The organism is Streptomyces maremycinicus, assembly GCF_001184025.1.
Lineage (GTDB): Bacteria > Actinomycetota > Actinomycetes > Streptomycetales > Streptomycetaceae > Streptomyces > Streptomyces maremycinicus.
Map to the genome: position 1 here is coordinate 1 of NZ_BBYG01000024.1, position 114,718 is coordinate 114,718.

94 protein-coding genes and 9 pseudogenes (1 of these 103 cut by a window edge) are annotated in these 114,718 nt (G+C 69.8%); 45 read left to right on the forward strand and 58 right to left on the reverse strand.

Annotated features, from left to right (window positions below):
* Positions 1–337 precede the first annotated feature (337 nt).
* From AOQ37_RS34795 to AOQ37_RS34805, 3 genes are read right to left on the reverse strand one after another with little or no spacing between them, the layout of a single operon-like run.
* Positions 338–616, reverse strand: coding sequence for a hypothetical protein (locus AOQ37_RS34795; protein ID WP_062650611.1), 279 nt, complete (start codon positions 614–616; stop codon positions 338–340).
* Positions 617–670: 54 nt separating this feature from the next.
* Positions 671–1,747, reverse strand: a complete 1,077-nt coding sequence (locus AOQ37_RS34800; protein WP_062650613.1) for a response regulator — start codon at positions 1,745–1,747, stop codon at positions 671–673.
* The gene (locus tag AOQ37_RS34805) at positions 1,740–1,991 is read right to left on the reverse strand and encodes a hypothetical protein (protein ID WP_107085380.1); all 252 of its coding nucleotides are present in this window, start codon (positions 1,989–1,991) and stop codon (positions 1,740–1,742) included. Before AOQ37_RS34805 ends, AOQ37_RS34800 begins: the two co-directional genes overlap by 8 nt.
* A gap of 803 nt (positions 1,992–2,794) precedes the next feature.
* Between AOQ37_RS34805 and AOQ37_RS40600 the strand changes: the two genes are divergently transcribed.
* The 5 genes and pseudogenes from AOQ37_RS40600 to AOQ37_RS34830 all read left to right on the forward strand — a co-directional run.
* A complete protein-coding gene (locus AOQ37_RS40600; RefSeq protein WP_159401415.1) occupies positions 2,795–2,932 on the forward strand; it encodes a hypothetical protein in 138 nt (45 codons plus the stop codon).
* A 12-nt stretch (positions 2,933–2,944) separates the two neighbouring features.
* Positions 2,945–3,340 carry a hypothetical protein gene (locus AOQ37_RS34810; protein ID WP_234437107.1) on the forward strand — a complete coding sequence of 132 codons (396 nt, stop codon included), beginning with the start codon at positions 2,945–2,947 and terminating at the stop codon, positions 3,338–3,340.
* An 11-nt stretch (positions 3,341–3,351) separates the two neighbouring features.
* Positions 3,352–4,023: a nucleotidyl transferase AbiEii/AbiGii toxin family protein gene (locus tag AOQ37_RS34815; protein WP_062650858.1), complete on the forward strand. Its 672-nt coding sequence runs from the start codon at positions 3,352–3,354 to the stop codon at positions 4,021–4,023.
* A gap of 47 nt (positions 4,024–4,070) precedes the next feature.
* A pseudogene (locus tag AOQ37_RS39250) lies at positions 4,071–5,266 on the forward strand (IS3 family transposase); the annotation flags it as partial.
* An 80-nt stretch (positions 5,267–5,346) separates the two neighbouring features.
* A pseudogene (locus AOQ37_RS34830) lies at positions 5,347–5,751 on the forward strand (tyrosine-type recombinase/integrase); the annotation flags it as partial.
* Between the two features lie 94 nt (positions 5,752–5,845).
* Here the strand turns inward: AOQ37_RS34830 and AOQ37_RS39255 are convergent.
* Complete coding sequence (locus AOQ37_RS39255) at positions 5,846–6,118, reverse strand: barstar family protein (RefSeq protein ID WP_234437108.1); 273 nt, start codon at positions 6,116–6,118, stop codon at positions 5,846–5,848.
* A gap of 90 nt (positions 6,119–6,208) precedes the next feature.
* Here AOQ37_RS39255 and AOQ37_RS34835 point away from each other — a divergent pair.
* The 3 genes and pseudogenes from AOQ37_RS34835 to AOQ37_RS34845 form a co-directional block, all read left to right on the forward strand.
* Positions 6,209–6,858, forward strand: a pseudogene (locus AOQ37_RS34835) (replication initiator); the annotation flags it as partial.
* Positions 6,851–7,033, forward strand: coding sequence for a helix-turn-helix domain-containing protein (locus AOQ37_RS34840; RefSeq protein WP_062650622.1), 183 nt, complete (start codon positions 6,851–6,853; stop codon positions 7,031–7,033). The pseudogene AOQ37_RS34835 and the gene AOQ37_RS34840, both read left to right, overlap by 8 nt.
* Positions 7,033–8,298, forward strand: a complete 1,266-nt coding sequence (locus AOQ37_RS34845) for a tyrosine-type recombinase/integrase (RefSeq protein WP_062650624.1) — start codon at positions 7,033–7,035, stop codon at positions 8,296–8,298. The genes AOQ37_RS34840 and AOQ37_RS34845 overlap by 1 nt, the downstream gene beginning before the upstream one ends.
* Before the next feature lie 152 nt (positions 8,299–8,450).
* Here AOQ37_RS34845 and AOQ37_RS34850 read toward each other — a convergent pair whose 3' ends face one another.
* On the reverse strand, positions 8,451–8,822 hold the full coding sequence (locus AOQ37_RS34850; protein ID WP_062650626.1) for an SCO4402 family protein: 372 nt from the start codon (positions 8,820–8,822) through the stop codon (positions 8,451–8,453).
* Positions 8,812–15,942, reverse strand: a complete 7,131-nt coding sequence (locus AOQ37_RS34855) for a polymorphic toxin-type HINT domain-containing protein (protein ID WP_159401416.1) — start codon at positions 15,940–15,942, stop codon at positions 8,812–8,814. The genes AOQ37_RS34850 and AOQ37_RS34855 overlap by 11 nt, the downstream gene beginning before the upstream one ends.
* Before the next feature lie 314 nt (positions 15,943–16,256).
* Here AOQ37_RS34855 and AOQ37_RS34865 point away from each other — a divergent pair, with 314 nt between their 5' ends.
* Positions 16,257–20,639, forward strand: a complete 4,383-nt coding sequence (locus tag AOQ37_RS34865) for an FG-GAP-like repeat-containing protein (protein WP_159401417.1) — start codon at positions 16,257–16,259, stop codon at positions 20,637–20,639.
* Positions 20,640–20,751: 112 nt separating this feature from the next.
* Positions 20,752–22,503: a D-glucuronyl C5-epimerase family protein gene (locus AOQ37_RS34870; RefSeq protein WP_062650635.1), complete on the forward strand. Its 1,752-nt coding sequence runs from the start codon at positions 20,752–20,754 to the stop codon at positions 22,501–22,503.
* Between the two features lie 396 nt (positions 22,504–22,899).
* On the opposite strand, the gene AOQ37_RS34875 is transcribed toward AOQ37_RS34870, so the two are convergent.
* Entirely contained in the window at positions 22,900–23,637 is a 738-nt protein-coding gene (locus tag AOQ37_RS34875) for an acyltransferase family protein (RefSeq protein WP_078890513.1), read from the reverse strand.
* Positions 23,595–23,921, reverse strand: a complete 327-nt coding sequence (locus AOQ37_RS42225) for an acyltransferase family protein (protein WP_078890514.1) — start codon at positions 23,919–23,921, stop codon at positions 23,595–23,597. Before AOQ37_RS42225 ends, AOQ37_RS34875 begins: the two co-directional genes overlap by 43 nt.
* 285 nt (positions 23,922–24,206) lie before the next feature.
* On the opposite strand from AOQ37_RS42225, the pseudogene AOQ37_RS40160 reads away from it, so the two are divergent.
* Together AOQ37_RS40160 and AOQ37_RS34885 are read left to right on the forward strand one after the other, a co-directional pair.
* Positions 24,207–24,311 (forward strand): annotated as a pseudogene (locus AOQ37_RS40160) (IS5/IS1182 family transposase); the annotation flags it as partial.
* A gap of 141 nt (positions 24,312–24,452) precedes the next feature.
* Positions 24,453–25,364 (forward strand): short-chain dehydrogenase/reductase, encoded by a 912-nt coding sequence (locus AOQ37_RS34885; RefSeq protein WP_062650641.1) that lies wholly within the window; start codon positions 24,453–24,455, stop codon positions 25,362–25,364.
* 218 nt (positions 25,365–25,582) lie between these two features.
* Here AOQ37_RS34885 and AOQ37_RS34890 read toward each other — a convergent pair whose 3' ends face one another.
* The 6 genes from AOQ37_RS34890 to AOQ37_RS34915 all read right to left on the reverse strand — a co-directional run bounded on the left by AOQ37_RS34890 (position 25,583) and on the right by AOQ37_RS34915 (position 32,380).
* Positions 25,583–25,894: an SCO5918 family protein gene (locus tag AOQ37_RS34890; RefSeq protein ID WP_062650643.1), complete on the reverse strand. Its 312-nt coding sequence runs from the start codon at positions 25,892–25,894 to the stop codon at positions 25,583–25,585.
* A 106-nt stretch (positions 25,895–26,000) separates the two neighbouring features.
* Positions 26,001–27,512, reverse strand: coding sequence for a DEAD/DEAH box helicase (locus AOQ37_RS34895; RefSeq protein ID WP_062650645.1), 1,512 nt, complete (start codon positions 27,510–27,512; stop codon positions 26,001–26,003).
* A gap of 325 nt (positions 27,513–27,837) precedes the next feature.
* Positions 27,838–28,041: a cold-shock protein gene (locus AOQ37_RS34900; protein ID WP_062650650.1), complete on the reverse strand. Its 204-nt coding sequence runs from the start codon at positions 28,039–28,041 to the stop codon at positions 27,838–27,840.
* A 495-nt stretch (positions 28,042–28,536) separates the two neighbouring features.
* Positions 28,537–30,072 carry an alpha/beta hydrolase domain-containing protein gene (locus AOQ37_RS34905; RefSeq protein WP_062650651.1) on the reverse strand — a complete coding sequence of 512 codons (1,536 nt, stop codon included), beginning with the start codon at positions 30,070–30,072 and terminating at the stop codon, positions 28,537–28,539.
* Between the two features lie 629 nt (positions 30,073–30,701).
* On the reverse strand, positions 30,702–30,926 hold the full coding sequence (locus tag AOQ37_RS34910; RefSeq protein ID WP_062650652.1) for a hypothetical protein: 225 nt from the start codon (positions 30,924–30,926) through the stop codon (positions 30,702–30,704).
* Positions 30,927–31,552: 626 nt separating this feature from the next.
* Positions 31,553–32,380 (reverse strand): oxygen-binding di-iron domain-containing protein, encoded by an 828-nt coding sequence (locus AOQ37_RS34915; RefSeq protein WP_062650653.1) that lies wholly within the window; start codon positions 32,378–32,380, stop codon positions 31,553–31,555.
* Positions 32,381–32,908: 528 nt separating this feature from the next.
* Here AOQ37_RS34915 and AOQ37_RS34920 point away from each other — a divergent pair.
* Positions 32,909–33,079, forward strand: a complete 171-nt coding sequence (locus AOQ37_RS34920; RefSeq protein ID WP_020131495.1) for a DUF5670 family protein — start codon at positions 32,909–32,911, stop codon at positions 33,077–33,079.
* 528 nt (positions 33,080–33,607) lie between these two features.
* Positions 33,608–35,347: a SpoIIE family protein phosphatase gene (locus AOQ37_RS34925; protein ID WP_062650657.1), complete on the forward strand. Its 1,740-nt coding sequence runs from the start codon at positions 33,608–33,610 to the stop codon at positions 35,345–35,347.
* Between the two features lie 294 nt (positions 35,348–35,641).
* On the opposite strand, the gene AOQ37_RS34930 is transcribed toward AOQ37_RS34925, so the two are convergent.
* A complete protein-coding gene (locus AOQ37_RS34930; protein WP_062650659.1) occupies positions 35,642–36,295 on the reverse strand; it encodes a carbonic anhydrase in 654 nt (217 codons plus the stop codon).
* An 828-nt stretch (positions 36,296–37,123) separates the two neighbouring features.
* On the opposite strand from AOQ37_RS34930, the gene AOQ37_RS34935 reads away from it, so the two are divergent.
* Both AOQ37_RS34935 and AOQ37_RS34940 read left to right on the forward strand, forming a co-directional pair.
* A complete protein-coding gene (locus AOQ37_RS34935) occupies positions 37,124–38,884 on the forward strand; it encodes a S8 family peptidase (protein ID WP_062650662.1) in 1,761 nt (586 codons plus the stop codon).
* A gap of 584 nt (positions 38,885–39,468) precedes the next feature.
* Positions 39,469–39,879, forward strand: a complete 411-nt coding sequence (locus AOQ37_RS34940) for a RidA family protein (protein WP_062650664.1) — start codon at positions 39,469–39,471, stop codon at positions 39,877–39,879.
* Between the two features lie 290 nt (positions 39,880–40,169).
* On the opposite strand, the gene AOQ37_RS34945 is transcribed toward AOQ37_RS34940, so the two are convergent.
* Positions 40,170–43,937, reverse strand: a complete 3,768-nt coding sequence (locus AOQ37_RS34945) for a S8 family serine peptidase (protein ID WP_062650665.1) — start codon at positions 43,935–43,937, stop codon at positions 40,170–40,172.
* Between the two features lie 719 nt (positions 43,938–44,656).
* On the opposite strand from AOQ37_RS34945, the gene AOQ37_RS34950 reads away from it, so the two are divergent.
* Entirely contained in the window at positions 44,657–47,005 is a 2,349-nt protein-coding gene (locus AOQ37_RS34950) for a M4 family metallopeptidase (protein ID WP_078890516.1), read from the forward strand.
* Positions 47,006–47,184: 179 nt separating this feature from the next.
* Here the strand turns inward: AOQ37_RS34950 and AOQ37_RS34955 are convergent, their stop codons facing one another.
* On the reverse strand, positions 47,185–49,077 hold the full coding sequence (locus AOQ37_RS34955) for a sigma-70 family RNA polymerase sigma factor (RefSeq protein WP_062650667.1): 1,893 nt from the start codon (positions 49,075–49,077) through the stop codon (positions 47,185–47,187).
* 190 nt (positions 49,078–49,267) lie between these two features.
* On the opposite strand from AOQ37_RS34955, the gene AOQ37_RS34960 reads away from it, so the two are divergent.
* Positions 49,268–50,296 (forward strand): thaumatin family protein, encoded by a 1,029-nt coding sequence (locus tag AOQ37_RS34960; protein ID WP_234437109.1) that lies wholly within the window; start codon positions 49,268–49,270, stop codon positions 50,294–50,296.
* 252 nt (positions 50,297–50,548) lie between these two features.
* Positions 50,549–50,983, forward strand: a complete 435-nt coding sequence (locus AOQ37_RS34965; protein WP_062650671.1) for a DUF8189 domain-containing protein — start codon at positions 50,549–50,551, stop codon at positions 50,981–50,983.
* Positions 50,984–51,241: 258 nt separating this feature from the next.
* On the opposite strand, the gene AOQ37_RS42230 is transcribed toward AOQ37_RS34965, so the two are convergent.
* From AOQ37_RS42230 to AOQ37_RS34980, 3 genes are all read right to left on the reverse strand, one after another.
* Entirely contained in the window at positions 51,242–51,826 is a 585-nt protein-coding gene (locus tag AOQ37_RS42230) for a helix-turn-helix domain-containing protein (protein ID WP_374701569.1), read from the reverse strand.
* 465 nt (positions 51,827–52,291) lie between these two features.
* The gene (locus AOQ37_RS34975; protein ID WP_234437110.1) at positions 52,292–52,675 is read right to left on the reverse strand and encodes a hypothetical protein; all 384 of its coding nucleotides are present in this window, start codon (positions 52,673–52,675) and stop codon (positions 52,292–52,294) included.
* 302 nt (positions 52,676–52,977) lie between these two features.
* Positions 52,978–53,838 carry a helix-turn-helix domain-containing protein gene (locus AOQ37_RS34980; RefSeq protein WP_062650675.1) on the reverse strand — a complete coding sequence of 287 codons (861 nt, stop codon included), beginning with the start codon at positions 53,836–53,838 and terminating at the stop codon, positions 52,978–52,980.
* Positions 53,839–54,033: 195 nt separating this feature from the next.
* Here AOQ37_RS34980 and AOQ37_RS34985 point away from each other — a divergent pair, with 195 nt between their 5' ends.
* Positions 54,034–54,795, forward strand: a complete 762-nt coding sequence (locus AOQ37_RS34985) for an SDR family oxidoreductase (RefSeq protein ID WP_062650677.1) — start codon at positions 54,034–54,036, stop codon at positions 54,793–54,795.
* Positions 54,796–55,021: 226 nt separating this feature from the next.
* On the opposite strand, the gene AOQ37_RS34990 is transcribed toward AOQ37_RS34985, so the two are convergent.
* The 3 genes from AOQ37_RS34990 to AOQ37_RS35000 form a co-directional block, all read right to left on the reverse strand.
* Positions 55,022–55,702: a DUF4241 domain-containing protein gene (locus AOQ37_RS34990; protein WP_062650679.1), complete on the reverse strand. Its 681-nt coding sequence runs from the start codon at positions 55,700–55,702 to the stop codon at positions 55,022–55,024.
* A 278-nt stretch (positions 55,703–55,980) separates the two neighbouring features.
* Positions 55,981–56,451: a hypothetical protein gene (locus tag AOQ37_RS34995; protein ID WP_159401420.1), complete on the reverse strand. Its 471-nt coding sequence runs from the start codon at positions 56,449–56,451 to the stop codon at positions 55,981–55,983.
* A gap of 330 nt (positions 56,452–56,781) precedes the next feature.
* Complete coding sequence (locus tag AOQ37_RS35000) at positions 56,782–57,213, reverse strand: cupin domain-containing protein (RefSeq protein WP_062650682.1); 432 nt, start codon at positions 57,211–57,213, stop codon at positions 56,782–56,784.
* 371 nt (positions 57,214–57,584) lie between these two features.
* On the opposite strand from AOQ37_RS35000, the pseudogene AOQ37_RS42300 reads away from it, so the two are divergent.
* Positions 57,585–57,906, forward strand: a pseudogene (locus AOQ37_RS42300) (PRC-barrel domain-containing protein); the annotation flags it as partial.
* Positions 57,907–58,409: 503 nt separating this feature from the next.
* Here the strand turns inward: AOQ37_RS42300 and AOQ37_RS35010 are convergent.
* Positions 58,410–59,183: pseudogene (locus tag AOQ37_RS35010) on the reverse strand (NADP-dependent oxidoreductase).
* Positions 59,184–59,615: 432 nt separating this feature from the next.
* On the opposite strand from AOQ37_RS35010, the gene AOQ37_RS35015 reads away from it, so the two are divergent.
* Positions 59,616–59,972 (forward strand): MerR family transcriptional regulator, encoded by a 357-nt coding sequence (locus tag AOQ37_RS35015; protein ID WP_062650684.1) that lies wholly within the window; start codon positions 59,616–59,618, stop codon positions 59,970–59,972.
* Between the two features lie 116 nt (positions 59,973–60,088).
* Here AOQ37_RS35015 and AOQ37_RS35020 read toward each other — a convergent pair whose 3' ends face one another.
* The 3 genes from AOQ37_RS35020 to AOQ37_RS35030 all read right to left on the reverse strand — a co-directional run bounded on the left by AOQ37_RS35020 (position 60,089) and on the right by AOQ37_RS35030 (position 62,600).
* On the reverse strand, positions 60,089–60,571 hold the full coding sequence (locus AOQ37_RS35020; RefSeq protein ID WP_062650685.1) for a low temperature requirement protein A: 483 nt from the start codon (positions 60,569–60,571) through the stop codon (positions 60,089–60,091).
* Between the two features lie 384 nt (positions 60,572–60,955).
* Complete coding sequence (locus AOQ37_RS35025) at positions 60,956–61,462, reverse strand: hypothetical protein (RefSeq protein WP_062650866.1); 507 nt, start codon at positions 61,460–61,462, stop codon at positions 60,956–60,958.
* Positions 61,463–61,505: 43 nt separating this feature from the next.
* Positions 61,506–62,600, reverse strand: a complete 1,095-nt coding sequence (locus AOQ37_RS35030; RefSeq protein WP_062650687.1) for a hypothetical protein — start codon at positions 62,598–62,600, stop codon at positions 61,506–61,508.
* Between the two features lie 445 nt (positions 62,601–63,045).
* On the opposite strand from AOQ37_RS35030, the gene AOQ37_RS35035 reads away from it, so the two are divergent.
* The 4 genes from AOQ37_RS35035 to AOQ37_RS35050 all read left to right on the forward strand — a co-directional run bounded on the left by AOQ37_RS35035 (position 63,046) and on the right by AOQ37_RS35050 (position 68,131).
* Positions 63,046–63,765 (forward strand): hypothetical protein, encoded by a 720-nt coding sequence (locus tag AOQ37_RS35035; protein WP_062650689.1) that lies wholly within the window; start codon positions 63,046–63,048, stop codon positions 63,763–63,765.
* Between the two features lie 69 nt (positions 63,766–63,834).
* Positions 63,835–65,682, forward strand: a complete 1,848-nt coding sequence (locus AOQ37_RS35040; RefSeq protein WP_062650691.1) for an FG-GAP-like repeat-containing protein — start codon at positions 63,835–63,837, stop codon at positions 65,680–65,682.
* A 360-nt stretch (positions 65,683–66,042) separates the two neighbouring features.
* Positions 66,043–66,489, forward strand: a complete 447-nt coding sequence (locus AOQ37_RS38150) for a PDZ domain-containing protein (RefSeq protein WP_062650693.1) — start codon at positions 66,043–66,045, stop codon at positions 66,487–66,489.
* A gap of 112 nt (positions 66,490–66,601) precedes the next feature.
* Positions 66,602–68,131 (forward strand): NHL domain-containing protein, encoded by a 1,530-nt coding sequence (locus AOQ37_RS35050; RefSeq protein WP_062650868.1) that lies wholly within the window; start codon positions 66,602–66,604, stop codon positions 68,129–68,131.
* Between the two features lie 599 nt (positions 68,132–68,730).
* Here the strand turns inward: AOQ37_RS35050 and AOQ37_RS35055 are convergent.
* On the reverse strand, positions 68,731–70,368 hold the full coding sequence (locus tag AOQ37_RS35055; RefSeq protein ID WP_062650695.1) for a carboxylesterase/lipase family protein: 1,638 nt from the start codon (positions 70,366–70,368) through the stop codon (positions 68,731–68,733).
* A gap of 229 nt (positions 70,369–70,597) precedes the next feature.
* Between AOQ37_RS35055 and AOQ37_RS35060 the strand changes: the two genes are divergently transcribed.
* Positions 70,598–71,593 carry a MerR family transcriptional regulator gene (locus AOQ37_RS35060; protein ID WP_159401421.1) on the forward strand — a complete coding sequence of 332 codons (996 nt, stop codon included), beginning with the start codon at positions 70,598–70,600 and terminating at the stop codon, positions 71,591–71,593.
* Positions 71,594–71,693: 100 nt separating this feature from the next.
* Positions 71,694–72,272 carry a suppressor of fused domain protein gene (locus AOQ37_RS35065; protein ID WP_062650699.1) on the forward strand — a complete coding sequence of 193 codons (579 nt, stop codon included), beginning with the start codon at positions 71,694–71,696 and terminating at the stop codon, positions 72,270–72,272.
* On the opposite strand, the gene AOQ37_RS35070 is transcribed toward AOQ37_RS35065, so the two are convergent.
* Entirely contained in the window at positions 72,253–73,494 is a 1,242-nt protein-coding gene (locus AOQ37_RS35070; RefSeq protein ID WP_062650701.1) for an FAD-dependent monooxygenase, read from the reverse strand. The genes AOQ37_RS35065 and AOQ37_RS35070 overlap by 20 nt on opposite strands.
* A gap of 87 nt (positions 73,495–73,581) precedes the next feature.
* On the opposite strand from AOQ37_RS35070, the gene AOQ37_RS35075 reads away from it, so the two are divergent.
* Positions 73,582–74,193, forward strand: coding sequence for a TetR/AcrR family transcriptional regulator (locus AOQ37_RS35075; protein WP_062650703.1), 612 nt, complete (start codon positions 73,582–73,584; stop codon positions 74,191–74,193).
* Between the two features lie 194 nt (positions 74,194–74,387).
* On the opposite strand, the gene AOQ37_RS35080 is transcribed toward AOQ37_RS35075, so the two are convergent.
* Both AOQ37_RS35080 and AOQ37_RS35085 read right to left on the reverse strand, forming a co-directional pair.
* Complete coding sequence (locus tag AOQ37_RS35080) at positions 74,388–74,783, reverse strand: hypothetical protein (protein WP_234437111.1); 396 nt, start codon at positions 74,781–74,783, stop codon at positions 74,388–74,390.
* Between the two features lie 75 nt (positions 74,784–74,858).
* Positions 74,859–75,686, reverse strand: coding sequence for a DUF2182 domain-containing protein (locus tag AOQ37_RS35085; RefSeq protein ID WP_062650705.1), 828 nt, complete (start codon positions 75,684–75,686; stop codon positions 74,859–74,861).
* A gap of 194 nt (positions 75,687–75,880) precedes the next feature.
* Between AOQ37_RS35085 and AOQ37_RS35090 the strand changes: the two genes are divergently transcribed.
* The 4 genes from AOQ37_RS35090 (at position 75,881) to AOQ37_RS35105 (ending at position 78,743) form a co-directional block, all read left to right on the forward strand.
* A complete protein-coding gene (locus tag AOQ37_RS35090) occupies positions 75,881–76,534 on the forward strand; it encodes a DUF1326 domain-containing protein (RefSeq protein ID WP_062650707.1) in 654 nt (217 codons plus the stop codon).
* A 200-nt stretch (positions 76,535–76,734) separates the two neighbouring features.
* Positions 76,735–77,649 (forward strand): NADP-dependent oxidoreductase, encoded by a 915-nt coding sequence (locus AOQ37_RS35095; protein ID WP_062650709.1) that lies wholly within the window; start codon positions 76,735–76,737, stop codon positions 77,647–77,649.
* A 36-nt stretch (positions 77,650–77,685) separates the two neighbouring features.
* Positions 77,686–78,168 (forward strand): MarR family winged helix-turn-helix transcriptional regulator, encoded by a 483-nt coding sequence (locus tag AOQ37_RS35100; protein ID WP_062650711.1) that lies wholly within the window; start codon positions 77,686–77,688, stop codon positions 78,166–78,168.
* 131 nt (positions 78,169–78,299) lie between these two features.
* Positions 78,300–78,743, forward strand: a complete 444-nt coding sequence (locus AOQ37_RS35105; protein ID WP_234437112.1) for a nuclear transport factor 2 family protein — start codon at positions 78,300–78,302, stop codon at positions 78,741–78,743.
* A gap of 90 nt (positions 78,744–78,833) precedes the next feature.
* On the opposite strand, the gene AOQ37_RS41580 is transcribed toward AOQ37_RS35105, so the two are convergent.
* From AOQ37_RS41580 to AOQ37_RS35115, 3 genes and pseudogenes are all read right to left on the reverse strand, one after another.
* The gene (locus tag AOQ37_RS41580; RefSeq protein ID WP_062650713.1) at positions 78,834–79,241 is read right to left on the reverse strand and encodes a hypothetical protein; all 408 of its coding nucleotides are present in this window, start codon (positions 79,239–79,241) and stop codon (positions 78,834–78,836) included.
* Positions 79,242–79,533: 292 nt separating this feature from the next.
* Positions 79,534–80,391 (reverse strand): annotated as a pseudogene (locus AOQ37_RS41585) (serine/threonine-protein kinase); the annotation flags it as partial.
* A gap of 59 nt (positions 80,392–80,450) precedes the next feature.
* Positions 80,451–80,939 (reverse strand): ATP-binding protein, encoded by a 489-nt coding sequence (locus AOQ37_RS35115; RefSeq protein ID WP_062650715.1) that lies wholly within the window; start codon positions 80,937–80,939, stop codon positions 80,451–80,453.
* Between the two features lie 158 nt (positions 80,940–81,097).
* Between AOQ37_RS35115 and AOQ37_RS35120 the strand changes: the two genes are divergently transcribed.
* Positions 81,098–81,466 carry an STAS domain-containing protein gene (locus tag AOQ37_RS35120; RefSeq protein ID WP_062650717.1) on the forward strand — a complete coding sequence of 123 codons (369 nt, stop codon included), beginning with the start codon at positions 81,098–81,100 and terminating at the stop codon, positions 81,464–81,466.
* A 12-nt stretch (positions 81,467–81,478) separates the two neighbouring features.
* On the opposite strand, the gene AOQ37_RS35125 is transcribed toward AOQ37_RS35120, so the two are convergent.
* Complete coding sequence (locus tag AOQ37_RS35125) at positions 81,479–81,853, reverse strand: ANTAR domain-containing protein (RefSeq protein WP_078890521.1); 375 nt, start codon at positions 81,851–81,853, stop codon at positions 81,479–81,481.
* A gap of 689 nt (positions 81,854–82,542) precedes the next feature.
* On the opposite strand from AOQ37_RS35125, the gene AOQ37_RS35130 reads away from it, so the two are divergent.
* Positions 82,543–83,784, forward strand: a complete 1,242-nt coding sequence (locus tag AOQ37_RS35130) for an IS110 family RNA-guided transposase (protein ID WP_062650719.1) — start codon at positions 82,543–82,545, stop codon at positions 83,782–83,784.
* Positions 83,785–84,276: 492 nt separating this feature from the next.
* Here the strand turns inward: AOQ37_RS35130 and AOQ37_RS35135 are convergent, their stop codons facing one another.
* Positions 84,277–85,179 (reverse strand): SDR family oxidoreductase, encoded by a 903-nt coding sequence (locus tag AOQ37_RS35135; RefSeq protein ID WP_062650721.1) that lies wholly within the window; start codon positions 85,177–85,179, stop codon positions 84,277–84,279.
* Between the two features lie 27 nt (positions 85,180–85,206).
* On the reverse strand, positions 85,207–85,611 hold the full coding sequence (locus tag AOQ37_RS35140; RefSeq protein WP_062650724.1) for a Dabb family protein: 405 nt from the start codon (positions 85,609–85,611) through the stop codon (positions 85,207–85,209).
* A 122-nt stretch (positions 85,612–85,733) separates the two neighbouring features.
* Between AOQ37_RS35140 and AOQ37_RS35145 the strand changes: the two genes are divergently transcribed.
* The gene (locus AOQ37_RS35145) at positions 85,734–86,351 is read left to right on the forward strand and encodes a TetR/AcrR family transcriptional regulator (RefSeq protein WP_062650726.1); all 618 of its coding nucleotides are present in this window, start codon (positions 85,734–85,736) and stop codon (positions 86,349–86,351) included.
* Positions 86,352–86,432: 81 nt separating this feature from the next.
* Here the strand turns inward: AOQ37_RS35145 and AOQ37_RS41590 are convergent.
* The 4 genes and pseudogenes from AOQ37_RS41590 to AOQ37_RS35155 form a co-directional block, all read right to left on the reverse strand.
* Positions 86,433–86,627, reverse strand: a pseudogene (locus tag AOQ37_RS41590) (IS630 family transposase); the annotation flags it as partial.
* A 157-nt stretch (positions 86,628–86,784) separates the two neighbouring features.
* Positions 86,785–86,922 (reverse strand): hypothetical protein, encoded by a 138-nt coding sequence (locus AOQ37_RS40615; RefSeq protein ID WP_159401422.1) that lies wholly within the window; start codon positions 86,920–86,922, stop codon positions 86,785–86,787.
* 65 nt (positions 86,923–86,987) lie between these two features.
* Positions 86,988–87,284 carry an antibiotic biosynthesis monooxygenase gene (locus AOQ37_RS35150; protein WP_234437113.1) on the reverse strand — a complete coding sequence of 99 codons (297 nt, stop codon included), beginning with the start codon at positions 87,282–87,284 and terminating at the stop codon, positions 86,988–86,990.
* Positions 87,285–87,384: 100 nt separating this feature from the next.
* Positions 87,385–88,392 (reverse strand): MFS transporter, encoded by a 1,008-nt coding sequence (locus AOQ37_RS35155; protein WP_062650729.1) that lies wholly within the window; start codon positions 88,390–88,392, stop codon positions 87,385–87,387.
* Here AOQ37_RS35155 and AOQ37_RS40620 point away from each other — a divergent pair.
* The gene (locus tag AOQ37_RS40620) at positions 88,366–88,806 is read left to right on the forward strand and encodes a Uma2 family endonuclease (protein ID WP_159401423.1); all 441 of its coding nucleotides are present in this window, start codon (positions 88,366–88,368) and stop codon (positions 88,804–88,806) included. The genes AOQ37_RS35155 and AOQ37_RS40620 overlap by 27 nt on opposite strands.
* A gap of 216 nt (positions 88,807–89,022) precedes the next feature.
* Here AOQ37_RS40620 and AOQ37_RS35165 read toward each other — a convergent pair whose 3' ends face one another.
* Positions 89,023–89,508, reverse strand: a complete 486-nt coding sequence (locus AOQ37_RS35165) for a DUF1877 family protein (RefSeq protein ID WP_062650731.1) — start codon at positions 89,506–89,508, stop codon at positions 89,023–89,025.
* Positions 89,509–89,746: 238 nt separating this feature from the next.
* On the opposite strand from AOQ37_RS35165, the gene AOQ37_RS35170 reads away from it, so the two are divergent.
* Together AOQ37_RS35170 and AOQ37_RS41595 are read left to right on the forward strand one after the other, a co-directional pair.
* Positions 89,747–90,502, forward strand: coding sequence for a hypothetical protein (locus tag AOQ37_RS35170; protein ID WP_234437114.1), 756 nt, complete (start codon positions 89,747–89,749; stop codon positions 90,500–90,502).
* Positions 90,503–90,753: 251 nt separating this feature from the next.
* Positions 90,754–91,074: a hypothetical protein gene (locus AOQ37_RS41595; RefSeq protein WP_062650734.1), complete on the forward strand. Its 321-nt coding sequence runs from the start codon at positions 90,754–90,756 to the stop codon at positions 91,072–91,074.
* Between the two features lie 331 nt (positions 91,075–91,405).
* Here the strand turns inward: AOQ37_RS41595 and AOQ37_RS35180 are convergent, their stop codons facing one another.
* The 4 genes from AOQ37_RS35180 to AOQ37_RS35195 all read right to left on the reverse strand — a co-directional run bounded on the left by AOQ37_RS35180 (position 91,406) and on the right by AOQ37_RS35195 (position 96,237).
* Positions 91,406–92,440, reverse strand: a complete 1,035-nt coding sequence (locus AOQ37_RS35180) for a porin PorA family protein (protein ID WP_078890523.1) — start codon at positions 92,438–92,440, stop codon at positions 91,406–91,408.
* A 158-nt stretch (positions 92,441–92,598) separates the two neighbouring features.
* Positions 92,599–93,822 carry an oxygenase MpaB family protein gene (locus AOQ37_RS35185; RefSeq protein WP_062650738.1) on the reverse strand — a complete coding sequence of 408 codons (1,224 nt, stop codon included), beginning with the start codon at positions 93,820–93,822 and terminating at the stop codon, positions 92,599–92,601.
* Positions 93,823–94,475: 653 nt separating this feature from the next.
* A complete protein-coding gene (locus tag AOQ37_RS35190) occupies positions 94,476–95,246 on the reverse strand; it encodes a DUF2637 domain-containing protein (protein ID WP_107085383.1) in 771 nt (256 codons plus the stop codon).
* A gap of 805 nt (positions 95,247–96,051) precedes the next feature.
* Positions 96,052–96,237, reverse strand: coding sequence for a DUF8636 domain-containing protein (locus tag AOQ37_RS35195; RefSeq protein WP_234437115.1), 186 nt, complete (start codon positions 96,235–96,237; stop codon positions 96,052–96,054).
* 1,099 nt (positions 96,238–97,336) lie between these two features.
* On the opposite strand from AOQ37_RS35195, the gene AOQ37_RS35200 reads away from it, so the two are divergent.
* A complete protein-coding gene (locus AOQ37_RS35200; RefSeq protein WP_078890524.1) occupies positions 97,337–98,725 on the forward strand; it encodes a condensation domain-containing protein in 1,389 nt (462 codons plus the stop codon).
* Positions 98,726–99,309: 584 nt separating this feature from the next.
* On the opposite strand, the gene ykgO is transcribed toward AOQ37_RS35200, so the two are convergent.
* The 4 genes and pseudogenes from ykgO to AOQ37_RS35220 all read right to left on the reverse strand — a co-directional run bounded on the left by ykgO (position 99,310) and on the right by AOQ37_RS35220 (position 100,951).
* Positions 99,310–99,432, reverse strand: a complete 123-nt coding sequence (gene ykgO, locus AOQ37_RS35205) for a type B 50S ribosomal protein L36 (protein WP_020132570.1) — start codon at positions 99,430–99,432, stop codon at positions 99,310–99,312.
* 43 nt (positions 99,433–99,475) lie between these two features.
* On the reverse strand, positions 99,476–99,736 hold the full coding sequence (locus AOQ37_RS35210; RefSeq protein ID WP_062650742.1) for a type B 50S ribosomal protein L31: 261 nt from the start codon (positions 99,734–99,736) through the stop codon (positions 99,476–99,478).
* A 45-nt stretch (positions 99,737–99,781) separates the two neighbouring features.
* The gene (rpmG, locus tag AOQ37_RS35215; RefSeq protein ID WP_062650744.1) at positions 99,782–99,946 is read right to left on the reverse strand and encodes a 50S ribosomal protein L33; all 165 of its coding nucleotides are present in this window, start codon (positions 99,944–99,946) and stop codon (positions 99,782–99,784) included.
* A 341-nt stretch (positions 99,947–100,287) separates the two neighbouring features.
* Positions 100,288–100,951, reverse strand: a pseudogene (locus tag AOQ37_RS35220) (GAF and ANTAR domain-containing protein).
* A gap of 370 nt (positions 100,952–101,321) precedes the next feature.
* On the opposite strand from AOQ37_RS35220, the gene AOQ37_RS35225 reads away from it, so the two are divergent.
* Both AOQ37_RS35225 and AOQ37_RS35230 read left to right on the forward strand, forming a co-directional pair.
* On the forward strand, positions 101,322–102,626 hold the full coding sequence (locus tag AOQ37_RS35225) for a PP2C family protein-serine/threonine phosphatase (protein ID WP_062650746.1): 1,305 nt from the start codon (positions 101,322–101,324) through the stop codon (positions 102,624–102,626).
* On the forward strand, positions 102,623–102,985 hold the full coding sequence (locus AOQ37_RS35230; protein ID WP_062650748.1) for an STAS domain-containing protein: 363 nt from the start codon (positions 102,623–102,625) through the stop codon (positions 102,983–102,985). Before AOQ37_RS35225 ends, AOQ37_RS35230 begins: the two co-directional genes overlap by 4 nt.
* Before the next feature lie 138 nt (positions 102,986–103,123).
* Here AOQ37_RS35230 and AOQ37_RS35235 read toward each other — a convergent pair whose 3' ends face one another.
* The 5 genes from AOQ37_RS35235 to AOQ37_RS35255 all read right to left on the reverse strand — a co-directional run bounded on the left by AOQ37_RS35235 (position 103,124) and on the right by AOQ37_RS35255 (position 106,752).
* A complete protein-coding gene (locus AOQ37_RS35235; RefSeq protein WP_062650749.1) occupies positions 103,124–103,807 on the reverse strand; it encodes a HemK2/MTQ2 family protein methyltransferase in 684 nt (227 codons plus the stop codon).
* A gap of 370 nt (positions 103,808–104,177) precedes the next feature.
* Complete coding sequence (locus AOQ37_RS35240; protein ID WP_062650751.1) at positions 104,178–104,720, reverse strand: DUF1360 domain-containing protein; 543 nt, start codon at positions 104,718–104,720, stop codon at positions 104,178–104,180.
* A 314-nt stretch (positions 104,721–105,034) separates the two neighbouring features.
* On the reverse strand, positions 105,035–105,709 hold the full coding sequence (locus tag AOQ37_RS35245) for a DUF3618 domain-containing protein (protein ID WP_062650753.1): 675 nt from the start codon (positions 105,707–105,709) through the stop codon (positions 105,035–105,037).
* Entirely contained in the window at positions 105,685–106,101 is a 417-nt protein-coding gene (locus AOQ37_RS35250) for a phage holin family protein (protein ID WP_062650757.1), read from the reverse strand. Before AOQ37_RS35250 ends, AOQ37_RS35245 begins: the two co-directional genes overlap by 25 nt.
* Before the next feature lie 3 nt (positions 106,102–106,104).
* The gene (locus AOQ37_RS35255; RefSeq protein WP_062650758.1) at positions 106,105–106,752 is read right to left on the reverse strand and encodes a hypothetical protein; all 648 of its coding nucleotides are present in this window, start codon (positions 106,750–106,752) and stop codon (positions 106,105–106,107) included.
* Between the two features lie 506 nt (positions 106,753–107,258).
* On the opposite strand from AOQ37_RS35255, the gene ctaD reads away from it, so the two are divergent.
* Both ctaD and AOQ37_RS35265 read left to right on the forward strand, forming a co-directional pair.
* A complete protein-coding gene (gene ctaD / locus AOQ37_RS35260; RefSeq protein ID WP_062650759.1) occupies positions 107,259–108,965 on the forward strand; it encodes an aa3-type cytochrome oxidase subunit I in 1,707 nt (568 codons plus the stop codon).
* A gap of 16 nt (positions 108,966–108,981) precedes the next feature.
* Positions 108,982–109,329: a cytochrome C oxidase subunit I gene (locus AOQ37_RS35265; RefSeq protein WP_234437116.1), complete on the forward strand. Its 348-nt coding sequence runs from the start codon at positions 108,982–108,984 to the stop codon at positions 109,327–109,329.
* A gap of 366 nt (positions 109,330–109,695) precedes the next feature.
* On the opposite strand, the gene AOQ37_RS35270 is transcribed toward AOQ37_RS35265, so the two are convergent.
* Both AOQ37_RS35270 and AOQ37_RS35275 read right to left on the reverse strand, forming a co-directional pair.
* Positions 109,696–110,163: an SPW repeat protein gene (locus AOQ37_RS35270; RefSeq protein ID WP_234437117.1), complete on the reverse strand. Its 468-nt coding sequence runs from the start codon at positions 110,161–110,163 to the stop codon at positions 109,696–109,698.
* Positions 110,164–110,724: 561 nt separating this feature from the next.
* Positions 110,725–111,060: a MerR family transcriptional regulator gene (locus AOQ37_RS35275; RefSeq protein ID WP_062650761.1), complete on the reverse strand. Its 336-nt coding sequence runs from the start codon at positions 111,058–111,060 to the stop codon at positions 110,725–110,727.
* A gap of 1,033 nt (positions 111,061–112,093) precedes the next feature.
* Here AOQ37_RS35275 and AOQ37_RS35290 point away from each other — a divergent pair.
* Complete coding sequence (locus AOQ37_RS35290) at positions 112,094–112,459, forward strand: STAS domain-containing protein (RefSeq protein ID WP_062650768.1); 366 nt, start codon at positions 112,094–112,096, stop codon at positions 112,457–112,459.
* Between the two features lie 307 nt (positions 112,460–112,766).
* Here the strand turns inward: AOQ37_RS35290 and AOQ37_RS35295 are convergent, their stop codons facing one another.
* Positions 112,767–114,718 carry the 3' portion of a tetratricopeptide repeat protein gene (locus AOQ37_RS35295; RefSeq protein WP_159401424.1) on the reverse strand. The gene runs 43 nt beyond the window's last position, so 1,952 of the gene's 1,995 nt are visible here — the last part of the coding sequence; its start codon lies off the right edge, out of view — the gene reads right to left on this strand; its stop codon occupies positions 112,767–112,769.

A 114,718-nucleotide genomic window follows, 5' to 3' on the forward strand; every position in this document is an offset into this window, starting at 1 on the left:
GTGCGGCCTGCGTGTCCATGACCAGCGCAGCCTACTGGAGCATCCTGTGTCGACGGCCCGGCGCCCGGAAGGACGGCGGGCCGTCGAATGGGGTGGAGGGACGGGCGGGATCCTCAGCCGGCCAGGCGATCCACCAGCAGGACGGCACAGATGACGATCATCATGACACTGCTGAGGCGAGTGACAGCCTGGGCGGCCATAGGCCGGATACTCAGGACCGTGCAAGGTCGCTGCCCGTGATCGCCTAGGCGAACTCGGCGTCAAAGCGTTCCTTCCCGACCTTCTGCGTGAGCGTGGTCAGGTACTTCACCTGCCAGGGTTGGCCGGTTCCGTTTGGTCATGGAGCGGGGGACGCGGCGCCGGCCCCTGCGACGGCAAGGCAGGTGCGCAGGCGCTCGATGTAGGTGTCGAAGTCCTCGTCGGTCTTCCAGCTCTGGTAGGCGGTGCCGGCGGCGGCGAGAGCCACGTTGAGCTGGAGGATCCCGATCATCGCGTCCTCGCCGGAGATCTGAGCCAGGATCCCGTTCGTCTGCCTGGGCAGCCAGGTCGGCCCCTGCGCCGCATGCCAGCGCAAGACCTGGAAGTACGGCCACAGCGGCAGCCCCCCCTCCCGCACGTGTCCGTTTTGCGGCGGGGTGGCTGAGAGAGCGCACACCTGTGCTGTCCGCGTTCACTGCTGGCTGCACTTCTCCAGGTAGATGGACGTGAACACGACGACTTTGGCGCGCAGGGCCCAGGGATCAAAAGGCTTGCTGATGTAATCCACGGCGCCGGCCGCGTATCCGCGGGCGGCGTGCTCCGAGTCCACGCCCATAGCGGTCAGGAAGATGATGGGGACATCTCTGGTGCGGGGGCGGCGTTTGATGTGGGCGCAGGTCTCGTAACCGTCCATCACCGGCATCTGGACGTCCATGATGATGACCGCGAAGTCGTCGTGATCGAGAAGTGCTTTGAGTGCTTCGCGGCCAGAGGTGACGGTGACGAGCTCCTGATCGAGGGTCGCCAGGACCGCGGTCATCGCAAGCAGGTTGTCCGGTTGGTCATCGACGATCAAGATCTTGGGCATGCCATGCGGTACGGCAGGCAGCGGGGGAGCTGGCTTTTCCACGGCTTCCAGCTGGCGCTCGAGGAGGTTGCAGCGATCTTCTGCTGCATCGCGCTGGGCTCGCGCTTCCCTGAGGTCTTCCCCGAGCCGATCCACTTCCAGCTGTAGCGTGTTGCGCTCCTGAAGGAGGCCGGAGATATCGGGGCTGGCTGCGGCAAGCGCATCTGCTCGTCTCTGCTCGGCGCTCCGGTCGACTTCCAGCTGGTTCAGTCGCGTCTCCAGGTCAGCGATGCGTTGCGTCCGGTCCAAGAGCGCGTCTCCCAGGACGTCACCGCGGACGCTTGATCGCCGAGAGACACGATCGGCGTCGGCCAGCTGCTGTTCCAGAAGTTCCATAGCGTGTTTCGGGGAGGACGCGGCGTCTACGGCCGATCCGTACAGCTCACGGACGAACTCGATGGCCTCGGTGGTGACTGCGGTTCCGCGGTGTTCAGCGAGATCCGCGAAGAGGTCGGTGATCACCTGCCATGGGGGTAAGCGGGTGCCATTGAGGTAGCGCGAGAACGTGCCCGGGTCGCGCTGGCGCCGCGCCGCGTAGCGGCGGATGGATACGTGCATCCCTTCGAAGAGTTCTCGAAGGGCCATGGCCAGGGCGCGGGAGGCATCGTTGAGGTCGTCCCCCAGGGGCCGCAGCTCACCCATGGTTCTCTCCCTCTGCAGCGCTGACGGAGCCGTGGGGCCGGGCGGCGTTGCCGTCGGTATCGATGAGACGGTTGAAGAACGGCACCGTCAGCCCGAGGGCAGCAAGGCCCGTAAGGACGCTGCGCGGTGTCCCCTCCCCTGCAAGCGCCGTCAGCGCACCCGTGACCGTGCCTGCGAGCAGTGCCAGCAGAATCACGAGAGTCGATCTCGTCGAAAGTAACGGCTGGTCCACCAAGGTCTCCATTCGTCTGCCTCGCCCGAAAGGCGGGAGGTATCGCCCATCCGGCGGATTGCGGACGGCGGATTACAGAATGACCGACCCCAAAGACGTTGCGGTCCAAGTAGGGGCAATAGGAGCAGCACCGGCCTGCGTTGCAGCTGCCTTCCGGACAGATTGAGGAGCGTCATGCCTGGTCAGCGTTCCATGCTCTCGAACGTTGCCAGGGCGTTGCTCTGCAACACTGCCGTCCTGTGCCAACGCTGCACCGGGTTTCCACTGCCTCCTACGAGGCTCCGGGACCATCCCCGCGAGCGCGAGGAGCTTCGGAGGCTTCTGGGTAGCAACGACAAGAACGTGTACGCATTGGACGCGGCCACCGGTCAGGGCTGTGCCTCATGTCCTGAGCAACCGGCTGATTGCGACACCGAAACGAGAGCGGGTCGCGTCATGAGGCGCGCTGGAGGACCGTTGCTGGGCCGATGACGCGCAGGCCGAACTCAGGGTCAACCACCGTTACCTGCGACGACGCGGCATTCCCCTGCGCAAGATGCTCGGCCGCGATGTGCGCGGCGCATGAGAGAGAGCCCGGGCCACGGCTTTCTTTCGCCACAATCCGAGGCCATGGTCGACTTGCATCGGACCCGCGAGCTGGGCTCCGCCGTCCGGAGCGGCGGGAGGCGGGACACGTCCGCCGATACAGCGGGACCCGGTGTGGCGCTGTGCGAGGCTGGCGGGGCCGGTCATGCAGGCTTGCCTCGCCGGGCTCTACGTCGCGAACTCATTGGAACGGTTCGCCCGGCGACGGCAGGCTGTTGCTGAGAATGTGCGTGGTCTTCCAGGTCCTCACCGACGACGAACAGGCCCTGCTCATGGAGCTCAGCCGCAGGCATCGCGTCCCGGAGAACACCGACACCGATCCGCTTTCGCTGATCGGCCTGGTCCGGTGCCGACCACACGAGTACTAGGCTGACTGTCGCATGGTTTTCTCCTGGCCGTTCGGTTTGAGTGCAGAAGGGTCCATGGGCATGAGCGAAGGGGCGTTGAGCGGTGCTGCGACGTCTCGCTGGGCTCCGGCGGCAGACGAGCTGCCCGACAGCCTCGGTGATCTTTTCGGCCCTGTAGAGGGCGTAGTCACGCTGCCGCTGCATCTGGCGTGGTCGGGGCTGCGTACGTTCGATCTCGGCGATGAGAAACTGCTGCTGGGGATGTACCGGATCGTTCTACTCAATGGCAGGCATGAGGATTACACCCACTACCTCGACGCCTCGCTTCTGGTGGCCTCGTGGCCTGTGCTGCGCAAGATGCTCGGCCGTGGGGTGCGCACCGCGTGGGAGAGCCGGTTCGCCCAGTTGCAGCCGGCAGCTGCCGCGTGACGCTGTCGGGCTTGCCTGAGCATCACAGACGTCTGCTGTCCGACGCGCTTACAGCCGGCCACCGTTACGGACTTGCCCTGATGGGCGGCTATGCGGTGCAGGCTCACGGCATCGTGCACCGGCCCAGCCAGGATCTCGACTTCGCCACACAAGACCCGGCGTCGATGCAGGAGATCGTCGGGCAGCTGGAGGAGGCTCTCAGCGACAAAGGATGGAACATCACCATCATCGACATCGCCCCGCTCAAGGCCCGCTTCCTTGCCACCGACACCATCACAGGGGCCGCCTGCGAGGTGGACCTCCTCAAAGAGGTGCTCTGGCGCCCTCCCGTCGTGATGGACATCGGTCCGGTCCTCGATCTGGACGATCTCATCGGGACGAAGGTGCGGGCTTTGGGAGATCGGGGTCTCGCGCGTGACGCCATGGACGTTCACGCTGCCCGCCACCTCTACAGCATCGGTGAACTGGAGAACCTCGCAGCCAGACGCCCGGAAGAGTTCGACCTCCATGAGCTGCACGACCGGCTGGAGAGCCTGGAGTGGGTCAGCGACGCGGAATTCGAGGCTTATGGCATGGACACCGCTGGCATCACGGAACTACGCCGCTGGGCCCAGAGCTGGCTCGAGGATCTCGCACAACGGCTCGCCGAGATCTATGAAGGCCCCTACGACTACGACCAGTGAACCGTTCCGGGTTCGGTGGAGACTCGATTCCATGAAAGGATCGAGTCATGGCACGTCCCTCCTCCTACCCCGCTGAGCTGCGCAAACGAGCGGTTCGTATGGTAGCCGAAGTCCGTGGGGACTATCCGAACGAGTCGGCCGCGTTGCGGGCGGTGGCTCAAACGCTCGGTATCGGTTCCGCCGAGACGCTGCGCAACTGGGTCAAGCGGGACAAGATCGACTCCGGTCAGCGTCCGGGGACGACCACGGAGGAGTCCGCGGCGATGAAGGCGCTGAAGAAGGAGAACGCCGAGCTGAAGCGGGCCAACGAGATCCTGAAGGCTGCGGCGTCTTTCTTCGCGGCCGAGCTCGACCGGCCACACACACGCTCGTAGCGTTCATCGACGAGCACAAGGACCGCTTCGGCGGCGTCGAGCCGATCTGCCGGGTCCTGACCGACCACGACTGCAAGATCGCACCGTCCACCTACTACGCCCACCACAAACGCCAGGCCGCACCCGCGGCCCGCACCGTCCGCGACGCCGAGCTGAAGACCCTGATCACTCAGGCGTACGAGGCCAACTACCGCGTCTACGGCGCCCGGAAGATCTGGCGGCACCTGAACCGGCAGAACGTTGTGGTGGCCCGCTGCACCGTCGAACGCCTCATGCGTGACCTCGGTATCACCGGAGCGGTCCGCGGCAAGAAGGTGATCACCACGATCCCCGATGCGAGTGCCCAGCGGGCCCCGGACCTGGTGGACCGTGACTTCGTCGCCCCGGCCCCGAACCGCTGCTGGGTCGCCGATTTCACCCACGTCGCCACCTTCGCCGGCGTCGTCTGCGTGGCCTTCGTCGTGGACACCTTCTCCCGCCGCATCGTCGGCTGGTCGGCAGCCACCTCGAAGGAGACACGCCTCGTCCTGGACGCCCTGGAGATGGCTCTGTGGCAACGCGACCGCGACCAAAACCCGCACCAGAAAGGCGAGTTGATACATCACAGCGATGCCGGGTCGCAATACACGTCGTTCGCGCTCGCCGAACACCTCGACCGGGCCGGCATCGCCGCGTCGATCGGATCGGTCGGCGACGCCTACGACAATGCCCTGATGGAGTCCACGATCGGACTCTTCAAGACCGAGCTGATCAAGCCCCGCCGGCCTTGGAGAACACTGTCCGAGGTCGAGCTGGCCACCGCCGAGTGGGTCGACTGGTACTGCCACCGCCGACTCCACGGTGAAATAGGGCACATCCCACCCGCCGAATACGGCCAACCACTACCGAGCAATCACGAAACCCCAGGTCACAACCACAAGCTGAGGTCTCTACCGAACCCGGAACGGTTCACCACGACCGGCAACTCCAGGAACGTGAGGCGGTGGGGACGGGCTGGCAGGACAGCGGCTACGTCTTCACCCGACCCGACGGAGCCCCGGTCGAAGGGTCCACCCTCACCCAGCACTTCAACACCCTGCTCCGCCAGGCCAGACTCCGCCGCATCCGGTTCCACGACCTCCGCCACTCGACCGCCACCCTCCTCCTGGGACAGGGAGTGGAACTCGTCGTGATCAAGGAGCTGTTGGGCCACGCCCCCATCGGCTTCACCGCCACCGTCTACGCCCACGTCCAGCTCCGCCTCCAACGCGACGCCATCGACCTCCTCGGCCACGCGCTCCGCAACCCCACCGAGACCACCGGGAAACCCGAAGACAGCGACGAACCACCACTCGCCGGAGCCACCGTCCGCTGACGTTGCCGTCAACTACTGCCGTCACCCCACCCAGACGCCCCACCAGATGCCATCTGGCGGGGCGTCCTATTTACTCGCGCACACGCCCCCAAAGTCAGCAAGTGGCGAGATCTACGCGGAATTCGCGCATTAGTCCCACAATCGAATCCAGGAAGGCGCGATCAAGAGATTCTTGAGACGCCTGAAAGTTCCGCCAAATAATCCTCGCCGGAGGTCCCTCGCCGAAACCCGAAGAAATACAGTCCGCGAGAGCGTCAAGATTCGATCCAAAGTACCCGCCTGGGCCATTAACCGCCTCACCCAATGCGCAGTAGAACCCCGACTTCGTCGAAATTTGTCCACCATCCAAGTGGACAACCTCTTCCACTCCATAGCGAGCAGCCCTACGGTTCGTAGCAAACCAGGAATTCTGAACGACGTGCAGCAATGCACCCTGATAGTTCGTCGGCCACCGAAGCCAACCGGCGGCGACACCCCGCCCCCGGCCTGGGCAACCGCCGAACTGCTCACCGACGCCATCCGCACGGCCGCAGCCAAGGTCCGGGTCGACGCCCCACCCTCGACGGTCGAGCGCACACCTTCACCTTTGGCCGCCAACTCGACGTCCGCACCATCCGCTCCGCCGACTTCAACGACGGCCAGGAGCTGACCGAGCCCGCCGTAGCGGCGTACATCGCCAAGTACGCCACCAAGGGCGCCGAGACGGCCACGGGAGCTCTCGACCGCCCCCTGAAGTTCGCCGCCGAACTCGCCCAGCTCGACATCAGCGACCACGCCCGCCGTCTCATCCGCACCGCCTGGACCCTCGGCGCCCGCAAAGACCTGGAACACCTCCGCCTGCGCGCCTGGGCCCACATGCTCGGCTTCCGCGGCCACTTCTCCACCAAGTCCCGCCGCTACTCCACCACCCTCGGCGCCCTCCGCGACGCCCGCGCCGAATGGCGCCGCGCACAAGGAGCAGCCACCACACCCGACAGCGGACCCGAGACGACGTACGTCCTCGCCCACTGGGTCTTCGCCGGCACCGGCCTCTCCGACGCCGAAGCCTGGCTGGCCGCATCCATCGAACCCGCCCCCGGAACGGAAGGAGAACCCACCCATGCCTGACAAAGAGCTGCTGACCGTCCCGGACGTCATGGCCCGGCTCAAGCTCGGCCGCTCCACGGTCTACAACCTGATCCGCTCCCGGCGGCTTCCTTCAATCACCATCGGCCGCGCTCGCCGTATCCCCTCCATCGCACTCGACGACTACATACAGCGTCACCTGGAAGAGGCCGCCTGATGACCGCACCCAAGCGCAAGAGCCGCGCCAACGGCGAAGGCACCATCTACCAGCGCAAGGACGGCCGCTGGGAAGCCGCCGGCTACGTCCTCGCCGCCGACGGCACCCGCAAACGCGTCCGCGTCTACGGCACCACCCGCAGAGAGGCGGCCGACAAACTCACCGAAAAGATCGCCAACAGCAACCGCGGCCTCCCCGTCGCCACCGCCGACAGCACCCTCGGCGACTACCTGACCTACTGGCTGAATGGCGTCGCTGTCCACCGGCTTCGGGAGAACACTCACGTCCGATACGCCGCCTGTGTCCGCCTCCACCTCATGCCCGGCCTCGGCACCAAGAAGGTCGCACGGCTGACCGCCAAAGACGTGCGCACCTTCCTCGACCGCCTGCGCGCCACTTGCCAGTGCTGCACCCAAGGGCTGGACGCCGAACGGAAGGCCTGCTGCGCGGTCGGCGAGTGCTGCCAGAAGCAGTTGTCCGCTCTGACCGTGACCTACGTGCACTCGGTGCTCAAGTCGGCACTGGAACACGCCGTCCGCGAAGACGAGCTGCCCCGCAACGTCGCCCGGAACGTGAGGGCCACCGCACCTCGTCCTCGGCGATTCCGACCGTTCACCGCAACCGAAGCCCGCCAGTTCCTCGACGCAGCCCGCGCCGACCGACTGCACGCGCTGTACGCACTCGCCCTGCGCACCGGACTCCGCAAAGGCGAACTCCTCGGCCTCCACTGGGAAGACCTCGACCTCAGCAACGGAACTGCCAGCATCCGCCGTTCGCTCCAGCGCACCCGAACCGGCGGCCTCACGCATCTGCCCACCAAGACCCTGGCGTCCGAGCGCCGGATCGCGCTCCCGACCGAGTGCATCCGCTCTCTCAAGGAGCACAGGCAGCAGCAGGACAAGGAGCGTGAGATCGCAGGCTCAGCTTGGAGAGACAGCGGTCTCGTCTTCACCACGCCGACTGGACGGCCTCTCGACCCGGCCAACCTCACACGCCGCTTCCGCAGCTTCCTCGACCGGGCCGGGCTCCGCCGCATCCGCTTCCACGACCTCCGCCACTCGACCGCCACGCTGCTCCTGGAACAAGGCGTCGACCTCGTCGTGATCAAGGAACTCCTCGGCCACGCCCACATCGGCGTCACCGCCGGCGTCTACGCCCACGTACGCCTCCGACTCCAGCGTGACGCCATCGATGCCCTGGGCCACGCCCTTGGCGGCCAGGACGACGACCTTGACGACCCACCTGCCACGGCCGTCGTCCGCTGATGTTGCCGTCAGCGTTGCCGTCAGAGCGGGCTCGCGTGTCACAGAAACAGTTTTCGTGACACGCGAGTCCACTCTTATTCGCCTATTAGCGAATTAGAACTCCCACATCAGGCAGATGACTCACACCTGAAATAGGGTTTCGCTTGCATCAGCTACTGCATTTCCTCACCCATCGCGATGAGAGCCCCACGGGCAGCGTTAACTACATCATCCCATGCCCGCGTTTGGATGATTTCCGCATCACACGATGACGATACAGAAATTGCGCGATCCATCACCGAATTCAGTGCCTGCATAGCTGCAACTTCCTCTTCATCGACGAGGACGAAACCCAGCCTCCCGCGTGGTTCCGTGAGAACTCCAGAGTCATCGAAGAAATCTAGCGCCTCATCGAGGCCGGATTTACCTGGATCCCTCGACATCCAGTTCTCCTCCTGCCAACCCTTGTCACTCAGCCTGACCAGCCAGTCGATCAACTGAGCGCGGATCCAAGGAGTCTCCAGTTCAGCGACCTTAGGGGGCATTCCAGCTCCTCCACGTCTGCCACTCACTAAGGGGAACATGGGCTTCCACTGGGTAATCCTGAATTCTTGCCCCAGCCGGAAGCAACTGGCCCCCTCTGCCAACGATCCTGCCACCCGAGTTGATTATGACGTGATCAACCTGCTGACTACCCCACTGCGAATTGGGGTCCCCCCTATCGATACGAACACCGTCCTGGCCCTTGGGAGCCCGCCACACAAAACCTTGCTTACTATCGTTCTTCTTGAACTTCTTGGTCATGTTGGGGCCAGACCAGCCACTGGGGACTTTCCCGGTTCCATACGGGAACCACCCCGGCCCGATCTCCGGGCAACCTCCAGAATTATGGACGAGTACCGGTGTGGCCCCAGCCAGCACATAGTACGTGTGGAGGTCTTCGACGGTGAGATTCCAGCGGTTGCCGTCACCGGGTGTGGGGTCTATGGAGACGACGTACGCATGTTGGTCGGTGGAGGTATTGAGGATGTCGCCGCGGTAGAGCTTGCCGGCGGGGACCCAGGTGTGGGTGGTGTCGTCCCAGAAGGGATGGTTGGTGGTGGTGTGGAGGGTGGCGGTCTGGCCGTCCTCGCTGCGGATGGTGAGGTCGAGCAAGTCGTAGTCGTGGTTGATCAACACGTGCTGGACCGTGCGGGCACCCACGTGCTTGCCAGTCGCTTGATCGGCTGCTTCGACCTTGTCGCCAAGCTCGATCTTTCCGATGGGCTTTGTTTTTCCACCCTCCATTAGTACTGGCGTGTCTGGCGAGAAGCTGCAGGCCGACGCCCGGGATCCAACGGGCTCTCCGATTCTGACCCCTTCGCCGGCAGCCAAAGCCGTGACGAATTCGTCGCCCAGCTCGACTGTTCGTTCCCATATGCGAGCGTCCTTGTCGCATTCCGGGTTCGCGATGCAGTAGGTGGCGGCGATTTCCTTTGCCCCCGCTACGTCGTCCGGGTGCTCGAGATAGTAGGCATATGCGTGATTGCAGGCGAGGCGGCCATAGCAAACCGTTTCGGGTTGACCGAAGACATTTGTCTGGGGAGTCCAGTAACCGCCCGCAGTAGATGAGAGTTTGTTACTTCCGAACGCATAGTATTGACTGCCTACGAGACTTGCGTCGTTCGACGACGGGGTTGTGGAGGCAACATACATCTGCTGAATAACGGTCGTGCTGTTACTCGGGGTGCTGCCTGAACCGACGTAGTCGCGCATCGCAGCGTCGGTGCTGGCCTTGTTGCCTGGCGTGGAGTTGAGGCAGGACGGGCAGTTGCGTGTGGGGCAGTCGGGACCCGCGCAGAGTCCGGAGGGATCGCTCTTGGTGACGGGGTTGCCGGCGGCGTAAGAGTAGCCGGCGAGTTGTTGGTCGTCGGTGGCTTCGAAAAGGGGGTCGAGGCTGATGAAGCGGCCGAGGGTGGGGTCGTATTGGCGGGCGCCGAGTTGGGTGAGGCCGGTGTTGGTGTTGTCGGGAGCGTCCAGGAAACCGCGGTTGTCGATCCAGCTGACGGTGGTGCCGCGGGGGGCGCCGTAGGGGGTGAATTGGCGCCAGGTGGGGGTCTGGGCGGTGTTGTCGAGGTACAGGCCGCTGGTGCCGTGGGGGTCGCTGATCTGGAATTTGTAGTTGGTGCCGGTGCCGGTGCGGACGACGGTGCCGCCGCCGGGCAGGGGGAGGTAGCGGACGCCGGTGGTGGTGGTTCCGGTGAGGGTGAGTTGTTCGCCGGGCAGGTAGAGGGTGGTGCTGGTGGGGTCGGTCTGGAGCAGGACGTTGCCGTCGGCGTCGTAGATGTAGCCGCTGGTTCCGGTCTTGCCGCCGCTGACCTGGGTGAGCTGCCCGGCGTCGTTCCAGGTCAGTGTCTGGCTGCCTGAGGCGAGGGTGTTGCGGGTGGTGGTGTTGCCGCTCTTGTCGTAGGTGTAGCTGGTGGTGGCGGTGCTGGCCCCGCTGGCCTGGGTGGAGGCCAGGGCGTGAGCCTGGACGGTGGCGTTGCCGTTGTAGTCGTAGGTGTAGCTGGTGGTGGTGTCGCTGCCGCCGGTGGTGGAGTGTTCGATCTGGTGCTGGCGTTGTCCGAGGACGTCGAAGTCCCAGCTGGTCCAGTACGCCGTGCCGCCGGTGAGCGGGTCGCCGACTTGGGCGTGGGCGCTCGTGGTGGGAACTGCGCCGCAGTCGTCGGTGGCGGTCCATGCCTGGGTGAGCCGGTCGAGTTCGTCGTACTGGTAGCACTGGGTTTCAGGGGCTGCGGTGGCGCCCAGGCGGGTGGTGACCTGCTTTGTCGTGTTGCCTGCGAGGTCGTGGGTGTAGTTCTGCTCGTCGACCTTCGCCGGTGTGGTGGAGCGCGTCACCAGCTGGTCGGTGAGCGCTCCTGTGTGCGGGTCGTAAGCGTTGGTGATGTAGGCCAGGTTCGTGCCCATGCCCAGGGTTTCCTGGAGGACCTGACCGTAGGCGGTGTAGGTGGTGTTCTGGGCGTAGCCGTAGGAGGTGGTGGACAGGCCGGCAGGCAGGTCCAGGCCGGCGCGGTAGGTGTGGGTGGTGATTTCGTTGGGCAGGCCGCCGCCGAGGGGGTAGTTGTCGGTGTAGAGCAGGCCTGTGTCGGGGCTGTAGGTGTGGCGGAAGGTGTAGGTTTTGCCGCCCAGTGCGCCGTGGACGGCTGGGATGGTGATGGATTCGCCGAGTGATTCGCCGAAGGTGTTGAAGGCCAGTTGCTGGGTGGTGTAGGTGTTGCCGGCGTTGTAGGAGGTGGCGGTGGTTCTTTGGCCGATCGGGTTGGTGACGCCGGAGACGGCGTTGTCGTTGTCGTAGGTCCAGGCGGCCGTCTGGTTGCCGCTGGCGCCGGGAGCTTGAGCAGCGACCGTAGAGGCGTACTGGCCCGTCTGGCGGTTGAGGACGTCGTAGGTGTAGGAGACGCTCTTGCCGCGGGCGTCCGTTGTCTGGGTGAGGTGGCCGGCTGCGTCGTAGACCATGCTGGTGGTACCGGCGTCCGGGTCGGTCTTGGTTGTGGCGCGGCCGAGCAGGTCGTAGACGGTGGTCCAGGTGCTGCCCTTGGCGGTCACGGTGTTCTGTTTTCCGTGCCCGTCGTAGCCGTAGGTGATGGCGTTAAAGGTGCCGCCGCTGATGGAGTACAGGCCGGTGAAGGTGTTGAGCGGGGTGCTCAGCGTCGGCCGGGCGCTGTAGGAGTCGACCTCGGACGTGCGGCCCAAAGGATCGGTCCGGGTGGTCTTGACCGTGCCGCCGGCCGGCGGGATGACCGTCGTGGCGTCCCCGCTGTAGACGGTGGTGGTCTGTTCCTTGAGCACCGAGTACTGCTCGGAGCTACCGACGACCACGCGGCCCAGACCGTCGAAGGTGAAGCGGTCCTGGCTGGGGATCTGGGAGTCCTGCGCGGAGGCCGGTGAAAGCGCCGGGAGGGTGTCAGGGTCCCAGTAGGCGTTGTTCTGTTTCCACACCCAGCCGTGCGAGTCGTAGAACGACTCGGCGATCATTCGGCCGCCCTGCGGGGTCGGCGCCTGCGTCTGCCGCGGCCGGCCGAGCGAGTCGATGAGGGAGTAGGAGGTGATGTAGCCCAGGGAGTCGTTCAGCGTGTCGGTGGTGGTGCCCGACTGGCTGGTCTGGGAGACCGTGTAGGTGTACTTGGTGTCGGCCGCAGCGGTGGTGGGCCGGCTGTGCTGCCACACCTCGGTGGTGCGTCCGAGCGCGTCGTAGTGGACGGCGGTGGCGATCCCGTTGGGGTCGGTGGTGGTGAGGATGAGGCCGCGGGTGGGGTCCGAGGTGGTCTTTGCGGTCTGGTTCTTGGCGTTGGTGATCGTCGTGCCGGTGGTCAGGCCGGCACTGTCCACGATGTAACCCGCGGTGGTTTTGTTGCCGCCTGCGTCGTAGCTGTCGGCGGGCCGGCCGTAGGCGTCATAGGTGGCGCGGGTCTGGGTCTGCCAGGTGAACGTGCCTGCGCTGTAGCCCGAGGCCTGCCGGGTCATGGTGATTTCGCCCTTGGTGGGCGCGGTGGCTTGTGGGAAGGCGGTGGCGAAGGCGGTGTCGTCGTAGTGCGTCCTCGTTGCGGAGACCACCTGGTCCGGGCGGGTGACGCTGGTGGGTGCGGTGAGGGTGTTGAGGGTTTTCGGCACGGTGGCCGGGGTGTTCTGGCTGAATCCCGCGCAGGCGACCGAGTCGGTCTCCTGCGCGGCTGTCAGTCCGACCAGGTTGGCGGTCGTGTTGGCCTTGGCGTAGGTGATCGCGGTGCACTGGTCGTAGGCGGCGACGGCGGGCACGGTGTGGGTGTAGCTGTAGGTCAGCAGTCCGAAGTTGTCGTCTGTGACGGTGGCGTCGTAGGTGTTGTCGGTTTCCGTGACACGCCAGGTAGTGGTGCCGCTGTTGGTGATCGCCTGGCGGCTCCAGTTTTCCGCGGTGTTGGTGGCGTGGGCGGTCAGGGCGGGCATGCCGGTGCGGGCGCGGGTGGCTGTGGGGGCGGAGATCCAGTAGGAGGTGACGGTGGAGTTGTCCACGCTGCCGCCGACGCCGGTGTACGCGGTGGTCTCCAGTGCGTTGCCCGCCAGTTGGTTGCTGTCGGTGTGCGCGCCGCCCTGGGAGTCGGTCACGTTCACCGTGCGGCGGCTGGACGAGGTCAGCCAGTCGTCGTCCATGCCGCGGTAGTAGGAGGTGACCGATTTGGTCTGGGGGTCGTTGGAGCCGTTGCCGCTGCGGGTTTCCACGCTTGCGTAGCCGCGGAACTGGCCCCAGGTGCGGTACTTGGCTTTGACGACCTCGTTGTCGTCGTGGTGCCAGGCGGCGCCGCCGTTGTAGAGGTAGTTCGTCTGTTTGGCGAGCGCGCCGCCGGTGCTGTCGGTTTCCAGGACCTGGGTGACGGCGTACTTGTGGAACCAGTCGGTGACCGGGTTGAGGTAGTCCTTGGGGGTCCAGGACACCGGGTAGCAGGACTTGGTGTTGGTCTTGGGGTCCGCGCTGGCCACGTAGGTGGTGGTGCAGGCGTCCGGCAGGTCGTAGCTGACGGTGGTCAGGCCGCCCAGTTCGTTGGTGATGCCGGAGATGCGGTAGCGGTACAGGCCGGGGAAGTTGGAGGTGTCGACCCGGTTTTTCAGGTCCACGCCGGCGAATTTGATATCCGGCAGTGTGATCGGGGAGGTGGAGCCGCCGGCGGTGGTGTCGTTGCCTTCGCGGGTGATCGAGGACAGCCAGAGGGTGGGTGAGGTGCCGTCGCCGGTGGCGGGCTCGCTCTGGTGCAGGGTGTAGGTGTCGATCGCCTGGTACTTGGCGGCCGCGACGCTGTACTGCTGGACCTTGATCGAGGCCAGTCGGACGGTGGAGAAGAACGAGGGTGATTGCGCGGCGCAGGTGGCCCCCGAGGCGCACACGAAGTCGAAGGGCACGTCCGGGTACTGGCTGGCGGCGGTGCTCGCCGACAGCGGGTCGCACGTGGCCAGAGTGCAGCGCGCGGCGGTGGTGAAGACGACCTGGTCGGGGACCGTGCCGTAGGCGCCGCCGTCGCGGAAGCCGTAGTCGATCCGGGACAGGTGGGAGTCGCGGACGTAGGAGACGTTATGGGCGCCGTTTTCCTCGCCGTAGTAGTTGGTGTCCTGGGCGTAGTAGTACGCCATGGCGTTGGCGTGTGTGTCGACGACGTAGTCCAGGTGCCACTTGTACGCCATGGTGCACACCGAGGCACTGAACCCGGACGAGCTGTAGCAGGGGTCGCCGGAGTGCGCGGAGTACACCGGGGCAGTGTCCACGGACTTGGTCGTGGCCTTGCCGGAGGCCCAGCCGGGCAGCTGATTGCGGCCGAAGTAGTACTGGGTGCCGGACCGGTCGGTGACGATCCAGTAATCGGTGTTGTAGGTACCGGACCCGTTGTTCGCATTGGTGACGTGCTTGACGGTCGAGCCGTTGTCCTGGGCCAGCTTCCAGGTTCCGTCGCTGTCATTCTTCACCAGGGCGGTGGACGATCCGCCCAGTGCCAGGCTCAGGATCGATCCGTCATAGCACTTGTCCCCGCTGGAAACCGGCGAGGCAGTGCCCTCCGGCGAGTCGGAACAGGAGGTGAAGCTCTGCTCGATGGAGGAGTCGGGTGTAGACCAGCCGTCGCCCACCCAGGAGGACTGGGCCTGGGTGGAGGATGTCTGCCCGTCGACCGAGCCCGAGTCGTAGGCCAGGCCCACTGAGGGCTTCAGCAGTCCCGAAGAGGGCGCCAGGCTGATGGGGTAGTTGTAGGTGAACGAGCCCGACGAGTTGCCACCCGTCCACGACCCGGACGGTGCGAGGGTGGTCGCGTCGTAGCTGCCGGCCGCACCGCCTTCCGTGGTGCTGGATGCGGTCGCGGCCAGCACCATCAGCTCGCCGCTGCTGGCGGTGCCCAACGTCGGGGAGGCGCTGTACGAGGCCGGGACGGCAGCCGTGTCAGGGGATGCTGAGGCCTTTGAGGGGGATGTCTGTGGCGGGGATCCCTGCAAGGTCAGGGTGGTGGTCAGTTCGTCGGCCGCGGGGTCCCGGTCTGTAGGGAGGGGGCTCTGGGTGCGGCAGGCGGCTCGCTGTGGGGTGGTCAGGGCGCAGGCGGGGAGTTTGACCAGGTGCATGCGGTCGGCGTAGTTGCCGCCGTAAGCCTGTGCGAAGGCGTTGTAGTCCAGGCCCAGTTGTACTTTCCCGCTGCCGCCGGCGGTCGGCTGGGCAACGAGGACGAGCCCGCTCACACCGAGCTTGGTGGCGTCCTGGTGGGGCAGGACGCGCACCGAGACGCCGTTGGGTCCCTGGTAGGAGCCCTTGGCCGGGCTCACCGCACGGACCCACACGGGCGTGCCGGCGGCCGGTGACTTTGTCCCTTGCTTCGCGCCGGTAGGCGGCGCGGCCAGCGTGGCGGTGCCGGTCACCGCGGCCGGCCAGGTGGCCTTGGCCGGGCGGAAGGTCTGTTTGGTCTGGTCTTTGACCTTCAGCTTGCGCGGGGTGAGTGTCCTGACGTCCTTCACCGACGGAGCCTGCTGCACCGCGGGTGCGCCAGCTCGGGTCGGGGTGTCCGCGGCTGCGGGGACTGCGGTCGGCGCGGCCAGGGCCAGCGCCACCACCATGGCGCCGACGATCCGTTGCCGAGCGCCGATACGGCGCACGTTGTGTCTCAGCCGAGCTGTCCTGGACATGATCGATCCCCCCCACTTGCCCCATAAGCAGGCACGACGGCCCTCCACACCTTGATCAAGATGTGGCTGCGCGGGCGACTATCGCAGAGCAGGAGAGCCGCCGGACAGTAATCAATTCCGACAAATCTTCACAATCAGAAGCCAAGGATTTGTAAAGCTTGCCGTCCGTCTCGGACATGCCAGGCATCTCGCCATCAATCAGCTCTGCCACAGACGCTCAAAAGCTTGTCCACTGGAGCGCCGATCGACATAACTGATCACGTTCGAACAGACCTGGGGGGTACCTGAAGGTGAGATCCACCCTGCACAGAAGGATGCTGAGCACGGCGCTTGTTGCCGCGCTCAGCACGCTGTCGCTGTCCGGCGTGGTGACATCCGCCCACGCCGATGCAACATCTGAGGCAACTTCACCAAAGTTGCCGCTCGACGAGGCACGGGCCTCGAGAAAAGCGCAGTCCACCGGCAAGGCCGTGACCGTGGCAGCCGCGACCACGCCGACCGAGTCGAAAGTAGCCAATCCGGACGGCACCTTCACTCTGACCCAGTCGGTCGCACCGGTGCGCAAGTACGTTTCCGGCTCCTGGAAGAAGCTGGATGCCACGCTAGTGCGGCGCTCCGACGGCACCATCGCCCCAGCGCTCACTACCACGGGCCTGATCCTGTCCGGGGGCGGAGACGGGCCGCTTGCAGTGATGAAGGACCACAGCCGGTCTCTCTCGCTGACGACGCCGGCCTCCCTCGGTCCGCTGCCCGCCCCGACTCTGGACGGTTCCAGTGCCACCTACCCCGATGTGCTGGACGGGGTGGACCTGAAGGTCACTGCCGATGCCCAGGGCGGCTTCTCCGAGGTCCTCGTCGTCAAGAACGCCGAAGCGGCCGCCGACCCTGCTCTGGAAACGCTGGTCTTTCCCACTCAAACCAAGAACGTGACACTCGCCGTGGACAAGGCGGGCAACATCGCCGCCCGCGACACCACCCATGGCACAGTGTTCTCCGCCCCGGCCCCGACGATGTGGGACTCCGCCACCGCCAAGGCGGCCAGTCCGAGCTCGCCGTCCGCCAGCAGGTCGGCGGCCTCGGACACCGATGAGCCGGGCGTGGGTGCGCACATCGCGCCGGTCGCCACCTCGTACTCCTCGGGGAAGATCCGGCTGACACCCGATACGGGCATGCTGTCGGCCTCCTCCACGGTGTATCCCGTCTACATCGACCCCACCTACAGTGCCGCGGGCGGCACGGTGAGCAGCTGGACCTGGGTCAACTCCGCTGCCCCCAACACCAGTTTCTGGAAGGACACCAGCTCCACCGGGCTACATGTCGGCTACCAGGGCTGGGAGGACCCTGTACACAAGTCGCGGGCGTACGCAAAGTTCTCGGTGGACAGCCGGCTCTTCGGAGCGACGGTCATCGACTCCCACTTCTATGCCACCGAGACATACGCGCCGTCGTGCACCGCAACCCCGGTGGAACTGTGGCAGACCGGCCCGATCACCTCCGGCACCACTTGGGCCAACCAGCCCACCTGGACGGCCCAGTGGGGCACAAAGACCGTGGCCTACGGCTACAGTCCTTCCTGCCCGGCGCAGTCACTCGGCTTCGACGTCACCTCCCGGATGCAGGACGTGGCCGACAATGCGAACCTGAGCAGCCTCACCCTCGGTCTGCAAGCCAGCGACGAGCTGGACAAGTACGGGTGGAAGAAGTTCGACCACGCCACCCTCTCGATGTCCACCACCTACGATCACAGGCCCAACAAGCCCTCGACACTGGTTACTTCGCCGGCCACGACCTGTTCGAGCACCGTCAAGACCATCGGTGACGGGGACGTGACCCTGTACGCGAAGGTCTCCGACCCCGACGGCGGCACGCTGTCCAACACCTTCAACATCACCAAGACGAGCGGTGGCGCACAGATCGCCAAGCCCACCGTGTCCGCAGCGTCGGGGAAGAACGCCGTCTACATTCTGAAGAAGTCTGTGCTGGAGACCGCGGCCGGCGGCGCACCGCTGGGCGTGACGTGGAACGTCACCTCCTCGGACGGCACCTACGCCTCACCCGTATCGGCGACCTGCAAGTTCCAGTTCGATGCCAGCCGACCGGGCTCCCCGGCCATCGCTGATGCCTCTGCGTACGAATGCGGTGACGACGCCAGCCCGGCCACCTACCAAGTCGGTAAAACAGCTGATTTCGCCGTGGCGCCCAGCACCACCGGCGGGACCACCGCCAGCTACCTCTACCAGCTCAACGGCACTACCCCGGTCTCCCTTGCCAGCACGGGGGCAAGCACACCAATCAGCGTCACCCCCACCAGGGGCACCAACGTGCTGACGGTCACCGCGGTCTCGTCCGGAGGCAACATCGGCGACACCGCGAACTGCATTCTCATCGCCTCCCCCGCAGCCACCGCCGTCGACGGTGACCTCACCGGCGACGGCACCCCCGACCTCACCGCAGTGGGCGCGCAGGCAGGTCTGTCCAGCGGGCTGTGGTTGGCCCACGGCACATCCGACGGACAACTCACCACCAGCGCCACCAACCTCGGCGTGCAGGGCACCGGAGTCAATACCGCAGGCTCACCGGCGGACTGGAACGGCACCCAGACGATCACCGGCCACTTCAACACCGGAGCCGGCTTCAACGACGTCCTGGACTACAACCCCACGACCAGCCGCGGCGTCGTCGTGTCCGGTAGTGGTGACGGCTCAACACTGCACGCCACCAGCGGCGACAGCATCGCGGTCAGCCTCACTGTCTTCACCGACGGCAGTGGTATCACCGGTGCCATCGGCAACAAGGCCACCAGCATCGCCAGTGGTGGCAATCTCTACCACACCCTCAACGGCGAACCGGCCACCGGCTACCCGGACCTGCTGATGATCGTTGGAGGCCAACTGTGGGACGAGCCCGGCAACCCCGCTCCCGGAGCCTTCAGCGGCATCGACAACGCACTCCCGCTGGGCGGTATCAACGCGACGGGAAGCGGTGACTGGACCGGCTGGAGCATCACCAGCAGCCTTATTGACGGGCTGCCCGCGCTCTTCGCCCGTCACAACAGCACCGGCGCCCTGTACTACTACACCCCGCAGCAACTGCAAGACCTCGCGTTCGGTAACCCGGTCACCCCTGTGCAGGTTGCAAGCAGCGGCTACAGCTCAGCCACCCTGCCGATCCTGCAAGCCGCCGACCTGAACGGTGACGGCACCCCGGATCTGCGGACCGTCTCCTCCAACGGCGCGAGCACCGCACGGATCTTCAACGCCGCCGCCGGAACCCTCACCGCGCAGACGGCGCAGACACTGATAGCCCCCGGCCATGCCTGGCCGCTCGGGGACGGTACCGAGGGCAGCGCGGCCAGTGCCGCGGACACCGCCGCCGGATTGACCCTCACGGGCAGCGGCACGGGTGCCACCTGGGACACCGATGACGACGTCTTCTCTCCTACCCTGGCGCTGGACGGCACCGCCACCGGCGCGATGACGTCGAACGCGGCACTGTCGCTGTCGAGTCCCTTCACCATTTCGGCGTGGGTCAAGCCCTCGGCCGTCGGCGGGGTCATCGCCTCCCAGGACGGCGTACACAACGCCGGTTTCCTGCTCTACCCCCAGTCCGACAAGCAGTGGGCGTTCTGCCTGGCCACGGGGGACACTACCCGCGGCTACGACTGCATTTCCGGCGGCAGCGCCATCATCGGCCAGTGGACCCACCTGACCGCCACCTATGACCCGACCTCCAAAGCCACGACGCTATACATGGACGACCGGCCGGTGGCTCGCGGCTCCCACACCGCGATCTCCGGCTTCACCGGCAAGTTCACCCTGGGCAACAGCCTCAGCAACGACGCGCGCTTCTCGTTCTTCAAGGGCAGCATCTCCGACGTCCAGGTCTGGAACGGGGCCGTACTCACCGCCACACAGGTCGGCACCATGGGAAACATCACCCTGCCAAAGGCCCCGTACAGTTTCGCCGACGTTGCCGATTACAACCGCGACGGCAACGCCGACCTGGTCGCCACCGATGCCACCGGCAGCCTGTGGCTTTACCGTGGCAACGGCAACGGCAGCTGGTCCAGCGCCGCCCTGTACATCGGCTCCGGCCTTTCGACCTACGCCTTCGCCGGGATCGGCGACTTCAACGGCGACAGCTACCCCGACACCGTGGCCATGGCCCCCGGCGGAACGTTGCGCCTGTTCCCTGGCAACGTCGGGCACGACCTGCTCACCCCGGTCAGCAACTTTCCAAGCGGCTGGAACGGTTACACCTTCGCCGGCGTTGCCGACTTCAACCGTGACAGCAAAGCCGACCTGATCGGCCGCCACCCTGACGGCTCTTTGGTGTTGTTCCCCGGCACCGGCGCTGGCACGAGTCTGGGTACGTCCGTACAGATCGGCACCGGCTGGAACCCGTACACCTTCGCCGGCGTCGCCGACCTCAACGCCGACACCTACCCCGACGTCATCGTCCGCGACGACGCAACCGGCATCCTGTGGCTCTACCCCGGCAACGGCAGCACCGGCCTCGGCACCCGCTCCCAGCTCGGTACGGGCTGGAACGGCTACACCTTCGCCGGTATCGGCGACTTCAACGGTGACGGCAACCCCGACGTCATCGTCCGCGACGACGCCACCCGCATCCTGTGGCTCTACCCCCGCACCGCGACCGCCTTCAGCACCCGCCAGCAGATCGGCAGCGGCTGGTAGGCGAGTCCGCGTTTGTCTCCGGGGCCGCCCGGCGCTGCACTCCAGCGCTCTCACGGCGGCCCCGGGGCTCCCCGCGCCTTCGGTAATCCCCCTTCTCTCATGGGAGTTGTACGTGTCAGATCAACGACGCACCGACGTCGGCCGCCGCCAGTTCATACGCCTCACCGGCGGCAGCGCGCTCGGCGCGCTCGCCGTAGGAGGCAGCGCTACAGCAGCCTCTGCCGGCATCCTCGCCGCACCCACGCCGAGTCCGTCTCCTGGGATTCCCATGTCCCAGGTGCTCAGCCTGCCGCGTACCCCCGCACCGACGACCACGCTGGGCCCCGCGCCGGAGCAGATCACCAGCGGCACCATCACGCCCCCGAACAGACGCATCCCCTACACCGGTGGCACCGTCGACCCACAGACGGCCGCGGACGACGTGCCCACCACGCTGCCGTTCGAGTTCGCCACCGCCGGCTACACCATCGTCGACGTCCCCGAGGAACTGCGCCCGTGGCGCAACCGGCCGGTCGCCAAGGGCGACACCGGCGCCTACGTGGACGCCCAGGGCGTGCGCATGTTCTACAACGACCCCGACGTCTTCATCAACGGCGACGGCAAGCTCTACGACCAACCCGTCACGCAGATCCAGTACGGCCTGGGCTGCCTCGCCTCCTACCGCACCAGCGGTGACACCTGGTTCCTCACCCGTGCCAAGGCCCACGCCCAGCGGCAGATCGACCGGCGGGTCGAGACCCGCGGCGCCTGGTACTTCCCCTACCCCTTCAACTACACCCACAACACGCACGGTGGACTCGTCTACACCGCCCCCTGGTACTCCGGCATGGCCCAGGGCGAGGCGATATCCCTGTTCATCCAGCTCGCCCAACTCCCCGACACCGACGTCACCGCGGAAGAGCGCACCCAGTACCTGGCCGCGGCCGACGGCGCGTTCGCCTCGCTGCTGCGCGCCGACGACGCGAAACCGTGGGTGGTCAACAAGGACAGCGCGGGCTACTTCTGGATCCAGGAATACCCCATCGACGCGCCCGGCACGTCGGACTACACCTTCAACGGCATGATCTTCGCCCTGTTCGGTGTGTGGGACTACTACCAGCACACCCGCAACGAACTCGCGCTGAAGCTGTGGGACGGCGGCCTCACCACGATCGCCAACTACTACCCGCGCCTGCGCAACACGCGCTGGCTCTCCTTCTACTGCAACACCCACCGCATCGCCCCGCTGACATACCACCACCATCACCTCGACCTGTTCATGCAGCTCCAGTGGTTCTCCGGCCACTACACCTTCGCCCGCGACATGGACCAGCTGCTGGACGACTACCCCTACCCGGACTTGGTCTCCACCGACCTGCCCAGTGGCGGCACCGTCGCCTTCGCCGCCGGCACCTACACCCTCTACCAGTACGCCACCACCGCCACCGGCGCCTACGACCCCGCCAAGGACGACGCCCAGACCGCCACCCAGCAGGTCACCTTCACCCGCGACACCTCAGCCCCCGCCACCATGCGACGCCGCATCCACGGCCGCGGCGTCTACTACCGCATCAGCGCCGGCGCCTATGCCGGCTGGTGGGTCGGCGAGAACTACACCACCGCGTTCCTGCGCGGCCAGTGGTGGACCAAGACCTACCTCCCCGCCCGCACCCTCACCTTCCCCGCCAACACCCCCGTCGACGTCTACAAGTACGGCACCGACGGCGCCGTCGGCACCACCAAGACAGTCCAGTGGGACCACGCCTCCAACGCCCCCTTCGACCAGCGCGCCGTCATCAACGGCCGCAACATGCTCCGCATCAGCGCCGGCACCCTCACCGGCTACTGGGTCTGGCACAACAACGTCACCACCGACGGCCTGTGACCGCGCCCGCTTCCCAGCACAGCCATTGACCGACGCACCGCCGGCACCCGGCATCCAGCCGAGGGCCGGCGGTCTGCCGTACCCAGCGCATGCACGGGTTGGGGGTCGGTCTTTCGGCACCTCACGTGCGGTGGCCCGCGGCTGCTTAGGGCTCCTGGCTGCCCGACGGCGCCGCGACCGGCGGCTGCGGGCGCTTTGCGTCCAGACGATGGCGTCCTCTGCGAGCAGCCGCCTCATACTCCTGCGGCGTCTGGGGTACGACCGGTCCGCTCTCCGCCGGCGGACCGGACCGGCGGGCCAGCAGCCGACGGGCCAGCCGCTGCCCGGGCAGCTCCACCAGGTGATAGGTCAGTGCGCTCAGCAAGAGCAGAGTCGACAGGAAGGCCGCCACCCAGATCAGCTGGTGGGCCGTGCTGTGGGGATGGCCCGTCTTTCCATGAGCCAGGACATCGCGGCGATCAGCGGCCGGTGCAGCAGGTAGACGGAGAAGCTGACCAGACCGAGCCAAGTCAGCGCAGCGGGCATGCGGCGGTGGCGCAGGAGCATTGCCACGCCGAACAGCGCCCAGCCCGCCAGGAAGGCGCTGGCCCAGGCGGTCGGTGAGGCGGTCCAGGTGTGGATCTGGGCTTGTCTGTCGTCGTAGAGCAGTCCGGCCGCCGTCCCGGCCACGATGACGAACCCGCAGTAAGCCCAGGCCGCGCTCCGGGATATCTGTCCTCGTTCGGCGCGGTAGATCACCGTTCCGCTGAACATCGTGGCCAGGATCAGCATGCTCTCCCAGGGGGTCGACCGCCCGTCCGCGATCATGAGGACCAGGCCGAGCCCGGCCAGGAGCGCCGCTCCCGTCATCTGCGCCGCGCGACGCCCGGTGAGCAGGAACAGCAGCCCCACCACGACGACCAGCGCGGTTCCCGCGACCAGTTGCCGAACAGTGAACTCAGGCCGCAGGCTCCAGGCGGCTGCCCACGGGCCCAGCAGCAGCGCCGCCCCGGCGACCACCACAGCCACCGGCCCGCTACGACGCTGGGCGCCGGCCATGAACAACAGCGTGACCAGGTAATAGAAGACCATCTCGTAGGTCAGCGTCCACATCACCGGCAGCCCGCTGCGCAGACCCAGCAGGTCCTGCAACATCGTGGCGTTGGCGACGGAGGCCAGAGCCGGAACAGCCGCCCGATCCAAAACGCCCGCACATCTCCCCGGCGCTCCAGCGAGGCAGGCACGATGTAGCCGCTGACCAGGAAGAACGCCATCACCCCGAAGATGCCCGGGTCGAACCACTCCCGCACGGCCGCGCTCGTGCCCACAAACAGTTCGGCGCTCAAGTGATGCAGGGCCACAGTCAGGGCCGCAATCCCTCGGACGGCGTCGAGCCACCCGAACCGGGCCGGCGAAGGCACAGATTTCCGTGATCTCACCCGCGGACATCAGCAAGGCCCTGTGCCCCCGCCGAGACCACCCCTACCAGCGGAAATGACCAGATCGACACAACTGAGACAGGGGGCCGGAAATGCCCCTCACCAGGACCGCCCGCACCCGCTGATCATGCTTCGTCCTTCTCGGCGTACACGAACCGATATCTGGCCGAGGCCGTCGTTCTCGAAGGGTGGGGCGTGCGCGTCCCACGCCCACTCGGCCGGCATTCTCCGGGCTCGGGTGCTCCCCCGCACCCGCGGTGATATCACCGGCTGCCTTTACCCATTCGCTTAACCCTTGCGGACCGGGCACCCATCAAACGCGGCATGGCACGGCTGAAGTCCTGGCAGATCTTCCGCAGATCCCGCATCAGCCCCAACCGCATGACCGTCCGCCCTCACCGGGGCCGCGGTGCCCAGGCGTGGTGCCGTCACCCTCGTGGCTCGCGGTGGCGGGCGGGCCGGGTGGGGGCGTGGTCGACTGGCCGGGTGCGTGGTGCGGCGCGGGTCGTAAGGGCGGGCCTGGAGGCGGTCATGGCGGAGGGTGGACCGGACGCGCGGATCGCGGTGGTCACCGGGGCGGCGCGCGGCGTGGGAGCGGCGGTGGCACGCCGGCTGGCCCTGCGGGGCATGCGGGTGGCGCTGCTGGGGCGGGAACTTGACTCGTTGCGCCAGGTCGCGGCCGGGCTGGCGACCGAGGCGCACTGCTTCGAGGTCGACGTCACCGACGAGGCGGCGCTCCAGGGCGCGGCCCGCAGCGTCGACGCGCGGCTGGGGCCCGCCTCGGTGGTGATCGCCAACGCGGGGATCGCCGCCGCGGGCCCGTTCGCCACGTGCGAGGCATCGCTGTTCGACCGGGTGGTCGAGGTCAACCTGATCGGGAGCGCGAACACGGCCCGCGTCTTCCTGCCCCAACTCGCCCGTACCGGGGGGTACTTCCTCCAGGTGGCGTCCACCGCGGCGTTCGGTTCGGCGCCGCTGATGAGCGCCTACTGCGCTTCGAAGGCGGGCGTGGAGTCGTTCGCCCAGGCGCTGCGTACCGAGGTGCGTCCGGCGGGCGTGGGGGTGGGCATCGCGTACCTGCACTGGACCGGCACCGACATGATCGCGGCCCTCGACGACCATCCGGTGCTGCGGGCCCTGCGTTCCCATCAGCCCGCGCCCGCACGCCGCGTGCACAGTCCCGAGCAGGTCGCCGGATGGCTGGTGCGCGGGGTGGAGCGGCGCGCGGTCAGCGTCTACGCGCCACCGTGGCTGCGTCTGGTGCAGCCGCTGCGTCCGGTGCTGCCGCTGGTGGTGTCGGCGGTGGCACGGCGGTCGTTGTCGGCCCTGCCGGTCGAAGAGTTGGAGCGGACCACCGGGGTGCTCGGCGCGGGCGGCGCCGCCGACCTGCGGGCGCGCGGCGCGGTAGCGCCGGTGCCGCCCGTGACCCCGCCCCAGACCTGACCGGGGCAGGGCGGGGCGGGCGCGTTGCGCGCATGGGGCACGGGCCGCAGGCGGGGAGGGGCGGGCGGTTCGCAGGGCTCCGCTGCGGAAGGCGTGACTTCGTCCTCCTGGACGGCGGCACAGAGGGCGTCGCGTCGGCGGGCAGGCGGGCGCGCCGACGCGAAGCACGGTCCGTGGCCGGGTGCGGTGCCGGCCTCCGGGGGTCGGCTGCTCGCCGGTCAGGCGGCCGCGGGGGTGCCGAGCAGCGCGGAAGCCTCTTGGAACGGGTCGAGAACGCGGGTGGATGCAGCGGCGCGGGGAACGTCGCGGCAGGTGAAGCCGAGCTGGGCCATGGCCCGCAGGACTTCGGCGGCAGTGAAATCGCGGCGGTCCTGGCGTGTGACCACCTGCCCGACCTGCTTGGCGGGGTAGGTGCGGCGGCCGATGATCACGGACGCACCGAGGGCTTCCTCGGGCTTGACGCCTTTCATCGATGCCAGGACGCCGCTCCTGGTGAGGTCGAACGGGAAGCGGGCGATGACACAGCGCATGATGACTCACAGGGAGAGGAACGGCGAGGGGGTTGTGCTGCGGCCGCAGGGGGTTGTGCTGCGGCCTGGGCGGTCGGTGAGGCCCTGTTGGTGGCCGACGAAGTGCCTAGGCAGCCGTGTCGAGGGAGGACTGCCGCAGGCTCACGCGGCGGGCGGCCGAAGCGGAGCTGCGCCGGCCGCGTGAGGCGACGCTGCGCTTGCGCCGCTCGGCCACCGGGGCGGTGATCGTCACCGGGATGCCGGAGGGCGTCCGGGCACCGGTGATCCGGCTGAGTTCCTCTTCGCCGGTGCGGACCTGCGTGGTCCGGGGCACGATGCCGGCGGCGGTCATGAGGCGGGTCATGTCACGGCGCTGGTGGGGGGTGACCAGGGTGACGACGCTGCCGGACTCACCGGCACGGGCGGTGCGGCCGCCGCGGTGGAGGTAGTCCTTGTGGTCGGTGGGCGGGTCGACGTTGACGACCAGGTCGAGGTGGTCGACGTGGATGCCGCGCGCCGCGACGTTCGTGGCCACGAGCACGGTGACGTGCCCCGTCTTGAACTGGGCCAGGGTCCGGGTGCGCTGCGGCTGCGACTTGCCGCCGTGCAGCGCGGCGGCCCGTACCCCGCTGTTGAGCAGGTCCTGGGTCAGCCGGTCGACGGCGTGCTTGGTGTCCAGGAACATGATCACGCGGCCGTCGCGTGCCGCGATCTGCGTCGTCGCCCACTGCTTGTCGGCGCCGTGGACGTGCAGGACGTGATGCTCCATCGTGGTGACCGCGCCTGCGGAGGGGTCGACGGAGTGGACGACCGGGTCGGTGAGGTAGCGGCGGACCAGGCGGTCGACGTTGCGGTCGAGGGTGGCGGAGAACAGCATCCGCTGGCCCTCGGGGCGCACTTGGTCCAAAAGGGCGGTGACCTGGGGCATGAAGCCCATGTCGGCCATCTGATCGGCCTCGTCCAGGACGGTGATCGCGACCTGGTTCAACCGGCATTCACCGCGGTCGATGAGGTCCTTGAGGCGGCCCGGCGTCGCGACGACGACCTCGGCTCCGCCGCGCAGCGCACTGGCCTGCCTGCCGATCGACATTCCGCCGACGACGGTGGCCATGCGCAGCTTCACCGAGCGGGCGTAGGGGGTGAGCGCGTCGGTCACCTGCTGGGCCAGCTCACGGGTCGGCACGAGGATCAGGGCGAGCGGCTGGCCGGGTTCGGCGCGCTGTCCGGCGGTGCGGGCCAGCAGGGCGAGGCCGAAGGCGAGGGTCTTGCCGGAGCCGGTGCGCCCGCGGCCCAGGACGTCGCGGCCCGCGAGGGTATTGGGCAGGGTCGCGCCCTGGATCGGGAACGGGACGCTCACGCCCTGTGCGGTCAGCGCGGCCAGCAGCGGCCCCGGCATGTCGAGGTCGGCGAACGCCTCGACCGCGGGCAGCGCGGGGGTGATCGTCTCCGGCAGGGCGAACTCGCCCTGGACCGCTGCGGGCCGCCGGCCGTGGCCGCCTGAGCGGCTGGGGTTGCCCGAACGGCTCGGTGCGGGCGAGCCGAAGCGGGCGTTCTGCCTCGAACCGGCGCCGGGGCCGAAAGCGGGGCCGCCGGTCCGGCGGGGGCGGGAGGAGCGGCCGTTCGTACGTGTGGGGTTCATGGAGAACCTTCCCTTGATACGGCACGCATCAAGGGATTCCCGCAGCAGAAGAACAGCGCGGGGAATCACAAGAACGGGCCGGAATGGAAATGGAATGCGAAAGTGGATCCGGTTTTGCAGTGGACCCGGTACGGGTGCAGGCGGTGAAACGGGGGGGCGTCAGGCGGTCACGAAATCGGCGGACGCCGGCCGGGCCGGTTCAGCTCCGAAGAGGCACGCACCCGTGGGGGCGCTGCGGGCGGCGGCGGGCCGCCACTGGGGAGTGTCCGCAGCTGGGGCCCGCACCCCGAGGGATGCGGGTCCCAGCTGCACGTACGCGCCGGCGTCAGGCCGGAACGATGTTCTCCGCCGTCGGGCCTTTCTGGCCCGGTGCGATGTCGAAGGTGACCTTTTGGCCTTCGAGCAGTTCGCGACAGCCCTGGGCGGCGATGTTCGAGAAGTGGGCGAAGACGTCGGGGCCGCCGCCGTCCTGCTCGATGAAGCCGAAACCCTTGGCCGCGTTGAACCACTTCACCATGCCTGATGCCACGTCATATCTCCTCTGGGGGCAGTACGCCGGGACCCGTGATGCACGGATACCAGGTCGCCGCGATGACCCCGTCCGGGAAAATGACCGGCAATACATAAAAGCTTCCGGTGGCCGGGAAATACCGGCGGTGGAGCTTGAAGTTTTTGGGAACCACAACTGCAACTGAGATCAACAGTAGCATGAGGTAGCGGCCCGTATGCGGAGGATATTTCCGCGCTCCCGGTAGCGGTAAAAACGCTCCCCGCGCTGCGCGGTAAATCCTCATCTCGGGGTCACAGATATTTTCCCCGCCGGGATGCTTTAAAAAGGGCTGCCACTGTTGCCGGGCCGGGAGGGGCGCGGTCCCGGCGCAGATCAGGGCCGCGCAGCAGCTGCGCGGCCCTGATGACGTGCGCCCGGGATCCGATCCGCCACCGTCCGCCCGGGGCGGGCGCCCGTTGCCGGGCCGGCAACAGGTACTGGACTGTTCCAGACGATGGCCGACCGGGTGTGGTGTCAGCCGCCGATGCCGGACTCCTGGGCGGTGGTGACGATGGTGGTGGCGTCCTGCGGCAGGAGGTGTCCGGCGCTCACGGAGGCCTGCGCGGCCGCCCGTACCTTGCCCACGTACTCCTCGTGCGTCGGGTACAGCCGGCTGAGCACCGGTTCCGCGCGGGGCGGGAAGGCCGGGTCGGAGGGGTCGGCCGCGTCGTGCCGGTCCCACGGGTCGGTGTCGGCGTTCCACGGGTCCCGGGCGCCGTACAGGCCGCAGAAGACGCCGCTGCCGCTGGTGTCTCGGGCGCCGGTGAGCGTGCGCGTGGGCACCGCCACGTCGGGGAGCCGGATGCCGCCGGCGGCCAGGCCGGTGGCGGGGTCGCGCAGGTCGGCGTTGAGCAGCGCACCGCTCGCGGGCCGCGGGCCGCCCCGCGCCCAGCCGGCCAGGTGGTGCAGGGCGGCGTTCATGGCGTAGTGGCCGGGACCGTCGTTGTAGGGGGCCGATCCGGCGGCGCAGTCGGGCTGCGGTGCGGCCGTGCCTGCGGATTTGATGACCGTCGGCTGGCCGAGGTCGTAGGCCCACTGGTCGCCGTGGGCGGTGCCGGCCACCTCCCAGCGCACCACGCGGTCGGTGTCGGGCTGCCGGGCCGCGGACGCTCCCGGGACATCGGTCTCGGTGAGCACGACGAGCGTCGGTACGGGCAGGTCGGTACGGATCCGCGACGGGTAGGGCATCAGCAGGATGTCGCCCAGGTCGCCGCTGATGGGTGCGGCCAGGGCGCTGTTGCTGTGCACCATGAAGCCGTCGTAGACGCCGGAGACGGGCTGGACGGCGTTGGCGTACGTCGTCATGAGACCGGCCGACTGCGATTCGCCGTCCGCGAGCAGCGTTTCGACGGTGAGGCCGCCGAGCGGGTCGGGCCCGTCGGGGGTGCGCAGCGCCTGCCCGGCCTGGCTGAAGATGTCGTAGGCGAAGGCGTCGCCGGGGTGGACCAGGCTGCCGTACCGGGCCGGGTCCCAGCCCTTGAGCCCCTTGATCTCGCCGAGGCCGCCGTTGACGCCGACCGCCTGGGCCGAGACACCGACCCAGGCGTATCCCTTACGCAGCAGTTCGTCGCGCGCGAACCAGTAGTCCGGGGAGAGTTCGAGCTGCCCGCTGACGTTGAGCCACTCCACGACGACGGTGCCGTTGAACCTTGCCGCGTCGGCGGGCCGGCGCACGAGCAGGCGGCTCTTGTAGGCGGCGCGGCCGGACGTGCGGACGTTCCAGCGGCCGTCGGAGCCCCACAGTCCCGACTTGGCGTACGACGTGGCGGTGCCTGCGATGAAGTACTCGCTCTCGGTGTAGCCGAACGAGCCGAGGTCCTCCGCCGCGGCGAGGAAGGGGAAGCCGTGGCTGCCGGTCGGCGGGATGCTGACGGTGGGGTTGGCGGCCTTGGCGGCGAGGGAGCCGGGATCGGCCTGGGCGGGTGGCGTGCCGAGGAGCGTGGTCAGGAGTACCGCTCCCAGGGCGGTGGCGGTGGCCCACCGCCGGGGTAACCGGACGGATATGCGCACGGGTTGCCTCCGTGAGTCGTGAAGAGCGTGTCGAACGGTCGGAGCGACGCAGTCTCGTCCTGCTGTGCCGGGCGGCCCACCGGCGAATTCACCGGTGTCGCGCGCCAGCGGCTCCTACCGGCGCGCCGCGCGCGGCACGCACGGACGGGACCCTGCGTGTCCGTGCGGGGCCAACCGCAATCACTCTCCCCGCCGGGGCGCTGGTGCCGGTGGATGCCGGCCCTGCGCCGGTCGTGCTGCCGGTCGAATGCTCGTGCCGGCCGAGCGGCATGTGGGTCTTGAGCGCGGGGCAGGCAGGTTCCGTGGGGGTTCGGGCGCGGTCACCTCATCGACGTCGGCGGGGAGTTCGGGTCGGGTCCGCTCGGTACGGCTATCGGGTCCGCTCGGTACGGCTGCCAGGTGCTGGCGCTGATCCAGGCGAGAGCGACGGTGGCGTACTGCTCTCGGGCGGCGGGATGAGGGGATCGGTAACGGATGGTGGGTCCGTCGTAGGTGATGTGGATCGGGCCGGGCCCTTCATACAGAACGGCCTCGAGGCGGCGATGCCGCCAGACCGGCGGAGACGAAGACGGAGACGGACGAGGCACCACGCCACCACCCTGTGCGCGGTCGGTTTGGAGCGGCCCCGCTCAGGCCGTTCTCCACTCGTGCGGGCGGCCTCCGCGCCATTCCACCCAGCGCGCATCGTCCAACACTCCCCCGGGATCGTCGACACCCGCCGCTTGAAGGAACACCACCAGGTCGTGGTCGCTGTAGGCGGTGCCGAGGATCTCGTCCCGGCCGTGCGAGTGCACGGTGACACTCCGGCCACCGGTACGGGAGGGCTGGTGTACGACGATCGGCGCGCTGGTCACGCCTCCCAGCGTGCTCCCGGCAGGGCCGTGGGGCGAGTCGGCTGCCCGGTGAGGAGGAGGCCGGACCAGTCGAAACGGCGCGGGACTCCGGGACGCGGGTCCTACACAGCCGGGCCCGCTGGCGTTCGAACTGCGCCACGCTCTGAGGCCAACGCGGGTGTCGATCCCGTGGCCCGGGGTAACGCAGGCAGCCTGACCCGCACCTCACCGCTCTCGCGGTCCACCTGCACGGCATGACCGGCCTGCGTGAGGATCGCCCGCAGCGCCGACCGCAGAGCAGCACGAGTGCCCTCGAACTCGGCATCCTCCCGGCCCTCAGGATCTAACTCGCTGCCGGACGCCCATCCCACCAGCACCGAGTCCGTAGCCCTCCGCGCCCGCAGACCAGGGCTGCCCTCATCACCGGCCGACGCCACATCGAAGCCGTCCGCGGGCCAATGTCCCGCACGCATCAGCAAGCCAGCTTCTCCACGGCATCAGCGGTCACCGCCAAAGCCTATCCACACACACCCTGACCGTTTCGGGCACAGGTTCTTCACGTACAGAAGGAGAGCCGGTCGCTGGTCTTGTGCGCTGCCTCTGCCTCCCCCGCTTTTGGCGCACACGAAAAGACGCGTCGGCGCCGGTTATCCGGGTGCTGCCGGAGTGGTGGTCGCCCCGGGCTCGAAGGTGGCCAGCATCTGCTCCAGAGCGCGCTGGTCCGGCCCGACGAACGGGTCCGCGTCGGGCGCGCCCATGATGGTGTCGATCATGCGGTTGGTGAGCCGGACGGCCGGCGGGAGATGGGTGGAGAGCACGATCTCCGGGTCCATGCGCCGCAGCTGCTCGACCGTCGCGCGGTACCTCCCGGGATCCACGATGTGTACCCAGGGGCTGTCCACGGTGGCCCACATCAACTGCGCCGCCCGGAGATCGTCGGGCGCCAGGTCGGAGGCGTGCCCGTTCTCGGCGATGTCCTCGCTGGGCATCGGCCCGCCGAAGCAGTCGGAGCTGTAGCAGACCCGGGTGCGGTCGTCATAGAAGCCGACGGTGGCGGGGTTGTCGAAGAGCGGCGGCCGGAAGGCATGCAGCGTGCGGTCACCGGCGTCGAGACTCTGGCCGGGGTTGACCAGGCACACCCGGTCCATGGGGAGCGGCCGTTCGGTCGACATGATTCCGGCGCCGACGAAGGTGGTCACCACCTTGCATCGCGGGGCGGCTTCCAGCAGGGCGAAGATTCCGCCGGTGTGGTCGCGGTCGGGATGGGTCAGCCAGATCCACCGAACGTCGGCGAGGTCCATGACCGAGCCCAGCGTGGCGACGAAGTCCCGGTCGGCCAGGGAGAGCCCGGTGTCGACGACAACCGGTTCCTTGGCGAACAGGACGAAGGCGTTGACAGGGAGGAATCCAATGCCCGGTACGTCGAGACTGTCCGCGAGAACGGTGGTGTCACTGCCCACCTTGTGTACATGCATGACGAACTCCGTGGTCCCCCCGGCGCGCCCGTACGGTTCCAGTCTCCTCCCGGCCGCGCCACGACGCCCGTCAGTCACGGCCTCTGCCAGCCGCAGATCGAATACCGCTTCTACTGCGACATCACCGCCGCCCGACCCTGCCCACGATGCGCGACGCTGGCGCCGAGACTCTACTGTTCACCACCGCGGCGGCTGGGACACCTCACGCAGCACCTCGAACCCGCCGAAGCTGCGCGTTCTCTTCTTTCAGTTGGGCGATCGTGGCCTCGTCACGTGTGCCGCTGGGCGACGGACGCGGCACGCGGGAAGTCGTCATGTTGGTCTCCGTGCAAAGGCAAGGCATCCCCGTCGGCTGACCAGGCTGCGCCGTAGCGGATCTCCGAACCGGCAGCCGCCCACCGGCTCGGCGGCTGGGGAAACGCCGTAAAGAACTGGGTTCAGTTCCCGCAAGATCAGTGGAGAAACCAGGGAAATCGACCGTATGTTCTTGCATTCGCCGGGCACGAGGAGCGACGGAGGTTGATAACTATGGTTCCCCTGCTTCTCGTTCTTCTGCTGGCCCTGATCCTCTTCGGCGCGGGCTTCGCACTCAAGGCACTGTGGTGGATCGCCGTCATCGTGCTGGTCGTCTGGCTGCTGGGCTTCGTCATGCGCAGCGCAGGCACCGGCGGCCGCAAGGGCCGCTGGTATCGCTGGTAACCCAGCCAACAGCAGCCGGCCGGTGGGCCCCCGGAAACAGTCGGGGGCCCACCGGCATGTCCCCCGCACGACACCCCTTCCGACAAACCGTGTAACGACCATCTTCCCGGGCACCAGACCCCATAGCTGGGGCCCGGTGACGCAGCGGAATCTGCACCTCCAACCACCGGACCCCAGCCACACCCGCACTTCACACCGGCCGGCTGCACTCGAGCACGGGGTGCTATCGGCCGCGGGCGCAGTCGGCCACCGTGCTGCCGGCCCGGCCACCCAGCAGGCGCTGCACCGTCAGCGACGTGGGCAATTGGACACGACCCGTTCGACCAGCAGGCGCCTACCAATGGCGGTCAGTCGGGCATTGCGGTGGGACTGGAAGACCTCCGTGCGGTGAGTCCCCAGACAGCTCCCACCACACCGGAGGTCTTCACCGCGTTCAAGACTGCTGCGGTCCACAGCGTTGTGCCGTTGCTGCATGGAGTGGTCCGGGCGGGGTAGGCGCACGGATTCGTGTCGTGACGAAGGAGAGACATGGACGACGCCGCCGATCCCGGCAGGGAAAGCATTCCCGCGCCCGGGTATCAGGCCCCGTCCGGCGCCCTGCTCGACCAAGCGCTGGAAAGCCTGCAGGCGTCCGCCATCGCGGTCGATGACGATGGCCTCATCGTCGCAGCCAACAGCGCGGCCCGGAGCTTGGTGGGCAGGAAGGCCTCGGAGCTCATCGGCCAGGATCTTCACGACCTGATGCACCGGGACAAGCACGGCCACTCGATGCCCCGTATGCGCTGCCCGATAAGGAAGGCGCTTCTTGCGAGGGAGACGACGCATGGCGACGCCGAGTGGTTCGTCCGCGGGGACGGCACTCTCGTCCTGCTGTCCTGGCTGGTCATGCCATACGCGCTCGGGCCGGGGATGACGGGTGCGCTGACGACGCTGTACGAGCCGAAGCGGGAGGACGTCGGTCCCAGCGATGACCGGCATTCCGCACCGCTGACGGAACTGGACCGCCTGGCCCTGCTCGCGGAGACCACCACGCAGCTCACCTCCACTTTGGACGTGGACGAGGCACTGCACAGATTGGCGGCCCTGACCGTGCCACGACTGGCGGACTGGGCGGTGTTCGATGTCCTGACCGAACGGGACGAGGTACGGCGCGTTCTGGTGGCCACCCATAAGGACGGCATTTTGGTCGAGCGGGACGACCTGCAAGGCCCGATGCCTCCCGTACCGGAGGAATCGCCGATGCCCCTGTCACGGGCCCTACGCGGTGCCGCCTCCTCCCTCGCCGGCCCCGCCACCTATCAGGGCCCGCCCGATTCAGGCATCGCGGTCGAGCAGCAGCGCTTGTTCACCGAGACGGGCATGCACTCTGCCGTCATCGCTCCCATTCGCGGTCTGCGCGACGTACTGGGCGCTCTGACCCTGGGCCGCGCACAACGCCACGACGCCTTCACCCCTGCCGACCTGCCGCTGCTGGAGGATCTCACCCGCCGGGCAGGACTGGCACTGGACAACGCGCGCCTGTACCAGCGCCAGCGCAAGGTCGCCGAAACCATGCAACGCCACCTTCTGCCCCAGCTCCCGGTCCTTCCCGGACTGGAGATGACCGCACGGTACGTGCCCGCTCCGGACGCCTCCTCCGTGGGCGGCGACTGGTACGACGCCTTCGCTCTGGCCGACCACGCGCACGCATTGGTTATCGGTGATGTCGTCGGGCACGATCTTGACGCCGCAGCCGGCATGGCGCAGGTCCGCAACATGCTCCGCGCCTTCGCGTGGTCCCAGCCCGAGGCCGCCCCCAGCACGGTCGTCACCCGGCTCGACGAAGCCGTGATGCACGTAGCCGAGGTCCCCATGGCGACCATGATCCTTGCCAGGCTCACCCTGGGCGAGGACACCCTGTGGCGACTGCACTGGACCAACGCCGGCCACCCGCCACCCCTGCTCGTCACCCACGACGGCCAGGCCCGCTACCTCGACGAAGCCCACGGCATGCTGCTGGGGACCGGGGTCACCAGAGCCCGCCCCGATGCCCTCACCGTCGTGCCGCCACGGGCCACACTCCTGCTCTACACCGACGGGCTGGTCGAATCCCCGCAGCGCTCCATCGACCACGGGCTGGTCCGGCTGCGCCGACACGCAGCCGCCCTCGCCCACCGGCCCCTGGACTCCTTCTGTGACTCCCTGCTGGATCAGGTCCGCCCCAGCGACAACGACGACGACGTCGCCATGATCGCGCTGCGTACTCCCCCTCCCGCCGAGGAGCAGTGACAGCGACACGTCTTCAGAAACGGCAGTCAAGCCTCGAGGCCCCGTCGTCGCGGGGAGTGGGGTGGGGGCGGTAGCCGCGTGTGGGGCGCCTGGCGTACATACGGGGGCAGGACGCTCCGGGCGCCGGCAGACTCTGCCCGCCGGAAGCAGAACAGCCTGGCCTCGAGCAGACACACACGCCCTATACCGAACCGGGAGTTCACCCCTTCCGCGGGTTCATGCGGCTACGTACCGCTGCCCGTCCCTGAATCGATCGGCGCACCAGCCATATTCGTCGTGGTGGCTGTGCACTGCTCAGGTGGTGGAGCCGGGGACGATCGCATCGACTGGCAGACCGCGTGTGGTGACGAGACGGGCGCTGCCGTCGGCCAGCCGGTAGGACAGGCCCACAACGGCGGTCCGCCCACTGCTGATCTGGTCGGCGAGGATTCGGGAGCGGTCCAGAAGAAGGTCGACGGTGTTCCGTACGTGCTCGGCGATGATGTCGTCATCCGAGGTGAGTCCGGCGGCCTGGGCGGCCAGGACGCTGGGTGTGACGCGTTCGATCACGTCACGTACGTATCCGATGCCGGTGCCCAGGCCGTCGGTCAGGGCGGTGCGCGTGGCGGCGACGGCGCCGCACGAATCGTGGCCCAGCACGACAACGAGCGCGCAGTCCAACACGCTCACGCCGTACTCGATGCTGCCCAGCACCTCGGGTCCTGCCACGTGGCCTGCGGTGCGGACCACGAACAGGTCACCCAGGCCCCGATCGAAGATGATCTCTGCGGCAAGGCGTGAGTCGGAGCAGCCGAAGAGCACCGCGAACGGCCGCTGGCCGGGTGCGGTCTCGGCGCGGCGCACGGCGTCCTGGTTCGGATGCTGCGGGGTGCCCGCAACAAAGCGCTCGTTGCCGGCCAGCAGCAGTTCGACGGCTTCGGACGGGGTCAGGGGCGGTGCCTCAGTCATGACCGCAGGCTACGGCGGGGCCCGATCGACCACAGCATGGGGTCGCCACACCAGGCGCGGGTCCGGGTGCTGGCACTGATACCCAGACGGGCTGCCAGCTGCTGATTCAACCGCAGTCGCAGCGCCTGACGAGGCTGATCCCCTTCGTAGAGACCGCCGCCCCCGGGTAGCGGGCCAGCGTGCAGAGCCTCGCCTCCACTATGTCCGCTTTGCGTCATCACGCTGTCCCCGACGACGGGATCGTGCTCACGGGCGTCCGCTGAACAGGTGGCGCAAAAAAATGGCCGTCACAAGCCCGCGAACCCGGCCGAGCGACGCTCCGACCCACCTCGCGGAGTTCTGCCACCACCTCGCCTACGAGCAGGTACCGCGGTCAGCGCCAGGAGGCGTGCCGGGCGCCTTTCGGGAGCAGGACGGACGGTACACATTGCGACCGTAATGCCCTGGCGTTGCCGGTCGGTGTGACGCGGCGCCATCGGGATGCGGCGCCGTCGATGGGCCGCATGTCCGACGTCCGGCGTCCGGTCGTGCTGCCGCCGCCTTCCGGCGCGCAGCTGGACGTGTCGGCGGGGTGACGGCAGCCGCGCGGTCCCGCCTTCCCCGGTGATGGCCGGGCCGGCGCGCCCGACAGCGCCCGGAGTCCGTCTCTTTTCAGCCACGCCCCTGTGACGTCCCTGCGCGGAAAGGTACTTCCCCACAAGAGCATGAACCTGACATCTTGCATCCACCATTCGTTTCGTACGGCCCGTCGGTGCCCTCGGCACGGCCGGGCCGTCTCCGGAGGACGCATTGATACCCCCCATATCCGGTCGCTCCAGACGCACGCTGGTGCTGGCGGCCACGCTCGGCGCCGTCCTCGCGTTCGGCGCCCCGGGCGCCCTCGCGGGCACGCTCCCCGTCACCCCCTCCACCGCGACGGCCGCCAAGGCCCACGCCCCGGCCGCCGTGCCGGCTTCCCGGAGTGCGGCCTGGGTGGCCGGCACGCGTGCCTACCTCGTGATCACCGCCCCCGGTGACAGCTCGGCGGTCCGTTCCGCCATCGCGGCCAACGGCGGCACCGTCTTCTCGAACTTCGACGCCATCGGCGTGATCGTCGCCCACTCGGCGTCCAGCGGGTTCGCCGCCACGATGCGCGGCGTCGCCGGCGTGCAGCAGGTCGGCGCCACGCGCACCTCGGACGTCCCGGCCGACGCCTACAACCCAGCGCTCCCGGCCGATCCGGCCCAGGCCTCGACCCCGGCCGGAGAACCGGTCCGGGCCGACATGAGCCAGATCAAGGCCGACCAGGCCTGGGCCGTGAACCCGGGCTCCGCCTCCGTCAAGGTCGGCATCCTGGACACCGGTGTGGACGACAAGCACCAGGACCTGGCGCCCAACTTCGACGCGGCCGACTCGGTCTCCTGCGCCTACGGCAAGCCCGACACCCGTGCCGGCGCCTGGCGGGACGTCGACACGCACGGCACCCACGTGGCGGGCACCGTCGCCGCGGCCAAGAACGGCAAGGGCGTCGTCGGCGTGGCCCCCGGGGTGAAAATCGCCGCGGTCCGGGTCGCCGAGCCGGGCCACTCCTTCTTCTTCGCCGAGAACACCATCTGCGGCTTCGTCTGGGCCGGTGACCACGGCTTCAAGGTCACCAACAACAGCTATTACACGGACCCGTGGCAGTTCAACTGCCCGGACAACATCGACCAGGCCGCCATCATCGAGGGCGTCAAGCGCGCCCAGGAGTACGCCGAGAGCAAGGGCTCCCTCCAGATCGCCGCGGCGGGCAACGAGAACTACGACCTCGCCCACAAGACGACCGACTCCGCGAGCCCGAACGACTCGACGCCGGTCACCCGCACCATCACCAACGCCTGCCTCGACATCCCGACCGAGCTGCCGGGCGTGGTCACGGTCGCGGCCAACGGCACGGGCGTCACCAAGGCCTCGTTCTCCAACTACGGGCAGGGCGTCATCGACGTCGCGGCGCCGGGCAGCAACGTGTACTCCACCGTCCCCGGCGGCGGCTACGGCAGCAAGAGCGGCACCTCGATGGCCACTCCGCACGTGGTCGGCGTGGCGGCACTCATCGCCAGCGCCGACCCGGGCATCACCCCGGCGCAGATCCGCGCCAAGCTGGCCGCCCAGGCCAACGACATCGCCTGCCCCTCGGACAGCCGCTGCACGGGCACGACGGCCAGCAACTCGTTCTTCGGCGAAGGCCAGGTCGACGCCCTCAAGGCCGTCGGGACCACCCCGCCGCCCGGCAAGTACTTCGAGAACCTCGCGGACTTCGCCGTCAACGACAACGCGACCGCGGAGAGCCCGATCGCCGTGACCGGCGTGAGCGGCAACGCCCCGGCCACCCTCAAGGTGGGGGTGGACATCAAGCACACCTACATCGGTGACCTGAAGGTCGACCTGGTGGCGCCGGACGGCACCGTCTACACGCTGCACAACCGCGCCGGCGGCAGCGCCGACAACATCGCCCAGACCTACACCGTGAACGCCTCCGCGGAGGTCGCGAACGGCACCTGGAAACTGCGCGTCAACGACAACGCCGCCTCCGACACGGGCAAGATCGACGCCTGGAACCTGACCTTCTGAGGCAGGGCCCGCCCAACCCCCCGCGTCGGCACGCTGTGCGCCGACCGCAGCTCCCTGTCCGCGGCCGCGGACGAGGCGGGCTGCGGCCGGCCAGGGCTGCAACCGCCGCGCGGCAGAGGGCGCAGGGGCCTCGGCGGTGGTGAACGTGCCGCGGCCGGGGCCGCCATGCGGGAGGCCGTCCGGGAAGGGCCACGACGACGGCCTGGGGCCGGTGCCCGGCTCACGGTGCGCCTCCATGAGGAACTGGCGGGGCGTGTCCGCGCTGCGGCCCTGAGGGGGTACCGGCCGGTTCGAGCGGCCGGCGCCGTACCGGCCCGGAGGCGGACGCGGAGGCGCGGCGGCGGAGGCGGAGGCGGAGGCGCGGAGGCGGCGCGGCGGCGCGGCGGCGGAGGCGGACGCTCCGGCCGAGCGGGGTGCCACACAGGGATGTGCCTGGTGTTCGCTGCCGTTCAAAGACTCACATCCGGGCTGACAAGCGGCCTGACATCGTCATCGGGAAGTTCTTTCACCTCGCGACGCGTCGGACGGTCGCGCGGTGGGGCAATTCGGGTGCGTGTCGGGGGCAGACTGGTCAGACTCTCGGCATGACAGCGAAGATCAGCCGGATCAACCCCGATCAGTTGCATGAGACGCCGGGGTACCACCACATCACCGTGGTGGAGACCGGCCGAACGGCTTATCTGGCGGGGCAGTGCCCCCTCGACCAGGGCGGCTCTCTCGTCGGCCCGGGCTCCCTCGATGCGCAAGTCGATCAGGTGGTCGTGAACGCACTTGCTGCCCTTGCGGCGGTGAATGCCCATCCCCAGCACGTGGTGCGGTCGGTGATCTACGTGCGCAGTGACGACAGGGAGGACCTGGGCCTGGCCTGGCACCGGCTCATCGCTTCCGCCCTCGGTCCGGCCTTCACGTCCGCCAGCACGCTTCTGGGGGTTGCGCAGCTGGGCTTCGCGGGGCAACTGGTCGAGGTGGACCTCACCGTCGCACTGCCCGACTGAGCGCAGGGACAGCTCGTCCTCGTCGCGGAGCCGACGAGCGCCGCCGCCGCGGACGGCCTGCCCCATCTCCTCCTCGGTCGGTCAGCTTCTCAAGGCGCCCATCATGTGGCGCAATGGCGGTACGCATGGGGTCCCCGAGGTCGCCGGGCGCGATCTCGCCCCGGTCGGCCATGAGGCACGGCCGCCGTGCTTGCCCGGTGTCGCAAAGCGTCCGCATTCCGATGAGATCGGCTGCGCCCGGCCGCACGGCCGTCGTGCAGGACGGCCGTGCGGCTTCGTTCAGGGCGAGGTCATCCGGCGATTCCCGTGGCGCGTACGACGGTCTGCGTCACGGTGTTGCCGCGGCTGTCACCGGCCTGGACGCGCAGTGTGAGGTACTGCGCCGAGGCGGGTGCGTGCAGCCGCAGGCTCACCTTGCCGTCGCCTCGGCCGCTGAGGCGTGCCGTCGTCCAGGTGGCGCCGTCGTCGTAGGACAGTTCCACGCGGCTGGTGTGCAGGGCGGCACGGGCTGCGCCTTCCAGGTGGAGCGGAGTGACGAGCAGGACGGCGTCGGTGGCTGCCTTGCCGTCGTCGGACGTCGGCAGGGTGTAGTCCACCTGGACGAGCGGGAGTTGTTCGCTGTCGTCGGCGTCCTCGGGCGCCGAGGAGGTGAACGTCCACTCGGTGCGCGTGGCGGTCGAGTAGGGGAAGGCGGCCGTGGCGGTACAGGTCGCACGGTGCACCAGACGGTAGGTTCCCTTCTTCGCCGGGACGCTCGCGCTCACCCCGGCGCCGCCCTCGGCGACCAGCGTGTCACCCCGGTACAGCGAGGTCTCCTGGGTGGTGTCGGTACTGCCGAAGGGGGCGTGGTTGACGTGGCCGCCGCCGGAGTCGCTCCAGGACGGGATGACGACGTCCAGTCGGTCGCCGGTGCGCACCGGCGGCTGGACGCCGCCGTTGATGCGGGGGCGCACCACTGGTCCGAACCACTCCACGTCCGTGGCGCTGCCCGCCCGGTAGGTGACGGGTCCGGACGCGCTGTAGGACAGGCCCTGGAGTTCGCCCTCCTCTCTCCACGAGAAGGTGCGGTCGGTGCTGACCCAGTCGGTGCGGTGTGCGCCGGCCGTGCTCAGCCGGTTGGTGCCGACCTGGTACGTGGTCCAGGGGTGGACGTCGTAGCGGTTGTCGTACACCTCACGGCCGGTGGGGTTGTGGAAGGACGTCTCCACCCGGGCCAGTTGCCCGGTCGTGGGCGCGTAGACGGGGTTGGCGGGGATGCGGTTCTTCCAGGTGTGGACCAGGTCGTAGAGGTAGTCCGTGTCGGGGCGGGAGACGGCCCGCACGGGCACGCTGCCCGACGCGCTCGCGTCCACGCTCGCCATGAGCTTCTCGCCCGTCGTGCGGGACAGGCCCACCACTTCGATGGAGGACCTGATGATGGCCTCGCGCAGTCGCCCGTCGAGGTCGTTGACGAACAGCAGCAGTTTCACGCCCGCTTTCTGCGCGGCCCGGATCTGGTCGTCCGCGGTGTCCTCGTCGTCGGAGTCCCAGCGCACCACCGCGGCCTTGCCTGCGGCATCGACGCCTTCGTAGTCCTCGGCGAGACCGTCGCCGGGGTGGATCACGTCGAGGTCGTAAGCGTCCTCGGGCAGCTTCGCCGATCCCGGCATGATCCACAGGTCGTCGAACTCCTGCCGGCCGGCGGTCACCGTCAGCAGCGGTTCCTGGTTGCGCCAGCGGGCGGTGAGGTACTGATCGCCGTCGCGGGGCGCGGCCGTGGGCGCCGTCCAGATGCTGTCGTAGCCGTCGCCGATCAGCGAGCTGTCGGTGACCGAGGAGCCGTCTTCGAACTCGCGGTAGTAGTCCAGGCGCCGGGTGAAGTTCTCGGTCTTGCGCGGTGTGAACTCCTTGATCTCTTTCAGGTCTGTGCCGTCCAGGACGAGGTCGGTGGTGCCGGTCACCTTCACCTCAGGAATGATCATGCGGGCGTATCCGGCCGAGGCGGCGCCGTGCGTGCCCTTCACCCGGAAGTCGGCGTAGACGGTGTAGAGGCCCGGCGGCAGCAGTTCGTCGGACCGGCCTCCGCCGTAGAGATAGGTGCCCGCGTATTCGTCGCCCTTGCGGTAGAAGGTGAGAACGCCGTCCGTGGCCTCCCCGGAGCGGCCGGTGACCTCGGTGCGGACGTGGAACAGCTGCTGACGGGTGCTGACGCCGAGCAGGGTGCGGGTGACCTCGGCGCCGCCCGCGGATGCCGTCAGCCGTCCGGTCCGGCGCTGGAGGTCGCCCGCCCGGTCGAGGTCGGTGGTGACCGTGGCGGTCGCGGTGCCGTGCGCGGGGACCTGCACGCGGGCGGGTGACACGGTGAAGACGCCGTCCGCGACGCCCGGCGCGTCGACGGCGAGGTCCACGATGACGGCCTGGTCCGCGGTGTTGGTCCAGGTCGCGGTGGAGCGGACGGTGCCCTTGGCGGTGCCGGGCGAGTGGATGCCGGCGTCGAGCTTGCCGGTGGCGGTGAGCGTGGCCGTGGCCGCCGCGGCGGCGTCCACCCGGCCGTTGCCGCCGTCGTCCGCGCTGATGCCGGGAGTGGGCTCGGCGGTGCTGATCAGGGCGTCCTTGATGCGGCTGCCGGTCCAGTCGGGATGCGCGGCGGCGACCAGCGCGGCCGCACCGGCCACGTGCGGGGTGGCCATGGAGGTGCCGCTGGCGCTCGTGTAGTAGCCGCTGCCGGTGGTGATGAACTGGGAGCGGGCGGCCAGGATGCCGACGCCGGGCGCGGTGATCTCGGGCTTGAGGGCGTCGTCGCCGTAGCGGGGGCCGCGGCTGGAGAAGTCGGCGATGGCGTCGGAGGAGTCGACCGCGCCGACGGTGAGGGCCGCGTCGGCGGTGCCGGGCGAGCGGACCGTCTGAGCCCCGGGCCCGTCGTTGCCCGCGGCGATGGTGAACAGAGCGCCGGTCTCGGCGCTCAGCTCGTTCACGGCGCGGGCGAGCACGGTGTCGCCGTCGGCGTTCTCACTGGAGCCCAGGCTCATGCTGATGACCCGGGCATGGACGTCGCGGGCTGCCCACTCCATGCCGGCCAGGATCCAGGAGTCGTAGCCGTAGCCCTCGTTGGCGAGGACCTTGCCGACATGCAGGTCGACGCCGGGTGCGACGCCCTTCTCCTTGCCGTCGGAGGCGGCGCCGCTGCCGGCGATGGTGGAGGCGACGTGCGTGCCGTGGCCGTTGCGGTCGGTGACGTCCTGGCCGGGGACGAAGCTGTCGCTGTCCTCGACCGCGTCCTTCAGGTCGGGGTGGCCCGGGTCGTAACCGGTGTCGAGGACGGCCACGTCGACGCCGTCGCCGGTGTTGCCGCCGGACCAGACCTCGGGCGCGCCGATCTGCGCGACCGAGTCGCTGAGGGTGGCCTCGGCCCGGCCGTCGAGCCAGACCTTGGCGACGCCGCCGTGGAAGACCGCGTCGGTGTCCGGTGTGTTCACGGTGGCGGAACGTGCGCCGGCGCCGGCGCCGGTGAGCGCGCTCCACAGGGCGCCGGTGTCTTCTCGGTCCGCGGCGAGGGCCACCCCGTTGACGCTGGTGAGGGGACGTATGGCCGTGGCGTCGCCGGGCATCGCGACAGCGCGTCTGCGCAAGGTGGCGGCGGACTGCTCCTCGCCGCTGTACGTGAGGATGAGCGGCAGGTGGCCGAGCGCGGCGTCGTCGTAGCCGTCGGCCACGAGGCGGGAGACGTTGAAGAGCCGGTCGTCCAGGGCGCCGGACGCCAGGTAGGGGCGGGCGGAGTCGGGATAGACGTAGGTGTCGCCGCCCACGGTCAGCACGCGGGCGCCGGTGGGCTCCCCGTCGGGTCCCTGGACGGTGATCGTGCCGGGGGCGTCGCCCGCGCCGGGCGTGACGGTGACCTTGTCGCCGGTGACCAGGGTGACGGCAGAGGCGGCAACGTTGTCAGAAGGGCGGGCGGCGCCGGTCGCGTCGGCCGGCGGGGTGTCTGCGGAGGAGGCCACGTGCGGGGTCGCCGCGGTGACCAGGAGGGCGGCCGCGACCACGAGCAGGCGGCGCCGTCTTCCGAAGGGGGGCTGCGTCAAAGGATTCCCTCGACTTGAACGGGTGTACAGGGCGACGGGAATCTATGCCACCGGCAACGATCTTCGGAAGGGTCGGACGCACTGTCATCCGTTTGGCAACAGCCGCGAAACATAGGGCAGTTGAGACACCCGGCGGGAAGGCGGCGCGGGGTCCGCATTCGATCCGCCGGACAGGACCTTGCATGCAATCGGGAGGGATTTCCCGGAGACAGGTCGGCGGACGGCGAGGCGGTAAGCGGCGGACGGCGAGGCGGCGAGCGGCGGACGGCGGGCGGCGGACGGCGGGCGGCGGACGGCGGGCGGCGGACGGCGGGCGGCGGACGGCGGGCGGCGGGCGGCGGGAACAGCGCAGCTTCCGACACCCGGCGCCTGGCCACCGGCACCTGGTCCCGGCCGCTCGGATACGGCCAACCTTGCTGGTTAGCGGCGTATTGCCGCTCCGTAAAGCCACACGTGGCAGCGCCCTTCCCGATCACCGTCCAGAGGCGACCTGTTGACCGGTTTTCGGACATCGATCTCCGCAGTGGTGACAGTCCCCGGACACCCTGAAACGATCTGTCGGCGCCCGAGCAGCGTCCGCCTCGTCCCGCGCCGCCTTCCGCCTTGTCTTCCACCTCGCCTCCCGCCGCAGGCCGACAGCCCGCGGTCTCCCCCGTTCTCGCACCCCCTGCTGTTTCCCCGCGGCTGTCCGCAGACAGCCGGCGAAAGGAGCTGCCCGCATGTCCAACTCGCCCCTGAGAGCGCGTCGTTCGTCCGCTCTTGCGCGCACCGCGCGACGGCGCGGCCGGCCGGCGGCCGCGCTGGCCGCCGCGGTAGCGGTGCTCGCGATCACCGCTCCGACCGCCCAGCCCGCCTCGGCCCTGGACGACGGCTCAGGAACACCGGCCACCCGGCGCATCGACGCCGAGCCCAGACCCGGGGCGCGCGGCGTGACCCTGTCCCGCGCGCAGCGTGACCGACTGCTCGACCACGCCACCGAGTCCGCTCACGACACGGCCCGCGACCTGCGTATGGGCGCCGAGGAGGCGCTGGTCGCCGAGGACGTCGCGAAGGACGCCGACGGCACCGTGCACACGCGCTACTCCCGCACCTACGCCGGACTCCCGGTGATCGGCGCCGACCTGATCGTGCACGAGCGCGCGGGCGAACAGAGCGTCACGCGCACCACGCCGGAAAGGCTTTCGGTGCCCGCGGCCAAGGCGGTGGTCTCCTCGGCCGCGGCCGAGAAGGCCGCGCTCGCGGCGGCCGACGAGGAGGGCTCCCCCACCTCCGGGCGGTCGGCCTCGAAGCGGTCGGCCTCGGCGCGGCAGGTCGTCTGGGCGGCGGAAGGCTCCTCCCGACTCGCGTGGGACATCGTTGTCACCGGTGTGCGCGAGGATCGCACACCGAGCCGCGTCCATGTGATCACCGATGCCGTGACCGGCACCCGCCTCGCCTCCTACGACGATATCCACGCAGGTGAGGGCCACAGCCAGTACAGCGGCACGGTCCCCCTGGCGTCGGTGCGCAGCGCGGACGTCTTCCAGCTCGCCGACCCCCAGCGCGGCAACCACCGCACCTACGACGTCACCGGCGGCGTGCGCACACTGGTGACGGACACCGACGACGTATGGGGCGACGGCAGTGCGGCCACGGCGCAGACGGCGGCGGTCGACGCCGCCTACGGAGCCCAGCGGACCTGGGACTTCTACCACGACCGCTTCGGCCGCAACGGCATAGCCGACGACGGTGTCGGAGCCGTCACCAACGTGCACTACGGCACCAGCTACGCCAACGCGTTCTGGGACGACCTGTGCTTCTGCATGACGTACGGCGACGGCCTGGACGGCCGGCACCCGCTGACCGAACTGGACATCGCCGCACACGAGATGACCCACGGCGTCACCTCCGCCACGGCCGGTCTGATCTATACCGGCGAATCCGGCGGGCTCAACGAGGCCACCAGCGACATCATGGGCACCGCGGTGGAGTTCTTCGCGGACAACGCCCAGGACACACCCGACTTCCTCATCGGGGAGCTCGCGGACGTCCGCGGCACCGGCAGGCCCCTGCGCTACATGGACCAGCCCTCCAAGGACGCCTCCGCAAAGGGAACGTCACAGGACTACTGGACCGCCGGGACGAAGAAGCTGGACCCGCACTTCAGCTCCGGTCCGGCCAACCACTTCTTCTACCTGCTGGCCGAGGGCAGCGGCCGCACGACCGTCAAGGGAGTGACCTACGACAGCCCCACCTACGACGGCAGGCCGGTCGCCGCCCTGGGCCTGGCGAACGCCACCAACGTCTGGTACCGGGCGCTGACCCGCTACATGACGAGCACCACCGACTACGCCGGCGCTCGCACCGCCACCCTGCAAGCGGCCGCCGACCTGTTCGGCACCACCAGTGATGCCTACGAGACGGTCGCCGACGCGTGGGCGGCGGTCAACGTCGGTCCCCGCTACGTCAACCACATCGCTGCCGAGGCCCCCTCCACCCGCGACGCGGCCGTCGGCCAGCCGGTCAGCCGGCAGATCACCGCCACGTCCACCCGGCCCGGCGCGCTCACCTACGCGGCCACCGGACTGCCCGACGGCCTGGCCCTCGGGGCGGCCGACGGCCGCATCACCGGCACGCCCACCCGCGCCGGCACCTTCACGGTCACCGTCACCCTCACCAACTCGGCGGCGGAGCGGCTCGACCTGTCCTACACGTGGACCGTCCTGGCCTCCGGCGGCGACCACTTCGTCAACCCCGACCGCTATGACATCCCCAACTGGAGGACGATCGAGTCACCGCTGCGCGTCACCGGCCGCGCCGGTGAGGCGCCCTCGGACCTCAAGATCACCGTCGACCTGGTCCACGACTTCATCGGCGGCCAGATCGTCGAGCTCGTCGCCGAGGACGGCACCGTGATCCTCGTCAAGGACTTCGTCTGGGACACCGGCACCGAGCTGCACGCCACGTTCACGGTCGACGCCTCCGCACTGCCCGCAGACGGCGTGTGGAAGCTGCGCGTCACCGACAACACCCCGGGGATCTTCACCGTCGACCCTGGCTACCTGGACCGCTGGTCCATGACCTTCTGACGCCGCGTCCTTTGTCCGGACCCTGTGCGCGGCCGAAAGCCGCAGGCCGTACGCCCTGGCCCCGCGGACGACGAGGCGGGGATGGGGTGCTCCGCTTCACGCACAGCAGTGCAGCGCCTCAGCCGGGGACCCGGAGGGGCTGGGGCCGGTGATCACCCGCCGTCCCCAGTCCCCTCCCTTCAGCGCGCGGCCTGGAAGGCCCGGCCCGCCGCTGTGGCCGTCGAACCGTTCGTGAAGAGCCCGCTGTTCGGCTTCGCCGGGTCCGCGCCCAGCCCGAACCACGCGTACCGCTGCACGTACGGCAGCGCGTCCAGCGCCTTGGTGGACGCGGTGACGAAGTCGGCCTGCTGCTGCGCGGACGGGAAGCGGGTCCCCTGGGAGAAGTCGATCAGCGCGTACTCGGTGAGCCAGATCGGCTTGTGGTAGCGCTCGTAGACCGATGAGAGGTACGACGTCAGCTGCTGCACGGCCTGCGGGGTGCGGAAGTCGCCGCCGTACCAGTGCAGCGTGATGAAGTCGACCCGGTACCCCTTCTCCTTCGCCCCGGACATGAACCGGTCCAGCCAGCCGCCGGCCGTGTCCGCGCCGTACGCCACCGCCGGGCTGCCCAGCACCTTGCCCGCCGCCATCAGCCGGGGCCACAGCTCCAGCGCCTGATCGGCAGTCATGTTCGACTGCTGCGCCATGTCGGGCTCGTTGAACCCGAGGAGGTACGGCCCCTGCGCGCGTGCCTGCGCCAGCGAAGCGTCGGTCACCGACGAGGCCCCCCAGATCATCGGCACGAAGGAGGCCGACCCCGGGGTCGTCACGCCCTGGTGCTGCGTGTTCCAGGTGTAGTACCAGCTCGCCCCGCTCGCGGCGAGCGCCTGGCTGACCCCGCCGAACGTCCACACGCCGACGCCCTTCTTGGCGCCGGAGACGACCTGCACGGGTGCCACCGTGCGCTGCGGGACGCTCGGCTTCACCGTCCGCTCCGGGGACGCCGAAGGGGAAGGGGACCGCGTACGGCTGGGACTGGAACCGGGACTCGGGCCGGCGGACGTGATCGCCACCGGCGTCGGTGGCGCGGCCGTCTCCGCCACCGGGGCGGCCGGGCCCGCCGTCAGCCGGCCGGCGACCAGCGTGGCCGCCGCGACGGCCGCTACCACCGCCGAGCCACCCACGACCACGCGCTTGCTCACCACCCGCCTGCCGGGACGCCCGTGCCGCCGGCGACGAGCACCGCCCGAAGCGGACTCCCCGGTTACGGTGCCGGAACCCCCGGCGGCCATGGCGAGCACCCGCGCCGGATCGAAACCGGGCGGCACGGCCACCAGCGGAAGGCCGCTCAGCAGCCGGTCCATCGGCAGCAGCCCCTGCTCCAGGCCCTCGCACACCCCACAGCCACGTATGTGACGGCCGAACCGCTTACGCCACAGGGGACCCGGTGTGCCGTCCCAGGGCAAGGCGATCTCGTCCAGCTCCGCACAGCGCGGGTCGGCCGCCAGTGCCCGCACCACACACCGCGAGATCTCCATCTGCTTCTTCATGCGCTGCACCCGCACCGCGGCATGCCGGTCGGACAGCCCCAGCGCACCGGCGAGTTCGGCGCGCTCCAGTTCGCCGGTCTCCTCCAGCCACCACAGGGACAGCAGCTCCTGGTCGTCCGGGTCGAGCCAGCGTGTGGCCTCGGCGACCTCACGGCGCTGCTCGGTCAGCCCCAGCCGCAGGATGGTCAGCCCGGCGAAGTCCAGGGCGGGATCGGTGATCGCCTCCGCGTCGTCCAGGTGCGCCCTGCGGTCCCGGTCCGCGGCCCGCGACTGCTCCCGGTTTCGTACCTGCCGGATCGTGATCGCGACCAGCCACGACCGGAACGCCGACGGATCCCGCAGCTTCGGCAGCCCCCGCACCATGCGCAACAGCGTCTCCTGTACGACGTCGTCGACATCGGCGTGACCTTTCAGGGCCCGGCCGACGATGTTGTAGACCAGCGGCAGGCACTGGGTCACCAGGTGCTCCAGTGCCGCTCGGTCACCCGCGCGGGCGGCCGTCACCGCGCCGGGGCCGGGTCCACTCCGGTGGATCTTGGGCATATGGGTCTGTTCCTCCGTGCGGGGTCGGGCTGTCGGAACGGAGACCCTGCGACGCACACGAGGACAACAGAAAAACAGGCGAGCCGACATCGACATCTGTTCGGCTCCGCGATTCATGTTGTACAGCCCTCGTCGACCAGGTCACCGAAAGGCAGGGACACGTCTGGTACCGCCCGAGAAAGGCACAAGGATGGCACGAGGACGCAGGAGACACGGCGCGAGACCACCGCGCCGCCGCCGGTGGTACGCCGGCGCGGCCGCCGTCGCGATGGCCGTCACCGCGCTGATCACCTACGGCACATGGACACCGTCGTCCGGAACCGGCGCCGTGGGCACGGCGGACCGTCAAACGGCGGACCGTCAGACGGCCGCGGCCCGCCCGGCCGGCACACCGACACCGTCCACCCCGGCGACCTCCCCGGGCCGCAGCGCCTCGCCCAGCGCTCTTGCCGAGCCCGAGGCGTCACCGAAGAGCATCCCGAAGCCGACGGCCACCGCGACGGACACGCCGGCCGAGGCCCGGCAGCCGGCCACCGCACCCGCGGGCGAACGCCTGATCACCGTCGTCAACAAGACCCACGAGACGGTCTGGGCCATCGTCACCGACACCCCCGTCTACCCGGCGGGCCGCAAGCTCGCCCCCGGCCAGAGCCTCTCGCTGACCGTGGCGAACGACTGGGGCGGCCGTATCTGGGGCCGTACCGGCTGCACCGGCACGGCCGCGGGCCACTGCGCGACCGGCGACTGCACCAGCGTATGCGGTGGCGGCAAACCGCCCACCACCCTCGGCGAGTTCTCCTTCGACGCGTACGCCGGCATGGACTTCTACGACGTCAGCATGGTCGACGGCTTCAACCTGCCCATGTGGATCAATATCTCCCACACCACGACCACCGACCCGGTCAGCTCCGCGGGCTGCTACAAGGGCGTCTGCACCTCGCAGGTCGACTGCCCCAAGGCGATGCAGGCCCTCGAGGGCGGCCGGGAGATCGGCTGCGAACCGCCGTGCGCGGCGTTCGGCGGCGATACGTACTGCTGCCGTGGCGCCTGGGCGGGCCGCGACAACTGCGTGCCGTCCAAGTGGCCGGTCGACTACACCCAGGTCTTCAAGCGAGCCGCGTCCTACGCCTACTCCTACGCCTTCGACGACGGGGCGACCATGCCCTGCCAGGGAGCCTGCTACTACCGGGTGACCTTCGGCACGACGAACGGAACCTAACAGTCCGGCACACGAAGCCCACAACACCGACAGGCAGCAGGAGCTGCGGCGCACGCGGGCGTTGAAAGGCCTGCCGGTCACTCCTTGGTGGCGCGGCTGCCAAGCGTCCACGGACGAGGAAGGGGGCTACTTCTGCCGGTGGTTCTGCATGGTCCGCCCCCGGATACCCATGATCGACTTGCCGGGGGCGTCGGGGTGAACGGTTTTCCCCTGACCCGAAACGATCACACCACTCGGTACAGGAGCATGGACATGCGCAGATTCAAAGGTGCCCTCGCGGCGGTCGCGGCTCTGGCCGCCTTCGCGGGGGTGGGTGTCGCGGCGGCGCCGGCGCAAGCCGCGACCTACTGCTCCACCAAGGGCCAGAAGTACTTCTGCGAGTACGGCGTCTCGACCACGAAGCTGGCCAACGGGACGAAGGAGGAGTTCGTCGTCGGTGCCGATCACGCGGTGTGGACGAACTGGACCTACCCCGACGGCTCCTGGAACGGATGGGTGTCCATGGGCGGGTGGGTCAAGAGCCGCATCACCGTCGACGCCCAGCAGGAGACCAGCGACGCGATCATCATCATGTCGGCTGTCGGCAAGGACGACAACTACTGGTTCCGGATCCGTAGTTCCAGCGGCTCCTGGACGAAGTGGCAGGTGAGCTGCGTCGTCGAACCCGATGGCGCGGGCTGCCCGTGACCGCCGCAGGCGCGCGGTACCGGACCCACACCGCGTAGCCGAGAAGGCATCTCGGCAGAGACCGGCCAGGACGCCACAATGGCAACGGCCCACCGCCGCAGCACGGCCTTCGCCTCCTGGCACCCTGAGCGCTGACCGCCTCCGCCGTCCGCTCGCACGCTGCTCGATCACCACCGGCGCAGTGGACTGTGCACCGTGCCGGTACCGCCGCTGCTCCCACCGGGACGGCGGCCTCCGGAAGTGGACGGTGTGGTGTGGTCAGGCTCGGTGCGAGTCGGGCCGCGTCGGTGCGGGTGTCCGACGCAGGTACTCCTGTACGGCACTTTCGGGTATCCGCAAGGACCTGCGGACACGGATCACCGGCAAGTGACCTCTGCGCACCAGGCGGTGGACGGCAATTCTCGACATCCGCATGACCGCGGCTGCCTCAGCCACGGTCAGGACGGTGATCTCTTCGCCGAGGAAAGGGAGTAAGGGCGCCTCCGGCTGGCTCTGCTCCCCGGGGGTCGACGGCTGTGAGGGCCTGTCGGTGACTTGCTCGTGAGCGGCCTTCACTGATGCCAGACGTATGACGGCGAGCCTGAGAGCCGCCCGAAGCTCTTGGGAGGTGGCGTCGTCGAGTTCGTCCCAGTGCAGGAGGTGGATTGCTTCAGCAGCGTTCGAGAGGGTCTCGGCCGCTTGGGCTTCGTCCTGAACGCGCATGCTGTGCAGTGCGGTTCGCAAAGGTTCGAGGCCCGCGTCGTCACCGGTCAGAGCATCGAGCGCGGTAAGGATCTCCGTGGCCAGCTTTCCTGCTGCGGCGGAGCCGCCTCCGTGCGCGATGACGTTGCGCAGATGCGCCATGGCGCGAAGGGCGCTTGCCGGGCGCACCGGAGTCCCGTCCCGCAGGCGTCGGACTGCGTCAGTGCCTGGTGGTGAGGAGTTCGGCGGTGCGTCGCATTCGTCGTCCCGGCTGGTCATCGCGCTCACCCTTCTGCTCTTCTTGGCGCACGCTCCCGTGAAGTATGTGGTGATGCTTGCCCCGCCTTCGGGGGTCCATCCTTCGGGGGGGGGGCCGTCCTTCAGGGGGGCCGTCCTTCGGGGGTCCGTTCTCCGGGGGTCCGCCCTTTGTCGACCAGGACTTGCGCGAAAGTGCGACGAAGCCCGGGCGAGCCCGTACAAGCCTCTGTGACCCGCTGGGTGGCGGAGGGCAGATCTGGGTACGGCTACTCAGGCTCCAAGCCGTCCGGTCCCGCAGACTCCCCGCGTGGGGTGGACGCAGACCGCCCAGCTTGGCCCGCACCTCGGGCTCGGTTGCTGGAGGCAGCGTCACCACAGGCGCAGGAAGCTCCGTACGTCGTCATAGCCGTCCTGGGCCCGACCGTCCACGTCTGACGGGTCCGCCTCGGCCCTCGCCGCCAGCGACACCGCCAGCGCGAGGGCCTCATCGCTGAGTCGACCGAAGCGTCGAGCGGTATGGCCCAGGCACAGGCCGGCCAGCCCGAGCAGCGGACTACCCGACACAGCCCGCGTCCCGACCTCCATGCACCAGTGCTCGACGAACTCCCGGTCGTCGTCGTTCAACGCACTCCCCACCAGGACGCTCGCTGCCTCGGTCTCGTGCGAGCGGTCGCCCAGGGCCCGCTCCAGCGTCTCGACCACAACCTCGTGAGGCAGCGCGGGAGGGTTCCGGAAGCTCCGATGCGTATGCACTCCGTGAGACTACGCGGATCCACAACACGGGGCGGACGTTGACTGATGCGGCATTAAGGCCTGTTGCGAAAGTGGATCTTGGTCCTTCGTGATCATGTCTTGTGGGACTGCCGGATCTCGGCACAGCTGGTGGCAGCTGAGCCGCCATCCCGAGTAGTCACGGCTCCCCCTCCCCTCTCGCCGACGAAGCCTTCCACGGCCCTCACCGTTTCAGTCGAATGAGGAATCGCCCACTGACCTGCTCGGATGCCAACCGAACTCCTCAATCACAGCAGCCGCCAACAGCACTCCCGCAACAGGCCCTATGCCTCAGAATTGGCTGGCCTGCTGTGTGCCGTGTCGGTGGGGCCGGTCTGTGAGAGTGCGGCGAGCAGTCGCAGTTTCTCGTCGCTGTCGCTGTCCTTGTCGGGGTAGTAGACGACGAGGATGACGTCGTCGATGGGGAGCTTGTCGCGGTGGAGTCGCAGGTCACCGACTGCGGGGTGGTGGACGGTGGCGGTGCCTCCGTCGAGGTTGCGGACGTCGTGCCGGGCCCACAGGGTGCGGAACCGCTGGCTGGACAGTGCGAGTTCGCCGACGAGTTCCACGAATCGGGGATTGTCGATGTCGTCCCCGATGCTGGTGCGCAGGGCGGCGACAAAGCCGGCCGCGGCTTTCGTCCAGTCCTGTTGGAAGGCCTGTTCCTCGGGATCGAGGAACAGGGAGCGAAGCCGGTTCTGGCCCGGCCGTAGGCGCGGGGAGAGCGCGACGGCCATGGGGTTGGAAGCCAGGACGTCGAACGCGCGTCCCTCGACGAACGCGGGGATCTGAAGGTGGGCGAGGAGCTGGTGCACTCGTGCCGGTACCTGCTCCGGCCGTTTGCGGCGCGAGGGCTTGGGGCGTGCTGCCGCGAGGCCGAGCAGATACGCCTGCTCGATGTCGTCGAGGTGCAGGACCCGTGCGAGGGATGCGAGGACCTGAGGCGAAGGGTTCTTGTCGCGGCCACGTTCCAGGCGCAGGTAGTAGTCGGGGCTGATGCCGGCGAGAAGCGCCACTTCCTCACGGCGCAGCCCGGGCACGCGACGGTTGCCGCCCGGCGGAATCCCCGCCTGCGCCGGGGAGACCAGTTCCCGCCGGGCCCGCAGGTAGCTGCCGAGCCGGTTGCCGGATTCCTCGTCCTTCATATCGCCACGGTAATGCGGTGTGCGTGTCTGACAGGGGGTCCTGGCAGGACCAGGGAGAACCGGGGCCTCTCCTCGCCCGGCGGGTGCTGGCGAGACTGCCGAGGAAGCGTCCGCAAGGACGCAAGGACGCAGCACATCACCGAAGGCCGCCGGTGGCCCGTAGCCGTCGGCGCCCTGGACCGAAGGGAAGATCTCGTGGATCTGTCCAACCGCACCGTTCTCGTCGTCGGCGGGACCTCGGGTATCGGGCGGGAGCTGGCCCGCCGGTTCGCCGCGGCGGGAAGCCAGGTGGCCGTCGCCGGCCGTAGCCGGGAGGCACTCTCGGATCTCGCCGCAGAGGGCTTCGGCACCTTCAGCATCGATGTCACCGACAGCGCCTCTGTCGCATCGGCTCGTGACGCCGTGCTCGCCCGGTATCCCGAGCTGGACACCGTAGTGACGATGCAGGGCGTCATGCTCCTCGAGGACCTGCGCGACCCCGCGCACTTCGAGGCGGCGCGGGTGACGATCGACACCAACCTGGTGGGCAGCATCCGGGTCATCGACGCCTTCACCCCGCACCTGATCCGGCGGGGCGCAGGCACGATCATCACCGTCACCTCCGGCATCGCCTTCCTGCCCTTCCCGCCCATGCCCACCTACGCCGCCTCGAAGGCCGCGGTGCACGCCTACTCCGAGGCACTGCGCGCGCAGCTGGACGGCACCGGCGTAGGAGTCGTCGAACTCGTCCCCCCGGCCGTCGCCACAGCGGGCCAGGAAAAGGTGAATCCGCACGCGCTGCCGCTCGGCGATTTCGCCACCGAGGTCATGCAACTTCTCTCAGCGGATCCCACACCCCGCGAAATCGTCGTGAAGGCGGCTCTCCTGCACCGCTGGGCGGAGCGCGACGGCACCTACGGCGACCTCGTCGCCCAGCGCTCCGAAGCGCTGGCCATGCTCCCCGGCCGCGCGGGCTGAGCCTCTTGCCCAGTCGGCGGGCAGACGCTCCGGGCAGCAGCCGCGACCGTGATCGCCTGGCGCTGCCACGGCGAGCGGTGCCTCAGCGGGCGGAAGGGGTTCTGGGGAAGGGTTCTGACCAGTCACTGGCGTACGGCGGGTGGCCCGACCCTGCGAGCCTGGCCTGCCGGCATGAGGAGGCCTGCGCCACCCGCCGCGCTGCGCCGGCCTTCGCCGGCCTCGCGGGCTAGGAAACCGGCACGTCGGCGTCGGCCGAGTGAGGTACGACGAGGAAGTCGGTGAGGAAGCAGGCGACGCCGCCGTCCGCCGCGCGGCCGATCCAGGTCGGATACGCGCCGTCGCCCCACCCGGACGTGAACCCGGCGAGGTTGTGGCCGCCCTCGCCCTGGGCCATGAAGACGTCGGGTCCGTGCCCGACGGACTCCATGGCCGCCCACACCGCCCCTTCCTCGTCCTGCGTCCCCGGAAAGGCGTTCTCGGCCGAGGCGTCGTAGAAGCAACCGGTACCCGCGTCCACGCCGTAACCGAAGTACTGCTCGTCCCCCAGTTCCGCCGGATCCTGCCCGGGCAGCAGCGCAAGCTCCCACCCGGCCACCTCCACGTCACGTATCACCAGCCGGACGGCCGCGACGCGCGTGTGCGGGTGGGGCCCCGACTCGGCGCCGGGACGAACCAGCGTGGCGACGGCGGCGTCCACGGCGTAACGGCCGGGCTCCACCGCGACCGTGAAGGGTTCTACGTCACCGCTGCCCAGGTAGACGAACGGGTCGCACGCCACCACCTGGCCCGTGGCCAGAGCGAGTTCGCCCACGCGCACCACGGACAGCGTCCCGGTCAGGTCGCGTCCGCACGCGAAGGAGGTCCCGTCGGTGAAGTACCGGGAGTAGTCGGGCGCGGTGATGGGCATGCGAGGAACCTTCCGTGAACCGGTGCGTATTGGGTGGATCGTAGAAGCAGGCACTGACATCTCCGGCGCCCTTGCGCCCGCGTCCCGTTGCGCTGCATCCCGGGAGCGCTCCGATGACGGGGAGAGGCGAGTCACGGCTGCGAGGTCGCCATTTCCGCAGGCCGGGTGCGGCCGCGGACACCGCAGATCGGTTCACGGCCTGGGTTTTGCTGCCTCACCGCCTGTCGCCCCGGGCAGGAAGATCCTCCGGGGCGACAGGGTTTCGCTGTGCCGGAAGGTCAGCCGAAGTCGTACACGGTGACGGTCACGGAGCCGCCTTCGGCGCTGATGGTGTACTCACCGGGGCCCGTGTAGGGCACGCATCCGTCGGCGAGGATGTCGTCGTCGTTGATGCCGGTGTCGTCCTCGCCCACGAAGGCGCACACCTCGGTGACGGGGTGGGGGACATACCGGTGCTCGGCGCCGCCGAACAGCGGATAGCGGGGCAGGGTGGGGGTGTTGATGTCCCGGTCCGGGTGCTCCCACAGGGCGGTCTGCTGACCCCACGGCGCCCTCACCACGACGTGGCCGTATGGTTCGGGCAGGTCGTTGTCGTCGCTCTCCCGCGGGTTGGAGAAGCTGATCGAGTACGTGATGGGCCCGATGTCCGCCTGGGCCTGAGCTTGGACCGTGCTGACGCTCATCCCGCCGGCCAGCATCAGGACGGCTGAAGCAAGGACCGCCAGTCGGCCCGCAGATGTGGGACGCATCCCCATCCCCTTCCACTCAAAGTAGTCGAGTGACTACAGCAAGTAGCTTATGGAGGGGGGTGGCCGCCCTGGCCGGTCCTCCCGGGTAAACCCCCCGCAGGGATGGGACCGAAGCCTCACGCGGTCATTGCGCGGGCGCACACGCAGCTTCCTGGACGTGGCCCTGCGATGACCTCCGCGCCCGCGCATCCAACGGCTCACCGGACCTCTCACGCAGGCAGGGGCGGCACCGACCCCTCACCAGCAGCGCCTCACTCGACCGGCACCCCGTCCTGTTGCGCGCAGGTGCGGGACCGGGGCCGTCCCGGGAAGGGGGTGCCCGCTCGCGGCTCAGCCCGCTCCCACCGCCACGGGGCCGACCCGGTCCTCCAGCCATGCCGGCAGGTCCAGCAGCCGGACCCCCTCCTGCTCGTTCGGGTCGGTCCGCGCCACCAGGCACACCATCTCCTGCGTGCCGCTGTTCACCGGCATGTGCGGGACGTCCGCCGGGATGTGGATGTAGTCGCCCGCGCGCAGCACCACATGCTCGGCCAGGCCCTCCCCGTGCCACACCTCGACCTGTCCGGACTGGATGAAAATGGCCGATTCGTGGCCCTCGTGCAGGTGAGGCCGACCCCGGCTGCCCGCGGCCATCACCAGCCGGTGCAGACACAACCGCTCCGCCCCCGCCGACTGCGCGCTGATGCCCGCCCCGAAGACACCGCCCTGAACTCCCTGGTAGTGGCCGGTCCGAACCACCGAGCACCGCTTCTGATCTGCCATAAACGCAGTACAACAGCGCGAACAAGACCGTTCGAGCGGTTCGCGCCAGCCCCCGTCCCACTGCATGCGGCGCAGAGGAGTGCCTGCTCAGGCGGCGTCGCTGAGAGGGAAGAGAAGACGCTGACGTAGGTCGTCCCACAACACCCCGGGCCGACCACCACCCCCGACAAGCCCCCTCCGAGCGTCAACTGACGTGCACACCCTGCACACGCACTCATGACAAAAGGCAAGATTTCGCGTGTTTTGCGGCATTTTATGGTTAGCCGGACAGGAAGACGCATGGAAAGAGAAGCGCGATGCCCAACGAGAGCAGACGAACTGTTCGGGACTCGGAAAGCAGCCGGTAATCACACGGGGAAGCGGGAGAAGAGATGATCACGCGAGAGCAGATCCCGACAGTGCTGGATCATCCGGTCTACGACACCGAGGGCAACAAGATCGGCGACGCCAAGCACGTCTTCCTCGACGATGCCACCGGTCGTCCCGAGTGGGTGAGCGTCAGAACGGGCCTGTTCGGCACCAGCGAATCCTTCGTGCCCATCCAGGACGCCGCAGTGATCGAGGACCACCTGCAAGTGCCCTACTCCAAGGACAAGGTCAAAGACGCGCCCCACATCGACGTCGACGCAGGCGGCCACCTGTCCGTACAGGAGGAGCACCACCTGTACGAGTATTACGGCCTTGCCTGGGACACCGCCTGGCAGCAGGCCAACCAGCCAGGTGAAGGCGGCTGGGCTCACGCCGACGCCACGACTTCTGCCGACACCACTGCTTCCGGCGCGCCGGAGAGCCGCTACGAGGACACCACCGCGTCGGGCATCGCCCGCAGCGGCGAAGAGCACTCCGGCCCCGCCGCCCCGCAGAGCGGCTACGACGACACCACCGCGTCGGGCATCGCCCGCAGCGGCAAGGAGCAGGAGGAAGACACCGTCTCCGCCGGCTCCGGCAGCCCCGGGGGCCGCGAGGCGCCGACGAGCGCCGGCGAGCCGAGGCGCGACACCGCGCGCGGAGAGGCCGAACGGGCCAAGTTGCGCCAGTACTACATCGCCGAAGAACGGCAACGCCGCTCCGACATGCCGTGAAGAGCCGATCCAGACGAGATCGGCCTGCTCCGGACCGCCCGCTCGCCGGTACTGATCGAGGCACGCTGGCCACGCAGGCCCGCACGTTGCAAGTCACCTACCTCGTGGGCCTGTTCAGATGCAGATCACGATCTTTCCTCGGGTGCGTCCGCGCTCGGCGTGTGCGTGGGCGTCGGCGATCCGCTCCAGGGGGTAGGCCTGTTCGATACGGGGTGTGTAGCGGCCTTGCCCGCCCAGTTACGCCGCCGCGGACAGGAGAGTGGAGTCGTTCACCGCGTGGGCCACATGCGTGCCCAGGCGCTGTGCGAGGCCGGGGCCGTAGGTGGTGGGAACGGCGCCGAGAGAGGTGAGGAACTCGTGGTTGCGTTCGCTGGCTGTCCCGATCACGGTGCTGGCACCTTGCGCCACGGCGATCTCGACCGCCGCGCTGCCCACGCCTCCGGCGGCGCCCTCGATGAGGAGGGTGCGCCCCGCGAGGGGGCCGAGCGCGTCGAGCCCACGCATCGCGGTCACGGACGCGAGAGCGGCGCCTGCGGCCTGCTCGTCGTTCCACGTGGCGGGGGTGTGCGCCCAGGCCGAAAGGATGAGCAGCTCCGCGCTCGCGCCGGTGACACCGCCCAGCCCGAAGACCCGATCGCCGATGCTCACCCCTCGCACCCCGTCGCCGATCTCGTCGACCACACCGGCGCCGTCGCGCCCGGGAATGTCAGGCAGATCCAGAGGGAAGATCTGGTGCAGGGCGCCGGAACGCAGCTTCCAGTCGATGGGATTGACGCTGGCCGCCGCGACGCGGACACGAATCTCACCGGGTCCGGGGTGGGGGTCGGGGGCCTGCTCGATCACCAGGGTCTCCGCTCCGCCGTATTCGTGGAACCGGGCTGCACGCATAAGGGTCTGCCTTACTTTGACGGGCCGGAACGACGTGTTCATCCGGCGCTCCGTCACTCTAAAACCTGACGTTGACGTGAGGTGCAAGCCTCAAATGCCGCCGCCCGGCCGGAGGAGGGCAGGCGCACAGGGGTGAGGTTGCCGAGCGGGCAGGGGTGAGCGTGAGGGCCTGCCCCACCAGGAGAGATCACGCCGCCCGTCACGGCCGACACCCATGTGTCCTCGGGCGGGCCCCGGCGCTCCCGGCACGACGCGAGGACTGACGTGCGTACGTGAACCGCGTGAACGCCCTCGGGCCCGCCGCCGGGTCATGCTCGATCCCGGCGCCGGCAACGGTTCGGATCGGCCCCCAGGGCTGCCTCCGGAGCCGGTATTGCTAGCCTGAACCTGACGTCAACGTGAGGTATGAGCGGGAAAGGAACGACCTGCGTCATGCGCATCGGACAGCTCGCCAGGCGGTCAGGGGTCAGCGTGCGGGCCCTGCGCTACTACGAGGAACAGCGGCTCCTGGAATCGGCGCGGACGCCCGGTGGGCAGCGTGACTATCCCGACGAAGCTCTGGAGCGGGTCCAGCTCATCCAGGACCTCTTCGCAGCCGGGCTCTCCAGCCGTACCGTCGTCGAACTCCTGCCGTGCGTGAGCACCGGCGTCGCGACCCCCGCCATGCTCGACCAGCTCATCATCGAACGCGACCGTATCGCCGCACGCATCCAGGACCTGACCCGGGCCAAGACCAAACTCGGCCACGTGATCGAGAATGTGACCGCGGCGAACGTGGCGCCGGACTGATCAGCCCGTCGCGAGGGGTGGGGCCCCGGCCTGTCCGGCATCTACCGGGCGGTCTCCCCACCCGGTCTGGTCCGAAGAGCGCCACCGCACCCCTCCCCCGTACCCGCCATGAACGATCAACGCCTCCACGGTATCGGCCTGGCGAAGCCATCAGCCGCAGTAGTCGGCGACAGCGAGAGAGCGGCCACCCAGAGGGAAACGGCGGGAGGCCTCCGGCGACAACGCAGCAGGACAGCGGCCGCCCAGAGGGAAGCGACCCACGGTGCGGATCCCGCGGTGAAGCGGGCGGCGGGCCAGCCCTGCACCCTTTGGCGGCGGTGATCCCAGACGCGGCCGGCGAAGAGGCGGGCCACGACGTAGGCGAGGGCGAACATCCGGTCCCGGTCCCCTTCCCGCACGCCGTGGACGGCCGCGGCCATGACGGTCAGGCAGGCCATGCCCAGCAGCAGGGCGCGGGTTCTCGTGTGTCCGGCGGCCACGTTGCCGTAGAGGGTGTAGGAGATCCACACGGTCCAGAACGCGGCGAACAGCACGGCGTACAGAGCTACGTCGGAAGCATCGGGACCGCCGTACAGGGAGGTGGGCCAGCTGCGCGACACCGGCGACCGCCACCAGGTCGAACAGCTCCAGCCAGGAGGCGTGCCGGGCGCCTTCCGGGAGCGGGACGGACGGTACAGAGGTCGGATCGTGCGCATTGCGCACCGTAATGCCCTGGCATTGCCGGTCGGTGTGACGCGGCGTCATCGAGATGCGGCGCCGTCGAAGATCCGCCTGTCCGGCGTCCGGCGTCCGGCGTCCGGCCGTGCTGCCGCCGCCCGCCTGTGCACGGCTGGGGGTGCCGGCAGGGTGACGACAGCTGGTCCGGTGAGCTCTCGCGGAGGTACTCCGCGCCGACGCGTATGCCGTGATCGACCGCCGCCGATGCTCACTTCACCGTCCTCGGTGAGGAACTCGGGCCTGTCTCCTCTCGCACGTACGGCGGCCTACTCGGAGCGGGACGGCTTCTCCGCGGTTGCCTTGGGCGCCTTGGGTGCTTCCGGTGCCTTGGGGGCGTCCGGGGTCCTGGGGGGCTTGCTGAAGTCGTCCTTCTTGGGCCTGTTCTCCAGATCCTGGTCCTTTTGGAGGTCGCCGTGTTCCCTCACCGTCGCGCTCGCGTCCTGCATGCCGACGGAGGCTGCCTTGGTGACCGAGCCGGGGTCCTGGGCGTACTGGGCCTGGGTGCCGGCGGATGCCTGGGTGGTCTGGATGAAGGAGCCGAGGAAGCCCAGGACGGCCCGCGCCTCGGGCGAGGTCTCCTGCACGATCTTCGCGCGGGAGGAGGCACCGTGGATCGCGTTGTTGAACAGGCTGGTGCTCGTGTCGTCGTAGGTGCCGTCGTCGCAGTCCTCGAAGTCGACGTCCTCGCCCGGCTGCGGCTTCGTGCTGTCGGTGGTCACGGAGAAGAGCCCCGCGCCCTTGCCGGCGGCGTTGAAGATGTGGTCGAACACCACGGTCGTCACCTCTGGTCGTCGTCGTGGCGGCGGTGCCGCGTGGTCAGGGCTGCTTGTAGAGGGTCTGCTGGCTGACGGTCAGGGCTTCCACGTCGAGCATGGTGTGGTGGACGTCCAGGGCGGAGACGACCTCGGCCAGTCCCTTCATGCGGAAGCCGCCGGGAGTCAGGTCGATGTCGTTGATGTCGCGGGCGACCATGCGGCTGAGGCCGGGGTAGGTGCCGGGCTGCGGAGGAGACAGGACCGCCACCGGCACGGCGTACTGCACCGCGATCAGCCCGGAGAAGGTCACCGGGATCTCGTAGGTGTACTGCTTGCGGGTCCGCCGCTGGGTGACGATGGTCTGCACGCGGGAGTTCGCCGGCACCTTGCCCGAGATCTGCGACTTGGAAGCCCAGCTGGTGTTCAGGGAGCCGCCGACCGTGGCGGCGATGCCCAGGGCCAACTGGGCGTTGAGAGACGCGTTGCCGGTGGCACTGCCCGAGGTCGTGAACCCCACCGAGCTGGTCGTCCCGGCCGATGCGGAGTTCGTCGCGGAGCTGCTCGCGGACGTCTCGGTGGCGTTGGCGTTGTCGACCCCGACGCTGTCCTTGCTGTTCTTGTTGGTCACCGTGTTCGCGTTCTTGTTCGCCATCCCGTTCTGGCACGAGGCCGCGAGCTGCGATTGCAGGTCCAGGCGGAGCTGGTTCTGGAGCTGCAACTGGAGCGAGGCACCGACGCTGCCGCCGAAGGTGAGTTTGGCGTCCCCGTGGAGCGACCAGGTGACCCCGTTGGAGACGGTGAAGTCGACCGAGTCGGTGAAGGTCATCTCGCCTTGGCTGCGGTTGACATAGGTGCGGGAGGAGAAGGTGTCGGGCGGCGGCTGGGCGATGTCGCCCCGCACCTCGATCAGCGGCTCCCCGAGGTTCATGTAGGAGAGCCAGCCCCGCTCGAACGCGGTCCCCGAGAAGGTGCCGAAGCTCGACTTGTTCACAGAGAACCCGACGGGCTTGTGCTTCACACCGGAGGGGTCGGCGTAGACCAGGTTGGGGTGGTTCAGAATGGCCTGCCAGATCTGCTCGATGTCGAGTTCCCGCAGGTTCTTTTTCGTCAGCGGCTGACGCCTGGCCTCTACCAGGCTGTACGCGGTGGAAGGCATCTACCCGTCCTCTAACTAATTCAGCCGAACCGTGCTCGGTGAGATTTAAAGAGACAACTGCGCACGTTCCGCAGAACGAAATTACCGCGCCCCCTCACACCCTGGAAGGGCGCATTCGGATGTCACACTCAATCGAGTGATCGATTTTCGGTAATCACTTCCGAAACGCCGATGAAGTGACCTTTCTTCAGGGGCATTCACTCGATCGATGACTTTTTTGCCAGCCTTGCTCGTGGGTACCGTGACTCTGGGCGCTACCGCCGGGAGAGTTTCGCTTTCGGCTGTTCATTCGGCCGGTCATTTCGGCTGGCCATTTCGGCTGTTCATTCGGCTCCATTCCGCTTCGGTTCGAAAGTCAGGTCCGCTTCGATGCGGCTCCATCGGGCGCCGCGGCGAGCATCCGAATTTTTCGTCTTTCGCATTCAGGACAGGTGAGGTTTCCGCGATGTACACCCAAGAGCGCACAGCGATGTCCAATTTGGTGGTCGGCGGCCCGGTGGCGGTAAACAGCTACGACAACGCGATCGTCGCGGCGCTGGTCGAGAACCGTCCGGTGATGCTCGTCCATGCCTTCAACGGCGGCTACCTGCGGCCCGCGGAGCTGGGCGAGGCGAGCCACGACAAGGGCGTCCAACTGGCCACCGCCCTCGACGAGACCGTCAAGGAGGCCAAGGGCCACCTCTGGCACATCACCCCCGCCGGCTTCTTCGGGCAGCGGCCGCTCTACTTCATCGAGAGCGCCGCCGGCCAGGCGACGCCCCAGCCCGCCGGCGCGGGCGGAACCGACACCGGACGTGGCGACGACGGCGTGCCGAAGCCGCAGCGCAGGCGCATCACCGTCCACCAGGACGCGCCCCAGAGCACGGCCGACACCGTCCAGGTCGGCCTGCCCGACAAGGTCGGCGACAAGTGGCGGGGGAAGAACGGCGCACCCGAGGACACCCAGCTCTGGGTCGTCACGGTCACTCCGTGGGGCGGCATCACCTTCGTGCCCATCACCCACCCCGACACCATCCTCGGCTTCAGGGACCACGCGGTGACCACCAACAACGAGGTGAACCTCACCCACAACTGGGGCGGGGACTTCACCGGGACGGTCATCAACACGTTCTACCCGCGCCTGCCCAGCGAGTGGAACGTCCCGTACCACCACGTCTTCACCTGATCCGCGGCCACCGCCGTACGACACACCCGTCCCGAGCCACCGTCCGCACCGCCTGGAAGAGGCACCACGATGCCCGTGCCCACGGAAGAACTGAAACTGGAGATCGTCAACGCCGCCACGGGGGAGATCCTCGACGGCAGGGCCGCACCGGGGCAGGGCGGAGCCGTCGTCGTCCGCGAGCTCCCCGAGGACGGTCCGGCCCCGCAGCAGTGGCAGATCCTTCCCGTGCAGTCCGCGCAGTCCGCACAGGACGAGCAGGTCTACGTGATCCGCAACGTGACCGGCGGTAAGGCCCTTGAACAGCCCGCTGCCGCGGGCGGCGGCGTTCGTCAGGAACAGGCGGCCGACGGCAAGAAGACCCAGCAGTGGCGCCTTGTCCCCGTCGAGGGCGAAGCCGCCCTCTACTTCATCGAGAGCGCGGCCGACGACAGCGTCCTCGACCTCGACCGCGACGCTGTCGGTGAGAGCGGCACCCCGGTCGTCGTGCGCGCGTACGACGAGGACGCGGAAAGTCAGCGATGGCGCCTCGTGCCGGCCGAGCCCGAGCGCGTCAGCGACCCGGTGCTGCGCTGGGCACGGCTGGGGCACTGGAACGGACGGCAGTCCTGGCGGCTGGCCCCCTCGGCGGCGCTGCGGCCCGCACCCGACGCGACCCCCTCGTTCAGTGATCTGCTGCTGGTCCTCGACCGGTTCGGTACCGACCAGGACGCCGGCGGCTGGAAGAGCGAAGGTGCCGCACCCCGCCCCGGCGCACAGCCGGGTTCGTGGGCCGGGCTCGGCGCGCGGTTCCTCGCCGAAACCTCCGGTAAGGCGCCGGCGGACATCGTCGCGCTCAAGCCGGCCAAGGGGGTCGTCACCGCGGATGCGCGAGGTGACGGCACGTTCGAGGACGAGGAGCGTGTCGTGCAGCCGCCCGCACCCGCTGCGAGTCCCGCGGACCTGTGGACCCTGGCCGACGTCACGGGTGAAGGCAGGCCCGGCATCGTGGTGCTGGCCACCGACGGTGTCCGGGTGACCCTCCAGGACGAGGGCGGGATGTTCGCGCCCGCGGGCGGCGGGCCGGCCCTCCAGGCGTTCGGCCACGGCGATCAGGCCGGCGGGTGGCTGACGGACAAACATCCCCGCTTCCTGGCCGACACCACCGGCGACGGCCGGCTCGACATCGTCGGCTGCCACGACGACGGCGTCTGGATCTCCCTCCAGGACGAGGACGGACAGTTCGCGCCCTTGCCCGGCGAGCCCGCCCTCCGTGCGTTCGGCCACGACGAGAAGGCCGGCGGGTGGCTGACGGACAAACATCCCCGCTTCCTGGCCGACACCACCGGCGACGGCCGGCTCGACATCGTCGGCTGCCACGACGACGGCGTCTGGATCTCCCTCCAGGACGAGGACGGACAGTTCGCCGAGCCCCTGTACGTCCTGAACGACTTCGGGACCGACCAGGGGTGGATCTCGGCGCAGGAGCACCCCCGGTTCCTGCTGAAGACCACCGGCGACGGGGAGACGGACATCGTCGGCTTCGGCCCCCACGGCGTCGTCGTCGCGCGCGGCCACGGCGACGGCACCTTCGAGCCCTCCAAGCTCGTCCTGAACGACTTCGGGACCGCCCAGGGATGGACGGCCGAGAAGCACCTGCGCTTCCTTGCCGATGTCACCGGTGACGGCAGCCCCGACATCGTCGGCTTCGGCGACGAAGGGGTCTGGGTCTCCCACAACCGCGGCGACGGCACGTTCGAGCAGGCCCGACTCGCCTGTCGCGGCTTCGGGTACGCCGACGACGCCGGCGCCTGGCGGGTCGGCCACCACCCCCGCTTCCTCGCGGACATCACCGGCGACGGACGCGTCGACATCGTCGGCTTCGGAGGACCGGGCGTGTACGTGGCCCGCAACCTCTACCGACGCTTCCGAACCCGATGAGCCCTGACCGCACCACATCCCGTGTACTCGATCAACTGCTCTGCCTAGTCCAAGTCTTGGGGAGAATTCATGCGTAGGTCCACGACGGCATGCACGGTGCTCGCGCTGGGAGCGAGCCTGTTGCTCGGAGGGCCGGCGCCCGGAGCCACTGCTGCGGCCGCTCCCGGTGCGGTCACGGCGCTCCGTGCGCCGACGCCTCCGTCGTCCGTCCCCGATCTCGATGCCCCGGGGCCGGCCAGGACGGTCGAGTTCCCGCCGGACGGGCGGATCCGCTCGAGCCCGGGGCAGGTGAAGATCCAGGCTCCGCAGTACACGCGAATCGTCCGGGTGGACCCCTGGTGCAGCGGCATGAACTGCCCTGTGTCCATTGCCCCCGACGGCTCGTCCGCCGGCTTTTCTCTCCAGAGCAACAACTGGGTGTGGAGCCGGCCCTTCAAGATCGACGTCGTCGCCACGGACGACGCGCCCATGGCAGGTGGCCGGTTCACCGGCACCCTCACCTTCGAAGGTGTGGTGGTGGACTGGACCGTCAACATCACCCAGGGCACTCCCGGGGCCTTCGGTGGGTACGTCAGCAGCGTCCCCGGGGGAGGCGGCGCCCGGGTTCGTTTCGTCGATCCCGATCTGCATGCCGCCGCTGCCGGGTTCAAGGACCGGGACATCATCACCTCCGTCGACGGTCAGCCCGTCACGTCGGCGGCATCCCTCAGCGCCGTCCTCGCCGGTAAGCGAGCCGGAACCGCGGTGCCCGTGGGCATCGTGCGCAACGGCATCCAGACGACCTTGCAGTACACGGTCGACGAGTGATCGCCACGACGTACACGCGCGGGCGCGCTTGCCGCCTACCGCTCCCGCGGTCTTCGGACACGATCGGCGAGGCCTTCGTCCTGGCCGGCCGGCCCACGGTGAGGTGACGATGATGAGCAAAGCCAAGACAGCAGCAACAGAGGGTGAAGACCTCACCCCCGAGATCACTACGGTCGCCGGTACCGGGGAGGCCGGGCCCGCAGGAGACGACGGGCCCGCTCTCGCGGCCCGGCTCGACCGTCCCTACGGCCTCGCGATGGACACCACGGGCACCCTCTACTTCTCCGACCACAACAATCACCAAGTCCGGAAGGTCACCACGGACGGCAGGATCCGCACGGTGGCAGGGACCGGCACCGCCGGGTTCGGGGGCGATCAGGGTCCTGCCCTCTCAGCCCGGCTGGACGGCCCGCGGGAGGTGGCGGTGGACCGTGCCGGGAACCTCTACATCGCCGATTCCGAGAACCACCGGATCCGCAGGGTCACGGCCGACGGGCAGATCGGCACAGTCGTCGGCACGGGCACTGCCGGGTTCAGCGGTGACGACGGCCCCGCTGTCGCCGCCGAGTTGAACTGTCCGTACGGGGTCGCGGTGGACAGCACCGGCAGCCTCTACATCGCCGATACCGACAACCACCGGGTCAGGCAGGTCACACCGGACGGGCAGATCCGCACAGTCGCCGGGACCGGGACCCCGGGATTCTCCGGCGACGGCGGGCCTGCCGTCACGGCCCAGCTGAACAGCCCGTATGGCGTCGCGGTGGACGGCGCGGGCCACCTCTACATCACCGATGCCGAGAACCACCGGGTCCGCAGGGTCGCCGGGGACGGCACGATCAGCACGGTCGCGGGCACGGGCGCCGACGGCTTCAGCGGTGACGGCGGCCCCGCCGCCTCCGCCCGGCTGGACTTCCCCCTGGGCGTGGTGGCCGACACCACCGGCAGCCTCTACATCTCAGACCACAACAACCACCGGGTCCGCAGGGTCGCCGGGGACGGCATGATCAGCACGGTCGCGGGCACGGGCACCGACGGCTTCAGCGGTGACGGCGGCCCCGCCGCCTCCGCCCGGCTGAACTACCCGTTCGGGCTCGCGGTCGACTGCGTCGGCGCCCTCTACATCGCCGACTACGTCAACAACCGCGTCCGGAAGGTCACGGCGGCCGCCATGACAGGACTGCCCGCATCAGGCACGGTGATCTCCTGGGCGAGCGTGCGTAGCCGGCTGCGGATCGGGGTCACGCGCGAGTCGCTCAAGGACGGGGCCAAAATCCAGCAGTCGCTCGCCGTTCCCCGCCAATCGCAGCACTGGCGGCTGGTCGTAGCCGGGGAGAGCGACAGCGGCTACGTGGTGTACACGATGGAGAACGTGCGCAGCGGGAAGGTTCTGGAGGTCGAGGAGGCCCGGGGGACGGCCGGGGCGGTGGTCGCGCAGCGCGCCTACGAAGGCGACGAGGCACACCATCAGCAGTGGCGGCTGATCCCGGTGGGCACCGTGGGCGACGACCCCCGGGTCTACGAGATCGCAAACCGGAGCAGCGGTCTGCTTCTGGCCGTCGAAACCAACGCGCCTGTGGTGATCACGCAGCGCTGGGCGGAGGGCGACCACCGGGGCAGGCAGTGGCAGTTGCTGCCGGTGTGACGCACGGGCAGGGGGCAGGAGCGGCCTCGCCGATCCTGCCCCCTGCCCCTTTTGCCGGGCACTACCGGCCACAGCTCCGGGGCCTTCCGGGCGGGTGGCTCGGGCAGTTTCGGCGTCTCCTGGTTCTTGGGGCCTTGACGCAGTCGCTCCTCGTTCGGCCGGTCCTCAAAACGGCGACCCGGCAAGTCGAGGAAGCACCGGTGGGCGGGCCACTGCTCGGTGTGCAACGCAGAGCCCGGCAACGCCCGCGTCGGCATGCTGCGCGCCGGAAGGCGGCCTGTTTCGCGCCACCGAGGTGGGCACGGCCAGTCAGCAGGAGCGCCTCAACGTCCGGACACCGGCAAGCCCTGCTGATCAGCGCATGAGACTGGTCAAGTCGATGTCGATGACGAACGGAACGCCGGTCTTCAAGCGTGCGCGGTAAATGCCGGTGGCGACGTAGGCGCGGGGAGCGCTGCTGGTCGGAGGCGAGCGTCGGACCGCGGAAGCCGTTCGTCTCCTTCGCGACCAGAGGAAGCGCCGGTGGGCGGGCCGCTGCCCGGCGCCGGACGGACGAGCGGGCGGCTCGCCGTCCGGCGCCGGGCGGGCGTGAGGGGGGCTCACGGGGACAGGCGGTCCCAGAACGAGCATGCGTGTGCGGAATACGCGTCGACCGGGTGGATCCCGTCCGCTTCCGCAGCCAGCGACAGCACCGACGGCGTGTGGGGTGACGACGGGCGCAGGGCGGGCCATGGCGGGGCGTCGGGGGTGTTCGGGTCGCCGGTGCGCGCGAAGGTGGTCCAGTAGCCGACCATGCGGTCCGACAGGGCGCGCTGGCCGTCGGTCAGCGGCCGCTCGGTGGGCACGGAGGGGAACAGGAACGGCATCTCGAAGCCGTGCGCCGCACCATAGGGGAAGCCCGGGTCCGCCGGCAGACCGGCGAGGACGGGAGCGTGTGGATCGTTGAACTCGTAGCCGTACAGGGGCAGGCCGGGGGCATGCGCCGCGATGGCCTGGCCGGCCGCCAGCGTGGTGCACGTGAAGGACCGGTCGGTCAGCACCGCGGCCCAGGCCAGCGCGGGAGAGGCATGGTGTGCCGCCGGGTACCGCGCCTCGACGGCCGGGGCCGTGGGACCGAAGGCGTCCGCCAGCCGGGCACGATAGTCGGCCTCGGTACGGATCGGGAACGCGGCGAGCGACAGGCCGACGAACATCCGCATCTCGTCGTGGTTGGTGCCCAGCATGACCGGCATCCGGTGGAAGCGTCCCGACGCCAGCGCCCGGCCGGGTGCGACGGGCAGCAGCCTGTTGTCGAAGGCGGGCCGGTTGAAGGACTGCATCAGCTGCGCGGTGGCCAGACGGTCCGTGCTCAGTCGGCGCAGGCACGCCAGCACCTCGTCCCCGCCGCCCGTCGTGCAGCCCAGTTGCCGGGCGGCCTGAGCACCGGCCGTCTGGACGTCGGCCTGTGCGGCGAACGGCTCGTACGCCGGTGTTGCGGGCCCGAGGGCGCCGCGCGGGAAGGACGTGAGGCAGGAGCCGCTCTGAAGCACAGCCCGCTGGAAGAGTCCGGCGGCGGTCGGCGAGGTGAGGTGTGCGCAGATACTGAGGGCGCCCGCGGATTCCCCGAACAGCGTGACCCTGCTCGGATCACCGCCGAAACGGGCGGCGTTCGCCCGCACCCAGCGCAGGGCGGCCTGCTGGTCCGCCAGTCCGAAGGGCGGGGCGGCGCCCAGGGCGGAGTGGCCGAAGTAGCCGAAGATCCCCAACCGGTAGTTGACCGTGACGACGACCGCGTCCCCCCGGACCGCCAGTCGTTCAGCGCTGTAGTCGCTGCCGGAACCGCCCAGGAACGCACCGCCGTGCACCCACACCAGCACCGGCCGCTTCTTCCCGGCCGGCGCCGGCGCGGGCACCGTGACATCGAGGTACAGGCAGTCCTCCGAGCCGACGATCGCGCCCGCACCTGGTGCGGGCATCTGCACACAGCGTTCGGCCGGCCTCGTCGCATCCCGGACGCCCCGCCACGCGGCGGGGGGCGCAGGGGCACGCCAGCGCAGCGGTCCGGTCGGCGGCGCGGCGTAGGGGATGCCGTCGAAGGTGGTGTACGAGCCGTGGGAGAGACCGCGTACCCGGCCCTGGTCGGTCCGTACGACGACGCTCCCCTGTTCCGCGGAGTCAGGGGAACGAGGGCTCGAGCCGACCGCGGGCACGGTGACGGCCCAGAGCAGTGCCAGCGCGCACAGCAAGGCGAAGAGCACCGCGCGGAGTCCGGCTCTTCGGCATGGACGCGGTGCTGTCATGGTCGGGGACATACGCACCCACCGTTCTTGGGTCGGGGACGGCACGGGACGACGCCGCGGCAGGCCGTGCGCGGCCGCACCGGTCCGGTCGGGCGGCAGCGGGCTCCGGTCCACGGCAACGGTGCGGCCCGGCGTCGTCAGTGATCCATACGCTAGGAGCTCCCGCGCACTGGAGGTTCAAGGGGCTGTGACGCAAGACACGTGGAGTATCGGTGAGTTGGCGGCCGGCACAGGTGTGCCCGTCAAGACGCTCCGTTACTACTCCGACAGTGGTCTGCTGCCGGTGGCCGTCCGCAGCTCCGGCGGCCACCGGCGCTACGGCCCCGAGGCGTGGGAGCGGGTCCGGCTCATCAGACGCCTGCGGGCGCTGGGTACTCCGATCGCGACCATCACGCAGGTGGTGACGGGTGAGTGCACGCTCGGCGAACTGGTGGCCACCGAGCTCGAGGAGGTGCAGGAGCGCCTGACCGAACTGCGGTGGCGCGAGGCCACGCTCAAGTCCCTGGACGACTGCCCGGGCGAGGAACGGCTGCGGCGTCTGGACATACTGTCCCGGGTGCAGCGGCTGCCGGAGGCGCATCGCACGCTCACCGATCACTGGTACCGCGAGCTGTCCGGGGCGATGCCCGAGCGCCGGCTCGACATCATGATCGCGATGCTGGCCCCCGCGCCACCGCAGGACCCCTCCCCCGCCACGGCCCTGGCCTACGCCGAGCTGCACCTGCTCATCTCCACGCCCGGTTTCACCCGTTGGACCCAGGACCACGACCAAGAGATGAGGGACGGCCCGGCCTTCTACGCGGAGATCGACGAAGCCGCCGCCCTGACGGCCGCCGCCTTGGCCCAGGGGCTGGCGCCCGGCGCCGGGGACGCGGTGGACGCGTTCGTGTCCGCCCACGCACGAGCCCGGCAGGAGTCGGACACCCCCGCCTTCCGCGCCCACCTGCACACGCTGGTGTCGCGCTCATCCGGCTTCGACCCCCGGCTGGAGCGGTACTGGGCCCTGGTCGGCACCGCTACGGGCGGGCGTGTGCTGAACATGACGGTGGCGCATCGCTGGCTGACCGACGGACTGTCGATCTCGATCGCAGAGAGCGCGCGCGGGACACCGAGAGGCTCAGAGTCGGGCTCGGACTCGGACTCGGACTCGGACTCGGACTCGGGGGAACCTACGGCCGGTTAAGAAGGCGCCTCACCAGGGAGGCCGCCGTCGCACCCCCTTCAGTTCCGCGACAGCGAGCAAGCCGTCATGGTCCGTCGATCGTGTCTGGGATGATCGCGCGGTGAGCGATACAAGGGTGGCGGCCATGGAGGCTGTGGAGTCACATGTCCGGGCGTTCTTCGAGGGTCATTCGGTGGAGGGCGTCGACTACGACCTCGGGCCGCAACGGCGAACGGCGGTGCCCTGTCTGCGCGTTCTCGTCGTGGGCCCCGGCCCCCGCGGTGACGGCTGGGCCTATGTGACCGCCGGGTGCTGGGCCGCGATGGATACGGACGGTCACGGACTTGAGTTCGTCATGACCGCCCACGTCCGCGACCAGCGGTTCATCGAGCTCATGGCGATGATCGCCTCCTACCACTGCGGCGGACATCAGCTCGACCTGGAGCACAGTATGCCGATCGGTGAACCGTGGGTGCCCGGGTCGACCTGCGATCACCTGTTGATCAGCCTCCCCTATCTCCACGGCCCCGACCTGGAACACTGCCCCGTTCCCGGAGGTCATGCCCGCGTCCTGTGGGCCCTGCCGGTGACGACGGCCGAGATCGAGTTCCGCAGGCGTCACGGGCACGAGGCGTTGGAGCAGCTCTTCGACGAGGCGGCGATCAACCCCGTGGATCCGTTCAGGGCATCAGTCGCTTGAGACGGTGAGGTCCGGTGCCGGGGCCGGGAGTCGAGGGTGGCTGCCAGCCCAGGATCGTGTCCAGGGCTCTCAGGGACAGTGCCCGGGGTGTGGCGCGGACGGCGAGGTTGCGGGCGGACACGGCAAGTGGGTGGGAGAGCCGGGCGAGTTCGCCGATGCGGCGGGAGCGGCGGCTGATCCGGGTGGTCCGGCGGTGTCTGGCTCTCGTGTAGGCGGCGAGCGCGGTCGGCACGTCGGCGGCGGGCGTGAGGAGGTGCGCCGCGACCACGGCGTCCTCGATGGCCTGGCAGCCGCCCTGGCCCAGGTTGGGGGTCATCGCGTGGGCGGCGTCGCCGAGCAGGGCGACCCGGCCGGCGTGCATCCGGGGCACGGGCTCGGCCAGTTCGTGGAAGTCGTGGTGGAGTATGCCGACCGGGTCGGGGGCGGACCGGTCCAGCCGGTCCAGCAGTGCGGGTATCGGATCGTGCCAGGCGCCGAAGCGCCGGGTCAGTTCCGCGTGATGGTCGGTCCGCGGCGTCGCGCCGGGGCCGGACACGGCGGTGGCGTAGACGTAGATGCGGCCATCGGCGAGCGGGACGACGCCGAACCGCTCGCCTCTCCCCCAGGTTTCGGCAGCCTGCGGGTCCGGCAGGCCGGCCCCGGGCAGCACCGCTCGCCATCCGGCCTCACCGGCATGACGCAGCCCGCGGTGTTCGGGGAAGAGGTAGGTGCGCAGCGCGCTGCGCAGGCCGTCCGCCGCCAGGACGACGTCGGCACGCAGGTCTCCTGCCGAGGTGCGCACGGTCACGGTGTCCCCCGTGTCGTCCAGGCCGGTCACCGATACGCCGAGGTGTACGACGCCGGGCGGCAGGGCGGCCGCGAGGGTGCCGATCAGGAAGCCGCGGTGCACGGCGATCGCGGAGAGCCCGTGGCGGGCGGACACGGCGCCGCCGTCGGACCGGCTCAGCCAGGTGCCGTCGGGCGTCCGCAGCCCGACCTGGATCGGCAGGGCGTCACCCGCCGCCCGCAGGGCGGGATCCCGGCCGGGACCCAGGCCGGGACCCAGGCCGATCGCCTCCAGGGCGCGCAGCGCGTTCGGCGCGAGCACGATGCCGGCGCCGATGCCCGTGAGGACGGGCGCCCGTTCACAGACGGTGACGCGCCATCCCCGGCGGCTCAGGCCCACCGCCGCGGTCAGGCCCCCGATCCCGCCTCCGGCCACCACGGCATGACGAACCCTCACGACGACTCCCCCTCCGCCTCTCCACCCCCACCCCCTCTACATCTGTAGAGGCGACATGCCCGCACTCTACATCTGTAGAGTGCGGGCATGTCCATCCCTGACCGCCGGGACCTGATCGCCGACGCGGCCATCAGGACCGTGGCCACCGCCGGGCTGCGCGGCCTGACGCACCGCGCGGTCGATGCCGCCGCGGGTCTGCCGGCCGGCAGCACGTCGTACTACTTCCGCACCCGCAGCGCTCTGATCAGCGCCTGCTACCTCCGCCTGGCCGCGCTCTCGGTCGCGGACGCGGACCAGGCGGATCAGGCGGCTCAAGCGGCTCAACGGAAAGCCGGCCACGGGCCGCCGGACCTGGACTCCGCAGCAGGCGCACTGGCCGCGCTGCTGCACCACTGGCTGACGGCGGCACGCGACAGGCAGCTCGCCCGCTTCGAACTCAGCCTGGAGGCGACCCGCCGTCCGGAGCTGCGCGCCGACCTGCACACCGCCGGCCTGACCGCACGGGCCAGGGCCACCGCCCTGCTGGCGGCGCTCGGTGCTCCCCGTCCGGGCCCGGCGGCGGAGCTGCTCGTCGCCTGGACCGACGGCCTGCTGTACGACCGGCTCGTCGGCGCCCTGGCCGCGACCCGCCCGGTGCCCGACGTGGCAGAGCTGACCCCGGTGGTCCGCCGGATGATCGAAGCCGCGCTCTCCGCCTGACCGAAGCCGGCGGCACCGCCGGGCTCTTGTCCGGTGAGCCGGCAGGGCTCACCTGCATGGACGTCAGATCGTGCACGCCATCCCCGAGCCGTGAGAGCAGCGGGCCAACCGCCGGCGCCGCGGCAGCCAGGGCGGCCGACCCGCAGAGCCGGCCGCGATCCGCCCATGGCTCAGCCCGGAGGGAGACGCCCCGCTCAGAGGTCCCTTGCCGCCGGACAGTGGCGGCGGAGTTCACCCAGTACGCGCTCGTCGACGGCCCTGACGTCCCACCACGAACTGTCCACTTCGGTCAGGACGACCATCACCCTGCCCTCGGCGAACCCACGCGCTTCGGCGTCGATCAGCTGGAGGAAGGGGGTCGTCAGCGACAACAGCGTCAACGTGTCCATGCCGCCATCGGCGGACCGCCTCTCCATCTCGGCGCAGCGAGGATCGACGATCTCGTCGCATTCGACGCGCCACGTCAGGTCCAGGCCGAAGCCGCCGAGGCGGACCAGGAGTTCAGCCAGGGTCACGTAGTGCTTTTCGCGCCGGGCAGGAAACGTGATCCCCTTCATCCCCGCCACTGCTTCGGCCGTATCGCGCGGCACGCGCCCCCTCCATTCGTTCAGCCGGAAACAGCAGGCCACGGCTGCGAGCGGCCCACACCACCCGTCGGGCAGGCCCTAGGGGCGGAGCATGTCCGTCATGGGCGACTGCGGCGGGATCAGGCCCGGCAGCAGCCAGGGCTGGAAGAGGCTCAGTACCGCGAGTACGAGGAAGGCGGCCCCGACGACCTGCGAGAAGACGGGGCCCAGCCGCCAGAGCTTCTCCACGAAGATCACCACGGCCACCGCGGCCATCGCCAGGACGTTCATCACGCCCAGCGGGACAAGCACCACCATCAGCCCCCAGCAGCAGCCCACGCAGTACGCCCCGTGGTGCGCCCCGACCCGCAGATCGCGGGCCCGGGGCCGGAAGCCCGCGTAGCGCACGAGCTGGCCCATCGGGCTGCGGCAGTGGCGCAGGCAGAGGTCCTTCCACGGGCCGAACTGGTACAGCCCGGCGATCAGGAAGGCCCCTGCGCCGATCCAGCGCCCGGCGCCCGGGTGGTCGTCCACCAGGGCCCCGGTCCCGGCGAGGAGCCCGTAGGCGATCAGGCCGAAGGCCGTCCAGACCAGCAGGTACCCGGCGGCGAACTGGGCGCCGCGGACCACCCGCACGTACCCCGTGGGCGACCGGCGTCCGATGGCCCGCGCCCAGGTGAGGGCCACCGGGGCCACCGACGGGAACATCATGGCGATCATCATGACCAGCCACAGCAGCAGGAACAGCGGGAGGCCCATACCCATGGTTCCCGGCTCGACCCCCATGTCACGGGCCTGGTCGGCCACCAGCAGCCAGGCGAGGAGGGCGATCGACGCCATCACCGACCAGGCGAACGCGAGCCGCCGGGCCGGCAGCAGATTCGCCGGACGCAGAGGCGGTGACAGGGCCTTCCGGTCGAGGCGCACACCTCCAGCACATCACGGCGGACCTGCACGTGCGCGCAGGAACGCAGGACGCGGAAAGCATGTCCGGTGACCCCCGCGGTGGGACAATCGAGGTGGACACCCGTACGACCCGGGCGTGGGCAGGCGATGGCTCCCGGGGGCTCTGCCGTCCTCCCGAGACCGACGCCCCGGCACGGTCACGAGGAGGCAGGGAGATGTCCGAGACGACGGCGACCGTCCCCCGCTGGCACGCGGCGGGCGACTGGTTCGACACCTGCAAGTGCGACGTGCCCTGCCCCTGCTCGTTCGCGCAGCCGCCCACCCACGGCGACTGCGACGGCGTCCTGGCCTGGCACATCCGCGAAGGCCGGTACGGTGACGTACGGCTGGACGGCCTGAACGTGCTGATGCTGGCCTCGTTCGTCGGCAACATCTGGGCCGAGCACACGGACACGTACGCCGCGGTCTTCGTCGACGAGCGCGCCGACGGCCCCCAGCGCGAGGCGCTTCAGATGATCTTCGGCGGGCAGGCGGGCAGCTGGCCCGCCGAGATGGTGAGCATGATGGGCGGCGAAATGCGCGGCATGGAGTTCGCCCCCATCGAGATCGAGGTCGCCGACGACCTCGCGAGCTGGCGGGCCGTGGTCCCGGACCGGGTCGAGGCGAGCGCGGTCGCGCTCACGGGACCCACGACCCCGCAAGGTGCGCGCGTCCAGTCGACCAACCTGCCGGGTGCGGAGACCGGACCGGGCCAGGTCGCGACCTGGGGCCGCTCGACGATGGACCGCGCCGACGCGCACGGCTTCCTCTGGAGGCGCGAAGGCCTGTCCAGCAAGCACATCACCTTCGACTGGACCGGCCCCGACTAGCCGGGCCGTCTCGCTCGGACACGCGGTTGCCGGCGCTCCCGCGCATCCTGGATCCGGTCGGCCGGGCATGTCCGCCGCCTCTTGGGCATGGCGGGGCCCCTCGAAACAATTACTTGGCTAGCCACATATTCGGTGCTACTTTTATGTGGCTGGCCACAGAAAGTGGTCGGTGCGGCATCCCACCCGAGGAGAGCACCGTAATGAAGGCCATCGTTTTCGACACGTTCGGCGGCACCGAGGTCCTGCACGAGGCGGAGATCGACATCCCGCAGCCCGGCTCCGGCCAGGTCCGCGTGCGAATACAGGCCGTCGGCATCAACCCGGTGGACGGCAAGATCCGCTCCGGTGGCATGGAGGCCATCTTCCCCACCACGCTGCCCGCCGTCCCCGGCGGGGAGATCGCCGGTGTGGTCGACGCCGTCGGCGAGGGCGTCGACCACCTGAAGGTGGGCGACGAGGTCCTGGGCTGGTCCGACACCGGCTCCTACGCCCAGTACGCCCTGGCACCCGCGGCCGTCCTCGCGCCCAAGCCGGCCGGCCTGGACTGGACGCACGCCGCCGCCCTGCCCGTGGCGAGCGACGGTGCCGAACGCGTGCTGGACCTGCTCGGCGTCACCTCGGGCGAGACGCTGCTGATCCACGGAGCGTCCGGCGCGCTCGGCACCATCGCCGTCCAGCTCGCCGTCGCACGCGGCGCCCGCGTCATCGGCACGGCCGGAGCCGCCAACCAGGAGTACGTCACCTCACTCGGCGCGACCGCTCTGCTCTACGGCGACGACCTGGTCCAGCGGGTCCGCGCGCTCGCCCCCGAAGGGGTCGACGCCGTCTTCGACGCCGCGGGCAAGGGCGCGCTGGAGGACTCCATCACCCTGCGCGGCGGCACCGACCGGATCGTCACCACCGCCGACTTCCGCGCCCGCGAACTCGGCGTCGTCTTCGCGGAGGGCCCGCAACGCCGCTCCGCCGCGCGGCTGGCCGAACTGGCCCAGCAGGCCGCCGACGGCACACTGGTGACCACGCTCAGCGCCACCTACCCGCTGGCGGAAGCCGCGAAGGCGCAGCAGGCCAGCGACGCCGGCCACAACCGCGGCAAGATCGTCCTCACCGTCAACTGACCGATCACCCCCACCTGGTGGGCAGGGAGCACAAAAATGTCCGACATCACGGCAGCGGAGCCGCCGAGCACGGCGCGCGACGGACGACTGAGCTACGCCGTCTTCCAGCTCGCCCGCGCCCACCGCGGCCACGCCGCCGCCATGCTGCGCGCCCTGAACCTGCACCCGGGACAGGAACTGCTGCTGATGCAGCTCTTCGACCACGACGGCCAGACACAGGCAGAACTGCTGGAACGCGTCGGCCTCGACCACTCCACCGTCTCCAAGTCACTGCGCCGCATGCAGGAGGCCGGACTGCTCACCCGGGAGCCCGCTCCCCACGACCGGCGGGTCATGGTGGTCAGCCTCACCGACGCCGGCCGTGCCCTCCAGGAGCCCATCGCCGGCATGTGGCGCGACCTGGAGCAGATCTCCGTGCGCGATCTGACCCCCGACCAGGTCGACTCGTTCACCGCGTGTGCGCACACCATCGAGAAGTCGGTCAGGGACCACGGCCGGCAGACACCACCCGCCACGTAGACAGGCACGGCCGGCCAGGCACGGCCGGGCGCTCCCCCCTCCCCCGCCAGGCCCAGTCGGGGCGGTCCGCTTCCGGCGACCATGTACGGGGCTACCCTTGGCCGCCTGTGCGTCTGAGCCGGGGAGGTCTTGTGAGTCCGAGTCCGCGCGAGGTGTTTCTCCGGCTCGTTCACGGGGTCGCCGACGGGAACTTCGACGCCTTGCCCGACCTGTACGGCGAGGTCACCGACGTCCGGCATCCGATGGCGACGCCCGAGTCCGAGCCGTTGACGAGTCGGCGGGCGCTCCAGGAGCACTTCACCGTGCCGCCGGAGGTCCGGCAGTCCCTGCCGAAGCGGCGGGTCGTCGACGTCGTGGTGCACGAGACCGCCGATCCCGAGGTGATCGTCGCCGAGTTCGCCTACGAGTTCACCTTGCCGGACGGCGCCCCGGCCAAGGTGCCCTGCGTCTTCGTCATGCGTGTCCGCGACGGCCGGATCATCGAGTCACGCGACTACATCGATCCCATCCGTACGTACACGGCACGCGCGGACCTCGACCTCCTCATCGCGTCCTTGCGGAAGGACGTCCCCTGAAGTCCCGGCTACGGGCGTCCCGTCACCGATGACCGCCTGTGCGCCCGGCTTCGGCTGCCGGTGCGCACGGAGTAGGTGTCGGCGGCGCGACTACCGCTTCTTGTGCTTCGCCGCCTTTTCCGCGCTCTTTGCTTTGCCCTGGCCCGTGTTCGCCTCGTTCTTCGCCTGACCGGGCGGTTCGCTCGCGGTCTTGGCCGCGGGGCGTGCCGCGGCGTCGGTCGTGTCCTGCCGGGGGGCAGCGGTGCCTGATGCCGGGGTCGGGTTTTCCGATGCCGGGCGGACGCTGTGTGCGGGGGTGGAGCCGGTGTGGCCGGTGGACGGCTGAGGCGCCGGTGTGCCGGAGGCGCCGTCGCGCTCTTGTGAGGTGCCGGGGGAAGGGGAGGTCACGGCCGGGCCGTCGGCGGGGCGGGAGGCCTTGCTGTCGGCGCCCTGCTGCGAGGAGCTGTCGGCGACGGCGAGGGTGGCTGCCATGGCGGCGGCGAGTGCGGCCCCGGCCATCAGGAAGCGGCTCCGGGTGCGAGCGGGTGCCGCAGCGGCTCGGGGGGCCGCGGCGGCGAGGGGCCGCTCCGGGGCGGGCAGCGGCCTCCTGTGGGTAGCGGTGGTGCCCTCGGCAGGCCGCCGGCCGGCGGCGATGCTCGTGACGCGGGCTGCGGGCAGGCGGGGCGTGAGGCCCGTAACGCCTGTGCGGTCCGTGCGGTCCGTGCCCGGTGGACTGGGCGGACAGGGCGGTCAGGGTCCGGGCGCAGTCGGCTGCCGTGGGGCGGGTCTGCTCGTCCAGTGCGGTCATGTCCCGCAGCAGGGCGGCGAGTTGTGCGGGGAGGAAGTCCGGGAGGCGGGGCTCGCGGTGAAGTCGCGCGATCGCCGCCTCCAGGGGGCCGCCGTCGTATTCGAGCCTGCCGGTGAGGCATTCGAGCAGGACCAGCCCCAGGGCGTAGACGTCGGCCGGCCGTCCGACGGGCCGGCCCAGGACCTGTTCGGGCGAGAGATAGGCCGCCGTGCCGATGAGGGTGCCGGTGGCGGTGGCGGTGCAGGTGGCGGCGTCGAGCAGCCGGGATATACCGAAGTCGGTGAGGTGGGCCTGCCCGGAGGCGTCCAGGATGACATTGGACGGCTTGACGTCACGGTGGACGATTCCCGCCTCGTGCGCGTGGGCCAGGGCATCGGCGAGACCGGCACCGACCGTGGCGGCGGCCCCGGGAGACAGGGGGCCCTCGGCGATACGCGCCTTGAGGGTGTGGCCTTCGATCAGCTGCATGACCAGATAGGCGTCACCGTCGTGCCGTCCCGCGTCATAGGCGGTCACCAGTCCGGGATGGTGCAGCCGGGCCAGGATCATCGCCTCGCTCAGGAAGGCTTCCTCCGTGTCGAACCCGGTGCCGGGCCGGAAGAGTTTCACGGCCACCGGCCGGCGCAGCCTCAGGTCGAAGCCACGATGGACGTCCGCGGCACCACCCGACCCGATGAGCGCGTCCAGGCGGTACCGGCCGGCCAGTATCCGGGCGGAGCACCGGGAAGCCAGTGCGAAACCCGACTCGCGGAACCCCAATGCTCTTCTCCCACTTTTCTGACGGACGCTTACGGCGTGCGCCCGCCGGGCGGCGGGCTTCCGGCCGCGGGTACCCGCACGGCACCGGACTACCCGTGCCACCTACCTCACCTGCGGCATCCGCCCCGGGCCGGCCGGGCGGATCACCCGGGCTGTGCCCGTCAGAGCGAGGGTCCCGGGCTCGCTGCCGACGGGTCGAGCAGGGGGATGCGGGCGGTGATGCGTTTGCCGACCGGCTGCTGCTCGACGACGAGGTCCTCCGCGACAGCCATGACGATCTCCAGACCGTGCTGGCCGATCCGGCCGGGGTCCGCGGCCCGGGCCGCGGGGACGGTGGGGTCGCTGTCCCATACGACGACGTCCACGGCGCGGGCGCTGATCCGCAGCTCCACCAGGACCGGGCCGGGGGCGTATTTGCAGGCGTTGGTGACCAGCTCGCTGACCACCAGCTGGGTCAGGTCCCTCGTGCGCGCGGACACCGACACGGGATAGTCGGCTTCGGCCTGGTCGAGGAAGGCGAGGGCGTGCCGGCGGGCGTCGGCGATGCAGCCGTCACCACCACCGAGGGCGTAGCCGGCACGGATCAGGTGCTCATCCGGCACAGGACGGCCCTCGCCGTCGTCATGGGATGCCTCTGGCGTCGCCCTCATTCACCCTTCACGAGCGCGCCACTACCCCCGATTCCGTCTTACATGTCAGTGGCATCTTATTCGGCATGGTCATCAGGGTGCATGGGGCCCGGGCGGTGGGGCAGAATCGTCGGTGCACGCCCTGTCCCGGGGCAGGGCCCAGCGCAGTCGAGGAGACGGTGAGCGACATCGAGCAAGCGGACCGGCCCGACCGGTTCTCCGTCGCCCACCGCACGGTCGACGGGGTGCGCGTCGTCACCGTGCAGGGCGAGATCGACCATGACGTCAAAGACGTGTTCAGCGACGCCCTGCTGTCCGGGGACCGCGGGGCACCGGGGTCGCGGATCGTGGTCGATCTCAGCGGCGTGACCTTCATGGACTCCAGCGGCATCAACGTCTTCGTCACCGCCCACCAAGCCGTCAGCGCCGCCGACGGCTGGCTGCGCATCGCCGCCGCCCAGGAACCCGTCCTCCATGTCCTCCGGCTGGTCGGCATCGACGCCCTCATCACCTGCCACCCCACCCTCGAGCAGGCCCTCAACCCCTGAAGGTGTCCTGTCCTAGGGGTGCTGCCGGTCCGGGGTGTCGTCCTGCCGCGCGTCGTCCCGCGGTGAGCGGCGCCGCACGGCCTGGTCCAGCTCACGCTCCACCGTCTGTGACAGGGGTCGGCGTCCCAGCGCCCAGTCGATCACCATCTCGGCGACCGTGTGCAGCTTGATGTTGGTGTGCTGGGAGACCTCGCGCAGCACCTCGAACCCGGTGTCCGGCGCGATCCGGTGGGCCGCGACGAGGACACCGAGGGCCTGGTCGACCTTCGCGTGGGAGACGACCGCGTGCCGCAGCTGCGCGTTCTCCCGCTTCAGGCAGGCGGCCTCCGCGGCGTTGCGCGGACCCTCGTCGGGCAGGTGCCGCGGTACACGGGACGACGTGGTCATGGCCGGGTCTCCATACAGGGGCGGACGTTTTCCGTACGCCTGCCCCCGACCGCGCCGCCAAGACACGCCCGGCGCGGTGCGAAGATCACATGGGCCGTGGGCACGCTTCCAGGCTGTACCGCAGTGATCCGACCGTGCCGGCGAGCTCGCCTCATCGGCCGATGAGGCGCGTCCATCGATCACCGCCAGCACCTCGGCTGCGTCCGAGCAATCGGGCCTGGTCCCTCTTGAGCTGGGTGAACCGGTCGCGGATGTACTCCCTGAGCGCCCGGCCGGGGAAGGAGCCGGATGCCCCTGCGGCGTAGGTACTGGCGGCATGGGCCATTGCAGGCCATTGCTGTATGCCTAATAGGCGTTGAGGGCTGGGAGTTGGATCAGCTCTGGGCAGGGGTCGAGCGAGATGTCTGGCTGTATGCCGCGCTTTGAGTGCTTCGACAAGAGCGACGCGTGCGCGGCCCCTGCCGCTTGGGACGCGACAGCCGTAGCGTGCCGTGGTTCGAGCCGTTCCCAGGGCCACCTCTTGATCAGCCGGAGTCGTGGAGCTCTTCACGAGAGCGAGGACCCTGAGAACAGCTGGGGCCACGGACGGCTGATGGGGTGGTGCGCCGGCGAGCGCTTCTATTAGGTCGCCGAGTGGTCCTGCCGCGGCTCGACGCCGGCGGACAGCGACGTATGGAAACGAGGCGTTCATGCGGGTGACCTGCGGAATCGACTGGGCCGAAGACCATCATGACGTGGCGGTGGTTGACTCCGACGCTCGCCTGCTCGGCAAGCTCAGGGTCAGCGACGACGCGGCGGGCTTCCAGGACCTGCTGCGTCTGCTCGCCGAGCACGGCGACACTCCCGACAATCCGGTCCCGATTGCGATCGAGACCTCGCGCGGACTCATGGTGGCCTGTCTGCGGGCTTCCGGGCGCCAAGTGTTCTCGATCAACCCCATGGCCGTGGCACGCTACCGGGACCGGCACTCCGTCTCCCGCAAAAAGTCCGACCACCAGGACGCCGTCGTCCTGGCGAACATCCTACGGACCGATGCAGAGCTTCACCGGCCCCTGCCGGGCGACTCTGAACTGGTCAGGGCGATCGCCGTCCTCGCCAGAGCCCAGCAGGACGCGGTCTGGGACCGCACCCGAGCCCACAACCGTCTGCGCTCCCACCTGCGCGAGTACTACCCGGCAGTCCTTGAAGCGTTTGCCGACAAGCGCGAGAAGCTACTGGCACGAGAAGCTCGAGCGATCCTGGCGATCGCGCCCACACAGGCCAAAGCCGCCAAGCTCGCCCGCAGCAAGCTCAAAGCCGCCGTCAAACAGGCCGGCCGCCAGCGCCGGATCGAGGCCGAGACCGACCGCCTGCTCGAAGTGTTCCGCCGGACCTGGCTTCGCCAGCCGGCTCTGGTGGAAACGGCGATGGGACACCAGACACTTGCCTTGCTCGCCCAGCTCGAAGTGGCCTGCAAGGCCTGCGACGAGCTGGCAAGCGCCACCGAGGAGCTCTTCCTCCAGCACCCCGACGCGGAGATCATCACAAGCTTTCCGGGCCTGGCGGTGCTGACCGGCGCCCGGCTCCTCGCCGAAATCGGCGACGACCACACCCGGTTCGACACAGCCCGCGATCTGAAGGCTTACGCCGGAAGCGCCCCCGTGACGCGCGAGTCCGGCAAAAGCCGCCGCGTCAGCCACCGCCGGATCAAGAACAGCCGCCTGGCCGCAACCGGCCGGCACTGGGCTTTCGCCGCACTCACCGCCTCAACCGGCGCACACGACCACTACAACCGCCGGAGAGAGACCGGCGATCGCTACTACGCGGCTCTCCGAAACCTCTTCAACCGCATGCTCGGCCAGCTCCACCACTGCCTGACCACCCACCAGAAGTTCGACGAAGCGATCGCATTCGCCCCGCAGAAACCAGCACCACTCGCCGCAGCTGCTTGACCCGATAGCTGCATGGGGTGTCTTGTCCGCGGCGAGACTGTCGGGCTTCTTGCGCGGCCTGCCCGCCCCGATGCGCGGGATGCGGATCTTCTCCAGGACGGACTCGAACTGGGTGCAGTCTGCCCACTGGCCCGGAGTGGCGAGCGGAGAAAGCGGGCGGCAGCGGCCGTTGGCGCTCAGGTGGAGTTTGCTGGTGAACCCGCCGTGCGAGCGGCCCAGGCCCTCACCTCCCGCACCACCTCCACCAGGCGGGCGAGCAGGCTCTGTCATGATCCCGCCACCGGCCACAACGCCCATTGCTGACCGGCAGGAACGGCTCACGCCGCTCCCACTCGGCATCTGTCAGATCACCTCGCCCCACGTGTCGAACAACGATCCGACAGGACGCCAGTCACATGATCAGCTGACCCCGGACAAGATCGCCCGGACAGGCTTCCAGTGCCGTGACCGTCGGCGGCCACGCCGTGGGCCTGCCGGTGTGGCGGTGGGAGTTCAGCCGACCTCATTGCGGACGGCGGTGTCGAGGTCGGTGGCGGTCAGGCCGAAGGTCTCGGTGGTCTCCGTCGCGTCCATGTGGAACGGCGCGTACCACTGGTAGTCCATCTCGGCCATCTCGCGGGCGATCGGCACGATCAGCCCGGCCGTACGCGTCACGGAGCGCGGTATCTGGATGAGTCTGATCGGTGGCCGCCCTGCCGCGACGGCGTAGCGCCGCGCCAGCTCGCGAATGGTGACGGCCGGCGGGGACGGTACGTGCCAGGGTCGGCCCCACGCGCGTTCTTCCGAGGCCAGCGTGATGAGGGCCTGTGCCATGTCGCCGTTGAAGGTGAAGGTGTGCGGCATGTCCAGATGGCCGGTGATCCAGGCCGCTTTCCCCTTCAGCAGGGCCGACTTGATGAGCAGGGAGTAGACGCCGTTGGCGTTCTTGCCGATGTAGTCGGAGCCGCGGACCTCGACGGTGCGGATCCCCCCGGCGAGGGCCTGTTCCCACATGCGTCTGCGCAGGCGGCCCTTGTGCCCGGTGGCGGCCATGGGGGTGTGTTCGTTCATCCGGCCGCCGGGCTGCGGACCGTAGGCATAAAGGCTGCCGGTCAGCGCGAGGACGGCGTCGTTCGCCCTGGCGGCGGTGATGGCCGCCGTCTGCAGGGGCGGCAACAGGCGCTCCCACACCGTGTAGGAGGGTGGATTGGCGCAGTGGTAGATCACTTCCGCGCCGCGGGACAGTTCGGTCAGGCGGGAGGGGTCGGACGCGTCCGCGGCGACCCGGTCGACCAGCGGGTGCTCGGGGCCGGAGCCGCTGCGGGTGACGATGCGGACGCTCTCGCCGCGCTCGGCGAGCAGACGAGCGACGTTGGTACCGATGGAACCGGCACCGATGATGACGTGCTTGGCCATGACGGCTTCTCCATCTCCGGGTATCGGTCAGTCGTCCACGCCGGAGCCGGTGTAGGTGGGCACGTCTGCGAGCAGGCCGGCGATCTGCGGGTTGAGCTCGTTGCGGCGCCGGTGCAGTTCCTGGATCTTGGCGTTCAGGTCAGGGTCGTCGTCGTCACTGACGTCGAAGATCTCCAGCCGTTCGACCAGGTGCAGCCCGCGGTGGTCGGTCTGGTAGGTGGTCGGGTGCGTCAGGTAGGCGAAGAGCCCGTCGAGATGTTCGACGACGAACACCGCGCCGTACGTGTAGTCGCCGCCGTGGTCGCGGCCCACGACGAAGGACTTGATGGCGGGGTTCGACCGGCCCTGATTGCGCCAGCTCTCCAGCACCCCTTCGATCTGCTCAGGCGTCGCCGTGGCCTTCATCGTGACTCTGTTGATGTGGTAAATCATGACTTACTACCCGTTCCTAACGTCGTTAGATTTCCTAACGGCGTTAACTATGGCGCGCGCCGCCGACGCGGTCAAGGCGGTGACTAGTGTTCGAGGACACCATCGAAGCGAAGTGACGGACCATGCCGACCAGCACGAGACGGGCCCGCGAACGGGCGAACACCCGGGATCAGATCATCGAAGCCGCGCTGCACGTCCTCGAGACCGAGGGCATCGCGGCCCTGACGATCCGGCGCATCGCCACCGATGTCGAATATTCCGCGCCCGTCGTCTACCAGCACTTCGCCAACAAGGACGCGCTCGTACTGGAGCTGGTCGCGCACGGCCACCGCCTGATGCTCAGCGAGTTCCGCCAAGCCGCGCAGGAGCCCGATACGGACCGGCGCATGACCGGCATTGCGTCGCAGTACGTCCGGTTCGCAGGCGAGCACCCCCACCTCTTCCAGGTCATGAACGACCCGGTGGTCGACGCGGACGAACGCCGGCGCGTCGCAGAACCGGTCATCGACGTCCTCAAGGAGCTGCTCACCTCGTGGTCGGCTGCACACGACGTGGTCCTGGCCGATTTCGACCAGGCTTGTGAGATCCTCTGGGGCACGCTGTACGGCATCGCGTCGCTCAGTTACCTCGGCAGCGTCGGCAACGATCGCGCCCGCTACCTCGCCGAACAGGCGCTTCGCACGCTCCTCCTCGGCTGGCGAACCGAGACGCCGGCGAACGGTCGACCGGCGAGCAGCTAGGGCCGCGCGAACGACCCAGGCCCCCGCCTCGCGCACCACGAGCGGCCCGAATCGACCTGAGTGAGGCCAGGGTGTTCGCGGCACTCCGTGAGTGCGGTGGTACGTCGCGGGATGGCGCTCGGGGTGACCAGCAGCAGCCCAGCACGCGCCAGCGGCGGGCCGGATACCAAGCGGGCCGAACTCGTCGAACGCGAACACCCGGTCAGGGAAGCGTTCCAGCACGTGCTCGATGCAGTCGAGCCTGGCGTCGCGCTCGGGGTCCGGTGACTTCCTCCAAGGAGGGGCCGCAACTACAGCAGATCGTGCGCCGGGGTCAGCACCGAAGGCGAGCTCGACTCGGTGTCCGGTCCGGCAGCAATGGCTCGGTGCCTGCCCACAGGGCGTGAGTCAACGACACAGATCAACCAACGATCCGACGCATGAACGAAGCGGCCTAGAAGGAGGGCCAGTCGGAGCCGGGAGGCGGGGCGGGAGAGACCCGGTTGCCGTTCCGCATCTCCAGTGGCCAGCGCTCGTCGACGACGGCCGCGATCTCCTTGCACGCGCCGCAGGCACTCGGCCACTCGTGCATCCACAGGTACGGCGAGGCCGTGAGCCCCGATCCGCGTGCCGCGGCAGCCGGTAGCCCGCGGTGGATCAGCTCAAAGAGGCGAGCGTGAAGTGCCGTACCTGAAGGGGTGCGGCAAGGTACTCGTCCTCGCCCGGCAGGACGACGGGTTGGTCGCGCCAGTGTTCACCGGCGTAACCGACCAGATCCTGCTCGCTGCGCCAGCGGCTGACATACAGCAGCGCATCCGGCGGCGCGAGCAGTACCTCGTGGTCGATCAGCCCCGGGTAGCGGGCGGGGAACTCGCGCACCGCAGAGACGATCATGTCTCGGAACGCCTCGAACCGTTCCGGACGTACGCGTGCTTCACTCACCCTGATGATCACGGCCTTCAGGGTGTCACCCGCGCAGATACGGCGCCACCCTCGTGCCGGGCAATGACGTCAGGCTCGGGAGCAACAGAGCCGGGCTGTTCATCCGCTCTGTTCAGCGGCGGAGCATCCGGGAGCCGGAGACGGCGACGAGGAGCGCGGCGAGGGTGACGAGGCCGACGAGCACGGCGACCGTGGGCCAGACCCTGAGCGCGGCGGCGGTGAGCAGCGGTGGGACGGTCATGCCGGCGTAGGCGATGAGGAAGATGCCGGCGAGCGCCTCCCCCCGGCGTTCCGCATCCGCGACCGCGGCGACGGTGCCGAGGGCGGCTCGGAACAGGATGCCGATCCCCGCGCCCGCGACCCCTCCGCCGATGAGGAAGAGCGCAAGCGAGGCGACGACGGCGCCGGCACCGATGCTGGCGAGCCCGAGCGCGGCGAGCGCGATGGCGTAGCCGATCTGAGGGCGTGTCCCCAGCCGCACGGTGACGCTCTGGGCGAGGGCTGCGGCCATGAAGACGACGAAGGGTGCCAGGCCGGCGAGCAGGTGCGAGTGCAGCCCGAGGAGACCGACGAGGAAGGTCGAGGACAGTCCCATGAAGGTGCCGAACACCGCGAACACCCCGAACGCCGCCGCTGCGGCCGCCCAGAACGCGCCCCTGCCCGCCGCCGGCACCGCGACGCGCTGCGGCCGGTAGGCGGGGCGCCGCTCACGGCGCTCGACCGTCTCGGGAACGAAGGCGACCAGGATCCCTTCGACGACCAGGAGGATCGCGAAGGCGACGTAGGGCGTGACGAGCGGCCGTGTGGACCACGTCGCGATGAGCCCGCCGATCAGAGGGCCGAGGCCGATGCCGCCGAGGTTCGCGAACGTCGACACGAGGGCGACGCGGCTTGTGGCGTGGCGGGCCGCCGCGCCGAGCTCGGAGAGGTGTGCGGTCGCCGTGGCGGTGAGGATGCCGATGCCGAGTCCGCTGATGAAGCGGGCGACGATGAGGCCGACGACGTCGTTCCGGGCGACGAAGAGGAGCGCGGCCAGCAGGTTGACGAGGAGCGAGCCGAGGATCACGCGTCGGCGTCCGAGCCGGTCGGAGACATGGCCCGCGAGGTACAGGCTCAGCATGACCCCGACCGCGTACGCGGCGAAGACGACGGTGAGGACGATCGTCGGGAAGCCGACACGGACTTCGACGTCCGGCTTCAGGACGTCCCGCTCACCAATCGCCGCCCGGACGTCGTCGTGTACCGCGCGGACACGATCGATGTCACCCCCACCCGCCCGGAGCACGTGCTCCTGGTCGCGGAAGTGGTGTCGCCGGGTTCGGAGACCACCGGCCGGATCGTGAAGGTTGACCAGTACGCCAAGGCAGGCATCGGCTTCTACTGGCGGATCGAGCAGGCCGCGACAGGCGTCCCTCTCGTGTACACCTACATTCTCGACCCTGCAACGAGGACCTACCGGGACGGAGACGTGTTCACCGGCGTCCTCAAGGTGACGGCCCCCTTTCCGCTGGAGATCGATCTCGGCCAGATCTGACCCCACTCCGCTCAGCAGCCGGCGGCGCGTGAGCGGGCGGCCTGGTACAGGGCTGGATGAGCCGGATCACATGGTTGCCGTGCTGTTCGGACCAGCAGCACCGTACCGGTAGCGGCTTCGCGTACGGTCACACGGCGAACGGCCTCGTGATGCAGAGCGATCGCGTAGCGCGCCAACTGCCAGAACTACGGCATCCCCACCGCGTGGCGCACCGGCTCAGCTCACGCCGCCGATTATCGCCTTGCCTTCGGCCGCCGCCTTGGCGAAGAAGGGGACGATGTCGTCGAAGTCGTTGTCCTCGGCCTCGGTGTTCCAGTGGGCCGCCGCGGTCCGGCTGGTCCAGTTCTCGCCGGCCAGCCCCTGCGCGACCTGTCCCACCTCGTCCGGGGTGAGGAAGTGCGCCGGGCCGTAGCCGAAGTCGGACTCCTCGATGGTGGAGCAGTTCTCGCCGGTGGCGCGTGCCAGCCAGGGGTAGGCCGTCTGCCACTCCTGGGTGTCCTGTTCGGCCTGCGATCGGCCGGCGGCCAGGTCGGACAGCTGGCGGTAGTCGCAGCCGAAGGAGTCCGCGGTCGGGTGGACGCCGGAAACGAGGGGCTCCGGCGTGTCGTCCTCGAAGAACAGGGCGCCGATCGACTCCGGGTGCTGCTGAAGGGCGGACAGCAGCGAGGGGTCGATCTTCACGAGGCCGAGCCACATGGACATGCCGGTACATCCTTTCCGGGGCGCTCGGTGGGGCGCGGGGGTGAGGTGGTCGGACTCTTCGGACTCTAACGGGGGGTGCTGACAGTGCTGCCGGAGGCGGGTGGGCAGGGGCGGGAGTGCACATAGGGGTGGGGGTGGAGGTGGGGTGGGGGCTGGGCCTGACCCGAGGGGGCGGTGTGCAAGATCCGGCCGGGATGCAACTGTCCGCGGCTGGAATTCGTCCCCCTCTCGTGAGTCGATGAGGCTCGCAAAGATCTCGAACGAGCACGATGGGGGACGCACCATGAACCTGGCGCCGAGGAAGAGCCGTCGCAGACCGGGCACTGTCCGAGCGGTCGTGCTCGGCGTGTGCGCCGTAGCCGCGCTGGGCCTCACAGGCTGCTCCGGTGACGGCGACAGCGGCAGTGGCGGTGCCGGTGGCACGGCGGGCGCCGGTGGCGGCGCGAAGGCGAGCGCGACGGCGGGCAGCGCTGCCGGCGACAAGACGGGGGCGGGCGCCGGCACGACGGGCCCGAAGCCCGGCGCGAAGGCCTCCGCGGGCGCGGGCGGCGGCGCCGAGTCCCCCGGCGCCGTTCCGGTCGCCTCCAAGTCCGCGGCCCCCGCGGCGACGGGCTCGGTGAGCGCCGACGGCGGTGGTGCGGACGACTGTGACCACAAGATGCCCATCTCCCCCGACGAGATCGCGGTCTACCGCTACACGCCGGAAGGGGGCTCGCTGAGCCTGATCGTCAAGTACGGCAACTGGGGCTGCGGCACGCCCGATTCGGACGGCGCCCCGTTCGAGACGGTCGGCGAGGAGACCTACCTCCCGATGGACCAGGCCGCGGACATCACCGTGACCAACCCCATCGTGGAGAGCACCGAGAACCAGCCCATCGGCGTCCAGGAGTTCCTCGACTGGCTCGAGGCGCACCCGAATTCCGGACTGGTCTTCACCTACCACCTCGGCGCCGACGGGGCCATCGACCGCCTCGACGAGGTCTTCACCCCCTGACAGGGCTGTCGCCGACGACGACGGACACGGGTGGGCCCGCCTCCCCGGCGGTCCCCCTTCGGCGGGCCCGGGCAGGTGCCGGCAGGGGCTCCGCAGCTCGGTCAGGTGCCGGTGCCCCGGCCCGCCGGTCGGACGAGAGGATGAGCCGCCGATGACGCCGACGGCGTGACATCGCGCCGCGGCCGCAACCGGCGCGGGGTCCGCGGGACTCCTGTCGGACACAAGCGCAAGCAGTTCGTGAGGAGATCCCCGTGACCGCTTCTGTCTTCGGCCCCGCCGCACCCCACACGTTCGTCGACCCGTACGCCGTCACTTCCGCCGACCGCTTCTGTCTCGCTCCGGCCGGCGGCCGGAGCGAGGACGCGGACTTCCTGCTGGCTCCGCCGAACCCCGCGGAGCGTCTCAGCTACAGCATCGACCCCCGCGACCGGCGGCGCCTCGACCTGCACGCGGCGCTGACCACGGCCGGCATCCCGCCGCGCCCTGAGGACCGCGACGCCATCGACGAACTCAGCGCCCTGCCGGCCGGCATCAACGCCACGCTTCAGCGCTGGCTCCTGCACACCTTGTGAACCTGCTGCGCGGCTTGCCCGCCCGGGGATCACCGTGATCCTCCCGGCTGCGGCGCCGGTCGCCACGGCGTTCCCGGAGCGGCCGGGCCGGTGCCGTCGGGAGGCGAGCGGAAGAAGCCGAGAGGGCGTGCATACGTCTCGCGATCGGGGGCAGCAGGCGATTACGAGCTCGACGCAGCGCTGTCCCCCCGGCCGTTCGAGCCCGTGCCGGCCCCACCCCCCTCCCCCCGGGGCAGTGGGGCCGGCATATTCCTCTCCCCCGGTTCGGCCCGCTCGACCGGGCCTTCCGTTGCGCGCGGTGCCCGCAAGCGGGTGCGCGCTTGGTGTGCGTTCACACGTTGGCCTCTCGCGGGTGTCGAGCCGCCGCCTCGGAGCGGTCTGCGGTGCCGGTCCGGCGGGCCCGCCGGACCGCCACGACCGCGAGCAGGAGGGCGAGTGCGAGGAGGCCCAGCGGGCCGGCGTCTCTCAGGAGCCACAGCAGTCGCGCGGTGTCGGCTGCGGTGTCCGCCTGGTCCTGGACCGTGGAGGTGGTTGCCCGGAGGTTCACCTCGGTCACGGGGAAGAGGGCGAGCGGGCCGTCGGGCCCCGTGGTCCGGGCGGTCACGCTCTGGTGCAGGGTGCCGTCCAGGGTCAGCCCGGTGGCGGTGTCGATCCAGGCGCGCTGGGTGGTGGTCGAGCCGTAGGTGAGGGGGACGGTCTCGGGCAGCGCCGCCAGGGCGGCTTTCGAGGGCCGCCGGCCGGCGGGCAGTGCGTTGGCCACCTCGGTGACGACGGCTCGCGGCAGGGCCGCGGGGAGGCTCTTCGCGACGGCCGGGTCGGCGAGTTTCCCGGTGGCCGACACGTCGTAGACGTAGGACTTCCGATCCTTCACGTTCTTGTCTCCCGTGTACCGGGCGGTCACCGAGGTGCGGGTACCGGTGTCCCAGAACGGGTAGTCGCGCCGGTGCGGTTCCAGCGGCCAGCCGACGGTCAGGCCCGTGTGGGGCTGTGCTCCGGAGCCCGCGGGCGCGGGGCGTTCGGTGAGGTCGCGCCGGTCCAGGGCCCAGACGTAGGCGGAAGCCGCGAGTTGCCTGCCGTCCGGTCCTCGCAGCGACGCGGTGTCGTGTACGACCGCGGTCCGGCCGTCGGCGTCGGTCACTTCGACGTGGCGGCTCATTTTCACCGGCACGTCGCGCAGGAACAGCTCGCCGCTCCCGCCGCTCAGCGCCGGGGAGTTGAGCAGGGTGGCGGTGCCCTGGAGCCGGAACGTGGTCTCGCTGCCCGCCGGTACCTGGTGCAAGGCGGGATAGACCGTGAACCGGGTCACGGCCGATGCGGCCACCAGGGCCACCGCTGTGGCGCCCGGGATCCAACCTCGTCTGCGCATGCTCTCTCCTCCGTACGGGCGTCAGCGACCGGGGTTTCGTGGGGCAGCCGCGCACGGCGCGGATGTCGGCCGGTGCCGGGGCAGTGGGGGCCGGCTGCCCCCGGCACCCTCGTGATCGGGGGGGCGCCGCTGTCCGGCGGCCATTCGGGGAGTTGCTCTCAGGACGGACGGTTGGTGTCCGGGATGCTGATGGCGATCGGCTCGGCCTCGCCGAGGAAGAGCAGGACGAACTGGCGGATCGCCTCTTCCAGCGTCCAGGCGATGGACGGGATGACGGGCAAGGAGATCAGTCCCTCGCGGAAGGCGACCAGCACCGGCCAGGCGGCCGCGATCAGCGGCTCCAGGACGGGCTCCTCGGACAGCCCGATCATGTCCCCGACCCGGTCGCCGAGCGTGTACCTGGCGAACGCGCTGATCAGGGGACGCGTGAGGCCGGCGTCCAGTTCGGCCACGATGTCGAGGAGGACCTCGGTCAGTGCCACCCCCTCGTCGCTTGCGGCCAGGATCGGGTCGAGGACCTGCGCGGACTGGGCTTCGGCCGCGTCCCACGTGGCGGGGATGTACTCCTGCCGCACGCCGAGCATCGCGGCGCTGACCTGCCACACGTGCAGGTAGGCGTCCGAGTCGGCGGTGCTGATCCTCACGCGCCAGTCCCTGAGCCTCCGCATGACGAATGTGGCCAGGCTGTGCCAGGTGACGAGGATGTCGGCCTGGCTGATCGGTATGGTCTGGCCTCCGCTGGTGTGCGTCCACCCCGGGGACTGCGGCAGCAGATGCCGTACGGCGGCGTGCACCATCCGCGTCTTCACGCATGTCACGATCATCGAGCCGGTCGGCCGATAGGCGTCCAGGTCCCCGATGTCGTACCCGAGCCTCGCGGTCTTGGCGATGCGGTCCTTCATGTCGGCGCCGCCCTTGGAGTAGTACACCGCGCGCGCCTCGCGGGGTATGGCGGTACTCATCAGGCCGCTGCCGAGCCCGTACAGTGCCCCGACGTAGATCCCCTTCGTCTTGCTGAACCGGGAGCCGCGGTCGAGTTTCGTGCGGTCCGCCCAGGTCGGAAGCCGGCGGGCCTGCTCCATGAAATCCCTTACGTCGGACGGGAGTTCGCCGGGCAGGGGTTGGTCGTTGCGGGTCCACTTCGCCAGGGCGGTGTTGACGTCGGCGACGTCACCCCGGTCGATGACGGACGCCAGCACCGGGTCGGCCTCGTCGTCCCACACCCAGCCGGGGTCCAGGCCGGTGCCCGTGCCCGCCACGGAGCCGGCCGCCGGCCAGGTCCACAGGGGCCGTGCGCCGGCCGGTGAGGCCATGCTCAGCGCTCCGACGGCGCCGAGGGCACCGCCCGTCAGTAACATCTTCCGTCTGCTCAACCCGTCCATTGTTCGAACTCCTGTGGTGGATGCTGGCCGTTCCGAGGAGTGGACCGCGAGGGGCATGCACAGCGGCGTCACCGCGCGCCTATGGCCCCGCCCCGGACGAGTCGCACGCCGCGCAGTGCGCGTCCGCAGATTCGAAGCCTCTGAGATTTCTCATTGACTTGTGGATCTCAGGCGGGGTGGATCCAGCCGGGCGTAACTGCACACCCGAGCTTCGGAATTGTGCATTCCGATCGTGGTCAAGCTCACCGGGCGATGTGATTTCTCATTAACATAGCGAGCACTGGCACGGTCGGCAATGGTGACGACGGCCTTGCGTCAGCGGACGACGGCCTCGCGTCCGCGGACGCCGGGGACGAGGTCGCGTGCCGCGGGGAACTGTCCGCCCTCGGACAGGACTTCGGCGACCTTCCGGCTGACGGTGTTGCCGGGGGCCGCTCTCCCGGCACGCGCTCTCACCACTGGGGGTGCCCGTCCACACGAGTGGGGGCATGCGGTCCGGTCCGGCCGTCCATGCCTACGGGCCCCGGCCGGCCGGCCTGCCTCCCGGATGAGCCTGCACCGGACCGTACCGGCCGAGGGATCACCGCCCCGCCCCTGGACGGGGTTTTCAGCGCCGCACGCCGGACCGGCACCGCTCACCCGGTCCGGTCCGGTTACGGCAACTGCCTGTGGCGGCGCGCGGCCTGTCGTGGTGGCAGGGTCAGAGTGATCTGCCGGACGAGTTGCTGAAAGCATGCGAGAGACGCGAGGGCGGGCAGGGCGGCTCCGGCGATTCCGGTGAAGGTCTTGTCCGCCTGCGCCACGCACAGCATGACCGCGACGGAGGAGAAGAGCAGGACGATGAACCACGAGTGCACCGCCCGGCGTTGATGCAGGGCAGTGCGCAGGATGGACAAAGACGCCACCATCCAGGGGCCGTACACGAGGAGAGGCCAGGACGGGGCGATGCCGGCACCTGTTCCGGACGTGATGTTCTGCAATGGCCTGTAGGCCACCATGCCGCCGAAAACGCTGACCATCGCCACGATGACGGCGACGAGAGCGACGAGGGCGAAGCTGCCGGTCCGCAGCCACTTGAGCCGGGCTTTTCGGACCTGCGTCTTGCGATGTCCGGCGGGAGAGCGCCGGGGAGACGGCAGCTGAGCAGCCAAGCTCTCCATCGGATCGCTGAAGTCGACACCGGATGGGCGCTCCCTGCGAAGTGGCGGCACCCTTGCCGGCTGCTCCGCCGGAACAGCTTCCTGGAGCAGATGGGCAAGTTCCTCGACACGGTCCCAGCCTCCGGTATCGGGTGCAGGGTGAGGAACACCCGCATGGACGCTGTCGTCAGGCCCGTCGTGCCATTCATTTCCTGTCCCGTAGGAATACGCATCGGAGTACCATTCACGCTGCGCCGACAGGGGATTCACATAGTCGTGATTCATGGCATTATTCCGTCATGCACTGTTCGCGTTACGGTCAGATTCCTCCTGACCGTTCCACCGGGAATTGAGCTCCTCCTGGATCGCCTCCAGCAGCCGGAGGAATTCGCACAGCAGGGGCTCGGTGATCCGGTGTTCGACCCATGCGCCGTCCCGGATCACAGCACCTTGCGCCGCAAGTTCCGAGTACACCGTGCCGGACGTCCGAGCGTATTTCCTCCCTGCCGGTTCAGGGGCCGCAGGTGCATCACCCGGCCTCGCGTTGCGTTGCGGAAGACCGGGAGGAGTTGCCTTCGTCATATCCCGCTAACGCAGCTCTTTCTCCTCCAGATGCGCGGGCGGATGAGTGACCGCGACCCCTGAACGGGTGAGCCCCCCTTGATCAAATCCTACATATCCCACTTCGCACTTCATGAGCCGAAAGGCTTTTCCTCGGATTCACCAGAGAGGTAAATAGGATTCGCCGCCGATAAAAGGGATGAGTGATCCGGACAGCGGGTGGGACCGGGCGCCGCAGCGTCCAGCGGCGTCTTCGGCCAGGCCCTCGCGCAGCACCGTGCGATACAGGACCGTGCGCAGGCGTGGCTCGTCCAGGCCGCGCAGCCGGTCGTGCCGGACCACGCCACATGCAGCGGCGGTGCCGCGTCCCCCTGCCGGGGACAGCGCAATTCCCCGGACGAGGCCGGCAACCGCCGCCGGGACTGCTCCCCGGTACGGCGCGCGGGCCTCGGTGCGCACACCGGTCGGCGCTGTCGGCATCATGCGCTCATGCGCCCCCGCCGATGCTGTCCCTCCCGCCCCGTTCCGCTCAGGCAACCGGCTCGGGAACCTCGCCAGGCCTGACCGGCACGATCTCGACGCGGGTACAGCCCACCGCCTTCAGTTCGGTGCGGCGGTGCTTGGCGGACCGCTTGTCGTACCGGCCGGCGGACGCCTGCGGAGTGCCGTCAGGATCGGTCCACAGGAGGCCGTAGTGCTGCATCGCGCTCTTCATAGCGCTCATCATTTCCCCGCTCCAGGTAGCCGTAAGCACGCGCGAGTCGCCCGTGGACGATAGAGCGGCCGCCGATTCCTCGGCAAGGGCCTCTGGGCGCTGCCGCTGCTCGTGCCTGGGCTGCGAAGAGCCCCGGCCTCACGAACGGGACCCTCTGTAGACACCGGTGGCCCTCTCGTGAGAGGGCGTGGCGGCACACCGGGGGGAGGAGGCAGGGCGACGGCGAGACGTTCGGGGCGGCCGTGTTCTGCCCGGCTGAGCGGGCTCGGCTGCCGGGGACCGGGCGCGCGGGGCGGGGGGCCGGGCGCGGGGCGGGGGCCGTCCAGGCCGGGTGAGGGCGGAGCGCCGGGTCGCCGGCGGGCTCCGCCGGGCTCGATGAGCGGGGCGGGTCGGCGGCCCGGGGGTCTCACCGGCACGCTGGGGTCTCACCGGCACGGACGAGACGGTCGCCGCCAGCAGGAGCACACGGTGTGCGCGGCCGTTCGTGGGCATGGCGGCGTGGGCGGGAACGTCTGCGGCTCCGGGCCGGCGATGACGCCGGCCCGGAGCCGCAGACGTAGGAGTGTGGTCGTGGAGGGCGGTCGCCTACGCGGCGAAAGGCTCTGCGGGGCTTCAGCCGGACGATCGTCCCCGCAGGCTATAGGTGAGGCCCGGGGACACTGTCCCCTCCACGGCCACGCTCTCCACAACACCGCCCGCCGTTGCGGCATTCCCTGCCTTGCCGAGACGCCGTCCACCGAAGGCGGTGACGCGGCAAAGCCAGGGTGCCCCGGCCGAGTAAGTGCGCGGGTCGCCTCGCATGCGGTGCGGGGAGGTCGCGTCGTTCGGCCGACTGCCCTGGCTGGCTTCGGTGTTCGCCGAGCGATCGGAACGACGCCGACGCGCGCCTCAGTGCTGGCACCGGCACGGGGATGGGCGTCAGTGTGTGCCAAGGGGTGTCTGTGGAAAGGGGATACGACGACATGGCGCGTCTGTGGTCGACGTACGACGAGAGGCACGAAGGCGTGGACGTACACGCACCGGGGCTGGACGCGGCGCACCGTCCTGAACCGGCGTCGGCCCCCACTCTGTCCCGCAGTACCCGACCCCGAGGCAGGGCATGACAACGACCACCGGCCCCCGGCGGCACCCGGCATATCCGCTCTCCACGCGCCAGGAGTTGTGCTGGGAGTGGGAACGCTGCCACGGCGAGCCCTACTCCGCGGTGGTCTCGATCGACTGCTCGACCGCCCTGCGGCTCCTGGGGCCGCTGGATACCGGTGCGCTGCGGGAGGCCTTCGCCGAGGTCACCCTCCACCACGACGCCCTGCGCCTGCGGCTGGACGAACCGCCGGAGGGGGTCGCCGACGTCGTCCACCCCCGCCAGTCGCTTCGCGCAACACCTCTGCCGCTGGAGGAGGACGTACTGCCCGAGCGGCCGTACGCGCTCCTGGTGGACCTCAGCACCCGCCCCTTCGACGTCACCGACCGCCTGGGACGCGCCTATCTGCTGCGCGCGGCCCCCGACCACCACATCCTGCTGACCTGCTTCCACCACCTGGTGTTCGACGAGGCCAGCCACCGCCTCCTCCTCGGCGACCTGGCCCGCGCGTACAACCGGCGGGTGGCCGGCGGACCACCGCTGCGGCCCGCCTTCTCCTACCTGGACCTCATCCGCGCCGAGTCCACCCGCGCGGCCCGGGAGGACCGCGCCGCCCGCCTCGCCGCCCGGGCCGCACTGTTACGGGCGTACGGCGCCGGGGACCTGCTGCCCGGCCGTACCACCGGGCCCATGCCGCTGCGCCACCACTACGACGAGGAACCCCTCGACTTCTCCCCCGGGCAGACCCGGCAACTCCTGCACGCCGCCCGGGCCGCCCGGGTCTCCCTGTACTCCCTGCTGATCGCGGCGTTAGCCGGTGCCCTCGGCCGTCACTTCGGCCGGGAAAGGCTGCTCTTCTCCACGCCGTCCCACGGCCGGCTGCGGCCCGAACACCGCACCGCCGTCGGGGAATTCGCCAACATGGTGCAGATCCCGGTGGACGTGTCACAGGACGGCGGACACCGGCTGCTGCGGCAGACGCACGAGGCCGTCCGCGAGGCCTCGGCCACCGTCGACCTGCCGTTCGGGCCGCTCGCCGAGGCCGTGCTGGGCCGCGTCGACGGCGGCGGCTTCTTCCGGTACGCCCTCGGGCACGCCGCGCTGCGCCTGCACGGGGTGACCGGCTGGGCCCTGAACCAGCAGCGCATCGACCCCGTCCCGATGCACGGGATGCGCACCGACCTCGTGCCGATAAGCCAGGACTCCTCGCGTTTGACCTACGCCACCCGCCAGGCGTCCGACACGTCTGCGGCCACGCTCGCGCTCAGTCTCACCATGACGCAGGACGCCCGCCTGTCGGGGGTACTGCGCCACGAGAGGGCCTATCACGGCCCGGACACCGCACGCTCGGTCCTGCACCACCTCCGTGAACGCCTGGGCGCGCTGTCCGGCCCGGCCGGGACGTGAGGCGCAGGCGGCCGGGTGCCGATACGGAAAGCCGGAGGCGCGCGCCGCAGACAGGGCGTACACGGACGGGAGCCGGCCCGTGCACATATGCCGTGACCGGGCCCGTGCTCCCGTCGCCGGCCGGCGCCGAAGGCGTCGACGAGGGGGCGGACGACGGGCAGGTCCGGGTTGTGCCGCAGGTCAGCGGCGGAAAGTTGTGCCGCAGGCCAGCGGCGGAAAAATGTCCGCGGCCTCGGACCGGCGAGGTGCCGGTCCGAGGCCGCGGGCGAGAAAAGCGTGGTCGTGAAGGGCGGTCGCCTACGCGGCGAAAGGCTCTGCGGGGCTTCAGCCGGACGATCGTCCCCGCAGGCTATAGGTGAGGCCCGGGGACACTGTCCCCTCCACAACCACACCCCCTGCAACACAGCCCGCCCCACCGGCATTCCCGGCCCCCGTTCACCGGCCGGGCGGGCGGGCTCGCGTCCCAGACGGGTCCTGCTCTGCCCGGCTCTGCCCGGGGACACGCGGGACGCGGATCCTGGCGCGGCCGGGCCGGCCGCGTGACGTGCGGACCGGCCGGCCGCCGGGTCGGCGAGCGGGTGGTGTCAGCCCTGGCGGGCCTTGAAGCGGGGGTTCTTCTTGTTGACGACGAAGACCACGCCCCGGCGGCGCACCACCTGGGCTCCCGGTCTGGACTTCAGTGAACGCAGGGACTTGCGTACCTTCACGGTCTGACTCCTCCTGTTCTCCTGTCCGGACGACGGCCGGCGGTCAGGTCCTGGCCGGGGCGGTGCGGCCGTAGCGGCGTTCGAACCGCTCCACCCGCCCGGCGGTGTCCACGACCCTCGAGGTGCCGGTGTAGAACGGGTGGCTCGCCGAGGAGATGTCGACATCGATCAGCGGGTAGGTGTTGCCGTCCTGCCACTCGATCGTCTGTGCCGAGGTCGCGGTGGAGCGGATGAGGAACAGGGTGTCCGCGGCGCGGTCACGGAAGGCGACCTGCCGGGATTCGGGATGGATGCGGGGCCTCATGGGGTTTCCTTCCTTGTGCCTGTGTGCCCGGGGCGCAAGCGTGGTTCAGCGTTCCTCGCGGAAGGCGGTGTGCTTGCCCGCGAGCGGGTCGTACTTGCGCAGGACGAGCCGGTCGGGGTCGTTGCTGCGGTTCTTGCGGGTCACGTAGGTGACGCCGGTCCCGGCCGTCGACTTCAGCGTGACGACGGGACGCATGCGGTTGCGTGCCATGAGGTCCTCCTTTCACCCACACCCCCGGACTGACCGGAGCATGTCAGGTACGTGTGGTGGAACAACCGCTCCTGCCATCCCATTCCCGACCGGCACGAGGCCTCACGGCCGCAGCCGCCCGGCCGTGCACGCGCTCGCCGTAGCGGTCCTGTTCCGTCCGGTTCCTCAAAGCTGTCTGGTGCCGCGCCGGCCCCGGGCCGGGGTGGGTGAGGACATGTGTGCGAGGGGCAGGACTGGGGACTTGAATGCGCAAGCCGGTTCGTGGTGTTCCCTGGGGCGCCGACCTGGCCAGGCCTCACTGGTTCGGCCCAAGAGCCAGAGAGGCCGCCCTCACTCCGCGGTCACGAAGGCTGCTTCCCTTCGCACACCTGGCGGGCGACCTCTCGGAGTTTGATGTTGTTCTCCTGCGAGTAGCGGCGCAGCACGTCGAAGGCCTGCTCTTCGGTGAGGTGGTGGCGGCCCATGAGGATGCCCATGGCCTCGCCGATGGTGTGGCGGGTGTCGACGGCCTGTGTCATCTGGGCGTGGGTGCGGGCGCTGGAGAAGGCGACCGCGGCATGCGAGGCCAGCAGCCAGCCGGCCGTCTCACTGTCCTGGCTGAACGCGCCGGGCTTGCGTGAGTAGAGGTTCAGGGCGCCGAAATCCTGGTCCGCCGGTGTAGAGCAGGAAGCCCATCATGCTGCCCACCCCGAGTGCCTGAGCCTGTGGGGCGTAGGCGAGCCAGCGCTGGCGCTCGCTGGTGAGATCGGCGATCCGGAAAACCCGCTCGTCCCGCGCGCTGGAGGCGGCATCGAAGCACGGCCCTTCCCCGAGCCGCTCCTGGAGCCTGTCACTTTCGGTGACCAGCTCGTCGGTGGGAGCAAGGCTCTCCACCCTGGTGTCATGCAGAACGAGAATGCCGGCGGCGTCACAGCCCTCGACCAGTTCGGTGGCGGAGGCCGTGATCCGCTCCAGCGTGGCGTCGACCGACTCCTGCGCCAGAAGGTCACGTGCCATGGATGCCATCTGCTGCCCGAATCGGCCCCAGTCCACTTCCGACTCCCGTCCATCCCGCGCCTGGACAACCCTCATACCCAGACTTGCACGCACCCTGCACACCGGTGCCGATGAGTCGCGCCGGACAGGGCAACGCGCCGACACAGCCCCGAGCGACGACGATGCGAGCACGCGACGTGACCGCCGGGCACGCCGCCACAGCGGGCCGCCGTCAGCCTCAGAGCAGCAACGTGACCTTCATGGACTCGGAGGCGGCACGCTCTGCGCACCGCCTCGCCTTGTGCGCCGGCGCGCCGTGCGCCTTGCGCCTTGCGGTCGACGGCCGGAAGTACGGGTACCCGTACCCGAGCCGGACCGACCGACGAGCTGGGGTGACGCCATGCCTGACCAAGGGCGGGACGCGGACGTGCACCGCATGCTCGGGGACCTGATCGCGGCCAGCCATCTGATGTCGATGGAAGAGCTGCCCGGTGCGGTGTCCGAGCGTGCTGCCGCTGCGGGGTTCCCGGAGGTTCTGATCTATCTTCTGGATCTTCAGGGGCGCACGCTGCTCCTGATGACGAGCGAGACCTTGTCCGGCGGGGGCCACGACCTGGAACTCCGGGTCGAGGGCACCGTGCCCGGACGCTGCTACCAGTACGGGCAGATTCTCGCCGCCGCCCCGGACAAGACGCAATGGTGGATGCCGCTGATGGACGGCACCGAGCGCCTGGGCGTGCTGCGGGTCACCTCGGTACACGCCGATGAGCGGGCGCGCCGGGACGCGGCGTCGCTGTCCGGTCTGGTGGCCCTGCTGGTGTCGACCAAGCGGAACTTCAGCGACGCAGTCGCGCGCCTCACGCGCGTCGAGCCGCTGAACATCGCGGCGGAGATGCAGTGGCATCTGATGCCGCCGAACACCTACACCGACCGGCGTGTGATGATCGCCGCGTCCATGGAACCCGCCTACCAGATCAGCGGGGACGCCTACGACTACGCCACGGACGGACACGACGTCCACCTGTCGATCTTCGACGCCATGGGACACGACCTCGCCGCAGGTCTGACCGCGCACCTGGCCATGGGAGCCTGCCGCAACGCCCGCCGCCAAGGCACCGACCTGGCGGGAAAGGGCGAGGCAGTGGAAGCCGCCCTGATCGAACAGTACGACCGCACCCGGTACGCCACCGGCATCCTCGCCACCCTCGACACCCGAACCGGGGTGATGAGCTGGATCAACCGCGGACATGTGCCACCTGTGATCATCCGCGGTGGCCGCTGGCGCTCTCATCTGCGGTGTCCTCCGGCCCATCCCATGGGCACCGGGCTGGGTCTGAAGACCACCGTGTGCAGCGAAGACCTGGAGCCGGGAGACCGGGTGGTGTTCTACACCGACGGCATCACCGAGGCCCGGGGCGCGGACGGCTCCGAGTTCGGTCTGGAGCGTTTCACCGACTTCATCATCCGCCACCACGCCGACGGGCTGCCCGTCCCCGAGACCCTGCGCCGTCTGGTCAACGCCGTCCTGGAGTATCACGGAGGCCGGCTCCAGGACGATGCGACCGTGCTGCTGTGCGAATGGCTCGGCCCGCCTGCCGCCCCCGGCCGCTATGAGCGGGCCCTCAGGCTGGCCGGTCTGCCCGAGCCTGCCGCATCCGACCCCGGCCACCCGCAGCCGCGCATGAACCGGAGAACCCCCTCATGAGCGCCGACTCCCAGCTGACCGTCCTGGACACCCGTGGCCGCTTCGCCGTCGCGGCCCTGGCCGGGAGCCTGGACCACCGCACCACCACCGGCCTCTACCCGCCGGCGGCAGAGCTGGCCACAGCGCACCCCCGGCTCGTACTGGACCTGTCGAAGGTCACCTTCTGCGACTCCTCCGGCCTGAACATGCTGCTGCGGCTCCAGCGCCGCGTGAGCGAGGACGACGGCTGGCTGGCCGTGGCCGCACCGCCCGCACAGGCCCTGCGGCTGCTGACCACCACCGGCGCCGACCAGGTCATCTCCGTGCACGGCAGTCTCGCCGAAGCCCTCGCCGCCCACCCCGGCGAAGCCACGCAGTAGAGCACCGGCACCGCCACGCGGGTCGTCTCGGCCGGTGCGGACCGTGCGGGGACCGGCGGTGCCGACAGAGGCCGGTGCGGGTGCACGGGGCCGCTTCACGGTCCCGCATCCGACACCGGTAGGGCGGGCCAGGTCTGCTCAGGCCCGGTGGGCACGGATGACCACAAGCTCCTCACGGCTGTCGTCTTCGTGCACGAGTCCCGCTTCGGCAAGCCAGCGCTGCCGTGCGCGCAGCACCGGGCCGTACGGCACGCTGGCCCGGTCGGTCACCGCGGGACGCAGTCCCGCCTGCGCCAGACGGCGCAGCGTCTCCTGGGTGCCGCAGAGGCTGGAGTGCACCAGCAGCAGGGCGCCACCGGGGCCCAGCGCGGCGGGTGCCGCCGCGCAGATGCGGTCGATGAAGGCCCTGCCGTCCCGGCCCGCGTCCCAGGCCCGGGCCGGGCCGCGGCGCGGCAGCCGGGCATCGGGTGAGGGCACGTACGGCGGGTTGCTGACGATGAGGTCGTAGGTGCGGCCCGGGACGGCAGCGTCAAGATCACCACGGTGGAAACGGATCCGCCGGCCGGCCAGGAGGGCGTTGACCTGTGCGGTCAGGACAGCCCGCCGGGAGATGTCGACGGCCGTCACGCGAGCGCCCAGCCGGGCTGCCTGGATGGCGAGGGCCCCGCTGCCGGTCCCCAGGTCCAGCACCGTGGTGGCCGAGCTGATGGCCTCCCGGCGCAGGGCGCGCGTCAGCAGTGCGGTGTCCCACTGCGGGGCGTAGACGCCTGACGGTGTGAAGGACACCACCGGCAGTTCGGGCACCCAGGATTCGACTGCCATCGCGCCGCTCCATTTCCGCAGCACCCCCTGCGGGGGCGGCCGTTGCACTGCCCGGACAGACCATCCGGGGTGTCACTCTGGGTTCCCAGGCAGCAGGGGTCCACACACGCCTCGCTCTGCTCGCCAGAGACGGCGCTGCGGACGCTTCCAGAAGGTGGCCGCACTGCCGCCCCTCCCGGCAGCCGACCGTGATGGTCGGGTCTGCTTCTGCTCACGGGCACGTGCCGGCGGGCGCCTGGCATCGTGGCTTCTCCTGCTGGAGCGGACCCGGGCCATGTCTGAGGGCCGTCCCTGCGCCACAGCCGCGTATCGGCCTCTTGACCGAGTGCCCGGCGCCGGCATCTCGCCCCGCCGCATCGCTCACGGAAAGTCAGCTGTCGGTGGTCTTCTCGACCAGCGCGCTGTACGTCAGCTGCAAGGCGTCCGCGCCGGCCAGAGCGGCGAGGGCGCCCATGGCGGTGCGTGTCGCACGGGGCCACAGCAACTGCCCGGCGGTCAGGGTCGAGGCCACCCACACGCTGACGCAGAAGGGGCAGGTGACCAGCTCGCCCATGGTGTTGCGGCCCGCCTCCTCCTGCGCTTCCTCATGAAGCTCGGCCGGGCCCTGCGCACCCACGTAGTGGGTGAAGGGGGCCCGCAGAGGGCTGGTCACCGACGCCTTGCTCAGCAGCCGGCTGAGCCGGAAGGTAGCCACCGAGGTCAAGACCACGTCCGCCAGCTCTGGCCGGTCGGGCAGGGGGCGCCCGCGCAGCCTGACGGCCGAGGCCCAGGCAGCCGTGTACACGCCGAACCCCGCGATGGCGGCGAGATACCCGCCCAGCGGCCGCGTCTGTCCTGCCGAGTACTCCCGCGCGGTGCGCCGGAAAAACCCGTTCATGCCTGGTGCGAGGCGGCTGTCAGCTGATGTGCTCATGAGTCCGGTCCGTTTCGTTCCCGCTCGGGTCCCTGCTGGTGTCCAGGCCGCTGCGGCGCAGGCGCACCTCGACATGCCCATCGACAATGCGGGTGCCGAAGGCGGGCTCCATCCGCCTCTGGGTCCCCCACTGAACACCGGGCAAACGGGACCGCGGCCCCGTCGGTGTCGCGGGGCCATCCGCGCGGGCGGATCACGGCGTGCCCACCGCCGTTGTGGCAAGCACACCGCACGGGTACGTCCGCTCGCAGGGCCGCCGCAGACGGCTCGGACGCGGGCTCAAGCAGCGCGCGGCCCTGCCAAGGCTTCCCGGTTCAGCCGGGGCCAGGCTGTTGCCGCGCCTCATCGGCGACCTGCCTGCCCGATTCACGCGCCTGGTCCGTCACCTGCGCGGCCTGGTCGCGGGCCTCGTCCTGAGTGGTGCGGGCCGCCTGCGCGGCGGTGTCCTTCATCTCCTGCGCCGCGTTCTGGGTGGCCTCCTTGGCGCCTTCCTTCAGGGTCTGCGCGGAGTCGAGGGCGGCTTCCTTCACCGGCTCCAGGGCCCCGCCGGGTGCCATCAGGTCGGCGGCCTTTTCCTGCTCCGCCGCAGAGGTGGGCAGCAACGACGACGCCAGCATGCCGGCGCCGAAAGCGATCAGGCCGGCGGCCAGCGGATTGCCCTGCGTCTGGCGCATCGCCTCGTCGGGCGCCTGCCGTACCGCTTCGCCTGCCTGGTCGGCGGCGTCGCGTACCGTGCCGGCCGCTTGCTGGGTGCCCTCGTGCAGGGAACCGGCCGCGCTCTGGGCGCCGCTGGTGACCCCGTGGGCGGTGTCCGAGGCCGTGCCCATGACCCGCTCGCGCATCCCGGAGACAGCGCCGCGCATCCTTCGGGCGCGGCGGCGGACCACCCTTCGGGGGCTGGCCCGGTCCGCGAGGCGGTCCACGTCCGCAGACAGCCGGCCCCGAGTGGCGTCGATCTCGGCCCTCATCCGGTCGGGTGACGTGCCCATTGCGCATTCTCCTTCATCGTCTCGACTGTGTGCTCCGGCTTGGGTGCCACCGTGCGCATGCGGGTCTTGCCCCGCTGATACAGGACGGCTGCTGCCGCGGCCCACACGGCGGCGACGATCAGGGCGGCCCAGCCTGTGTCGATCACGTTGGCCAGGGCGAACACGGCGGCCAGCGACAGGAAGAAGATCGCCATGTAGCCGGCGAACCCGGCGCCGCCGTACATGCCGGCAGCCTTGCCCGCCTTGGTCGCCTCCTGCTTGACCTCGACTTTCGCCAGTTCGACCTCCTGGCGGAACAGCGTCTGGACGTCCGACGTCACCACGGACAGCAGCTCGCCCACCGAGCGGTCATCGGGCTGCGACGTCGCCGAGCGGGACGGAACGAAGGCCATCGCTCACACCCCCGGACCCGGTCGGCCCGGCGCGTCGCCCGCGGGCGTGGCGAGGGGCTGTGGCACGGCGGGCGACATGGCCGGCACCGGCGGCTCCTGCGGGGCGCCCGGCGAAGGAGCGGAAGTGCCGAGGGCTGCGTGCTGCGTCCCGGAAGAGGTGTCGGCCTTGGCCGCCACCTTCACCATCCGGCCGACGGCGAACCCTGCCAGCAGGGCACCGCCCAGGAAGGCCCCGGGACGGCGGCGGGCGAAGCTCTGCACATCGGACAGGACGCCGTCGACTCCCTGCTTCTCCAGATAGTCGGCCGTGCGGTGCCCGCCGTCGGCGGCCTGCGCCGCGAGGCTGCGGGCAGGCGAGTCGCTCGGCGCGTTGTCGGCCAGTCCCGCCAGGTCGTCCGCCCACTGGTGCAGTACCCCGGCAGCCCGCCGGGTCTGTCCCTCGACCTCGTCCATCGCGCGGCGGCGCAAATCGTCGGCGACCACGCCGGCCTGCTGCCGCGCCTCCCCGGCCACGGCTTTGGCCTGTTCCGCGGCTGTACCCGCCACCTGCCCCGCGGCCTGCTGGGCCTGATCGGCGGTGGCCGACGCCTCCGCTCTGGCCGTCTGACCGGCCTGCTGCACTCGTGTGGTGTCCTGCGCTGCCTCACTCATCAGCTCACTCCTCCGCGCAACGCCATACGGCTATTCGTCAGATATGTACACGAGTGACTGATTTGACAGCCTTTACACCCTTTATGCGTAGGAATCGTGGCGGGCGACGCTCCCCCTGTCACCCTCCCCCGCACGCGAGGACAGAACAGCGTGCGGACCTCCGGCACAGCACAGGGGATGTACCGCCCGCCCGTCCACGGCGGCCCCGTCCGCACACCGGCAGCGCTTCCACCCGTTGCGACAGCCGACGGAAGCCCGGGAGAGGCCGACGGTCACCGGGAACGCCTCGCGCAAAACGCTTCGCCCTCAGGGGAGTTTCGCGTCCGCGATGTCAACGTGGGGCTCCGGCAAGGAGCGGACAGTTGCTCCGTCCGGGTGCATCAGTCACGCGATCGGCCGCTCGTCGGCCGCTGGGTGGGCGCGGGTGCCGCCCTCGCGCCGCAAGGATGGCGGATAGCTGACGTCATGGCGTGAGCTAACCGCGAGCATCGAGAGACGGACGACCTGTGAGCATCCTCGACGAACCCCAGCCCCACGGTGCCAAAGCAGCCGAGGACTCGTACCAGAACGAACTGCCGGTCCGGGGCAGGCAGCCCGGCAATGTGGTGGTGAAGTGGCTGACGACCACCGACCACAAGACGATCGGCACGCTCTACCTGACCACGTCGTTCGGGTTCTTCCTGATCGGTGGTGTGATGGCGCTGCTCATGCGCGCCGAGCTCGCCCGTCCGGGCATCCAGATCGTCTCGAACGAGCAGTACAACCAGGCGTTCACGATGCACGGCACGGTCATGCTGCTGATGTTCGCGACGCCGCTGTTCGCCGGCTTCACGAACTGGATCATGCCGCTCCAGATCGGCGCGCCGGACGTCGCCTTCCCGCGGCTGAACATGTTCGCCTACTGGCTCTACCTGTTCGGCTCGTCGATCGCGGTCGGCGGGTTCCTCACCCCGCAGGGCGCGGCCGACTTCGGCTGGTTCGCCTACACCCCGCTGTCGGACGCGGTCCGCACCCCGGGTCTCGGCGCCGACCTGTGGATCATGGGTCTGGCCTTCTCCGGCTTCGGCACCATCCTCGGCTCGGTCAACTTCATCACCACGATCATCTGCATGCGCGCGCCCGGCATGACGATGTTCCGGCTGCCGATCTTCACCTGGAACGTCCTGCTGACCGGTGTCCTGGTCCTGCTGGCCTTCCCGGTCCTGGCGGCCGCGCTGTTCGCCCTGGAGGCGGACCGCAAGTTCGGCGCCCACATCTTCGACGCCGCCAACGGCGGCCCCCTGCTGTGGCAGCACCTCTTCTGGTTCTTCGGCCATCCCGAGGTGTACATCATCGCGCTGCCGTTCTTCGGGATCATCACCGAGATCATCCCGGTGTTCTCCCGCAAGCCGATCTTCGGCTACATGGGTCTGGTCGCCGCGACCATCTCGATCGCCGGTCTGTCCGTGACGGTGTGGGCGCACCACATGTTCGTCACCGGCGGGGTGCTGCTGCCGTTCTTCTCCTTCATGACGTTCCTCATCGCCGTACCGACCGGCGTGAAGTTCTTCAACTGGATCGGAACGATGTGGAAGGGCTCGCTGTCCTTCGAGACACCGATGCTCTGGGCGGCCGGCTTCCTCGTCACGTTTCTCTTCGGCGGTCTGACCGGAATCATCCTGGCCTCGCCGCCGATGGACTTCCACGTGTCCGACTCGTACTTCGTGGTGGCGCACTTCCACTACGTCGTCTTCGGCACCGTCGTCTTCGCGATGTTCGCCGGCTTCCACTTCTGGTGGCCGAAGTTCACCGGCAGGATGCTCGACGAGCGCCTCGGCAAGATCACTTTCTGGACGCTGTTCGTCGGCTTCCACGGCACCTTCCTGGTCCAGCACTGGCTGGGTGCCGAGGGCATGCCGCGCCGCTACGCCGACTACCTGGCCGTCGACGGCTTCACCGCCCTGAACACGATCTCGACGATCAGCTCCTTCGTCCTGGGCCTGTCGATGCTGCCGTTCATGTACAACGTGTGGAAGACGAGCCGCTACGGCAAGCCGGTCGGCGTCGACGACCCGTGGGGCTACGGCCGCTCCCTGGAGTGGGTGACCTCCTGCCCGCCGCCGCGCCACAACTTCCTCACCCTGCCGCGGATCCGCAGCGAGTCCCCGGCGTTCGACCTGCACCACCCCGACATCGCGATCGCCGAGGCTGAGGCCCACGGCGTCCGCGTATGAGCGGGCGGGGCATGCGGTGAGCGGTCTGCCGGAGCGGGGAGCCGCCGGCGAACTCGGCAACATGGTGGAGGGGTACCTGCTGTGGCAGGCCAGGGTCGCCGAAGCGGAGCAGCGGGCACAGGAGTTCGTCCGGCCGATGGAGTGGCTGACGACGTCACAGCGCGCGGAGATCGAATGCCACTACGTTGCCGACAGTCTGCGGCGCACCCGACGTGACCTCGAGCGCATCGCGGCCCGGAGCCGGTCCCTGCGTACCGAGTACGAACACCGCTACCAGCAGTTGCGGCGCCGCTGCCTGGGTCTGGCACTGACTGCCAACGCGGTCCTCCTCACGGCGATGGCCACTTTGCTGTCGGTGCTTTGACGGGAGCGGCCATGAGCGGGGCGCCGCGGGCAGGGCACCGGAGCGCCTGTCGGCCGCACCGTCCGCCTGCCGCGCTCTGTACCGGCGCCGGCGCCCGGTGGCAGCTGCGAGGTCATCGGCGTCCCGCCGGCTTCTGACACGACGCCAGAGCGTGCGGGACAGATGCGGGTGCTTGTGGCTCCGAGCGGAGCGGTGGTGGCCGTCATGCGCACCGGGCAGTGGCTCCTCGGCGGATGGGCTGGGGCTTGGAGAGGGCAGAGACCGCGGCGCTGTGGCCGGCCGGGCTCACCGGCGGCTCACCGTCCCGCTGGCCGGGGGGGGCCGGACACCGGTGACGAGCGCCACGGTCTGTGGACAGCAGGGCGATCACCTCTGCACAGAGCGGTCGCCGGACGACTGATCCACGGGGCGGGCGGCTGCCGCGGCCATGAGGGCCATCATGAGCGCGATCACGCCGACGATGATGTTGTTGACGATGGTCCTGGTGGTGCTGACGTCACCCGCTACCACCCAGGGTGCGAAGATCGTCCACACGCTGAGCGCGCAGGCGGCCCACGCCATGCTGTGCGACCGCTCGTACGCCCGGCCGAAGCCGCCGCTCATGATCAGGGCGTAGGCGATGCCGACGATCAGGTTGTTGACCGCCAGGGTGGAGAACTCGTTGAAGCCCGCGATCCACGGTGAGGCCGCCAGGTAGAGGCCTGTGATCAGGGCCATGGCCTCGACGGCCTGTGCCCTCGGAGTAGTCGCGACACGCTCGGCCATCTCGTGCCGATTGCGCATGGCGAGGATGTCGGGATGCGTTGCCATGTCCGACTGGGGCCGTGTCGTCATGCCGATACCTCCACTTTGCCCGTTATGTGCCTTACGTGAAGGTCGGGTACCCCCCGGGGACGGGATAACCGTCGCCGGACCGCCCGAGTCCGAAGGCACTGCGGGGCGAGCGGCCCGCGGCGCACTTCCGGCGCTGGAGCCGGCCCCTGCGCCACGATCCCTGGAGCGCCGCCCGACGGCGTGGCCGGCCCTCACCGCCAGACGGCGCGCACCACATCACCGGCGGCACCTGCCGCACGGGACCGAAGGCCGGGAACCGGGAAAAGAGAGCCGCTGCCCGAGCGGACGGCCGCGCGGCAGGAGTACGCCGACAGCAGGGGCCCGGCCCGGCGCGGGCCGCCCGCGCCGCAGGGCCGCCGTGTGTGGGCCGCGGAGTGTGGGTCGCGGGGTGTGGTGCCGGGCCGGGGCGAGGGTTTTGTCCGTGCGCAGGCGGCTGGGCGTCTTCGGCGATCACGCGCCCTGATTCTGCGTTCGGCGGGAGAGTGCGGCGGCATCGCGAGGTCGCGGGAGGCGGGCAGCAGGGCGGCGCCCGCTGCGCGCGTCGCCGCCGGAGGCCGCGGGTCAGATGCCGGCCGTGTGCCGGGGTGCGGCGCGGCGGCGGTATTCGGCGTTGATGCGCTGGGCTTCTTCCAGCTGGTCCTCGAGGACGATGATGCGGCAGGCGGCCTCGATCGGGGTCCCGTGGTCGACGAGCTCCCGGGCGCGGGCGGCGATCCGCAACTGGTAGCGGGAGTAGCGGCGATGGCCGCCCGCGGAGCGCAGCGGGGTGATGAGGCGGGCCTCGCCGAGGGCGCGCAGGAAGCCCTGCGTGGTGCCGAGCATCTCGGCGGCCCGGCCCATGGTGTAGGCGGGGTAGTCATCGTCGTCGAGGCGGTTGAATGAATCGTCTGCTGTCACTTGCACCTCTCTGCGGAACACGCGGAGAAAACATACGGAGGGCCCTGGCGCCGTACGGCGCCAGGGCCCGAAGGAACTGCTACACCATCTGCCGGCCCTGTTGCTGCGCCGGCCTTCTGTCTGCGCAGACCCGGCCGAAATGCTGCCGGGAATGCCGGGATCGCGGTTGCGTGACCGGAGACCACCTCACTATCGATGTCCTGCGGTACCCGGACTCAGAGTTTCCGCCCGGGCGATCCTGATGGCGTTCGGCTCCTCCGTTCTTCCCTCGGTGATCAATCACTTATCGAGCGCGGTACTGCGTACTGCTGGTGATGCGAACTGCTGGTGGCCTCACCGAGCGCCACCTCCGGCAGCCGGCTCCGTCGCCTGTCCTGCATCTGCTCCGGCTTGGAACCCCACGGCCGAACCTCTCGGTGCGCGCGCCCGCAGCCGACGCCTTCACCGAGGTACTGCACACTTCGCTGCTGGGTACTGCCACTGCGGTACTGCTCACGGCGGCCCCTGATCACCGCGGGCCACCCGGTCCGGTCGTCAGTCCCGTCGCCGTCCTGCACACGCTCTGGCTTCGAAACTCCACCACCGCACCGTCCTGCGACTGCAACTGCGGTACTGCTGCCCGGCAGTTCGTGTCTGCCGGGCCCTTCGGTCTCTCTGGCTACGAGAGAAACCATAACCAGATCACCGACCAATGTCTACTCTCGTCATCATAGATTTTCGATGCTGGACGGTGAGATATGGTCCCGGACGGCAGAGGGAGGGCAGAGCTCTCCAGAGGGCCGAGGGAGGCGGAGGGGGCGATGAGGACCGGTCGGCGCACGCGTGACGCAAGGTGCCCGGATCAGCACGGGGCCGTGAGCGTCCGCGCGAGTGTTGGCCGCCGGATCGCCGCCCGCCAACCGGGTGAGGTCCCCCGCGCGAGCGGGTACCGGCAGGCGATGGCCGGCGAGGGTCCGGCCGAGGAAGGCGGCGGCGTGGTGGCGTGCGTGGACGATGCGGGCGCCGGCTGCGCCCAGGACGCAGGCGGGCAGACATGAGCGATCTCCGGAAAGAGGAGCGGCCGGGACGGCTCTCCCTCCAGTCCGAAGTGACCGACGGGATCCTCGTGGTGACCGTGCACGGCGAGATCGACCACGACGGCAAGGCCGTCCTCGGCCAGGCGCTGGAGGCCGAGGACGGCGCGCCGCCGCCCCGGATCGTGGTGGACCTCAGTGATGTGACCTTCATGGACTCCAGCGGCATCAACGTCTTCGTCAACGCCCGTCGTCGTGTGAACGACGCTCAGGGGTGGCTGCGCATCGCCGGCGCCCCGCAGTCCATCGTGCGTCTGCTGCACCTGGTCGGTGTCGACGAGATCATTGCCTGCCATCCCAGCGTCGAGGAGGCCCTGAAGTCCTGACCCCGTCCCGTGATCGCTGTGCGGATGATGCCACTCCCCCGCCGGAGCCGTCATCAAGGACGGAGGAGTTCCCGGGCACCCCGTAAAAGAGCATGAGATCCGCTTCCCGCCCGGCGAGCGTTCTTCGCACCGGCGGGTCTGGAACCGGGCCGAACACCTCCCGTGCGGTGAGGCCGTCCAGGAACGCACCGCACGCACAGCGCTGCGTGCCGCCGTGCTCCCGGCCGGCTGCCGGGCGGGCTCCGCGCTGTGCGCCGTACCGACCCTGCTCGGCCGTCGTCGGCCGTGCAGGACACGGGGCCGGCCGCTATCCGTCCTGCTCGGAGCGTGCGCGCCGGACGCGCATCACGTCGTAGGCGGCGGTGACATCACCGGCATCCGCGGCCTGCTGGAAGTACGCCAGGGCGCCCTCGAGGTCGCCCGCCCGCTCCTGGAGGCGGGCCAGCCCGCTCAGCGCGGACACGTCGCCGGCGTCGGCGGCCTGCCGGTAGAGGTCCTCGGCCACGGCCCAGTGGCCGTCCTTCTCCCGGCGCCGCGCGGCGGCGGCCAGGGTGGCCGCCCCCTCGGCGGCGGCCGCCTGGCCGTACAGGCGGCGCGCGCCGGACATGTCGCCGCCGACTTCCCGCATACGGGCCAGGTCGTAGAAGGTGTCGATGCTTCCCGCAGAGGTCGCCTGCCGGGCCGCGGTTTCCGCGTGCTCACTCTGGCCGGCTCGTTCCAGCATCAGTGCCAGGTCGTGCAGGGCGTCGCTGTCACCGAACGCGCCGGCCTGCCGGTAGAGGGTCTCCGCTCCGGACAGATCGCCTGCTCTCTCCCGTGCCAGGGCAAGGACGTACAGGGAGTTGACGTCGCCCAGGTCGGCCGCCCGGAAGCGCAGATGGGACGCCCACTCGTCCAGACCGCGGCGCTGCGCGGCCCGGGCGAGTTCGATCAGGTCGTCGGCGCGGGTGAGGTGGGTGTGGGCGGCGTGCCAGAAGGCATCGGGCGGGGTGAGGTCGCGGCGGTCGCGGCGGCCACGCTGTTCGAGGTAGTCGGCGAGCCGGTAGCGGGGGTCGTGGCCGACAAGGTCCTCCTCCGACGCGGGTGGGGTGCCGGGCGCCGTGCCGCGTCGGCGGCGGGTGCGGTGCAGCGGGGCGTGTTTGCCGTGCACGGGCCGGGTGAGCTCGTGGAAAGCCTGGGCTTCCCAGTCACCGGCAAGCTGGTCGAAATCGTGGTCGTCCAGGTAGCCTGCCGCGGCTTCGGCGAGAAAGGCGCCCGACAGGGGGGTGCCGATGCCGCACCGGCAGGCGTCCATGGCCGCCTCGATGACGGCACGGGCCGCCGGAGTCGCCTGGGCGTAACGGCGCAGGAGTTCGGGAGCACCGGCCAGGTCCTGGGTGACACGGCCGTCGCTGCCGGTACGGGTGAGGGTGTCGGCCAGGAGCTGGTCGCCGCTCTCGGCGAGGGCGGCTGCCCGGCTGCGCTCCTGTTCGGTGAAGACGGCCGGGATGGTGAGCAAGGACGCGGCGAGCAGTTCGCGTGTCCTGGAGTGCGGATCGCCTTCGCGGGCCAGCGGGGAGGGCAGAGCCGTGTACTGCACGGCGTATTCGGGCCACAGGGTGCCCAGGACGAGGACGGGGGTGCTCGCGTCACGGGTGAGCAGATCATGGACGAGAGCGGAGATCCTTTCGCCGTGGCGCAGATCGCCGACGTAGTGCTGGGTGTCGTTGAGCCAGACCACCGTGTGGGGCCGCACGCGCCGCAGTCCGGTGACGGCGGCCTCGCTGCGGGTGGGGGCGAAGGGGTGCCACAGCCGCCATCCGTGTTCGGCCAGTGGCTGGACCGCTTCCCAGCAGGCACGGGTCTTCCCCGTCGAGGACGCTCCCACGACCACCACGATCCTGCTGTTCCCCGCCAGCGCGTCCTGCACGGCCCGTCCGAGCGTCAGGTCGTGATCGCGGGTGATGTAGCCGGACAGCGGAATGCGGTCACCGGGGGCAGCGGGGTCGGCCAGCCCGGCGGGATGGACTTCCAGGGTGTGGGCGTCCCACTGCGCGATCGGCTTGCCCAGTTCCTCCTGCTGCTCCTGCGCCGGCGCCTCACCGGCCGCGATCCTGTGCAGGGCCAGCAGACGCTCCACCGGTAACCTCAACTGCCGGGCCAGTGCCACCAGCGTGGGCGCCGAGACCGGCGGACCGTCCACGCGGAACGCCGCGTGCACGGTCGTGCGGCCCAGCCCGGACCGTGCGGCGAGCTGCGCCTTGCCCAGCCCCGAGTGCG

Excerpts from the sequence above, each read along its gene's own strand:
- AOQ37_RS35165 (WP_062650731.1), bottom strand. The coding sequence starts at position 89,508 with ATGTCCATGTGGCTCGGCCTCGTGAAGATCGACCCCTCGCTGCTGTCC.
- AOQ37_RS42230 (WP_374701569.1), bottom strand. The coding sequence starts at position 51,826 with ATGGCGCATCTGCGCAACGTCATCGCGCACGGAGGCGGCTCCGCCGCA.
- AOQ37_RS35170 (WP_234437114.1), top strand. The coding sequence starts at position 89,747 with ATGAGGCTCGCAAAGATCTCGAACGAGCACGATGGGGGACGCACCATG.
- AOQ37_RS34800 (WP_062650613.1), bottom strand. The coding sequence starts at position 1,747 with ATGGGTGAGCTGCGGCCCCTGGGGGACGACCTCAACGATGCCTCCCGC.
- AOQ37_RS35050 (WP_062650868.1), top strand. The coding sequence starts at position 66,602 with ATGAGCAAAGCCAAGACAGCAGCAACAGAGGGTGAAGACCTCACCCCC.
- AOQ37_RS35140 (WP_062650724.1), bottom strand. The coding sequence starts at position 85,611 with ATGATTTACCACATCAACAGAGTCACGATGAAGGCCACGGCGACGCCT.
- AOQ37_RS35125 (WP_078890521.1), bottom strand. The coding sequence starts at position 81,853 with ATGACCACGTCGTCCCGTGTACCGCGGCACCTGCCCGACGAGGGTCCG.
- AOQ37_RS34850 (WP_062650626.1), bottom strand. The coding sequence starts at position 8,822 with ATGCCCCCTAAGGTCGCTGAACTGGAGACTCCTTGGATCCGCGCTCAG.
- AOQ37_RS34845 (WP_062650624.1), top strand. The coding sequence starts at position 7,033 with ATGACCGCACCCAAGCGCAAGAGCCGCGCCAACGGCGAAGGCACCATC.
- AOQ37_RS34915 (WP_062650653.1), bottom strand. The coding sequence starts at position 32,380 with ATGCATGTACACAAGGTGGGCAGTGACACCACCGTTCTCGCGGACAGT.
- AOQ37_RS35190 (WP_107085383.1), bottom strand. The coding sequence starts at position 95,246 with ATGAATCACGACTATGTGAATCCCCTGTCGGCGCAGCGTGAATGGTAC.
- AOQ37_RS35235 (WP_062650749.1), bottom strand. The coding sequence starts at position 103,807 with ATGGCAGTCGAATCCTGGGTGCCCGAACTGCCGGTGGTGTCCTTCACA.
- AOQ37_RS41580 (WP_062650713.1), bottom strand. The coding sequence starts at position 79,241 with ATGGCCGGGGCCGCACTCGCCGCCGCCATGGCAGCCACCCTCGCCGTC.
- AOQ37_RS35200 (WP_078890524.1), top strand. The coding sequence starts at position 97,337 with ATGACAACGACCACCGGCCCCCGGCGGCACCCGGCATATCCGCTCTCC.
- AOQ37_RS34805 (WP_107085380.1), bottom strand. The coding sequence starts at position 1,991 with ATGGAGACCTTGGTGGACCAGCCGTTACTTTCGACGAGATCGACTCTC.
- AOQ37_RS35095 (WP_062650709.1), top strand. The coding sequence starts at position 76,735 with ATGAAGGCCATCGTTTTCGACACGTTCGGCGGCACCGAGGTCCTGCAC.
- AOQ37_RS34955 (WP_062650667.1), bottom strand. The coding sequence starts at position 49,077 with ATGCCCAAGATCCACCGGAGTGGACCCGGCCCCGGCGCGGTGACGGCC.
- AOQ37_RS35090 (WP_062650707.1), top strand. The coding sequence starts at position 75,881 with ATGTCCGAGACGACGGCGACCGTCCCCCGCTGGCACGCGGCGGGCGAC.
- AOQ37_RS35040 (WP_062650691.1), top strand. The coding sequence starts at position 63,835 with ATGCCCGTGCCCACGGAAGAACTGAAACTGGAGATCGTCAACGCCGCC.
- AOQ37_RS35290 (WP_062650768.1), top strand. The coding sequence starts at position 112,094 with ATGAGCGATCTCCGGAAAGAGGAGCGGCCGGGACGGCTCTCCCTCCAG.
- AOQ37_RS35030 (WP_062650687.1), bottom strand. The coding sequence starts at position 62,600 with ATGCCTTCCACCGCGTACAGCCTGGTAGAGGCCAGGCGTCAGCCGCTG.
- AOQ37_RS34895 (WP_062650645.1), bottom strand. The coding sequence starts at position 27,512 with ATGAACCCCACACGTACGAACGGCCGCTCCTCCCGCCCCCGCCGGACC.
- AOQ37_RS34925 (WP_062650657.1), top strand. The coding sequence starts at position 33,608 with ATGGACGACGCCGCCGATCCCGGCAGGGAAAGCATTCCCGCGCCCGGG.
- AOQ37_RS40615 (WP_159401422.1), bottom strand. The coding sequence starts at position 86,922 with ATGCACGAGTGGCCGAGTGCCTGCGGCGCGTGCAAGGAGATCGCGGCC.
- AOQ37_RS35135 (WP_062650721.1), bottom strand. The coding sequence starts at position 85,179 with ATGGCCAAGCACGTCATCATCGGTGCCGGTTCCATCGGTACCAACGTC.
- AOQ37_RS35255 (WP_062650758.1), bottom strand. The coding sequence starts at position 106,752 with ATGAGTGAGGCAGCGCAGGACACCACACGAGTGCAGCAGGCCGGTCAG.
- AOQ37_RS34890 (WP_062650643.1), bottom strand. The coding sequence starts at position 25,894 with ATGCGCTGTGTCATCGCCCGCTTCCCGTTCGACCTCACCAGGAGCGGC.
- AOQ37_RS40620 (WP_159401423.1), top strand. The coding sequence starts at position 88,366 with ATGGCCCGCGAGGTACAGGCTCAGCATGACCCCGACCGCGTACGCGGC.
- AOQ37_RS35245 (WP_062650753.1), bottom strand. The coding sequence starts at position 105,709 with ATGGGCACGTCACCCGACCGGATGAGGGCCGAGATCGACGCCACTCGG.
- AOQ37_RS35075 (WP_062650703.1), top strand. The coding sequence starts at position 73,582 with ATGTCCATCCCTGACCGCCGGGACCTGATCGCCGACGCGGCCATCAGG.
- AOQ37_RS34950 (WP_078890516.1), top strand. The coding sequence starts at position 44,657 with ATGTCCAACTCGCCCCTGAGAGCGCGTCGTTCGTCCGCTCTTGCGCGC.
- AOQ37_RS35000 (WP_062650682.1), bottom strand. The coding sequence starts at position 57,213 with ATGGCAGATCAGAAGCGGTGCTCGGTGGTTCGGACCGGCCACTACCAG.
- AOQ37_RS35240 (WP_062650751.1), bottom strand. The coding sequence starts at position 104,720 with ATGAGCACATCAGCTGACAGCCGCCTCGCACCAGGCATGAACGGGTTT.
- AOQ37_RS35100 (WP_062650711.1), top strand. The coding sequence starts at position 77,686 with ATGTCCGACATCACGGCAGCGGAGCCGCCGAGCACGGCGCGCGACGGA.
- AOQ37_RS34995 (WP_159401420.1), bottom strand. The coding sequence starts at position 56,451 with ATGCGTCCCACATCTGCGGGCCGACTGGCGGTCCTTGCTTCAGCCGTC.
- AOQ37_RS34965 (WP_062650671.1), top strand. The coding sequence starts at position 50,549 with ATGCGCAGATTCAAAGGTGCCCTCGCGGCGGTCGCGGCTCTGGCCGCC.
- AOQ37_RS35270 (WP_234437117.1), bottom strand. The coding sequence starts at position 110,163 with ATGACGACACGGCCCCAGTCGGACATGGCAACGCATCCCGACATCCTC.
- AOQ37_RS35180 (WP_078890523.1), bottom strand. The coding sequence starts at position 92,440 with ATGCGCAGACGAGGTTGGATCCCGGGCGCCACAGCGGTGGCCCTGGTG.
- AOQ37_RS34855 (WP_159401416.1), bottom strand. The coding sequence starts at position 15,942 with ATGTCCAGGACAGCTCGGCTGAGACACAACGTGCGCCGTATCGGCGCT.
- AOQ37_RS34810 (WP_234437107.1), top strand. The coding sequence starts at position 2,945 with ATGGTTTTCTCCTGGCCGTTCGGTTTGAGTGCAGAAGGGTCCATGGGC.
- AOQ37_RS35250 (WP_062650757.1), bottom strand. The coding sequence starts at position 106,101 with ATGGCCTTCGTTCCGTCCCGCTCGGCGACGTCGCAGCCCGATGACCGC.
- AOQ37_RS34940 (WP_062650664.1), top strand. The coding sequence starts at position 39,469 with ATGACAGCGAAGATCAGCCGGATCAACCCCGATCAGTTGCATGAGACG.
- AOQ37_RS35230 (WP_062650748.1), top strand. The coding sequence starts at position 102,623 with ATGAGCGCCGACTCCCAGCTGACCGTCCTGGACACCCGTGGCCGCTTC.
- AOQ37_RS34930 (WP_062650659.1), bottom strand. The coding sequence starts at position 36,295 with ATGACTGAGGCACCGCCCCTGACCCCGTCCGAAGCCGTCGAACTGCTG.
- AOQ37_RS35185 (WP_062650738.1), bottom strand. The coding sequence starts at position 93,822 with ATGGACGGGTTGAGCAGACGGAAGATGTTACTGACGGGCGGTGCCCTC.
- AOQ37_RS35015 (WP_062650684.1), top strand. The coding sequence starts at position 59,616 with ATGCGCATCGGACAGCTCGCCAGGCGGTCAGGGGTCAGCGTGCGGGCC.
- AOQ37_RS35035 (WP_062650689.1), top strand. The coding sequence starts at position 63,046 with ATGTACACCCAAGAGCGCACAGCGATGTCCAATTTGGTGGTCGGCGGC.
- AOQ37_RS34920 (WP_020131495.1), top strand. The coding sequence starts at position 32,909 with ATGGTTCCCCTGCTTCTCGTTCTTCTGCTGGCCCTGATCCTCTTCGGC.
- AOQ37_RS35115 (WP_062650715.1), bottom strand. The coding sequence starts at position 80,939 with ATGAGGGCGACGCCAGAGGCATCCCATGACGACGGCGAGGGCCGTCCT.
- rpmG (WP_062650744.1), bottom strand. The coding sequence starts at position 99,946 with ATGGCACGCAACCGCATGCGTCCCGTCGTCACGCTGAAGTCGACGGCC.
- AOQ37_RS34875 (WP_078890513.1), bottom strand. The coding sequence starts at position 23,637 with ATGTTGCAGGACCTGCTGGGTCTGCGCAGCGGGCTGCCGGTGATGTGG.
- AOQ37_RS34990 (WP_062650679.1), bottom strand. The coding sequence starts at position 55,702 with ATGCCCATCACCGCGCCCGACTACTCCCGGTACTTCACCGACGGGACC.
- AOQ37_RS35130 (WP_062650719.1), top strand. The coding sequence starts at position 82,543 with ATGCGGGTGACCTGCGGAATCGACTGGGCCGAAGACCATCATGACGTG.
- AOQ37_RS34840 (WP_062650622.1), top strand. The coding sequence starts at position 6,851 with ATGCCTGACAAAGAGCTGCTGACCGTCCCGGACGTCATGGCCCGGCTC.
- AOQ37_RS35225 (WP_062650746.1), top strand. The coding sequence starts at position 101,322 with ATGCCTGACCAAGGGCGGGACGCGGACGTGCACCGCATGCTCGGGGAC.
- AOQ37_RS35195 (WP_234437115.1), bottom strand. The coding sequence starts at position 96,237 with ATGAAGAGCGCGATGCAGCACTACGGCCTCCTGTGGACCGATCCTGAC.
- AOQ37_RS35145 (WP_062650726.1), top strand. The coding sequence starts at position 85,734 with ATGCCGACCAGCACGAGACGGGCCCGCGAACGGGCGAACACCCGGGAT.
- AOQ37_RS35155 (WP_062650729.1), bottom strand. The coding sequence starts at position 88,392 with ATGCTGAGCCTGTACCTCGCGGGCCATGTCTCCGACCGGCTCGGACGC.
- AOQ37_RS34885 (WP_062650641.1), top strand. The coding sequence starts at position 24,453 with ATGGCGGAGGGTGGACCGGACGCGCGGATCGCGGTGGTCACCGGGGCG.
- AOQ37_RS35210 (WP_062650742.1), bottom strand. The coding sequence starts at position 99,736 with ATGAGGCCCCGCATCCATCCCGAATCCCGGCAGGTCGCCTTCCGTGAC.
- AOQ37_RS34865 (WP_159401417.1), top strand. The coding sequence starts at position 16,257 with ATGCTGAGCACGGCGCTTGTTGCCGCGCTCAGCACGCTGTCGCTGTCC.
- AOQ37_RS34960 (WP_234437109.1), top strand. The coding sequence starts at position 49,268 with ATGGCACGAGGACGCAGGAGACACGGCGCGAGACCACCGCGCCGCCGC.
- AOQ37_RS34980 (WP_062650675.1), bottom strand. The coding sequence starts at position 53,838 with ATGAAGGACGAGGAATCCGGCAACCGGCTCGGCAGCTACCTGCGGGCC.